This window comes from Marinobacter sp. (genome assembly GCF_040904845.1).
In the GTDB taxonomy this organism is placed as follows: Bacteria; Pseudomonadota; Gammaproteobacteria; order Pseudomonadales; family Oleiphilaceae; genus Marinobacter.
On record NZ_JBBDSR010000077.1, the window covers coordinates 1 to 97,451 of the forward strand.

94 protein-coding genes, 2 tRNA genes and 2 pseudogenes are annotated in these 97,451 nt (G+C 57.4%); 47 read left to right on the plus strand and 51 right to left on the minus strand.

The annotated features are described in order from the left end of the window. The first annotated feature begins 34 nt into the window (after positions 1-34). From WD429_RS10080 to cobA, 16 genes and pseudogenes are all read left to right on the plus strand, one after another. A complete protein-coding gene (locus WD429_RS10080; protein ID WP_368422045.1) occupies positions 35-3,121 on the plus strand; it encodes a FimV/HubP family polar landmark protein in 3,087 nt (1,028 codons plus the stop codon). Between the two features lie 101 nt (positions 3,122-3,222). Continuing rightward, positions 3,223-4,116, plus strand: coding sequence for a tRNA pseudouridine(38-40) synthase TruA (truA, locus tag WD429_RS10085; protein WP_368422046.1), 894 nt, complete (start codon positions 3,223-3,225; stop codon positions 4,114-4,116). 10 nt (positions 4,117-4,126) lie between these two features. Beyond that, the gene (locus WD429_RS10090; RefSeq protein WP_368422047.1) at positions 4,127-4,756 is read left to right on the plus strand and encodes a phosphoribosylanthranilate isomerase; all 630 of its coding nucleotides are present in this window, start codon (positions 4,127-4,129) and stop codon (positions 4,754-4,756) included. Then, positions 4,743-5,957 (plus strand): tryptophan synthase subunit beta, encoded by a 1,215-nt coding sequence (gene trpB / locus WD429_RS10095; RefSeq protein WP_368422048.1) that lies wholly within the window; start codon positions 4,743-4,745, stop codon positions 5,955-5,957. The genes WD429_RS10090 and trpB overlap by 14 nt, the downstream gene beginning before the upstream one ends. Positions 5,958-5,995: 38 nt before the next feature. Then, a complete protein-coding gene (trpA, locus tag WD429_RS10100) occupies positions 5,996-6,808 on the plus strand; it encodes a tryptophan synthase subunit alpha (protein WP_368422049.1) in 813 nt (270 codons plus the stop codon). 46 nt (positions 6,809-6,854) lie between these two features. Next, the gene (accD, locus tag WD429_RS10105) at positions 6,855-7,781 is read left to right on the plus strand and encodes an acetyl-CoA carboxylase, carboxyltransferase subunit beta (protein WP_368422050.1); all 927 of its coding nucleotides are present in this window, start codon (positions 6,855-6,857) and stop codon (positions 7,779-7,781) included. Continuing rightward, positions 7,765-9,090, plus strand: a complete 1,326-nt coding sequence (folC, locus tag WD429_RS10110) for a bifunctional tetrahydrofolate synthase/dihydrofolate synthase (RefSeq protein ID WP_368422051.1) — start codon at positions 7,765-7,767, stop codon at positions 9,088-9,090. Before accD ends, folC begins: the two co-directional genes overlap by 17 nt. A 90-nt stretch (positions 9,091-9,180) precedes the next feature. Further along, positions 9,181-9,771, plus strand: a complete 591-nt coding sequence (locus WD429_RS10115) for an SPOR domain-containing protein (protein WP_368422052.1) — start codon at positions 9,181-9,183, stop codon at positions 9,769-9,771. Between the two features lie 104 nt (positions 9,772-9,875). Continuing rightward, complete coding sequence (locus tag WD429_RS10120; protein WP_368422053.1) at positions 9,876-10,445, plus strand: CvpA family protein; 570 nt, start codon at positions 9,876-9,878, stop codon at positions 10,443-10,445. A 36-nt stretch (positions 10,446-10,481) separates the two neighbouring features. Continuing rightward, positions 10,482-12,005: an amidophosphoribosyltransferase gene (gene purF / locus WD429_RS10125; RefSeq protein ID WP_368422054.1), complete on the plus strand. Its 1,524-nt coding sequence runs from the start codon at positions 10,482-10,484 to the stop codon at positions 12,003-12,005. A gap of 30 nt (positions 12,006-12,035) precedes the next feature. Continuing rightward, the gene (locus WD429_RS10130; protein WP_368422055.1) at positions 12,036-13,259 is read left to right on the plus strand and encodes an O-succinylhomoserine sulfhydrylase; all 1,224 of its coding nucleotides are present in this window, start codon (positions 12,036-12,038) and stop codon (positions 13,257-13,259) included. 25 nt (positions 13,260-13,284) lie between these two features. After that, a complete protein-coding gene (locus tag WD429_RS10135; protein WP_368422056.1) occupies positions 13,285-15,900 on the plus strand; it encodes a DNA translocase FtsK in 2,616 nt (871 codons plus the stop codon). Between the two features lie 50 nt (positions 15,901-15,950). Then, on the plus strand, positions 15,951-16,565 hold the full coding sequence (gene lolA / locus WD429_RS10140) for an outer membrane lipoprotein chaperone LolA (RefSeq protein ID WP_368422134.1): 615 nt from the start codon (positions 15,951-15,953) through the stop codon (positions 16,563-16,565). Then, complete coding sequence (locus WD429_RS10145; protein WP_368422057.1) at positions 16,565-17,902, plus strand: replication-associated recombination protein A; 1,338 nt, start codon at positions 16,565-16,567, stop codon at positions 17,900-17,902. Before lolA ends, WD429_RS10145 begins: the two co-directional genes overlap by 1 nt. 90 nt (positions 17,903-17,992) lie before the next feature. Then, the gene (gene serS / locus WD429_RS10150) at positions 17,993-19,267 is read left to right on the plus strand and encodes a serine--tRNA ligase (RefSeq protein ID WP_368422058.1); all 1,275 of its coding nucleotides are present in this window, start codon (positions 17,993-17,995) and stop codon (positions 19,265-19,267) included. Beyond that, positions 19,264-20,115, plus strand: a pseudogene (cobA, locus tag WD429_RS10155) (uroporphyrinogen-III C-methyltransferase); the annotation flags it as partial. The gene serS and the pseudogene cobA, both read left to right, overlap by 4 nt. Positions 20,116-20,180: 65 nt before the next feature. On the opposite strand, the gene WD429_RS10160 reads toward cobA, so the two are convergent. Further along, positions 20,181-21,254, minus strand: coding sequence for a 3-deoxy-7-phosphoheptulonate synthase (locus tag WD429_RS10160; RefSeq protein WP_368422059.1), 1,074 nt, complete (start codon positions 21,252-21,254; stop codon positions 20,181-20,183). Positions 21,255-21,430: 176 nt separating this feature from the next. Here WD429_RS10160 and WD429_RS10165 point away from each other — a divergent pair, with 176 nt between their 5' ends. Further along, positions 21,431-23,254: a DUF1631 family protein gene (locus WD429_RS10165; RefSeq protein ID WP_368422060.1), complete on the plus strand. Its 1,824-nt coding sequence runs from the start codon at positions 21,431-21,433 to the stop codon at positions 23,252-23,254. 18 nt (positions 23,255-23,272) lie between these two features. After that, positions 23,273-23,701: a PilZ domain-containing protein gene (locus WD429_RS10170; RefSeq protein ID WP_368422061.1), complete on the plus strand. Its 429-nt coding sequence runs from the start codon at positions 23,273-23,275 to the stop codon at positions 23,699-23,701. A gap of 47 nt (positions 23,702-23,748) precedes the next feature. Here the strand turns inward: WD429_RS10170 and WD429_RS10175 are convergent, their stop codons facing one another. The 7 genes from WD429_RS10175 to gloB all read right to left on the minus strand — a co-directional run bounded on the left by WD429_RS10175 (position 23,749) and on the right by gloB (position 32,963). After that, complete coding sequence (locus WD429_RS10175; protein ID WP_368422062.1) at positions 23,749-24,534, minus strand: enoyl-ACP reductase; 786 nt, start codon at positions 24,532-24,534, stop codon at positions 23,749-23,751. A 65-nt stretch (positions 24,535-24,599) separates the two neighbouring features. After that, positions 24,600-26,201 carry an ABC transporter ATP-binding protein gene (locus WD429_RS10180; RefSeq protein ID WP_368422063.1) on the minus strand — a complete coding sequence of 534 codons (1,602 nt, stop codon included), beginning with the start codon at positions 26,199-26,201 and terminating at the stop codon, positions 24,600-24,602. Between the two features lies 1 nt (position 26,202). Further along, positions 26,203-27,225: an ABC transporter permease gene (locus WD429_RS10185; protein WP_368422064.1), complete on the minus strand. Its 1,023-nt coding sequence runs from the start codon at positions 27,223-27,225 to the stop codon at positions 26,203-26,205. A gap of 3 nt (positions 27,226-27,228) precedes the next feature. Next, the gene (locus WD429_RS10190; RefSeq protein WP_368422065.1) at positions 27,229-28,311 is read right to left on the minus strand and encodes a microcin C ABC transporter permease YejB; all 1,083 of its coding nucleotides are present in this window, start codon (positions 28,309-28,311) and stop codon (positions 27,229-27,231) included. 46 nt (positions 28,312-28,357) lie between these two features. Continuing rightward, on the minus strand, positions 28,358-30,181 hold the full coding sequence (locus WD429_RS10195; RefSeq protein WP_368422066.1) for an extracellular solute-binding protein: 1,824 nt from the start codon (positions 30,179-30,181) through the stop codon (positions 28,358-28,360). Positions 30,182-30,261: 80 nt separating this feature from the next. Beyond that, positions 30,262-32,013: a LysM peptidoglycan-binding domain-containing protein gene (locus WD429_RS10200; protein WP_368422067.1), complete on the minus strand. Its 1,752-nt coding sequence runs from the start codon at positions 32,011-32,013 to the stop codon at positions 30,262-30,264. A gap of 155 nt (positions 32,014-32,168) precedes the next feature. After that, a complete protein-coding gene (gene gloB / locus WD429_RS10205) occupies positions 32,169-32,963 on the minus strand; it encodes a hydroxyacylglutathione hydrolase (protein ID WP_368422068.1) in 795 nt (264 codons plus the stop codon). A gap of 95 nt (positions 32,964-33,058) precedes the next feature. Between gloB and WD429_RS10210 the strand changes: the two genes are divergently transcribed. The 4 genes from WD429_RS10210 (at position 33,059) to WD429_RS10225 (ending at position 36,925) form a co-directional block, all read left to right on the plus strand. Then, the gene (locus WD429_RS10210) at positions 33,059-33,871 is read left to right on the plus strand and encodes a class I SAM-dependent methyltransferase (protein ID WP_368422069.1); all 813 of its coding nucleotides are present in this window, start codon (positions 33,059-33,061) and stop codon (positions 33,869-33,871) included. After that, positions 33,861-34,304: a ribonuclease HI gene (gene rnhA, locus WD429_RS10215; protein ID WP_368422070.1), complete on the plus strand. Its 444-nt coding sequence runs from the start codon at positions 33,861-33,863 to the stop codon at positions 34,302-34,304. The genes WD429_RS10210 and rnhA overlap by 11 nt, the downstream gene beginning before the upstream one ends. Before the next feature lie 16 nt (positions 34,305-34,320). Beyond that, positions 34,321-35,034, plus strand: a complete 714-nt coding sequence (gene dnaQ / locus WD429_RS10220) for a DNA polymerase III subunit epsilon (RefSeq protein WP_368422071.1) — start codon at positions 34,321-34,323, stop codon at positions 35,032-35,034. Between the two features lie 184 nt (positions 35,035-35,218). Then, a complete protein-coding gene (locus WD429_RS10225) occupies positions 35,219-36,925 on the plus strand; it encodes a chemotaxis protein (protein WP_368422072.1) in 1,707 nt (568 codons plus the stop codon). 58 nt (positions 36,926-36,983) lie between these two features. Here the strand turns inward: WD429_RS10225 and WD429_RS10230 are convergent, their stop codons facing one another. Beyond that, complete coding sequence (locus WD429_RS10230) at positions 36,984-37,298, minus strand: SCP2 sterol-binding domain-containing protein (RefSeq protein WP_368422073.1); 315 nt, start codon at positions 37,296-37,298, stop codon at positions 36,984-36,986. Between the two features lie 223 nt (positions 37,299-37,521). On the opposite strand from WD429_RS10230, the gene sohB reads away from it, so the two are divergent. Further along, entirely contained in the window at positions 37,522-38,586 is a 1,065-nt protein-coding gene (sohB, locus tag WD429_RS10235) for a protease SohB (protein WP_368422074.1), read from the plus strand. A 24-nt stretch (positions 38,587-38,610) separates the two neighbouring features. Next, the gene (locus tag WD429_RS10240) at positions 38,611-39,609 is read left to right on the plus strand and encodes a YhdH/YhfP family quinone oxidoreductase (RefSeq protein ID WP_368422075.1); all 999 of its coding nucleotides are present in this window, start codon (positions 38,611-38,613) and stop codon (positions 39,607-39,609) included. On the opposite strand, the gene WD429_RS10245 is transcribed toward WD429_RS10240, so the two are convergent. The 4 genes from WD429_RS10245 to metH form a co-directional block, all read right to left on the minus strand. Further along, positions 39,606-40,112: a DUF934 domain-containing protein gene (locus tag WD429_RS10245; protein WP_368422076.1), complete on the minus strand. Its 507-nt coding sequence runs from the start codon at positions 40,110-40,112 to the stop codon at positions 39,606-39,608. The genes WD429_RS10240 and WD429_RS10245 overlap by 4 nt on opposite strands. Continuing rightward, positions 40,105-41,757, minus strand: coding sequence for a nitrite/sulfite reductase (locus WD429_RS10250; RefSeq protein ID WP_368422077.1), 1,653 nt, complete (start codon positions 41,755-41,757; stop codon positions 40,105-40,107). Before WD429_RS10250 ends, WD429_RS10245 begins: the two co-directional genes overlap by 8 nt. 348 nt (positions 41,758-42,105) lie before the next feature. Then, a complete protein-coding gene (locus tag WD429_RS10255; protein ID WP_368422078.1) occupies positions 42,106-42,363 on the minus strand; it encodes a DUF2970 domain-containing protein in 258 nt (85 codons plus the stop codon). A gap of 22 nt (positions 42,364-42,385) precedes the next feature. Beyond that, entirely contained in the window at positions 42,386-46,084 is a 3,699-nt protein-coding gene (gene metH / locus WD429_RS10260) for a methionine synthase (protein ID WP_368422079.1), read from the minus strand. A 220-nt stretch (positions 46,085-46,304) separates the two neighbouring features. Between metH and nfuA the strand changes: the two genes are divergently transcribed. From nfuA to WD429_RS10275, 3 genes are all read left to right on the plus strand, one after another. Next, positions 46,305-46,892: a Fe-S biogenesis protein NfuA gene (nfuA, locus tag WD429_RS10265; protein WP_368422080.1), complete on the plus strand. Its 588-nt coding sequence runs from the start codon at positions 46,305-46,307 to the stop codon at positions 46,890-46,892. 323 nt (positions 46,893-47,215) lie between these two features. Continuing rightward, entirely contained in the window at positions 47,216-48,382 is a 1,167-nt protein-coding gene (locus WD429_RS10270; protein WP_368422081.1) for a hypothetical protein, read from the plus strand. 25 nt (positions 48,383-48,407) lie between these two features. Continuing rightward, the gene (locus WD429_RS10275; protein ID WP_368422082.1) at positions 48,408-48,764 is read left to right on the plus strand and encodes a hypothetical protein; all 357 of its coding nucleotides are present in this window, start codon (positions 48,408-48,410) and stop codon (positions 48,762-48,764) included. Positions 48,765-48,813: 49 nt separating this feature from the next. Here the strand turns inward: WD429_RS10275 and WD429_RS10280 are convergent, their stop codons facing one another. Genes WD429_RS10280 through WD429_RS10300 form a run of 5 tightly spaced genes read right to left on the minus strand, consistent with a single transcriptional unit; the run spans position 48,814 to position 50,945 of the window. Continuing rightward, positions 48,814-49,140, minus strand: a complete 327-nt coding sequence (locus WD429_RS10280; protein WP_368422083.1) for a TusE/DsrC/DsvC family sulfur relay protein — start codon at positions 49,138-49,140, stop codon at positions 48,814-48,816. A 3-nt stretch (positions 49,141-49,143) separates the two neighbouring features. Continuing rightward, the gene (tusB, locus tag WD429_RS10285; RefSeq protein WP_368422084.1) at positions 49,144-49,425 is read right to left on the minus strand and encodes a sulfurtransferase complex subunit TusB; all 282 of its coding nucleotides are present in this window, start codon (positions 49,423-49,425) and stop codon (positions 49,144-49,146) included. 11 nt (positions 49,426-49,436) lie between these two features. Then, positions 49,437-49,787: a DsrE family protein gene (locus WD429_RS10290; protein WP_368422085.1), complete on the minus strand. Its 351-nt coding sequence runs from the start codon at positions 49,785-49,787 to the stop codon at positions 49,437-49,439. A 1-nt stretch (position 49,788) separates the two neighbouring features. Beyond that, the gene (tusD, locus tag WD429_RS10295; RefSeq protein WP_368422086.1) at positions 49,789-50,232 is read right to left on the minus strand and encodes a sulfurtransferase complex subunit TusD; all 444 of its coding nucleotides are present in this window, start codon (positions 50,230-50,232) and stop codon (positions 49,789-49,791) included. After that, a complete protein-coding gene (locus WD429_RS10300; protein WP_368422087.1) occupies positions 50,229-50,945 on the minus strand; it encodes a Bax inhibitor-1/YccA family protein in 717 nt (238 codons plus the stop codon). Before WD429_RS10300 ends, tusD begins: the two co-directional genes overlap by 4 nt. A 283-nt stretch (positions 50,946-51,228) precedes the next feature. Here WD429_RS10300 and WD429_RS10305 point away from each other — a divergent pair. Together WD429_RS10305 and WD429_RS10310 are read left to right on the plus strand one after the other, a co-directional pair. Then, a tRNA-Ser gene (locus WD429_RS10305) sits at positions 51,229-51,319 on the plus strand. Positions 51,320-51,448: 129 nt separating this feature from the next. Then, complete coding sequence (locus WD429_RS10310) at positions 51,449-51,688, plus strand: hypothetical protein (RefSeq protein WP_368422088.1); 240 nt, start codon at positions 51,449-51,451, stop codon at positions 51,686-51,688. Positions 51,689-51,708: 20 nt separating this feature from the next. Here WD429_RS10310 and hemH read toward each other — a convergent pair whose 3' ends face one another. Beyond that, on the minus strand, positions 51,709-52,824 hold the full coding sequence (gene hemH / locus WD429_RS10315) for a ferrochelatase (protein WP_368422089.1): 1,116 nt from the start codon (positions 52,822-52,824) through the stop codon (positions 51,709-51,711). Positions 52,825-52,872: 48 nt separating this feature from the next. Then, positions 52,873-53,304, minus strand: coding sequence for a TIGR01244 family sulfur transferase (locus tag WD429_RS10320; RefSeq protein ID WP_368422090.1), 432 nt, complete (start codon positions 53,302-53,304; stop codon positions 52,873-52,875). Between the two features lie 429 nt (positions 53,305-53,733). On the opposite strand from WD429_RS10320, the gene WD429_RS10325 reads away from it, so the two are divergent. Continuing rightward, positions 53,734-54,150 carry a phasin family protein gene (locus WD429_RS10325; protein ID WP_368422091.1) on the plus strand — a complete coding sequence of 139 codons (417 nt, stop codon included), beginning with the start codon at positions 53,734-53,736 and terminating at the stop codon, positions 54,148-54,150. 9 nt (positions 54,151-54,159) lie between these two features. Here the strand turns inward: WD429_RS10325 and WD429_RS10330 are convergent, their stop codons facing one another. The 10 genes from WD429_RS10330 to WD429_RS10375 form a co-directional block, all read right to left on the minus strand. Further along, entirely contained in the window at positions 54,160-54,789 is a 630-nt protein-coding gene (locus tag WD429_RS10330; protein ID WP_368422092.1) for a TetR/AcrR family transcriptional regulator, read from the minus strand. An 18-nt stretch (positions 54,790-54,807) separates the two neighbouring features. Further along, the gene (xthA, locus tag WD429_RS10335) at positions 54,808-55,620 is read right to left on the minus strand and encodes an exodeoxyribonuclease III (RefSeq protein WP_368422093.1); all 813 of its coding nucleotides are present in this window, start codon (positions 55,618-55,620) and stop codon (positions 54,808-54,810) included. 98 nt (positions 55,621-55,718) lie between these two features. Beyond that, the gene (locus WD429_RS10340) at positions 55,719-56,462 is read right to left on the minus strand and encodes a hypothetical protein (RefSeq protein ID WP_368422094.1); all 744 of its coding nucleotides are present in this window, start codon (positions 56,460-56,462) and stop codon (positions 55,719-55,721) included. Further along, a complete protein-coding gene (locus tag WD429_RS10345; RefSeq protein WP_368422095.1) occupies positions 56,459-56,980 on the minus strand; it encodes a DUF2878 domain-containing protein in 522 nt (173 codons plus the stop codon). The genes WD429_RS10340 and WD429_RS10345 overlap by 4 nt, the downstream gene beginning before the upstream one ends. Next, positions 56,977-58,248 (minus strand): class I SAM-dependent methyltransferase, encoded by a 1,272-nt coding sequence (locus WD429_RS10350; protein ID WP_368422096.1) that lies wholly within the window; start codon positions 58,246-58,248, stop codon positions 56,977-56,979. The genes WD429_RS10345 and WD429_RS10350 overlap by 4 nt, the downstream gene beginning before the upstream one ends. Further along, on the minus strand, positions 58,236-59,120 hold the full coding sequence (locus WD429_RS10355; RefSeq protein WP_368422135.1) for a DUF1365 domain-containing protein: 885 nt from the start codon (positions 59,118-59,120) through the stop codon (positions 58,236-58,238). Before WD429_RS10355 ends, WD429_RS10350 begins: the two co-directional genes overlap by 13 nt. Positions 59,121-59,137: 17 nt before the next feature. Further along, positions 59,138-60,403, minus strand: coding sequence for an NAD(P)/FAD-dependent oxidoreductase (locus tag WD429_RS10360; RefSeq protein WP_368422097.1), 1,266 nt, complete (start codon positions 60,401-60,403; stop codon positions 59,138-59,140). Between the two features lie 14 nt (positions 60,404-60,417). After that, positions 60,418-61,200: an SDR family NAD(P)-dependent oxidoreductase gene (locus tag WD429_RS10365; RefSeq protein WP_368422136.1), complete on the minus strand. Its 783-nt coding sequence runs from the start codon at positions 61,198-61,200 to the stop codon at positions 60,418-60,420. After that, entirely contained in the window at positions 61,197-61,664 is a 468-nt protein-coding gene (locus tag WD429_RS10370) for a nuclear transport factor 2 family protein (RefSeq protein ID WP_368422098.1), read from the minus strand. The genes WD429_RS10365 and WD429_RS10370 overlap by 4 nt, the downstream gene beginning before the upstream one ends. Continuing rightward, positions 61,661-62,617 (minus strand): acyl-CoA desaturase, encoded by a 957-nt coding sequence (locus WD429_RS10375; RefSeq protein ID WP_368422099.1) that lies wholly within the window; start codon positions 62,615-62,617, stop codon positions 61,661-61,663. The genes WD429_RS10370 and WD429_RS10375 overlap by 4 nt, the downstream gene beginning before the upstream one ends. Before the next feature lie 97 nt (positions 62,618-62,714). Between WD429_RS10375 and WD429_RS10380 the strand changes: the two genes are divergently transcribed. Beyond that, the gene (locus tag WD429_RS10380; RefSeq protein ID WP_368422100.1) at positions 62,715-63,734 is read left to right on the plus strand and encodes an NAD(P)/FAD-dependent oxidoreductase; all 1,020 of its coding nucleotides are present in this window, start codon (positions 62,715-62,717) and stop codon (positions 63,732-63,734) included. A 6-nt stretch (positions 63,735-63,740) separates the two neighbouring features. Here WD429_RS10380 and WD429_RS10385 read toward each other — a convergent pair whose 3' ends face one another. Further along, entirely contained in the window at positions 63,741-65,216 is a 1,476-nt protein-coding gene (locus WD429_RS10385) for an HD domain-containing protein (RefSeq protein WP_368422101.1), read from the minus strand. Between the two features lie 114 nt (positions 65,217-65,330). Here WD429_RS10385 and WD429_RS10390 point away from each other — a divergent pair, with 114 nt between their 5' ends. The 6 genes from WD429_RS10390 (at position 65,331) to WD429_RS10415 (ending at position 69,902) form a co-directional block, all read left to right on the plus strand. Continuing rightward, positions 65,331-66,539, plus strand: coding sequence for a PP2C family protein-serine/threonine phosphatase (locus tag WD429_RS10390; RefSeq protein WP_368422102.1), 1,209 nt, complete (start codon positions 65,331-65,333; stop codon positions 66,537-66,539). 14 nt (positions 66,540-66,553) lie between these two features. Continuing rightward, on the plus strand, positions 66,554-67,045 hold the full coding sequence (locus WD429_RS10395; protein ID WP_368422103.1) for an STAS domain-containing protein: 492 nt from the start codon (positions 66,554-66,556) through the stop codon (positions 67,043-67,045). Positions 67,046-67,069: 24 nt separating this feature from the next. After that, the gene (locus tag WD429_RS10400) at positions 67,070-68,137 is read left to right on the plus strand and encodes an NAD(P)H-dependent glycerol-3-phosphate dehydrogenase (protein ID WP_368422104.1); all 1,068 of its coding nucleotides are present in this window, start codon (positions 67,070-67,072) and stop codon (positions 68,135-68,137) included. Between the two features lie 24 nt (positions 68,138-68,161). Beyond that, positions 68,162-68,611: a histidine phosphatase family protein gene (locus WD429_RS10405; RefSeq protein ID WP_368422105.1), complete on the plus strand. Its 450-nt coding sequence runs from the start codon at positions 68,162-68,164 to the stop codon at positions 68,609-68,611. A gap of 54 nt (positions 68,612-68,665) precedes the next feature. Further along, complete coding sequence (locus WD429_RS10410) at positions 68,666-69,238, plus strand: DUF1285 domain-containing protein (RefSeq protein WP_368422106.1); 573 nt, start codon at positions 68,666-68,668, stop codon at positions 69,236-69,238. A 202-nt stretch (positions 69,239-69,440) separates the two neighbouring features. Further along, entirely contained in the window at positions 69,441-69,902 is a 462-nt protein-coding gene (locus WD429_RS10415; RefSeq protein ID WP_368422107.1) for a peptidylprolyl isomerase, read from the plus strand. Between the two features lie 75 nt (positions 69,903-69,977). Here WD429_RS10415 and WD429_RS10420 read toward each other — a convergent pair whose 3' ends face one another. Next, complete coding sequence (locus tag WD429_RS10420; protein WP_368422108.1) at positions 69,978-71,630, minus strand: electron transfer flavoprotein-ubiquinone oxidoreductase; 1,653 nt, start codon at positions 71,628-71,630, stop codon at positions 69,978-69,980. A gap of 415 nt (positions 71,631-72,045) precedes the next feature. Between WD429_RS10420 and WD429_RS10425 the strand changes: the two genes are divergently transcribed. Both WD429_RS10425 and WD429_RS10430 read left to right on the plus strand, forming a co-directional pair. Beyond that, positions 72,046-72,795, plus strand: coding sequence for an electron transfer flavoprotein subunit beta/FixA family protein (locus WD429_RS10425; RefSeq protein WP_368422109.1), 750 nt, complete (start codon positions 72,046-72,048; stop codon positions 72,793-72,795). Next, the gene (locus WD429_RS10430; protein WP_368422110.1) at positions 72,796-73,737 is read left to right on the plus strand and encodes an electron transfer flavoprotein subunit alpha/FixB family protein; all 942 of its coding nucleotides are present in this window, start codon (positions 72,796-72,798) and stop codon (positions 73,735-73,737) included. It begins immediately after the preceding gene. 28 nt (positions 73,738-73,765) lie between these two features. Here the strand turns inward: WD429_RS10430 and WD429_RS10435 are convergent, their stop codons facing one another. Beyond that, positions 73,766-74,227, minus strand: a complete 462-nt coding sequence (locus WD429_RS10435; protein ID WP_368422111.1) for a hypothetical protein — start codon at positions 74,225-74,227, stop codon at positions 73,766-73,768. 13 nt (positions 74,228-74,240) lie between these two features. Then, positions 74,241-74,567 (minus strand): hypothetical protein, encoded by a 327-nt coding sequence (locus WD429_RS10440; protein ID WP_368422137.1) that lies wholly within the window; start codon positions 74,565-74,567, stop codon positions 74,241-74,243. Positions 74,568-74,793: 226 nt separating this feature from the next. Here WD429_RS10440 and WD429_RS10445 point away from each other — a divergent pair, with 226 nt between their 5' ends. After that, a complete protein-coding gene (locus tag WD429_RS10445; protein WP_368422112.1) occupies positions 74,794-75,198 on the plus strand; it encodes a hypothetical protein in 405 nt (134 codons plus the stop codon). 3 nt (positions 75,199-75,201) lie between these two features. After that, the gene (locus WD429_RS10450) at positions 75,202-76,443 is read left to right on the plus strand and encodes a trans-acting enoyl reductase family protein (protein WP_368422113.1); all 1,242 of its coding nucleotides are present in this window, start codon (positions 75,202-75,204) and stop codon (positions 76,441-76,443) included. Here WD429_RS10450 and cydC read toward each other — a convergent pair. Genes cydC through WD429_RS10470 form a run of 4 tightly spaced genes read right to left on the minus strand, consistent with a single transcriptional unit; the run spans position 76,440 to position 82,252 of the window. Continuing rightward, positions 76,440-78,086 (minus strand): thiol reductant ABC exporter subunit CydC, encoded by a 1,647-nt coding sequence (cydC, locus tag WD429_RS10455; protein WP_368422114.1) that lies wholly within the window; start codon positions 78,084-78,086, stop codon positions 76,440-76,442. The two genes, WD429_RS10450 and cydC, sit on opposite strands and share 4 nt — an antisense overlap. Further along, positions 78,079-79,797, minus strand: coding sequence for a thiol reductant ABC exporter subunit CydD (gene cydD, locus WD429_RS10460; protein ID WP_368422115.1), 1,719 nt, complete (start codon positions 79,795-79,797; stop codon positions 78,079-78,081). The genes cydC and cydD overlap by 8 nt, the downstream gene beginning before the upstream one ends. After that, positions 79,798-80,799, minus strand: coding sequence for a cytochrome d ubiquinol oxidase subunit II (gene cydB, locus WD429_RS10465; RefSeq protein ID WP_368422116.1), 1,002 nt, complete (start codon positions 80,797-80,799; stop codon positions 79,798-79,800). Between the two features lies 1 nt (position 80,800). Beyond that, complete coding sequence (locus WD429_RS10470; RefSeq protein WP_368422117.1) at positions 80,801-82,252, minus strand: cytochrome ubiquinol oxidase subunit I; 1,452 nt, start codon at positions 82,250-82,252, stop codon at positions 80,801-80,803. 198 nt (positions 82,253-82,450) lie between these two features. Between WD429_RS10470 and WD429_RS10475 the strand changes: the two genes are divergently transcribed. Together WD429_RS10475 and WD429_RS10480 are read left to right on the plus strand one after the other, a co-directional pair. Beyond that, positions 82,451-83,074, plus strand: coding sequence for a class I SAM-dependent methyltransferase (locus WD429_RS10475; protein ID WP_368422138.1), 624 nt, complete (start codon positions 82,451-82,453; stop codon positions 83,072-83,074). Between the two features lie 73 nt (positions 83,075-83,147). Then, positions 83,148-83,234: transfer RNA gene (locus WD429_RS10480), tRNA-Leu, on the plus strand. On the opposite strand, the pseudogene WD429_RS10485 reads toward WD429_RS10480, so the two are convergent. The 6 genes and pseudogenes from WD429_RS10485 to WD429_RS10510 all read right to left on the minus strand — a co-directional run. Next, positions 83,235-83,462, minus strand: a pseudogene (locus tag WD429_RS10485) (enoyl-CoA hydratase); the annotation flags it as partial. A gap of 46 nt (positions 83,463-83,508) precedes the next feature. Then, positions 83,509-83,895, minus strand: coding sequence for a hypothetical protein (locus WD429_RS10490; protein WP_368422118.1), 387 nt, complete (start codon positions 83,893-83,895; stop codon positions 83,509-83,511). Beyond that, the gene (locus WD429_RS10495; protein ID WP_368422119.1) at positions 83,888-85,240 is read right to left on the minus strand and encodes a GMC oxidoreductase; all 1,353 of its coding nucleotides are present in this window, start codon (positions 85,238-85,240) and stop codon (positions 83,888-83,890) included. The genes WD429_RS10490 and WD429_RS10495 overlap by 8 nt, the downstream gene beginning before the upstream one ends. A 164-nt stretch (positions 85,241-85,404) precedes the next feature. Then, positions 85,405-85,713: a hypothetical protein gene (locus WD429_RS10500; RefSeq protein ID WP_368422120.1), complete on the minus strand. Its 309-nt coding sequence runs from the start codon at positions 85,711-85,713 to the stop codon at positions 85,405-85,407. 30 nt (positions 85,714-85,743) lie between these two features. Next, positions 85,744-85,884, minus strand: coding sequence for a hypothetical protein (locus tag WD429_RS10505; RefSeq protein WP_368422121.1), 141 nt, complete (start codon positions 85,882-85,884; stop codon positions 85,744-85,746). 102 nt (positions 85,885-85,986) lie between these two features. Then, positions 85,987-88,599, minus strand: coding sequence for a DUF6351 family protein (locus WD429_RS10510; protein WP_368422122.1), 2,613 nt, complete (start codon positions 88,597-88,599; stop codon positions 85,987-85,989). Between the two features lie 231 nt (positions 88,600-88,830). Between WD429_RS10510 and WD429_RS10515 the strand changes: the two genes are divergently transcribed. Then, complete coding sequence (locus WD429_RS10515; RefSeq protein WP_368422123.1) at positions 88,831-89,616, plus strand: enoyl-CoA hydratase; 786 nt, start codon at positions 88,831-88,833, stop codon at positions 89,614-89,616. Here WD429_RS10515 and WD429_RS10520 read toward each other — a convergent pair. Genes WD429_RS10520 through WD429_RS10530 form a run of 3 tightly spaced genes read right to left on the minus strand, consistent with a single transcriptional unit; the run spans position 89,613 to position 91,799 of the window. Further along, entirely contained in the window at positions 89,613-90,098 is a 486-nt protein-coding gene (locus WD429_RS10520; RefSeq protein WP_368422124.1) for a DUF192 domain-containing protein, read from the minus strand. The two genes, WD429_RS10515 and WD429_RS10520, sit on opposite strands and share 4 nt — an antisense overlap. Further along, positions 90,095-90,856, minus strand: a complete 762-nt coding sequence (locus WD429_RS10525; RefSeq protein WP_368422125.1) for an ABC transporter permease — start codon at positions 90,854-90,856, stop codon at positions 90,095-90,097. The genes WD429_RS10520 and WD429_RS10525 overlap by 4 nt, the downstream gene beginning before the upstream one ends. Before the next feature lie 22 nt (positions 90,857-90,878). Beyond that, complete coding sequence (locus WD429_RS10530; RefSeq protein WP_368422126.1) at positions 90,879-91,799, minus strand: ABC transporter ATP-binding protein; 921 nt, start codon at positions 91,797-91,799, stop codon at positions 90,879-90,881. A 121-nt stretch (positions 91,800-91,920) separates the two neighbouring features. Here WD429_RS10530 and WD429_RS10535 point away from each other — a divergent pair, with 121 nt between their 5' ends. Both WD429_RS10535 and WD429_RS10540 read left to right on the plus strand, forming a co-directional pair. Further along, positions 91,921-92,406 carry a hypothetical protein gene (locus WD429_RS10535; protein WP_368422127.1) on the plus strand — a complete coding sequence of 162 codons (486 nt, stop codon included), beginning with the start codon at positions 91,921-91,923 and terminating at the stop codon, positions 92,404-92,406. Positions 92,407-92,437: 31 nt separating this feature from the next. Continuing rightward, positions 92,438-92,743: a hypothetical protein gene (locus WD429_RS10540; protein WP_368422128.1), complete on the plus strand. Its 306-nt coding sequence runs from the start codon at positions 92,438-92,440 to the stop codon at positions 92,741-92,743. Positions 92,744-92,765: 22 nt separating this feature from the next. Here the strand turns inward: WD429_RS10540 and WD429_RS10545 are convergent, their stop codons facing one another. The 3 genes from WD429_RS10545 to WD429_RS10555 are packed head-to-tail and all read right to left on the minus strand — an operon-like array spanning position 92,766 to position 95,768. Then, the gene (locus WD429_RS10545; protein WP_368422129.1) at positions 92,766-94,232 is read right to left on the minus strand and encodes a PhnE/PtxC family ABC transporter permease; all 1,467 of its coding nucleotides are present in this window, start codon (positions 94,230-94,232) and stop codon (positions 92,766-92,768) included. A gap of 19 nt (positions 94,233-94,251) precedes the next feature. Beyond that, positions 94,252-94,902: a phosphonate ABC transporter ATP-binding protein gene (locus WD429_RS10550; RefSeq protein WP_368422130.1), complete on the minus strand. Its 651-nt coding sequence runs from the start codon at positions 94,900-94,902 to the stop codon at positions 94,252-94,254. After that, the gene (locus WD429_RS10555) at positions 94,902-95,768 is read right to left on the minus strand and encodes a putative selenate ABC transporter substrate-binding protein (RefSeq protein WP_368422131.1); all 867 of its coding nucleotides are present in this window, start codon (positions 95,766-95,768) and stop codon (positions 94,902-94,904) included. Before WD429_RS10555 ends, WD429_RS10550 begins: the two co-directional genes overlap by 1 nt. 136 nt (positions 95,769-95,904) lie before the next feature. Here WD429_RS10555 and senB point away from each other — a divergent pair, with 136 nt between their 5' ends. After that, positions 95,905-96,897, plus strand: a complete 993-nt coding sequence (senB, locus tag WD429_RS10560; protein WP_368422132.1) for a selenoneine biosynthesis selenosugar synthase SenB — start codon at positions 95,905-95,907, stop codon at positions 96,895-96,897. Here the strand turns inward: senB and selD are convergent. After that, a partial coding sequence (gene selD, locus WD429_RS10565) for a selenide, water dikinase SelD (RefSeq protein WP_368422133.1) occupies positions 96,881-97,451 on the minus strand: 571 nt, incomplete at its 5' end. The genes senB and selD overlap by 17 nt on opposite strands.

A 97,451-nucleotide genomic window follows, 5' to 3' on the forward strand; every position in this document is an offset into this window, starting at 1 on the left:
AGTAACGAATAACGGAGACTGGTAAGGAAAAAGCATGAAGGTACGCAAGCTTGCGGTTGCCCTGGCTCTGGCGGGAGGGCTCGGTTCCGGAGTCGCACAGGCGCTGGGATTGGGTGAGATTGAATTGCAGTCCTATCTCAATGAGCCTTTGGACGCGGAAATCAATCTGCGAAAAAGCCAAGGGATAGAGCCTGACGATGTATTCGTCAATATTGCCTCTGACAACGATTATCAACGGGTCGGTATCGCCCGCAATCATTTCCTTTCCAAGCTTCAGTTCGAGGTGACGACCAGCCGCGATGGCAGCCTGATCGTCAACGTATCCTCGAGAGAACCCCTGCGTGAGCCATACCTGAACTTCCTGCTGGAAGTGACCTGGCCCAATGGCAGGCTGATGCGCGAGTATGCGGTGCTGGTTGACCCGCCCGTGTACGCCGAGGAGTCCGGAGTGCAGGAGAGCGTATCGGTGCCTGAAACCCGATCGCTGCCCGCGCCGGAGCCAAGCCGTCAACAAATGCAGGCACCCGTTCGTCAAGCCTCTGATACCGGAAATGCGTCGCGCTCTGGCCAGCGCCGCACCCTTGAGCCGACCAACCCGTCTGACACGCTCTGGAAGATCGCTGCCAGCACACGTCCCGATAGCAGCGTGTCGATGCAGCAGATGATGCTCGCGATTCAGGATCTGAATCCTGATGCGTTCATGGACGGTAATATCAACCGTCTGAAACGCGGCGAAGTGTTGCGTCTCCCTGAAATGGATGACATTCGCAGCCGCAGTGCGGCCGAGGCGAATCGCCAGGTTGCTACCCAGAACGACGCTATGGCCAGCGCTCAGCGTACGGTGGATGCTACCGAGTCGCGCAATTCGACTGAAAGTGATGGTGCGTCAGGCAGTGCTGGCGGTGATGAACTTCGATTGATTGCCGCGGAAGACAGCGAGAGCCGTTCTCAGGAAGACGGCGGTTCCGCCGGTGGTGATGGCCAGACTGCCGGTGGTGCAGACGCCGGATCAGCCGTTGCGATGGAAGAGCTAGAAAGCGCCCGCCGTGAAAATGATGAACTGAACAGCCGGGTTGACGATTTGCAGGATCAGGTTCAAACCCTGCAGCGTCTGCTTGAGCTCAAAGACACCCAGCTTGCTGAAATGCAGCAGGTGGATGACGGTAACTCCGAAGCAGAGCTGCCGGACAGTGAGCAGCCAGTCGGTGATCAGCAAATGGCTGGAGCAGAGCCTCAGGAAGGTGACGATGCCCTGGCCGATGGCGATACCCAAGACGGCTCCTCTAGCGATGCCAACGCGAGCGACGTAACCGGCGAGGAATCGCAGCCTGGCGACGCGGACATTGCAGATACTGCCGGTGCCGAAGATGCCGAGGAGGTCGAAGCACCTGAGACCGGTGAACAGGCTGAGGCAGAGCAAGTCGAGCCTGGCGAAGAGATTGAGGTGGCTGCCACTGATGCTGACGATGCACCGCAGGCAAACACGGAACCGGTGGCCCCCGCTGAGAAACCGGCCAAAGAGTTTCCGGCCAATGTGATTGATGCGATCACCAATAACCCTCTGTACCAGATTGCATTGGGTGGCGGTCTTGTTGTTCTGTTGCTGCTGCTATTGCTGCTTGCGCGTCGTAACGCCAACCGCGAAAAAGTATTCTATGAACAGTTGAACGGAGAGAGTGACGAAAGCTCAGATACCTTCGACCTGAATCTGGACGACGAAGTTGACGCTACCGCACACGCGGATGGCGACGCTATGGCTGAGGCCGAGGCCTACATCGCATACGGCCAGATGGATAAGGCGGCAGAAACGCTGGAAACCGCTATCTCCAGTGAGCCGAGCCGGTCCGATCTGCGGCTGATGTTGCTGGGCGTGTACGCGGACACTCAGGATCGCGGATCCTTCGAAAAGCAGTTCGCGGAAATTGAGACGCTGGATGACGAACAGGCAATCGCTGAAGCCGTGGTACTCCGGGAGCGCCTGGACGAGGCGGAAGCGATGCCAAGCATCGACGACCTCGAATCACAGCTGCGTTCCGATTCTGGTGGTGCCAGGGAGGAAGAGTTACCTGCAGATCAGCGTGAGACGCTGGAAGACGATTTTTCAGACCTGGATCTATCCGATTCGACGCTTGAAGAAGAGAAATCCGACACTGAATCCTCACAAAGTGACGTGATCGACTTCGATCTGTCGGGCCTGGAGACAGACCAGCCGGAAGCGCCGGACACTGACAAGCCGGCGTCCGCCGAAAAAGCCGATGAGCCAGAGGAGGACGAGTTCAGCTTTGACTTTGACGAATCCGAGTTTGAGACAACGGCCGATGATGAGAAGCCTCTGGAGCAGGAAGACGAACTTCCGTCGCTCGACGAAGAGGACCACGACCTGGGCGCAGGGCTGACCGAAGAATCGATTGAAACGCCTATTGAAAAGCCCACCGAGGAATCTGAGGAAGTACCCGAGGAGGCATCTGCCGATGACGCTGGTGAAGCGTTGGGTGATCTGGATGAATCGTTCCTCGATGAACTCGATGCCGAGCTCGACAAGGTAGCCGGAGAGCCGGAAGAGACAGCAAGTCCGGAAGATGAGACGTCATCCCTGGATGATCTTGAACTGGACGTTTCCGATGAAGATCTTGCGTTGATGGAGGAATTTGCTGATTCTGGTGATTCCGCCAACTCGGAAGCTCGGGAGCCTGATGTTGCTATCGATGGTGAGCTGGGCCTTGAAGACGCACTGCAGGATGAAAGCGCCAAGACGCCTGAAGATGTGACGGCGGAAGCCGGGGATCTTGGCGTCCAGGATGACCTCATCGATCTGGAAGGCCTTGAGGAGTTTGACGGCCTCGAAGAAGAGTCGGCTGAGCCGCCTCTGGCATCCGATGCGGTCGACAAAGGTGCCCGTGATTCGGCAGCCGAAGAGATCGACGAAACCGAACTCGGTGACGACGATGACTTCGATTTCCTGGCAGGCACGGATGAAGCGGCCACCAAGCTCGATCTTGCACGTGCCTACATCGAGATGGGCGACGCGGACGGTGCCAGGGATATTCTGGAAGAAGTAATCCTGGAAGGAGACGATGCGCAGAAAGTCGAAGCGCAGGATCTTCTTAAAAATCTGTCCTGATTCGTTATAATCAGGCTCATTGAGTCAACAGCGCCGGCTCCCGGGAATTTCCCGGCCAGAGCCGGCGTTTTGTTTTGTACCCTGTATAACCGGATATCCACTTGTTCCACAGCCCGCAACCTCTAACCACAGATAATGCCATTGGCGACGGGCGTGTCGCCCTGGCGCTGGAATACGATGGCCGGTCATTCCATGGCTGGCAGCTTCAGAAATCCGGTGTCCGCTCAGTGCAGGCCGAACTGGCCAAGGCGGTTTCCCGCGTGGCGGATCATCCGGTGGATCTGGTTTGCGCCGGGCGGACGGATGCCTGCGTTCACGCGGGGTACCAGATTGTGCACTTTGACACGCCGGCGGTTCGCAATCTGCGGTCGTGGGTGATGGGCATTAATACGGCGCTGCCGGATGATATTGCGGTGCACTGGGCGGGTAACGGCGTTGGCGATTTTCACGCACGATTTTCCGCCACCTACCGCCGTTATCGGTATGTGATCTACAACAGCCCGGTCAGACCAGGTATTCAGCGTGGACAGGTGAGCTGGACCTTTCGTCCGCTTGATGCCGAGCGTATGCACCTGGCGGCCCAGGCCCTGTGTGGCGAACACGATTTTTCGTCGTTCCGTGCGGCCGGTTGTCAATCCCGGTCACCGAACCGGTTCATGGAGCACGTGACGGTAACCCGAAAGGAAGATTTTGTCGTAATTGACGTTCAGGCCAACGCTTTTCTGCACCACATGGTGAGGAATATTGCCGGAGCGCTGATGGCGGTTGGCAATGGCAGGCGACCTGTCTCGTGGATTCATGAGATACTGCAAGCCAGAGATCGCACTGTAGCCGGTGTGACGGCTCCGCCTTTCGGCTTGTACCTGGTGGATGTAGGGTATCCTGACCGTTTCGGGATACCGACAGCGCAGTGTGGGCCAGGCTTCGTTCGACCCTGGTTCGAACATGAACAGAACGCGTCGAAACAGCCGTCCTGGACTCATCGACCCAACTGACTCTGACATTATGAGAACCCGAGTAAAAATCTGCGGTATCACACGCTCCGAAGACGTCCGGGCTGCTGCCGATGCCGGTGCGGACGCTCTCGGCCTTGTGTTTTATGAACCGAGCCCGCGGTATGTCAGCCCGGCACAGGCCGCGAACCTGGCCGCCGCCACCCCCGCGTTTGTCGGGGTGACAGGGCTGTTCGTTAATCCTGATCGCGCCTGGGTCGAGGAGGTTCTGTCGGCGGTCCCGCTGGATTTGCTGCAGTTTCATGGCGATGAGTCAGCGGATTTCTGTGCCAGCTTTGGAAAGCGCTGGATCAAGGCTGTGCGGGTTCGTGAAGCCGGGGAAATCGAGGCCGCATTCAGGCGCTTTTCGGGTGCCAGCGGGTTGCTGGTCGATGCCTGGGATCCCCAGCGTTACGGCGGAACCGGCAAGTGCTTCAACTGGTCATTGATACCGGGCGAACGGCCAATGCCGTTGATATTGGCCGGAGGCCTTGCTTCTGATAACGTTGCCAGCGCCGTCACGCAGGTGAAACCCTGGGCGGTCGACGTCAGTGGTGGGGTTGAAATCAGTAAAGGTGTAAAAAGCCGCGCAAAAATATCTGACTTTATAAACGAGGTTCACCGTGTCGATGAAACTGACTGAAGAAATGCTGAGCGCACTTCCGGATGCACGGGGTCACTTCGGTGCCTACGGCGGACGGTTCGTATCGGAAACCCTGATGGATTCCCTGATGACGCTTGAGAAAGAGTACTTGCGTCTCAAACACGATCCTGAGTTTCAGAAAACCTTTGATGAGGATCTCGCGCACTACGTTGGCCGGCCAAGTCCGTTGTATTTTGCTGAACGGCTGACACGGGAAGCCGGCGGTGCGCAGATCTGGCTCAAGCGGGAAGACCTCAATCACACCGGTGCCCACAAGGTTAATAACACGATTGGTCAGGCGCTGTTGGCCAGTTTCCTGGGCAAAAAACGAGTGATTGCGGAAACCGGTGCCGGCCAGCACGGTGTGGCAACCGCAACGGTGTGTGCGCGTCTCGGGCTTGAGTGTCATGTGTTTATGGGCGCTGAGGACGTCAAGCGCCAGTCGCTCAATGTGTATCGAATGAAACTGTTGGGCGCAGAGGTTCACTCGGTTCACAGTGGCACCAAAACCCTGAAGGACGCCATGAATGATGCCATGCGCGACTGGGTTGCGAATGTTGACGATACCTTCTACATCATCGGCACCGTGGCTGGGCCGCATCCGTATCCTTTGCTCGTTCGTGACTTTCAGTCAGTGATTGGCCGTGAAACCCGTGAACAGTCGCTGGCCCAGGCCGGCCGTCTGCCTGACGCCCTGGTGGCCTGCGTTGGTGGCGGATCCAACGCCATAGGCATGTTTTATCCTTTCCTGACGGATGAGTCCGTGCAGATGTACGGCGTGGAAGCAGGGGGCCTCGGTATCGATTCCGGCCAACACGCTGCGCCTTTGTGTGCCGGTCGTCCGGGCGTGCTTCATGGCAATCGCACCTATTTGATGGAAGACGAGAATGGCCAGATTGCCAGTACCCACTCCGTCAGTGCCGGGCTGGATTATCCGGGGGTTGGGCCTGAGCATAGCTGGTTGAAAGACATCGGCCGCGCGCATTATGTCTCGGTCACGGACGATGAAGCGCTGGATGGATTTCGCAAACTGACTCAGGTCGAGGGCATAATGCCAGCGCTTGAAACCGCCCACGCGGTGGCCTATGCGCTGAAACTTGCCCCGACCATGGACAAGGATCAGGTGATTGTGATCAACATCTCCGGCCGCGGTGACAAGGATATCCACACCGTCGCGCAACTGGACGGCATTGACGTCTGAACCACCGCAATCCGGCAGAAAAAGAAACAGGAGCAGGCATGAGTCGAATTCAAGGGGTGTTGAAAACCCTGAAGGGCCAGGGCCGCAAGGCATTGATTCCCTATATTACCGCAGGTGATCCGCACCCGGATCAGACCGTGGCGTTGATGCACACCCTGGTAGAGGCTGGTGCCGACATCATCGAACTCGGAGTGCCGTTCTCTGACCCGATGGCCGATGGCCCGGTGATTCAACTGGCCTGTGAGCGTGCACTCAGACACGGCACATCGCTGCGTCAGGTGATTGCCATGGTCAAGGACTTCAGAAGCACCAACGATTCCACGCCGGTGGTACTGATGGGGTACCTTAACCCGATGGAAGCCATGGGTTACGAAGCCTTCGCGGACGCCGCCGCAGACGCTGGCGTGGATGGCATTCTGACGGTGGATTTGCCACCGGAAGAAGCCGATGAGGTGGCACCGCTGTTCACCGCACGCAACCTCGATGCCATATTTCTACTGGCACCGACCACCACCGATGACCGGATTCGTTCAATTAGTGAGCACTCTTCCGGCTATGTGTACTATGTTTCAGTTAAGGGTATTACGGGGGCTGGTAAGATAAACGTGGATGAAGTGGCTGCCAAGGTTGCTCACATTCATGAAATCACGGCACTCCCGGTAGGGGTAGGCTTCGGCATTCGTGATGCTGAAACCGCAGCGGCCATTGGCCGGGTATCCGATGGTGTAATTGTTGGCAGCGTGCTGGTCGATATAATAGCCCGAAATCAGGCAGATACTGATCAGCTCAAACGGGCGCTGACAGATTTGCTCCACCCAATGCGTGAAGCACTGGACGGCCTGGCTTCCTGAACACAGGTAGGCCTGGCGGGCAGGCATCAAAGGATAGGATGAGATCATGAGTAACTGGCTGGACAAAATCATGCCGAGCAAGATTCGTTCGGAATCCAAGCAGCGTACTGGTGTGCCGGAGGGGTTGTGGAAGAAGTGTCCGAAATGTGGCGCATTTCTCTACAAACCTGAGCTTGAGAAAAACCTGGACGTCTGCCCCAAGTGCAACCACCACCTCAGGGTGCATGCCCGTCGTCGGCTGGCCATTTTTCTCGACCAAGACGGCCGGGAAGAAATCGCCGCTGAACTTGAGCCCTGGGATCGTCTCAAGTTCAAAGACACCAAGCGTTACAAAGACCGCCTGTCTCACGCCCAGAAATCCACCGGGGAGAAAGATGCTCTGGTCGTCATGAAGGGGACGACTCTGGGCCTGCCGTTGGTGGCCTGTGCGTTCGAGTTCAATTTCCTGGGCGGTTCCATGGGGCAAGTGGTCGGCGAAAAATTTGTGCGGGCTGCCAATGTCTGTCTGGAAGAACGGATTCCGTTGGTGTGTTTTGCCGCCAGTGGCGGTGCGCGGATGCAGGAAGCGATCCTGTCGCTGATGCAGATGTCGAAGACAGCCGCCGTGCTTGAACGCATGAAACAGGAAGGCATCCCCTATATTTCAGTGATGACTGACCCGGTCTTTGGTGGGGTGTCTGCAAGCCTCGCCATGCTTGGCGACCTGAACATCGCCGAGCCGAATGCGCTGATTGGCTTCGCCGGGCCCCGGGTGATTGAGCAGACCGTGCGCGAGAAACTTCCGGAAGGCTTCCAGCGCAGTGAGTTTCTGCTGGAACACGGTGCCATCGACATGATTCTTCACCGCCATCAGATGCGGGAAAGAATTGCTCACGTCCTGGCCAAGTTCACCACCCAGGACAAGCCTGCCACCGAAGCGCCGATTGAATTTGAAGTCACTGAAAGACCGGAAATCGATGTCCCTGAACAGTAAAGACGCCGTTCTGTGCCCGACATCTCCGGGCGCAGAGGCTTCACTTCCCCAGTGGCTGTCTTACCTTGAATCGATCCACCCGTCAGACATTGATCTCGGCCTTGACCGGGTGCTGCTCGTTTTGCGGCGCCTGTTCCCCCGTAAACCGACCGCACGCATTGTTACCGTCGCTGGCACCAACGGCAAAGGCAGCACGGTGGCCTGCCTGGAGGCGCTTCTGCTTGCCAGCGGTCGGACGGTGGGTACCTACACGTCGCCCCACCTGCAGCATTACAACGAGCGCGTTCGTATAAACGGGGCCGATGTTGGCGATCAAGCCTTGATTGACGCCTTCAGCGAGGTCGAAACGGCCCGCAGAAACGTGTCTTTGACCTATTTTGAGTTCGGTACGCTTGCGGCATTCGTGGTGCTTGCCAAAGCGGGCGTCGAGGACTGGGTGCTGGAGGTAGGGCTGGGTGGCCGCCTGGATGCAGTCAATGTTCTGGACCCGAACCTGGCGATCATCACCTCAGTCGACATCGACCACGTAGCCTTTCTCGGTAACAACCGGGAAGTGATTGGATTCGAGAAGGCTGGCATATTGCGGCCCCGGGTTCCGGCGATTTATGCCGACATTGACCCACCGCGTTCGGTGTTACAGCAGGTGGCGGCACAACAGGTTGATCTGCAAAGGCTGGGTGAGGATTACACCCTGGTGCCGACAGAGCAGGGCCATCGCCTTGGCTTACGCGACCACGCCTCGGTAGATGTCCCGGCAACGGTTTCGCTGCCATTGAACAGCGTTGCCGCTGCCGCAGTGGCGTTTCATGAGCTGGAGCCGGACGTGTCGGTAGCCATGCTGCCGGATGTGCTGGCAAAGGTCAGCCTTCCCGGACGTTTCGAACGATTGCGGGCATCACCGGCACTCTACGTTGATGTTGGTCACAACCCCCATGCCGCCCGATGGTTGGCGACACGGCTGTCTGCCATAGGATCTCCAGACGGCCGCGTCCTGGCAGTGTACGGCGCGTTGGCCGACAAGGATGTCGAAGGTGTGGTGAGTGCCATGGCGAGCTCAGTTGACCAGTGGTTTTTGGGCGGGCTTGAGTGCCATCGGGGCCTTGACCGGGACACATTGCAACAGCGGGTCGCGTCAGCCGCGGGGTCGTCGGTTCGCTGTGCCTATGCGACCGTCAGCGACGCATTGGAGGCGGCCATGGCGATGGCGAGGCCCGAGGATGTGGTGATCGCGTTCGGCTCTTTCTTTACCGTGGCAGAGGTCCGGCAGCGGCTAAGCTTGGAGCCGGGGGCAGACGCCACAGCGCCTTAAAGTTTGGTCATGCCTCGCCGGAGGCTTTGAGTTCTCTTCAGTGGGCAGTTAATATCGGTCACAAGCAGTCAAAACAGGGGATATCAGAACGTGGACGGACTGAAGCAGAGAATCATTGGCGCGCTGGTATTGGTGTCACTCGCGGTTATTTTCGTGCCAATGCTGTTTGACGAACCCCATTCGGAACGCACCTCCAATTCGATAAAAATTCCTGAAGAGCCGCCGTTCCCGGAAGTGGATGCGCCTGAGCCGGCGGACAACGACGCCCCTGCCTACCGGCTTGAAGAACCCCAAGAGCCACAAGAGCTCGGCGTTGACGAGCCCGTTGAGCCCCCGGAACCTGCCCCCGACCTAGTAGAGACCGCGAGCGAGCCCGAAGAGCCTGAGGCACCTGAGCCTTCACAAGAGTCAGAAAAGTCGAGCGAGTACACCGGGTCACTTGAGGGTGCCTGGGTGGTTCAGCTGGGCAGCTTTGGCAGCGCGGACAATGCCCAAAATCTTCGCAATAAGGTTCGCGACACCGGTTACAGCTCCCACCTTCAGAAAATTCAGCGCGGCGATGCGAATCTGACCCGCGTGTTCAGCGGGCCGTTTGCGGAAAAGGCCGAAGCGGAGCGGGCGAAAAAAGCGCTGGACCGGGAATTTGGTCTTAACAGCCTGGTCACCAGCGGCGGAAAATAATTCAGCGCTTTATCGCGGTTTTCTGCGCTTATGCCAAAGCGGTAGTTTGGCGCGAGGGCGTTTCCTGATAGAATTCGCGCTTCGATATCGCCACCGGATGTTTCATGGAAGCGCTGATCTGGATTGACTGGGTCATCATTGCCCTCATCGCCGTATCCACTCTCATCAGCCTCAAACGGGGTTTCATCAAAGAAGCCCTGTCGCTGGTTACCTGGGTAGGTGCCTTCATCATTGCGCGCACGTTCCACCCGCAAATGCAGGCTCTTCTGGAGAGTACGGTAGAAACACCGATGGTGCGGCTGATTGCCGCATTCGCTATTCTTTTTTTCGGCACCCTGATCGTGGGTGCCATCATCAATAACATGATCGGCCACCTGGTCAGAGCCACTGGCCTCTCCGCGACTGACCGGGTCCTGGGGATGGGCTTTGGCCTGCTCCGTGGTGTGGTGGTGGTTATCGTCGGTATTGCCTTTACGCGATATACGCCGCTGGCCCAGGACACCTGGTGGCAGAATTCGGTCATGATCAACCGGCTGGCGGTCGTGGAAGACTGGTCCAGACGTACCCTCGGGGATGAGTTTGCACGGTTTCTGGGCCCAGCCGCAGAAGGCGCTGCTGTATCCCCGGACCCTCAGCAGGAAGAAGGCGTGGAACCTGAGTCCACGTCTCGCTAACATTCAGTATTAAACGCTTCGGAGATTACCGTATCCATGTGTGGCATTGTCGGCATAGTCAGTACTTCCAACGTGAATCAGTCGCTTTATGATGCGCTGACCGTTCTTCAGCACCGGGGCCAGGATGCGGCGGGTATTGTGACATTTCAGGATGAACGGTTTTACCTCCGAAAAGACAACGGTCTGGTCAGAGACGTGTTTCGCACTCGCCATATGCGCCGTCTGGTTGGCAACGTTGGTATCGGGCATGTGCGTTACCCGACCGCTGGTAGCTCCAGCTCGGCGGAAGCCCAGCCGTTCTACGTCAACAGTCCCTATGGCATTACGCTGGCCCATAACGGCAATCTGACCAACGCCGATGATCTCAGCAACGATCTGTTCCGTACCGATCTGCGGCACATCAATACCAATTCTGACTCCGAGGTACTGCTGAATGTGTTTGCCCACGAGCTCCAGAAACTGGGCAAGCTGAACCCGACCAAAGATGACATTTTCTCCGCGGTGCGGGCGGTTCATCAGCGCTGCCGTGGCGCTTACGCAGTCATTGCCATGATTACCGGCCATGGCATTGTCGGGTTCCGGGACCCCAATGGCATTCGGCCTGCCTGCTACGGTGTTCGCGAAACGGACGAAGGCAAGTCCTATATGATCGCGTCGGAAAGTGTCGCGTTGAGTGCGGCGGGCTATACCCTGGTCCGTGACATCGCGCCCGGCGAGGCCGTCTACATAGAAACCGATGGCACGCTCTATACCGAACAGTGTTCTGAGAACCCTCACCTTTACCCGTGCATATTCGAGCACGTGTATTTTGCGCGTCCCGACTCAATCATCGACAAGGTGTCGGTGTACAAGGCGCGCCTGCGGATGGGTGAAACCCTTGCGGAAAAGGTGCTGAGAGAATGTCCGGACCATGACATTGATGTGGTTATGCCCATCCCGGATACCAGCCGCACCTCGGCCATGCAGATGGCTTATTTGCTGGGTGTCAAATTCCGCGAAGGCTTCATCAAGAACCGTTACATCGGCCGCACATTTATCATGCCCGGGCAGAAGATGCGGAAAAAATCCGTTCGTCAGAAGCTGAACCCGATCGACCTGGAGTTCCGTGGCAAAAACGTCATGCTGGTTGACGATTCCATTGTCCGGGGCACCACCTGTAAAGAAATTGTCCAGATGGCTCGTGACGCCGGTGCGCGTAAAGTGTATTTCGCTTCTGCCGCGCCCCCGGTGCGTTACCCGAATGTGTACGGCATCGACATGCCCTCTGCCAGCGAACTGATTGCCCACGACCGCACCGTCGAGGAAATTCGTGACCTGATCGGTGCCGATTGGCTTCTGTACCAGGACCTGGAGGATCTGGTCACCTGTGTCAGTGACGTCAATCCGGACATTGAAGGCTGGGAATGTTCGGTGTTCACCGGCAACTACGTCACCGGGGATGTGGATAAAGCCTATCTGAACCGGCTTGAAGCCATGCGCAACGAAGAAAACCGATTCGAAAGCGGCAATGTGGATTCGGCCGACAACGGCATCATTGACCTGTATAACGATGAAGACTAATTGCCTAATGGCCAGTTTCAGGAGCGAATCATGACATTCTGCCGTGAAGAGCACGTCCGGATTCCGGAGTCGGACCTGGAGGGCATGTCGGTTGACACCCTGGCGGTGAGGGCCGGACAGATCCGAACCGGCGAGCTCGAACACAGTGATGCGATTTTCCCGACCTCCAGCTTCGTGTATGGCAGTGCCGCACAGGCAGCCGCGCGGTTTGGCGGCGAGGAACCGGGCAATATCTATTCCCGTTTCACCAACCCCACAGTGCAGGCATTCGAAGCCCGCATCGCCGCCATGGAAGGGGGGGAGAGAGCCGTGGCCACCGCCTCTGGTATGGCGGCGATCCTCAGCACCTGCATGGCGCTGCTCAAATCCGGAGATCACGTGGTGTGTTCCCGGGGGGTTTTTGGTACCACCAACGTACTGTTTCAGAAGTACCTGGCGAAATTCGGGGTGGACACCACCTTTGTCAGCCTGACGGATCGGTCGCAGTGGGAAGCTGCGATACGACCTGAGACCCGGATGTTGTTTATCGAAACGCCGTCCAACCCGCTGTGCGAAGTCGCGGATATGGCTGCCCTGGCCGAGCTCGCGCACGCCCGTGACGCCCTGTTTGTGGTAGACAACTGTTTCTGTACGCCGGTACTGCAACGCCCATTTGAGCAAGGCGCAGACATCGTTATTCACTCGGCGACCAAATATCTCGACGGCCAGGGCCGCTGTGTCGGTGGTGTTGTTGTCGGGCCTGAAAAGCTGATGGAGGAAGTTTACGGCTTTCTGCGTTCGGCAGGGCCAACCATGAGCCCATTCAACGCCTGGGTGTTTCTTAAGGGGCTGGAAACCTTACCAATCCGTATGCGAGCCCACTGCGACAATGCGTTAGAGTTGGCGCAATGGCTTGAGGGGCAGTCCGCGGTAGCGGAGGTGTTCTACGCCGGGCTTGAAAGCCACCCCCAGCACGAGCTGGCGCGGCAACAGCAGTCTGGCTTTGGTGGTGTTTTATCTTTCCGTCTCAAAGGGGGCAGGGAAGAGGCCTGGGCGTTCATCGATGCCACGCGGATGATTTCCATTACGGCGAACCTTGGCGATGTGAAGACCACCATTACACACCCGGCGACCACGACTCACGGTCGGTTGTCGCCAGAGGACAAGGCTCACGCCGGTATCACAGAAAACCTGGTCAGGATATCGGTTGGTATTGAAGCCGTCGCGGATCTGAAAATCGATCTTCAGCGTGGTTTCAGTGCTCTTGAACAATAATCACCACAGTAACGTCTGAGTATTCATGGCAGAGTCGGCTAAAGCACAAAAGACACAGCAACTGACAGAGAAGCAACAGCGATTCCGTCGCCTGGCGGCTCAGGGAAGCCGTGAAGGTGCCGTTATCGCGTTGATTGCACTGTGTATCTATCTTGCGATGGCTCTGGTGACGTTCAGCCCGTCCGACCCCGGGTGGGCCAGCATCGGTCATGAAACCAGTGTGCAGAACTACGCCGGTCGGACAGGGGCCTGGATTGCCAGCCTGCTGATGGATTTCTTTGGCCACGTGGCCTTCCTGTTCCCCGTGATGGTCGCCGGCTACGCCCTGATGCTGGTGCGCCGCCGCAATGATCCACTGGATCTCCACTGGCCATTGCTGACCATGCGGTTTGGCGGGTTTCTGCTGATTCTGCTGTCCGCAACCAGCCTGCTGTCGCTGTATTCGGTGTTCGGGCTGGGTGTGTCCTCAGGCGGGGTCCTGGGTTCGGCGGTGTCCGAAGCTATGGTCCGTTTTTTCAACCTGCCGGCAACCACCTTGCTGTTGATCGCGATTTTCCTTTTTGCACTGACGGTGACCACCGGACTGTCCTGGTTCTGGTTGATGGATCAGCTTGGGCAGGCAACGCTTCGTGTCAGTCAGCGGCTGAAACAGCTGTTCAGCGCAGACGGTAAGCCGAAACAGTCCGCCAGACCTGACGCAGCGCAAAAAAAGCCACCGGAGCCGGAGCCGCCGGTGGTGGAAGATCGCGTCGAATCAAAGAAAGCGAAAGAAAAGACGAAAGAGAAGGGCGGGCCACGGTGGTGGCACAAGCTTCCAGGCCTTGGCCGCAAGCAGGAAAAAGTCAAAGCCGGAAAACACAATGGCCGGTCCGACAGCCGTCGGGAGCCTGCCATCGACGGCCTGGCCGACACTGGCGACGTGGAACCGGCACGCCTGGAAAGTTTTAGCTCGCGGGACGACCGGGTCGACGCACCCGATAACGTGTCGATGAAGGCATCGCCTAAGGCAAAGCCAAAGGCGGGTGCCGCAGCGTCCCGAGCTTTAAAAATATCCCCTTTCAAACGGGATGAGCCGGCAACAAGCGACAAGAATGGCAAAAACAGTCAGCCGTCGCTGCTGGAAGACGTGGAAAGCCCGATTCCGCCGATTTCCCTACTCGATCCGCCGGAAGAGCACAAAGAGAAAGGGTATTCGGAGGAATCGCTGCAGCACATGTCCCGGCTGCTGGAAGAAAAACTGGCGGATTTCGGTGTCACCGTGGAGGTTGTCGAAGTCAATCCGGGGCCGGTGATTACCCGGTTTGAGATCAAGCCGGCGGCCGGCGTCAAGGTGAGCAAAATTTCCAATCTGGCGAAAGACCTGGCACGTTCATTGGCGGTGCTGAGCGTTCGGGTTGTCGAGGTTATTCCCGGGAAATCCGTGGTTGGTATTGAAATCCCCAACGAAGAGCGGGAAATGGTACGCCTCAGTGAAGTATTGAGCGCGCGCGTGTTCCAGGACTCCTCTTCGCCATTGACCATGGCCCTGGGTAATGACATTGGCGGTAACCCGATGGTGGCGAATCTTTCCAAAATGCCACATCTGCTGGTGGCTGGCACCACAGGCTCGGGTAAGTCCGTTGGTGTGAACGCCATGCTGCTCAGCATGTTGTTGAAAGCCTCCCCTGATGAAGTCCGGTTTATCATGGTCGACCCGAAGATGCTCGAGCTGAGCATCTACGATGGTATTCCGCACTTGCTGGCCCCCGTTGTGACCGATATGAAAGAGGCGGCAAACGCGTTGCGCTGGTGTGTGGCTGAAATGGAGCGCCGCTACCGCCTGATGGCCAACCTGGGGGTGCGGAACCTTGCCGGTTACAACCGCAAGATACGGGATGCCGCGGAGGCCGGTGAGCCGCTACTCGATCCGATCTGGAAACCCGACGAGTATCTGGCCAACGATGAGCAGGAGCGTCCTGAGCTGGAAACCTTGCCCTTCATCGTGGTGGTTATCGATGAATTCGCCGACATGATGATGATTGTCGGCAAAAAAGTGGAAGAACTTATCGCCAGGATCGCGCAGAAGGCGCGAGCGGCGGGTATCCATCTGATCCTCGCGACGCAGAGACCATCGGTGGATGTCATTACCGGCCTGATCAAGGCCAATATCCCGACCCGTATGTCCTTCCAGGTTTCCTCCAAGATCGATTCCCGCACCGTACTGGACCAGGGTGGGGCGGAGCAGTTGTTGGGGCACGGCGACATGCTCTATTTGCCGCCAGGGTCGGGGCTTCCGGTGCGTGTGCACGGGGCTTTTGTCGATGACGACGAAGTGCACCGTGTGGTCAGCGCCTGGAAAGCCAGGGGCGAGCCGGTTTACATCGACGATGTCCTGAATGGCGCGGAAGGTGAAAACCTGCCGGGTGTGCCGACATTGTCCGACGGCGGGGCAGACAGTGAAAACGATTCGCTTTTCGACGAAGCGGTCGCATTCGTAACCGAAGGCCGCAGGGTATCGATATCTTCTGTGCAGCGTAAATTCAAGATCGGATACAACCGGGCTGCAAACCTGGTTGAAGCCATGGAAGCATCGGGTGTGGTCAGTTCTGCGGGCCATAACGGTGCCCGCGAAGTCCTGGCTCCGCCACCACCAAGAGATTAGGAGTTCTGACGATGACACACTTTGCCCGTTCCTTCTGGACGCCATTGCTGATGATGGCTGTGTTGATGCCCGTGACCATTCAGGCGCAGGCGGACAGTCAGGAAGATGCCGCCGAACTTGCAGAAATTCTGGAAAGCTATGAGTCCTACCAGGCGGACTTTATCCAGATTGTCGTCAACGAGAACGGCCAAAATTTCCAGGAATCCCGGGGTTCCCTGAAAGCAAAGCGGCCCGGATTGTTTTACTGGGAGACCAGCCAACCACATTCGCAGTTCATCGTCAGTGATGGTTCCACCGTCGAGCTGTACGATCCGGACCTGGAACAGGTCACGATTCACAATCTGGACGATAAAGTGCAGACAACACCGGCACTGCTGCTTAGCGGCGAAGTAGGGGATCTGAATGAAACCTACAGCGTTTCCAAGCGCAGCAAGGGTGAGAATACCCGCGAATTCACTCTGGAGCCACGGGACGCGGACTCTCTGTTCGTGTCGCTGCGCCTGACGTTTTACAAGGGCGAGCTGCAGGAAATGCGAATGGAAGATTCGCTCTCGCAACTCAGCGTGTTGAGCTTTAACGGGATTGAAGTCAACAGCGCCATCGATGACACGGTATTTACGCTCGACTACCCGGACGAGGTCGACGTCATCCGGGACGGGGCCTGATGCAGGATAGCCTGTTCCAGGAGCAGGAGGGATTTCGCCCCCTCGCCGCGCGAATGCGGCTCCGGACCCTCGACGACTACGTCGGCCAGGCCCACCTGGTCGGCCCGGGTAAACCGCTGCGCAGAGCGGTAGAACAGGGCCAACTTCACTCCATGATTCTATGGGGCCCGCCCGGCGTCGGCAAAACCACCTTCGCCCAACTGCTGGCGAACCTCAGCGACCTCAGTTTTGAAACCGTATCGGCGGTGCTCAGCGGTGTTAAAGACATTCGCGAAATTGTGGCACGTGCAAAAAACCGAAAACGCATGGAAGGCCGAGACACCCTGCTGTTCGTTGACGAAGTTCACCGCTTCAATAAAGGTCAGCAGGATGCGTTTCTGCCGCATATTGAAGACGGCACGTTTATTTTTGTCGGTGCCACCACCGAGAACCCCTCGTTTGAACTGAATAGCGCCTTGCTGTCACGCACTCGCGTGTACGTGCTCAAAAACCTGGAGGAGGACGACATTATCTGCCTGCTCCGGCGTGCACTGGGTGCGGAGGAAGGGCTCAATGGCGAAATTGCCGTCAGCGATGCGGTGTTGTTGATGATGGCCTCAGCCTCTGGCGGAGACGCTCGCAGGGCGCTGAATATTCTGGAGGTCGCCGGTGATCTGGCCGAGGTGGATGACCAGGGTCAGCTTCAGATCACCGAAGACCACCTTGAGCAGGTTCTGCAGACCAGCCTCCGGCGGTTCGATAAGGGTGGGGATGTTTTTTACGATCAGATTTCAGCCCTTCACAAGTCGGTTCGTGGGTCAGATCCCGACGGCGCGCTTTACTGGCTTTGCAGAATGCTCGACGGTGGCTGTGATCCCTTGTATGTGGCCCGGCGGCTGGTAAGAATCGCCAGTGAGGATATCGGCAACGCCGACCCCCGAGCACTTCAGCTGTCACTCGACGCGTGGGATGCCCAGGAACGGCTGGGGTCTCCCGAAGGCGAACTGACATTGGCCCAGGCAGTAACCTACCTGGCTCTGGCCCCTAAGAGCATTGGTGTCTACAACGCTTTTAACCAGTGCATGGCGGATATTCGCAGCGATCCGGATTACGACGTACCGGTGCACTTGCGCAATGCCCCAACCAAACTGATGAAAACTCTCGGCCACGGTGACGACTACCGGTACGCCCATGATGAGCAGGATGCCTTCGCCGCCGGGGAATCCTACCTGCCAGAGGCGATCTACCAGCGCCGCTATTATGAACCGGTCAATCGCGGGCTTGAAATCAAGCTCTCGGAAAAGCGCCAGCGGCTGGATGCCCTCAACGCCCAAAGTCCTCGTAAACGCTATTCCTGAGCCGGGCTGGTACGGTAGCCACCAGCGTCAGCGCAGGTATAATGGCCAGTCATTCAACACACATCGTTAATCGGAATAGTCAGGATAACCATGCTCGATCCCAAACGTGTCCGTACCCAGACTGAAGAGATCGCCCGTCGGCTGGCTCTCAAACATTTTGTCTTCGACACCGCCACCTTCGAACAGCTGGAAGAACGCCGCCGCGCCCTTCAGGTTCGTACGGAAACGCTGCAAAGCGAGCAGAATAAACGTTCCAAATCCATCGGCAAGGCCAAGGCCGCCGGTGAGGATATCCAGCCTCTTCTGGAGGAAGTGGACAACCTGAAAGCGGAGAAATCGGAAGCGGAAGAGGAACTCCGCGGCTTGCAGGAAGAGCTGAACGCGTTTCTGGCAGGGGTTCCGAACCTGCCGGATGAAGACGTGCCCGCCGGCGACAGTGAAGAAGATAATGTCGAGGTGCGAACCTGGGGCACCGCAAAAACATTCGACTTTGAACCCAAAGATCACGTTGCCCTGGGTGATGCTCTCAAAGGCATGGATTTTGATACCGCAACCCGGCTTGCTCACTCCCGTTTTGCCGTGATGCGAGGGCCGATAGCGCGACTGCATCGGGCGCTGGCCCAGTTCATGCTCGATCTGCATACGGCGGACCACGGTTATACCGAGGCCTATGTTCCCTATCTGGTGAATGCCGAAACGCTGTACGGCACGGGTCAGCTGCCAAAATTTGAGGAAGACCTGTTCAAAGTGGGAGGCGACCACCCGCTATACCTGATTCCCACGGCCGAGGTGCCGGTCACCAATCTGGTGTCAGACACCATTCTGGACGCCAGGGAGCTTCCGCTGCAGCTGGTGTGCCACACACCCTGCTTCCGCAGTGAAGCAGGCTCCTACGGCCGGGACACCCGGGGTATGATCCGGCAGCATCAGTTCGACAAAGTTGAGCTGGTTCAGGTGGTTCGCCCGGAAGACTCGGACGCCGCTCTGGAGGCGTTGACCGGGCACGCTGAAAAAGTGCTTCAACGGCTCGAATTGCCGTACCGCGTGGTGGCCCTGTGTGGCGGGGATATGGGCTTCGCTGCCGCCCGTACCTACGACCTTGAGGTGTGGCTGCCAGGGCAGAACAAATTCCGCGAAATATCCTCCTGTTCCAACGCCCGTGATTTTCAGGCACGACGCATGCATGCACGGTGGCGTAACCCGGAAACCGGTAAGCCCGAGCCCGTTCACACTCTGAACGGGTCCGGTCTTGCCGTGGGCCGTGCCCTGATTGCCGTGATGGAGAACTACCAGCAGGCGGACGGCAGCATTGTGGTTCCGGACGCACTGAAGCCTTACATGGGAGGTTTGGAAACGATTCAATGAGCGAGCGGAAACCTGCACCAGGATCGGGCGTCAAAGCTCGGCCTGCACCGGTTCGGTACAAAGCCAATCCGGTGACCGACAACCCCAACAGTTCCAGTGGTGAGGTCGCACTGGTCGGTGCCGGCCCGGGCGATCCGGAGCTGCTGACGCTGAAGGCCTGGCGACTGATCCAGTCTGCGGAGGTTGTACTCTACGATCGGCTGGTGTCAGCGGACATTCTCGCTCTGATCCCGGACACCGCCGAAAAGATCCACGTCGGAAAACAACGGGCTTACCATACGTTGCCTCAGGAGCAGATTAACCATCGTCTGGTTGAGCTGGCGAAGCAGGGCCGTCGTGTCGTGCGGCTCAAAGGCGGAGACCCGTTTATTTTCGGGCGTGGCGGGGAAGAAATTGAAACCCTCGCCGATGCGGGCGTTCGCTTCCAGGTGGTTCCCGGCATTACTGCGGCCTCAGGCTGCGCCGCCTATGCCGGCATTCCGCTGACCCATCGCGATCATGCCCAGTCAGTCCGGTTTGTGACCGGGCACCTCAAGAACGATACCTGTGATTTACCCTGGAAGGACTTCGTGCAGAACAACCAGACACTGGTTTTCTACATGGGGTTAGTGGGCCTGCCGATTATCTGCCGCGAGTTGATGGCTCACGGCATGGACAGCGACATGCCGGTCGCGTTGATCTCCAAAGGCACCACGCCGGAGCAGGTAGTGGTGACGGGTAACCTGGCGACCATTGAACAAAGAGTTCAGGAACGGCAAGTGCAGGCCCCCACGCTCGTGATTATCGGCCAAGTGGTCCGGTTGCGGGAACGGCTGGACTGGATTGCCGCTCTACCTACCGATCAATAACCTGTTCATCAATAAAAAGGGGAGCCAAAGCTCCCCTTTTTATTGATGAACAAGGCCAGACGGCTTCAGCCCTTGCGCTTTGGTAGCACGTCTTTCAGTTTATCGCGCATCTCTCGAATGGCTTTCTCTGTGGTCGGCCAGTCAATGCACGCATCGGTGACCGACACGCCGTACTGAAGATCGGCCAGGTTCTGTGGGATAGGCTGGTTGCCCCAATGGATGTTGCTCTCCACCATCAACCCCTGAATGGACTGGTTGCCCTCAAGGATCTGGTGGGTGATGTCCTGCATAACCAAGGGCTGAATTCCCGGATCTTTGCTTGAGTTGGCGTGACTGCAATCCACCATGACCGATTTGCGAAGGCCGGCCTTGTCCAGCGCCTGCTCACAGAGTGCGACATTGACCGAGTCATAGTTCGGCTTGCCGCCACCGCCACGCAGCACCACGTGGCCATAATTGTTGCCTTTGGTGCGAATGATAGCGACCTGGCCTTGCTGGTCGATGCCCAGGAAACTGTGCGGATGAGAAACCGATTTCATGGCATTGACGGCCACATCAAGGCTGCCATCAGTACCATTCTTGAAACCGATTGCCATGGACAAACCGCTGCTCATTTCCCGGTGGGTCTGGGACTCAGTGGTCCGTGCACCAATGGCGGACCAGGAAATGGTGTCCTGAAGATACTGGGGAGAAATCGGGTCCAGCGCTTCTGTGGCGGTTGGCAGACCGAGCTCGGCGATGTCCAGAAGCAGTCGGCGGCCAATGTGTAGGCCCTGTTCGATGTCGAAGGTATCGTTCAGGTGAGGATCGTTAATCAGACCTTTCCAGCCGACGGTGGTGCGGGGCTTTTCAAAGTACACCCGCATGACGATCAGCAGGGTATCGCTGACTTCGTCGGCCAGTTTTCTGAGACGTGCAGCGTAATCCCGGGCGGCTTCGACGTCGTGAATAGAGCAGGGGCCGATAACAACAAACAGGCGATGGTCTTTGCCGTCCATGATGTCATAGATGGCCTGGCGCCCCTTTTCGACGGTTTCTGCCGCAGCGCCTGCCAGTGGCATTTCCTGCTTCAGCGCTTCGGGAGTGATCAGTGGTTCCTGATTCGCCACATTAATATTCTCAAGTTTGGTGCCCGACATGCTTTTGTTATCCCTGGTCCTTAACGATGCAGCAGCCAGAACAGGTAGCTGATACCCTGTAGGCCGTGCCAGATTGAACGAAACCCGGTGGCTTTATAATCAAGCAAAACCCGGTGAGTTGGTTATACTGCGTCATTTGATAGACCATTTCAACGCTTCTAACGTGCGGAAAACGGATGTCTGAGAACCGGCAGAACAAGCCTGCAGTACTGCCCCGCGAACAGGTGATGGAGAAGCTCGACGATGTCCTCTCCGGCATCCGTGTGCCCGACCTGCCGTACCCGGTTGGTAAACCGTCCGAAGACGCGGTCAGCGACTGGAAACCCGTGCTTGGTTCGTGCTGGACCGAGCAGCGGGATGAGCGGGTGATACAGCTTATTCAGTCGGTGTCGCTGACCTGGTCCGTGCGGCAGATCAACTCTGCGTATGTGGCCGATCGCATCATGGACGTGTTCCTGAAAACCAGCGGTCTGCACCCCGAACTGGCCCGCCGGGTGGCGCGCCTGCGTTTCTTTCTGGCCTGGCGAATGAACGAAGCCGGGGAAGACGCGTTCACCGGTGTGCTGCTCCGATGGCTGGACGGGCTGCAGGAATGGCGCGGCTGGAGTGATTCCGGCGGGCGCTCTGCCAGGGTTTTGCTGGATCAGCTCAGCTCGCTGGTGATTTCGGTGTCCGCTTGCTTCGAGAGCACCACCTGCGAGCCCCTGAATGCATTCTGCCGTGAATGGCAGGAGGATTCCGCCAAGCGTACGCAACAGGTCACACGGCTTCGTAACCGGCTTCTGGTGACCGAACAGGGCGCGGCGCGTCAGCGCTGCGCTGATCAGACGGCGCGGGCACTGGTGGGTCGCGCTTTGACGGGGCGGAAGCTGCCGCAGGCGGTGGTCACCTTCATTTTCGATCATTGGTTGCCGTTGCTGAAGCAGGTGGTCTGGGCCGGTGAGCTCGACGCGGACAATGGCCGTCACGGCAGGAAGTTGCTTGAGTGGCTGGTCTGGCTGGGCGATCCATCCCTATCAGACCGTGACCGCAATCGCCTCTACCATGTAGGGGAGCAGATCGGCGACAGAATTCTTGATGTTTGGCACCGTGTCCACGGTAAGCCATTGCCGGCCTCCATTCTGGAGGGCATTCAGTCAGTGCTCATGGCACGGCTTCGTGGTGAAACCCCGGAACTCAAATCAGCGCTTCCCGAACCCTCGAAATTTTCCTGGGACGCAAGCTGGTTGTCGCTCTCCACTCCGCCGACAGAGACATATCAGGCGCTTGAGCGGCAGTGGTTTGCGGAGGGTGAAGGAAAACAGGAACAACGGAGTTATTTCTTCGCGCTCTTGCCGGAAACGGCGGAAATACTCTGGACCAACGGCGCAGGGGTCAAGCTAGGGCTGCAGTCCTGGGACGAATTCGCACAGGCGAGAGAAGCGGGGTCGATCCGCCCGCTGCCAGCGTTAACGTCTTTCGGGAAGGTACTAACGGACACGGTCGCGGCACTCGATAAGGTATTGACCCGCCAGAAAGCCTTGCGCCAGGAAGCCGCGCTTGAGGCCAGGGCTAAGGCGAAAGCCCTTCGACGGCAGAAAACCGCGGCTGATCAGCAGCGTCAGGCCGAAGAGGCGCAGCAGCGTGCCGAACTTGAGACGCGTGAGCAGCAGGCGCGCGATCAGCGCGAGGCGGATGACAAAATGGAGCAAGAGCGCCTTGATCAGGAAGAACGCCTGGCCGTGTACAAAGTTGTGGACGGCATCAAACTGGGCGGCTGGATTGTTCTGGCCACAGCAGATGACCAAGTCGATCCGGTCAGGCTGAAACTGGCGGTCAGAATCAATGCCTCAAACAAATTGATCTTTGTCGACCGTCTGGGCCTGAACCGTCGTGAATTCCTGGGAGATCAACTGGCGGAACAGGTGCTCGCAGGGAATGTTCGTGTACTCGGCAGTGCGGCTGAATTTGACGACACGCTCAGTCGGGTGGTGGGGCGAATCAGGGTGGGCCGGAATTGATAGTAACGGGTGGAGCGCATGGGTAACGTGGATTATAACTTCGGTGACCAGCCTGGTATGGGTAACGGAGAGTCGGAAGGGGAAGACAACCGTGAGGACTATCGGCTCTCCGGCTCGGCATCGGTCAGGCTGGAGCTGGAGTCTGAAATGCCCGACGCCGACGGGAGAGCGCTGAACGAGTCCCGGACGCTGGTTTGCCACATCCGTGATTTCTCGGCCCAGGGGCTGTGCCTGATCGTGCCGGAAACGCTGACGCCCGGGGCGCTGCTGTCGGCCTGTGTATCGCTTGGTGCCGGTCAGGACGAATTTGCATTAACGGTGGAAGTGGTCTGGTGCCGCGCCGACGATAATAACCTTAGCCTGGCGGGTGTTGAAATTCAGGATTCGGACGATACGTCCTACGTCGACTGGGTGGAGGCTGCTGCCCGGGCGATGGCCGAAGATTAGGCAGTGAACCACCGGGCCTGTGATCACGCCCGGTGGTTCATGCTGTGTCAGTCTTCGAGTTCGCCCATGCCGGTGATGTTAAAGCCAGCATCCACGTACATGATCTCACCGGTAATGCCGCTGGCCAGATCCGAACAGAGGAACGCTGCGGCATTGCCGACTTCGATGGTGGTCACGTTGCGGCGCAGCGGGGCGCGCTTGGCGTTTTCCGCCAACATGCGGCGGAAGCTCTTTATGCCGGAGGCGGCCAGGGTCTTGATCGGCCCTGCGGAAATACCGTTTACCCGGATACCCTCACGGCCGAGGCTTGCAGCCATGTAGCGCACGTTGGCTTCCAGCGACGCTTTGGCCAGACCCATCACGTTGTAGTTCTGCAGGACTTTTTCCGCGCCCAGATAGCTCAGGGTCAGCAGCGAGCTGTTCTCGTGCATCATGCTGCGAGCACCTTTGGCAAGCGCAACAAAGCTGTACGAGCTGATGTCATGGGCGGTCCGGAAGCCGTCACGGCTGGTGACATCCACGAAGTTGCCGTTCAGTTCATGGGCCGGTGCGAAACCGACGGCATGGATAATGATGTCGATGTTATCCCAGTGTTTGCCCAGCTCTGTGAACACAGCGTCGATTTCTTCGTCGCTGGCTACATCACAGGGAAAGGTAAGCTGGCTACCCCAGCCTTCGGCGAACTTTTCAACCCGGGACTGAAGCTTCTCGTTCTGGTAGGTAAAGGCGAGTTCGGCACCTTCACGGGCAAAGGCCTCCGCAATGCCGTAGGCAATGGAGTGTTTGCTGGCGACGCCAACGATCAGCGCTTTTTTGCCACTGAGTAATCCCATAGATGTTCTCCCTGTATGCTCTGTGTTGATGCATTATCCCCGAACCACTTCGGCCGGTGTAACGCTCAATTGGTCGTAGGCTTCTGATAGAACAGGGCCGCACTCAATAGCTCTTGAGTGTAGCCTTGCTTGGGTGAGCGGAACAATTCCGATGCGTCACCGTATTCGACAATCCGCCCGTGCTGCAGCACCAACAGTTTATGGCTGAGGGCACGCACCACTGACAGATCGTGGCTGATGAAGATATAACTTAGCTGATAGCGTGCCTGAATATCCCGGAGAAGCGTAATGACCTGCTTCTGAACCGTGCGGTCGAGTGCTGAGGTTGGCTCGTCGAGTATGATGACCTCCGGTTGCAGCACCAGGGCCCGCGCGATCGCGATGCGCTGACGTTGCCCGCCAGAAAACTCGTGGGGATAGCGGTGTCTGGCGTCTGGGTCCAACCCAACGTCGGTTAATGCCTGGACCACCCTGCGGTCGTGGTCGGCCGCACTGCCCGGTGAATGTATCTCAAGCCCTTCCCGGACGATTTCTGCGACAGACATGCGCGGACTGAGGCTGCCAAACGGGTCCTGGAACACGATCTGAATGCGACTGCGATAGGGGCGGAAGCGCTTTTGATCGAGATGGCCAATCGGCTCGCCGTCGAGGCGAATATCACCCGTGGAGGCGGTCAGTTTCAGCAGGGCATGCCCGATGGTGGTTTTACCGCTTCCGCTTTCACCGACAATGCCCAGGGTTTCGCCACGGGCGAGGGTGAAACTGGTGTCCTGAACCGCATGGAAGTATTGCGATGACCGGCCAAACAGGCTTTTCTTAACGGTAAACCGAACGTTAAGGTTCGTGACCTCCAGCAGAGGCCCGCTGTCCGTTGGGGTGACTTCCGGTGCCTCCGGCGGTTCCGCATCCAACAGCCGGCGGGTATAAATGTGCTGTGGATTGGTAAACAGATCGTCGGTTACTGCATGTTCAACCAGTTTCCCTTTTTCCATGACAGCCACCCGGTCGGCGTAACGGTGGACAATGGACAGGTCGTGGGTGATCAGCAAGATCGCCATCCCCATCTTTTGCTGCAGGTCACGGAGTAACTCAAGCACCTGGCGCTGCACGGTGACGTCAAGTGCGGTGGTCGGCTCATCGGCAATCAGCAGGTCTGGCTCGTTGGCGAGCGCCATGGCGATCATCACACGCTGTTTCTGCCCACCGGACAGTTGATGCGGATAACTGGCCAGCCGGGTTTCGGGGGCTGCAATGCCAACCAGCTCAAGTAACTCGATGCAGCGTTTACGCGCTTGCGGGCCCCGAAGCCCCTTGTGCAGCGCAAGTGTTTCGCTGATCTGCTTTTCGACCGTATGCAACGGGTTGAGGGACGTCATCGGTTCCTGAAAGATCATGCTGATCTGCCGGCCACGAATTTGCCGCAGCCGTTTGTCGCTGGCTTTCAGCATGTCCTCGCCGTTGAACAGAATCTGGCCGCCGAGATAGTGGGCGTGGCGCTCATCCAGCAGGCGCAGAATGGATAGGGCGGAGACGGATTTGCCAGAGCCGCTTTCGCCCACCAGTGCCAGGGTCTCGCCGGGGTCAATGTGGATCGACAGGGAGTCGACCACGGGCTCATCGTGATCAAAGCAGATGGACAGATCGGAGATGTTCAGCAGGTTCGCCATATCAGCTCTTTCTCGGATCGAAGGCATCCCGCACGGCTTCACCGACGAACACCAGCAGGGTCAGCATAACCGACAGTGACACGAACGCGGAGATGCCCAGCCACGGAGCATGCAGGTTGGACTTGCCCTGGGCTATCAATTCGCCCAGTGACGGTGAACCTGACGGCAGCCCGAAACCCAGAAAATCCAGGGAGGTAAGGCCGGTAATCGCCCCGGTCAGGATAAACGGCAGAAAGGTCAGAGTGGCCACCATGGCGTTGGGCAGTATATGCCGGAACATGATCTTGCGATTACCCAAGCCGAGCGCGCGGGCCGCCCGCACATACTCAAAGTTCCTGGCGCGAAGGAATTCCGCGCGGACCACGTCCACCAGCCCCATCCAGCTGAACAGCAGCATGATGCCCAGCAGCCACCAGAAGTTGGGCTGTACGATACTGGAGAGAATAATCAACAGATAGAGTACGGGGAGCCCTGACCATACCTCAATAAAACGCTGGCCCAGCAGGTCAACCTTTCCGCCATAAAAGCCCTGAATGGCACCGACCACCACGCCGACAATGCAGCTTGCAATGGTCAGGGTCAGGCCAAACAGCACGGATATCCGGAAACCGTAGATGACCCTGGCTGCCACATCGCGACCCTGGTCGTCGGTGCCCAGCCAGTTTTCCAGAGTAGGCGGTGCGGGGGATGGTTCTTCAAGGTCGTAATTGATGGTGTCGTAGCTGAACCGGATCGGTGGCCAGACCATCCAGCCATTGGCCTTGATTTCGTCGGCAATGAAGTCATCCCGATAGTCGGCTTCCGACGGCAGAAATCCGCCGAAGGTTTCCTCTGGAACAGACTCAACGATGGGGAAATACAGATCCCCCTGGTAGGAAACCATCAGCGGCGCATCGTTGGCGATCAGCTCTGCGACCAGGGAAAGCCCGAACAGTATCAGGAAAATCCACAGCGACCAGAGGCCCCGCCGGTTGTTGCGAAAGTTCTTCAGTCGTCGCTGCTGGATGGGTGTCAGGCTTTTCATGGTTCAGGCACCCTCCCGGCTTTCGAAATCGATGCGGGGGTCCACCAGCACGTAGGTGATGTCACTGATCAGTTTCAGCACAAGGCCCATCAGGGTAAAAATGTAGAGCGTCCCGAAGATAACCGGATAGTCCCGATTCAGCGCGGCCTCGAACCCCAACAGCCCAAGGCCATCCAGGGAGAAAATCACTTCAATGAGCAAAGAGCCAGTGAAGAAGAGGGCAACCAGCACCCCGGGCAGGCTGGCGATGACAATCAGCATGGCGTTGCGGAACACGTGGCCATACAACACCTGTTTCTCTTCCAGGCCTTTTGCCTTTGCCGTGACCACGTATTGTTTGCTGATTTCGTCCAGAAACGAGTTTTTGGTGAGCAGGGTCAGGGTGGCAAACCCGCCGATGACGTTAGCCGTCACGGGTAAGGCAAGATGCCAGAAATAATCGCCGATTTTCTGGTGCCAGTTGAGTTCGTCAAAATTGGACGACGTCAGCCCCCGCAACGGAAACCAGTCGAAATAGCTGCCGCCGGCAAACAGCACGATAAGCAGGATGGCAAAGAGGAAACCCGGGATGGCGTAACCCACCACGATGGCCGAACTGCTCCAGACATCAAAGCGGGAGCCGTCGCTGACAGCCTTACGAATGCCGAGAGGAATCGAGATAAGGTAGATAATCAGAGTGGACCAGAGCCCAAGGGAAATCGATACCGGCATCTTATCAATGATGAGTTCCAGTACCGTGCGTTCACGGAAGAAGGATTCCCCAAAATTGAAGGTCGCGTAGTCACCGAGCATCTTGAGAAAACGTTCGTGAGCGGGTTTGTCGAAGCCATACATGACCTCGATTTCCTGGAGCATTTCATCGGGAATACCGCGGGAGCCACGGGAGTCGCCACCGGAGGACACTTCGCCCCCGCTGCCACCGCCGCTGGCGCGGGCCAGGGCACCACCGCCGTGGCCCTCCATCTCTGCGATAAGCTGCTCAACCGGACCACCGGGTGCTGCCTGTACGATCAGAAAGTTGAGTAGCATGATGCCGAGCAGGGTCGGGATGACCAGTGCCAACCGCCGGAGAATGTATACGCCCATTCAGACTCGCCCTTTCGCCTTTAATGCGCCGGTTACAATCATGGGGTCAGAGCTGCAACCACCAGTTGTCTACGTCTACACCATTCTTGGGTGTGGACGCAGGGCGTTTCAGATAGGCCCAATAGGCAATGCGATCGCTTGGGAGATACCACTGTGGAATCACGTAGTGGCCGTGTAGCAGAACCCGGTCGAGGGCGCGCACCCGATAAACCAGTTCTTCCCGGTCGGGTGCCTGGATCACTTTGTCGATCAGCGCATCCACCACCGGGTCGTTGACGCCCATGTAATTCCTCGAGCCATTGGCATTGATGTTTGATGAATGCCAGAACTCCCGTTGCTCGTTACCAGGGGAGTCGGATTGCGGCAGAACCTGTGTCACCACATCGTAATCGAACTGGCGAACGCGCTGGACATACTGGTTGGTATCGACCAGGCGAATGGACACGTCTATGCCCAGGCGATCCAGGTTGTTCTTTAACGGCAGAACTACCCGCTCAAAGTTTTTCTGGTGGAGCAGGACCTCGAATGACAGTCGTTCACCGCTGTCAGTGTGCACCATATTTCCGTCACGAATGGCGTAACCGGCGTCTTTGAGCAGCGCCATGGCTTTTCGGAAATTGTCCCGAAGCCCGCCTTCTCCATCGGTCCGGGGCGGTTGATAGACTTTGGTGAAGACGTCCTCGGGCAGCTCGTCCTCGAAAGCGGTGAGAATCTCGAGTTCCCGACCTTCTGGTAGGCCACTGGACGCCAGCTCACTGTTTTCAAAAAAACTTTTGGTGCGAGTGTACTGGTCGTAGAACAGATTCTTGTTGGCCCACTCGAAGTCGAAGGCGTAGCCGAGCGCTTCGCGCACCCGGCGATCCGAGAACGTCGATTTGCGGGTATTGAATACAAACGCCTGCATGCCTGCAGGCCGGTGGTGTTCTACCGACTCAGTCAGAATAAGGCTTTTATCGAAACGCTCTCCGGTGTAGGCCGTGGCCCAGTTCTTGGCGGAGGATTCGACCCGGAAATCGATGCTTCCCGCTTTGAAGGCTTCCAGCGCTACGGTGTCGTCGGAATAATAGTCGTAGCGAACCTTATCGAAATTGAACCGGCCTTTACGGGGCCCGAGGTTCTGCGCCCAGTAATCTTCAACTCGTTCAAAGGTGACCGAACGGCCGGCTTCAAAATCGCCGATCTCATACGGGCCGCTGCCCACCGGAGGCGTCAGACCACTGCGGCCGAATTCCCGATCTTCCCAGTAATCGGCCGGCATGATAGGCATCTGCCCGAGAATCAACGGAAGTTCGCGGTTGCTGGTATCACTGAAGTCAAACCGGACCCGGCGCTCACCCTCGACGGTTACTTTGCTGACGTCAGCATAGTAGTTGCGATAAAACGGATGCCCTTCAGTGGTGAGGATGTCGAAGGAAAATTTTACATCGTCCGCGGTGATCGGCTTGCCATCGTGAAAGCGGGCCTCTTTACGGAGGTTGAAGGTCACGTAGGAGCGGTCTTTCGGGGTTTCCAGTGATTCCGCGATCAGGCCGTAGGCACTGAATGGCTCGTCATCCGACGATTCCAGCAATGTGTCATACACATAACCGGTTACGCCGGAAGCCGGGACGCCGCGCACGACAAACGGGTTAAAGGAGTCGTAACCGTTAGCAACCACCGCCATGCGCAAGGTGCCACCCTTGGGCGCGTCGGGGTTGACGTAGTCGAAATGGCTGAAGCCTTCGGAGTATTTCGGGTCGCCGTGCATGGCGATGGCGTGGCGGGGTTCGGCTTCTGAACCGGCCGCCTGAACCGGAACGGAGGCGGCCGACACCAGCAAAACCAGGGAACAAAACGACGTAAGGTATGAGGCTGTCCGTGTTTTTGTCATAGATCTCGCACGTTTTGATGAATCGTCCAGGAAACAGTGATTGTTTTTAGTCCCCGGAGTTCCCGCTACTGGCGAAATAGTCAGGGGCTGTTTCTGATATCCACGTAGAGTACCAGACTTTGGCCCGGCTGAAGATAACGGGCGGAGTTCAGGTCGTTCCAGCTTGCGATGTCACTCACATTCACGGAAAAACGACTGGCAATGACGGACAGCGAATCCCCTTGGCGAACCGTGTAGCCCACTTTACGGACCATTGCTTTGCCACGATCACTACTGGACGCAGTCGTGGTCTGGCCTGACTGGGACCAGATCACGATTTTTTTGCCTGGGATCAACGGGTCACCTGGTGCCATATTGTTCCAGGCGGCCACTTCACGAACCGATACCTGATGGTTCCGCGCGATGTCCCAGAAGGTGTCTCCACGCTTTACGGTGTAGTCAACGCGATTTCCTTTGCGACTACGGGACTGCTTGCGCTCCAGGCGTTGCCCGGCACTCATGGCGTACTGATCGGAGTTTTTGCTGGCGGACGGAATCATCAGGCGCTGGCCGATCCGGATCATGTCTCCATTCAGCTTGTTCACGCGCCGAATGACCGAAGGCGTGGTCGAAAATTTCTGGGCAAGGGTGCTCAGGCTGTCCCCGGACTGGACGCTGTAATTGCGCCAGGCTACCCGATCTCCGGCGGGGATTTTCTGGAGCGCATCACTGAAAGTCTTCGCCTTTTCTTTCGGAATCAGCAACCGGTGAGGACCATTCGGCGATGTCGCCCAGCGGTTGTACGAGGGGTTCAGTAGATAGATTTCGTTGATATCTACATCGGCCAGTTCTGCGGCCTGGGCCAGATCGATCTGAGAACCGGTCTGGACCACCTCGAAATAGGGCTCATCACTCAGCGCCGGGAGCTCAATGCCATAATCCTCTGGTTTGTCGAGTATCTTTGCCAGGGCGATCAGTTTGGGTACGTACTCGGTGGTTTCGCGGGGCAGTTTCAGTGACCAGTAATCGGTCGGCTTGCCGGCGTTCCGGTTCCGTCGCATGGCAATGGAGACCGTGCCACCGCCACTGTTATACGCGGCAAGCGCCAGAGTGTAATCACCGTCAAAACGGGTGGCCAGTCGGTCCAGATAGGTGAGCGCGGCATCGGTTGCCGCTATAACGTCACGCCGCTCGTCATGCCACCAACTTTGGGTGAGCCCAAAGTATTTTCCGGTGCTGGGAATGAACTGCCACAGCCCCGCCGCCCGGCCGTGGGAATAGGCAAAGGGGTCGAACGCGCTTTCGACAATTGGCAGAAGCGCCAGCTCGGTTGGCAGGCCACGCTGTTCTATTTCGGTGATGATGTAATGCAAGTACCGGCTGCCGCGTTCGACAACACGATCAATGTACCTCGGGTGTTTGCGGTACCAGTCCAGCTGGACTTTAACCCTGGAGTCAGTCACGTCGTGATCCAGCTCAAAGCCGGCGCGGAGGCGGTGCCAGAGATCGGTTGTGCTGTCTGCGCTGTCCTCGGTCGGCGCGGCGGATGAATCGAGCCGGGTCCGGGCTTCTTCCGCGGCTGCCTGAAGTTCTGGTGAAATCGCGTCATCCAGTTTGGTGACGGCGCTTTTTTTGTCCGAATCACCGGACTCCACCGCCTTCTTCAGTTCATCGTCACCCGCTGCCACGATGGTTTGTCTGGATTCCAGTGGGCTGTCATCGTCTGACTGTTCGCTCTCATCACCGTAATAGGAAGCAGGGTTCATCCACTCCGGCGTATTGTTTTCAATGGTGGTACAGCCGCCAAGAACGGCACTGGCGAAGAGCAGAGTAGAGAGGCGTCTGACCGACATAGTAGGACTTCCGGCTGGCTTGATATGCCGGATGCGTCGCAAGTGCCGGCATATTGGGTAAGTGATAGCGATGAATTGGATCGGATTCTATGGGAAGCGTTTCGGGAGGGTCAAGAACCCTCTCGTTACGACGATGAGAGGAAATGTTAACCGAGTCAGAAGTGGTCCTTGCCGTGCCGGATGGCGGCAAACACCTGATCTGGACTTTCAGACGGCAGCCCGTTATCAGTGCCGTAGGCTTTTGCTGCGTCTATGACCTGAGGGTCATCCCAGCGCAGGAACGGGTTAAGGCGCTTCTCATCGCCAAGAACCGAGGGCACTGTGGGTTTGTCCGCATCGCGCAATGACTGGCAGTGAGCTTCCATCTTGCGGAGGCCGTCGTCGCCCGGTAACCAGCTGCGGGCGAAACGCAGGTTGGCCAGGGTGTATTCGTGAGCGCAGTACACCCGGGTGTCATCAGGCAATTGCCGAATGCTTTCCAGGGATTGGCGCATCTGTGCCGGAGACCCTTCAAAGAGCCTGCCGCAACCGCAGACAAACAGCGTGTCACCGCAGAACAGGGCGGGGTGCCCCGCTACCGGCGAGTCTGTGTAAAATGCGATATGATCAAGGGTGTGGCCAGGCACCCCGAGCACCTGGAAGGTCAGGGAGTTCCAGACCAGATCGTCGCCCGGATGGACCGGGTTGGTGATGCCACTGAAAGGCGACCCGGACGGCCCCACGATCCGGCAACCGTCGGACTCTTGCGCCAGGGTGTTGACGCCGCCGACATGATCGGGGTGGTGGTGGGTTACCAGAATGATATCCAGGGACAGGTTGTGTCGTGACAGGTGCTGCTTCACGGGCTCTGCCTGACCCGGGTCCACGATCAATGCCTTGCCGGTTCCGGTGTCAGCAATGCACCAGATGTAATTGTCATTGAACGCAGGGATCGGCGTAACGGTCAGCATAAGCCCTCGCATGTGGCCATTGATTGTGACTGCTATGATAGAGCATTAAACCGGCGGCCCCAAGGGCACGCGCCAAAAGGACAGGGGTAAAAAACATGTCTGCAAGGCCATCAGCGGACTACGCAATACGGCACGACAGTTTCGAACGCTGGTACCAGACCCCTCTGGGGCGGGCTTTACTGGCTGACCAACGCGCCTGCGTTGACCATCACCTGCGGCCACTCACAGGTGCCCGGCAATTGCAGGTTGGTATCAGCCATCGCTTCCCGCTGGCCAGCGGTGCTGACTTTGCCCAGAAAATCATCACCACTCCTGCCTGGACCCCCGCGATACCGGAAGGGGTTGCCGTATGCGATGCCGATGAGCTGCCATTCCCCGGGGATTCCATGGATCTTGTCATCCTCCACCATACCGCTGACTTTTCCCCACACCCGCATCAGGTGTTGCGAGAGGCGTCACGAGTGCTGCGGGGGGATGGTTCGATGTTACTGATCGGCTTTAACCCCCTCAGTTCCTGGGGTGTCCGGCGTTTGATGTCACGCTCTCATAGCGGTCCCTGGGGTGGTCGGTTTTTGTTCAGAGGCAGAATGGAAGACTGGCTGCGGTTGCTGGATTTTTCGGTCGAGCATTCCCGCTCCTGCTTTTTCCGGCTTCCGCTGCAGAGGCCGGTAGCGGGAAAAGGCATGACCCTGCTGGAAAAGGCGTGCGGAAACGGGATTCTTCCTGTTGGTGCCTATTACTGTATCCTTGCCAAAAAGCGGGTGTGTTCCCGCATACCTCGTCGTCCGGTCTGGCGGCAGCAAAAAGTCATACCGTTGCCGGGTTCCGGGGCCGTTGGTGCCTCTCGCGGGTGCGCCAACCAGGCCAACATCGAATTACACAACCCTGGGAGTGGTCATGGCCGGTAAGGTGGTTCTCTATACGGACGGTGCCTGCAAGGGCAATCCGGGGCGTGGCGGATGGGGCGTTGTGCTCCGTTATGGCGATGCCCGCAAAACGCTTCACGGTGGCGAAGCGCAAACCACCAATAATCGAATGGAGCTGATGGCCGCGATTCGTGGGCTGGAAGCACTGAGTCGACGCTGTGAAGTCGAGCTCTATACCGATTCTCAGTACGTTCGCAAGGGCATCACTGAGTGGATGAACGGGTGGAAACGAAACGGCTGGAAAACCGCGGCAAAAAAACCGGTCAAGAACGAAGACCTGTGGCGTGAGCTCGACGACCAGGTGGCTCGCCACACGGTAAACTGGCACTGGGTTAAAGGGCACTCTGGCGTTCCCGATAATGAGCTGGCGGATGAGCTGGCGAATCGTGGTGTCGACGAGTTGGCGAACGCATAGTCAGGAAAGGCAAAGCATGAGACAGATAGTACTGGATACCGAAACCACGGGTATCGACCCGTCCGAAGGGCACCGAATCATCGAGATCGGCTGCGTTGAAATGATGGAGCGACAGCTTACGGGTCGCAACTACCACGTCTATATCAACCCAGAGCGTGAAGTCGAAGCCGAAGCGATAAGCGTTCATGGCATTACCAACGAATTTCTTGCTGACAAGCCATTGTTTTCCGACATTGCCGACGAGTTTTTCGAGTTCATCAAAGGTGCTGAGCTGGTTATCCACAACGCTGCCTTTGATATCGGATTCATGGATGCGGAATTTGCCCGGCTGAAGCCTGTTCGCAAGACGTCAGAGCACTGCGGGGTTCTTGATTCTCTGGCAATTGCCCGAAAAAGGCACCCGGGCCAGAAAAACAACCTGAATGCTCTTTGTAAGCGATATGGTGTGGATAACAGTAACCGGGAGCTCCACGGAGCTTTGCTGGATGCCGAGATCCTTGCCGATGTCTATCTGTTGCTGACCGGTGGTCAAACGGCGTTGTCGCTGGATGCTGGTAGTGAAGACGGTGGCACGTCGGACGGCCTTCGGCGGCTGCCGGCGGACCGGAAAGCGCTGAAGGTGCAGAAGGCTTCCGGGGAAGAGCGTGAAACCCACGATGAGTTTATGGCAGCGTTGGCAAAACAGGCAGGAGGCACCGTCTGGGACCGTGTCGAACAACCGCCGGATTGAGTTCAGGGCCGGCAGGGCGGGTTGGATGGTTGCAACCTGATGCCGGCTGTACCATTTGTTACATTCCCGGTTTCTTGAGCGACATGGATTTTGTGTTATAAGTAACGATTAGTTCGCCAGTTTTTTGCGAACAGTAACAAGAAACAGGACGCGGTAGTCTCCGCAACATTAACAGGAAGCGTTTATGGTTCAATCGTCTCTGGCGACGAAATCGCAGTCTTTTGATCTGGTCAAAAGTGAAATTGAGCAGACCATAAAACAAGCAGAATCGAGCCTCGAACGCTTCCAGGAAAATCGTGAAAGTGGCGAAGACCTGCAGAACTGCCTGGATTACCTGAACCAGCTTCGCGGTATCTTTATCCTCGTCGAGCTACGTGGCGGCACACTGTTGTGCCAGGAAGCCGTCAGCATGGCCAACGACGTCCCCGTCGGTGCCAATGACGACAAAAACATTCTTCTGACCACGCTCAACAGCGCGTTGTTTATCCTCCGGCGCTACGTCGAGTATTATCACCATCAGCGCGCAGATCACCCGGAGCTACTGCTACCGGTGATCAATGAGTTGCGAGAGGCCCGCAAGGAAAAACCTTACCCCGAATCCTGTTTCTTCGAAATCGACGTAAGAGAGCGCCCCGATTTCTGTAATGGCATGAGTATCCAGCCACTGGAAGGCAACGAGGCGGAGTACGAAATTCTTGCTCGCCGCATGCGGTTGACGTTCCAGGTGGCGCTGCTCGGCATTCTGCGGGAACAAAACGAGGTGGTCAGCAAGAAGCTGTTCGGTCGCTCCGCCCGCGGGATGGCACGATTGTGCGACGGTGCGGCGATGGGCCAGATGTGGTGCCTGGTAGCGACGGTTGTCGATACCATGCTTGACCGGGCCATGCCGTTCAACAAAGCCCGCAAACGCATGTTCATGCGGGTGGAAAAGTACGCGCGTGAAGTGGTGTACGTGGGCAAAGTCGCGACTACCAAGGACGCTCCCGATTCACTGATACGGGATCTGGTCTACCTGCTTTACCGAAGTGGCTCCGGCAACCCGGAGGTCACAGACATCCTGTCGGCTTACCGACTCGCACCAGCAGAGTATCCCGACTCCATGATGGCTGCTCATGCGCGCCGTCTCTATGGCCCGGGGGCGGATGTGCTGAAGTCGCTGTCCGAAGCGTTGCAGGACGAGCTCAACCAACTCAAGGACAAGCTCGACATCATCGAGCGGGGCATTGAGCCTGACCTGGCTGAGCTGTCTTCCATTGCGGACACGCTTGAGCGCCTGGGTAACACGCTGCTGATGCTGGATCTGAACATGCTGGCGGGCAAGTGTCGTGACGAGGCCGACAGGCTACGGGCTTGGGAGGCGGAATCCAGGCTTCCGACTGATGACGAGCTGTATGCACTCGCTGATTCTGTTCTTGGTATCGAAGACGCCGTTCTGCAGATCGTGACCCGTGGCATTACCTCCGAAACGGATGCGCTGGCGACCGGTGAGCAGAATCGGAACGAATCGCTCTATCTTCAGGAAGCGACTTACGTGGTCGCAGACGAAGCCAGGGGAGCGCTGACGCTGGCCAAGCGGGCAATTACAGCGTTTATTGAATCCGACTATGACAAGATGCACCTGGCTAACCTGCCGGCCACCCTGCATAGCATTTGGGGCGGATTGAGTATGGTCAATGATCCCGCCGCCGCCAATGTTCTTGCGCGCGTCGCCGCCTCAATACAGGACCGCCTGCTGGATGCCAGGGAATCACCACCGACACAAGTGCTGGAAGCGCTGGCAGATGCGCTGACCTCGCTGGAATACTACATCGAGAGCATTGGTAATCGGGAAGAGCGTAATGCGGACCTGTTACGCCTGGCGGAATCTTCGCTGGATGACGTCGGCCTCTAAAAAGAAAAACCCTGCAGCGTGGCAGGGTTTCCAGAAGCGACAATGCCTGCCGGGCTGATTAGCCCATCTTGAACAGTTCGCCCAATTTGGTGGCTAGCATCATGTCGCCTTCGGCGCGGAGCTGGCCTGCCATAAACGCCTGCATGCCATCGGTCTCACCGGAAACAATGCCTTGCAGGGTTTCAGAATTCATGATCAGAATGACCGACGGATCGTCGTGAGCGCCTTCGTGTAATTTACAGGTGCGATCCTTGATGATCAGGTGATAGGTTTTGTCATCTTCGATATCAAACTGGAACACCAGATCCAGGCCTTCGGCTGCGTCTGCGTTGAAATTCTGTTCTAGCTTTTCAAATACCTGAGCTACCGACATTATTTTACCCTTTTTGATGGTTGTCTTGGCTTGGCGACGGCTTTAAGGTCCCTGGCGTGAGCCTGTTCCGGGCCGGGGGGAGCCGACGTAGCCACTCGACTTTAGGGGGACAGCCTAACAGTGTCAACCTCTATCGAACGCTTGTTTTAAAATTTCCACTCGGTGACCACAGCGGGTCCTGTAAGTTACAATCAACCCTTTGAAATCAGCCTGGAGAAGCAATTTGGAATTTCTGACAGAGTTCGGTTTGTTCGTTGCCAAAGCCGTGACACTGGTCGTCGCGTTGATCGTTATTATCTCCGTCGTCCTGTCGGCAGCCCACAAAGATAAAGGTGCCGACAGCGAGGATGGCGAACTCCGGGTCCGGAAGCTTAACGAAAAATATCGCAAACTGCGGGAGTCGCTGCAGGCGCGCCTGCTGTCCGAACCCGAGCGCAAAGTCCGGGCAAAACAGGTGAAGAAAGAAGAAAAAGCCCGGAACAAAGCTGAGAAAGGAAAAGCCAAGGCGGGTGACACCACCGAAACCCCGAAAAAGCGGATCTTCGTGCTGGATTTCGACGGCGACATCAAGGCCAGCGATACCGATCCGCTACGCAGAGCCATAACGGCGGTGCTGAGTGTTGCGCAGCCCGGCCAGGATGAAGTGGTGATTCGGCTGGAAAGCGGTGGCGGCCTAGTGCATTCCTACGGTCTGGCCGCGGCACAGCTCGACAGAATTCGCAGCAAGGGCATTCACCTCACCGCGTGCGTCGACAAAGTGGCGGCGAGTGGCGGCTATATGATGGCGTGTGTCGCTGATCGAATTGTTGCCTCGCCCTTTGCGATTCTGGGTTCCATTGGTGTTGTCGCCCAGCTACCGAACTTTCACCGATTGCTGAAAAAGAACAACGTGGACTTTGAGGTCCTGACCGCCGGTGAACACAAGCGCACCATGACCATTTTCGGAGAGAACACCGATAAAGGGCGACAGAAATTCCTCGAAGACCTGGACGACACCCACGTGCTGTTTAAAGAATACGTCGGTGAGCGACGGCCTGAGCTTGACATCGCGGCGGTAGCCAACGGCGATATCTGGTTCGGCCGCCGTGCGATGGACGTCAAACTGATCGACCAGATCCAGACCTCCGACGAATATCTCATTGAAGCCTGCGAGGGCGCGGACGTAATCTCAGTGGCCTATCAGCGTAAACGCACGCTGCCGGAAAAACTTGGCCTGGCGACAAGTGCGGCACTTGAACACACCGTCTGGCGGCTGTTGAGCGCATTTCGCAGCCAGAAAATCCAGTAATCGACACAAAGACTCGGGGCACCTATGACGACAACGACTGAATTCAAAGCCTGGCGCGTCCAGGAGCAGGATGGGGACTACGTGGGCAGCGAGCAGGGCCTGAGCACGGCCGACTTGCCGGAGAATGAGGTATTGATCAAAGTCAGTCACTCGTCCCTGAACTACAAAGATGCGTTGTCCGCCTCCGGGAACAAAGGCGTGACCCGCAACTTCCCGCATACCCCGGGGATCGATGCCGCCGGTGAAGTGGTGGAATCCAGCACCGGTGAGCCGGCCGTGGGCAGCAGCGTTCTGGTCACCGGCTACGACCTGGGCATGAACACCGCTGGTGGCTTCGGCGAATACATCCGCGTACCAGCGGCCTGGTGTGTGACCATGCCTGAGGGCTGGGATGGCAGAACCGCCATGATCTACGGCACTGCGGGTCTGACTGCCGGCTTATGCGTCCAGAAACTGTTAACCATGGGTGCCCGGCCAGACCAGGGAAAGGTCGCTGTCTCGGGTGCCAGTGGTGCCGTGGGTAGCGTCGCCGTTGAACTCTTGGCCAAGCTCGGCTTTGACGTGGTCGCTATCAGCGGCAAGAAGGATCATGCAGACGGTCTGAAAGCTCTGGGGGCTTCGGAAGTGGTTGGTCGCGATGCGCTGGCCGCGGAAAAGAAACCCATGCTAAAGCCCACGTACGCCAACGCGGTGGACACGGTTGGTGGGCAACCGCTGGCGGAACTGCTTAAACAGATCCAGCCGGGCGGCTCTGTCTCCTGTTGCGGACTGGTTGCCGGCCCGCAACTGGAAACCACGGTGCTTCCGTTCATCATCCGAGGCGTTAACCTGCTGGGTGTGGACTCCGTGGAGATTCCATTGACAGAAAAAGCAGCGGTCTGGAAGAAATTCGCCGGCGAGTGGGCATGTCCGAAAGCCGAAGCAACTGCCCGGGACATTGGTCGCGGACAGCTGGATGGCGCATTGAAGGCATTCCTGAAAGGTGAATCGTCAGGAAAAATTGTGCTGGATCACTCGCTTTAAGACGCCCGACGCCGAAACAGCGGCACATCGGTATCGGTGGCAGCCTGATACCCCTGGCTGAAAAAGTTCAGGGAGCGGGCTGCCTTCGCGGCATCCTTGTCTTCCCGCAATGCGTAACTGTCAAACCCGCAACGCTTCATGAACTGCAACTGATCGAGCAGCACATCGCCAATAGCCCGAAGCTCATTCTTATAGCCAAAGCGCTCCCGCAACAACCGTGCGATGCTGTAGCCCCGGCCATCACTGAACTTGGGAAAGTTCACAGCAATCAGCGTCAGTTCGTTAGCCAGGCCCTCTAGCAGTTCGGGCTCATCGTGGCTGTCGAACCAGACACCGATATCATCGCGGCCCTCAAAATGTTCCTTGCCGGCCAACCAGAGATCCGCCGGAATCAGAGCCGGCTGGTCGTTGGGAATGTCCAGGGATTCGCCATCCTCCGGGCGGGGCACCGTTACCCAGATATCCTGCTTGATGGTGCCGTCTTGTGTGATGATGTCAGGCATAAACCCGCTCCTTGAATGGCGCAATTCCGATTCGACGGTACGTCTCCAGGAACGGCTCTTCCTGCTTGCGATTGTTGACGTACACATCAATAATTTTTGCGATGACCTCCGGCATATCTTCCTGCGCGAAGGAGGGGCCCAGAATTTTGCCGATGGTCGCATCGTGGTGTGAAGAGCCACCCAGGCTCACCTGATAAAATTCCTGACCTTTCTTGTCGACCCCTAGAACACCGATATTGCCGACGTGGTGATGGCCGCAGGCGTTCATGCATCCAGAGATGTTGAGGTCGATTTCCCCCAGGTCATAGAGGAAATCCATGTTGTCAAAGCGACGCTGAATGGACTCGGCAACCGGAATGGACTTGGCGTTTGCCAGGGCACAGTAGTCACCACCCGGGCAGCAGATCACATCGGTCAGGGTGTTCAGGTTGGCGGTGGCAAAGCCCATAGGCTCAATGCGTTGCCACAGCTCAAACAGCTGGTCCTGCCGAACATCGGCCAGCACGACGTTCTGCTGGTGGGTGACCCGCACCTCACCGAAGCTGAAGCCATCGGCCAGATCCGCAATCTGCTCGAGCTGCTCGTCGGAGACGTCACCCGGTGGGATGCCGGTTTTTTTCATGGTCAGCGAGACAATCGCGTAGCCCGGCTTTTTATGGCTGTCGACGTTGTGGCTGAGCCATTGATCGAAGCGACGATTTTCAAAGCGTTGGGTGCCCAGTGAGTCGGTGGCATTCTCCAGCGCGTCATAAGAGGGCTCGGTAAAATAGCCCTGAATGCGCTCAATGGCATCCCGCGTCAGGCGGGTGGGGGAGTCCTTGATGTGCGCCCACTCAGCCTCAACTTTTTCGGCAAACCCTTCGGGTGTCAGTGCTTTCACCAGAATCTTGATTCTTGCCTTGAACTTGTTGTCCCGGCGGCCGTAACGGTTGTACACGCGCAACACGGCTTCCAGATAGGTCAGCAGATCCAGTTCCGGCAGGAATTCGCGAATAACCGGCCCAACCATCGGTGTGCGACCCAGCCCGCCGCCCACATGCACGCGGAAGCCCAGCTCGCCCTGATCGTTTCGCGCCATCTGCAGACCAATATCGTGGACCTGGATGGCGGCCCGGTCGGTGTTTTTGGACGCATTGACCGCCACCTTGAACTTGCGCGGCAGGAACGCGAACTCCGGGTGGAACGTTGACCATTGGCGAATGATTTCGCAATAGGGGCGTGGGTCAGCCACCTCGTCTACCTGCACGCCGGAGAACTGATCGGTGGTGGTGTTGCGGATACAGTTGCCACTGGTCTGGTTGGCATGCATTTCCACTTCTGCCAACTCTGCGAGTATGTCGGGCACATCTTCGAGTGCCGGCCAGTTCAGTTGAACATTTTGCCGGGTCGTGAAGTGGGCATAGCCTTTGTCATAATCACGGGTGATCCGTGCCAGACAGCGCAGCTGGTCAGACCGAAGCATTCCGTAAGGAACACAGATGCGCAACATGGGCGCAAGACGCTGAACGTAAAGACCGTTCTGAAGGCGGAGCGGAAGAAACTCATCTTCGCTCAGTTCGCCCGCAAGCGCCCGTTCAGTCTGATCACGGAATTGGGCAACCCGCTCGGCAGCAATCTGCCGGTCGTGTTCATCGTATACGTACATAGTAAAACGTCCTGCAAAAACGCGTGGTATCTGGCCTTGAAGCCATTTGAGGAAGGCAGAATATCACCGTGCATATATTCTTAAAATGATTATTTCCAAATATGTTTATCGATTCAGGTGATAATGAATTGACCAAAAAGACTGGACTGGGATCGATTAGGTGATTAACTTTAGGGGCGTTGGGCGTTAAGATGGTGGTATTGATCGCCCGACAATAACAACACACTCAGGAGGAATTCCGAATGAAGAAAACTGCACACTCTGACAGCAGCGCTGATGCCGTAGCGGCGGTATTGCTGGTTATGTTGGCTGTTGCATTCACCGTAATCTGGGTGAGCGGGCAGTAAACTACTGCCCGGATAACACCACTTCGACGATGAGCACCAGGGTGACCACAAAACCAATGGTGAACAGTAGTCCAGCGATAATATAGGGTAGCGGGCTGTGGCTTGAAAAGTCTTCTTGCCGCCGTTTATCCGACTGCACGCCGAACGCGCCGGCAATGATGCTCTGCATTATTTTCAGCACCCCCGGGCTTTTGCGTTCGGGCTGTTGATTGTCGCTGTCACCGTTTTTTTCTTGCTGCTTAAAATCTTCGGTTCCCATTGAATTATCCCGTTCCATTAAATTATTCAGCGGGGTCATAAGCCAGGCTGGGTGCCAGCCAGCGTTCGGCTTCCGCTCTGGAAATATTCTTGCGTTCAGCATAGTCTTCAACCTGATCGACACCAATCTTGCCGACCGCAAAGTATTTGGACTCTGGGTGTGCAAAGTACCAGCCGGACACGGCCGCCGTCGGGAACATGGCAAAGTGCTCGGTCAGTTCGATGCCGGTTTGCTCGGTGGCCTGCAGCAGGCTGAACAGCGTGGCTTTTTCAGTATGATCGGGGCACGCCGGGTAACCCGGTGCGGGGCGAATGCCGCGATAGCGTTCCCGGATCAGATCTTCGCTGGTCAGGGTTTCATCCGCTCCGTAGCCCCAGAATTCCTGCCGCACCCGTTCGTGCATGCGTTCCGCAAAAGCCTCGGCTAGCCGGTCGGCCAGTGCCTTCACCATGATGGCGTTGTAGTCGTCGTTGCGGTCTTTGTACTCCAGCGATAGCTCCTCGGCTCCGACACCTGTGGTGACGGCAAAGCCACCCACATAGTCCACGATATCGGATTGTTCCGGTGCGACAAAATCCGACAACGTCATCATCGGTTTGCCCGGGGCTTTGTCATCCTGCTGACGTAAATGGTGCAGGGTGGTCAGCTCCTCGGTCCGGGCGTCGTCCTTGAAAACGACAATGTCATCGCCCCGGCGGTTTGCAGGCCAGAATCCTATGACGCCCCGGGCGGATACACGCTTTTCATCAACCATTTGGCGCAGGATGACCTGAGCGTCATCAAACAGGTTGCGAGCGGCCTCGCCACGCTTGGGGTCATCAAAAATAGCGGGGTATTTGCCGGATATATCCCAGGAAATAAAGAACGGCGTCCAGTCGATGTAATCCACCAGCTCGTTCAGGTCATATTCTTCAAACACCCGGGTGCCGGTAAAGGCTGGTCGGGCTGGCTGGTAGTTCGAGAAATCGATCTCGGGGGCGCGATCACGGGCTTCTTTGAGTGACACCAGCTTGGTGCGGTCGCCGCGATTTTTGCGGCGCACACGGATTTCGTCGTATTCCACACGGGCTGCCTCAACGAAGGCCGGCTTGGCGGTGCTGCTCAGCAACTGCGAAGCAACGTTGACGCAGCGTGATGCATCGGAGACGTAGAGCGCGATGTCATTCTTGTAATGAGGCTCGATCTTGACGGCGGTGTGTGCCTTGGATGTCGTTGCACCGCCAATCATCAGTGGAACATTGAAATCCAGACGCTGCATTTCCCGGGCCACGTGGACCATTTCGTCCAGGGATGGGGTGATCAGGCCGCTCAAGCCGATGATGTCGACATTTTCTCTCTTTGCCGTCTCCAGAATTTTGTCACAGGGCACCATCACGCCCATATCGATCACTTCGTAGTTGTTGCACTGCAGTACCACGCCAACGATGTTCTTGCCGATATCGTGGACGTCGCCTTTCACCGTTGCCATCAGGATCTTGCCCTTGGCCTTCTGGTTTTCGGTCTTCTCCGCCTCGATAAACGGAATCAGGTGCGCAACCGCCTGCTTCATGACGCGGGCGCTTTTCACCACCTGGGGCAGAAACATTTTGCCATCACCAAACAGATCACCGACAACGTTCATGCCGTCCATCAGCGGGCCTTCAATCACCTCTATGGGATGGCTGGCTTCCAGACGGCAGGCTTCGGTGTCATCAATGATGTGACTGGTAATGCCCTTGACCAGCGCGTGCTGCAGACGCTGTTGCACTGGCCATTCGCGCCAGGCGAGGTCTTCTTCCTGAGTTTTCCCGCCTTTGCCTCTGAAACGCTCGGCGGTCTCCAGTAAGCGGTCGGTGCCGTCGTCACGGCGATTCAGAACAACGTCTTCGACACGCTCTTTGAGCTCCGGGTCTATTTCGTCATAAATGACCAGTTGGCCAGGGTTCACAATCCCCATGTTCATGCCCGCCTTGATGGCGTGGTACAGGAACACGGAGTGAATCGCCTCGCGGACCATATCGTTGCCGCGAAACGAGAAAGACACGTTACTGACGCCGCCGGAAATACTGGCGTGGGGAAGGTTTTCCCGTATCCAGCGGGTGGCATTGATAAAGTCCACGGCGTAGTTGTTGTGCTCGTCTATGCCTGTGGCAATGGCGAAGATGTTGGGGTCGAAGATGATATCACCGGGGTTGAAGCCGATGCCCACCAGAACGTCGTAGGACCGCTTGCAGATGGTCGTCTTGCGCTCGTAAGTGTCAGCCTGGCCCTGTTCGTCAAACGCCATGACCACCACGGCAGCGCCATAACGCATGCAGTCGCGGGCACGCTTGATAAACTCCTCTTCGCCTTCTTTCAGACTGATCGAGTTCACCACCGCCTTGCCCTGAATACACCGCAGACCGGCCTCGATCACCTCCCATTTGGAGGAGTCGATCATAATCGGCACCCGGGAGATGTCCGGCTCGGACGCGACCAGATTGAGGAACGTCACCATGACGTCCTTTGAATCCAGCATGCCCTCATCCATGTTGATATCGATGATCTGGGCACCGTTTTCTACCTGGTCACGGGCGACGCTCAGGGCTTCTTCGTACTGCTCTTCCTTAATCAGCCGCAGGAAACGCTTGGAACCCGTAACGTTGGTACGCTCACCGACGTTGATGAACAGCGTGTTCTCGTCGCCGGTAAACGGTTCCAGGCCGGAGAGGCGCAACGCTTTCGGGCGCTCGGGAATCTGGCGGGGAGGGTATTTCGACACCGCGTTGGCAATGGCTTCAATATGGTCAGGTCGCGAACCACAGCAGCCACCGATGATGTTGAGGAAGCCGTCTTTGGCGAAGCCCTCAATGATTTCCGCCATTTCTTCAGGCGTCTGGTCGTATTCGCCGAACTCGTTGGGCAGACCCGCGTTGGGGTGGGCGCTGACGTAGGTTTCCGCCTTATTGGCCAGTTCTTCCACGTAAGGGCGCAAGGCGTCCGCACCAAGGGCGCAGTTCAGGCCGACTGAAATCGGCCGGGCATGGGCAACGGAATTCCAGAAAGCTTCCGTGGTCTGGCCGGACAGCGTGCGGCCGGAGGCATCGGTTATGGTGCCGGAAATCATGATCGGCAGGGTGATGCCGCTGTCTTCGAAATACTGCTGGGTGGCGTAGAGTGCCGCCTTGGCATTCAAGGTATCGAAAACGGTTTCGATCAGGATCAAGTCAGAGCCACCTTCCACCAGGCCGCCTACCGCCTCGTAATAGTTGTCGACAAGGGTCTGGAAGTCGGCGTTGCGGTAGCCCGGGTTGTTTACGTCAGGAGAGATAGAAGCCGTGCGTGAAGTAGGCCCGACCGCCCCGGCAACAAAGCGGGGCTTAGCCGGATTTTTCGCAGTAAACTCGTCAGCGATCTCACGGGCCAGCTTGGCAGCGGCTACGTTCAGCTCCCGGGCAACGGACTCGAGGCCGTAATCCGCCTGGGAAAGCTGGGTGGAGTTGAAGGTGTTGGTTTCGATGATGTCTGCGCCAGCGTCCAGGTAATCCGCATGAATATTGCGGAGCAGGGCGGGCTGGGTCAGGTTGAGGAGATCGTTATTGCCCTGGACTTCCTGCTCGTAGTCTGCAAACCGTCCGCCACGAAACGCCGTCTCATCCAGTTTGAGGTTCTGGATCATGGTGCCCATGCCGCCATCCAGAATAACGATGCGATCCTGTAGGGCTTGGTGAAGCTGTTCGAGGCGAGTGGTGCGGTCGGTCATAGCGTACATCCGGAAGTCGTGTTTAACGTCGTATTTAACGGAACGGCGCGGGATGATAGCAAATCTGCAGGATTCCGTCCCGGTACGGTTGACAATTGTCAACGCTCAGTGTCAATAGGGGAAATTTACCATCTGACTAAAGCCTGACTATTTTACTTGGTCTTTCATGTTGGGGTGAACTGGCTTAAAATAGAGTGAAACTTTAAAACGGGTTGAAAACATGGCTTTGGTTACTGTGACTGATTCCGCTCGGGATTATCTGGCACAACTTATTGAAAAGCAGGACGTGGAAGGCATGGGCGTACGAATCTTCGTTACCCAGCCAGGCACCAAGCATGCCGAAACCTGCCTGGCCTATTGTCCGCCCAACGAAATTGTTCCGACGGACGAACAGGTTGATCTGACGAAGTTCACCCTGTTTCTGGACCATAATTCCGTCCCCTTCCTGGAAGAGGCCTACGTGGATTATTCCACGGACCAGATGGGCGGGCAGCTGACCATCAAGGCACCGAATGCCAAGGTACCCAAGATTGATGATGATGCGCCCCTGCCGGATCGGGTTAACTACATTCTGGCGTCGGAAATTAATCCAAACCTGGCGGCTCACGGTGGTGACGTATCCCTGGTGGAAATTGTGGAAGAATCTGTGGCTGTGCTTCGGTTCGGCGGTGGCTGCCAGGGGTGTAGCGCCGTCAGTCTGACCCTGAAGCAGGGCGTTGAAACCACTCTCAAGGAGAGGGTTCCGGAGATTTCCGCGGTGCGGGATGTGACGGATCACACCGTGACCGAGAACGCTTACTATCAGTAATCAGTTCGGTGTTGTGAGTCTGTGTAAATACCCTGATTGAGCGCCCGCACAGAGCCCTGGTTTAACACCGGGGCTTTTCTTTTTATACCTGGGGCGCCTGCCGTATCACCCCGGTTCTGTTGGCGGCACGGCCAATGCCCCTATATTTCAATTACTTCATCATTCGTCACATAATCAGAAACGACAGACCGGTACCATTCTAATGCCGATACTGTCTGACTGCCGATACAGGTATTTAACGACGCACTCACGGGCCTCCTCGCCTGTGACATTGATAACCGGGGCTCGATTTGTTCGACGTTGCACTCCTTTCCGTGCCACTTGTGGCAGCGGTCGTTGGCTGGTTTACCAACTGGCTCGCCATACAGATGTCTTTTTATCCGGTCCGGTTTGTCGGGGTGGGTTTCCTGGGCTGGCAGGGTGTCATTCCGCGCAAGGCGGAAAAAATGGCCCATATCTGCATCGACAGAACGCTGCAGCAATTCGGTGACCTGAATGCCGTATACCAGCAGCTTGAACCCCACCGGATCGTCGAACAGGTGGTGGCCCAGGTCGGTCCCAGACTGGACGAGTACATTGATGAAGTCATGTATGACATTCAGCCAGTACTCTGGGACAACCTGCCGCTGTTTCTGCGCAACCGGATATACCAATGGGCCCGCGAACAATTGCCGGCACGGATTGAATCCCTGGTTGAGGATTTTGGCGACGACCTGAATGAACTGGTCGATCTCAAAGTGCTACTCAGCCGTGAACTCCAACATCACCCGGACCTGATGAACCGAATCTTCCAACAGGCCGGGTCCGTGGAGCTGCGATCAGTGGTGAACCGGGGCGCAATCATCGGCGGTCTGCTGGGCGCTTTACTGGCCCCTTTCTGGGTGGCCTACCCGGAACCCTGGTTGCTTCCGCTTGGCGGATTCGCGGTTGGCTTCCTGACCAACTGGATTGCCATCAACCTGATCTTCAGCCCGCTGCACCCACGACGGATTCTGTTCTGGAAAGTGCAGGGCCTGTTTCTGCGTCGCCAGCCTGAAATCAGCGATGTCTGGGCCAGATTGGTGGCAGAGGAGCTGATTACCGTGGAAAAGGTGGCAGACGCCATGATCAATGGGCAGCACGGCGACCGTACACGGGCTATTATTCAGAAACACCTGCGGCCCATGCTCGATAACTCGGTGGTGATGAAGCTGACCGCTCAGGTCACCGTCGGCATGACGGGCTACACCGAACTGAAAAAAGCGATGAATCAGAAAGCCGTTCTGGCAACTCACGATGTGTTCAGTGATCCGTCATTCAATCGAGAGCGGGCCCCGGTTGTGGCCCAGGTGCTTGCTGGCCAGATGAAGGCGCTGAAGCCAGCGGAGTTTCAGGACATTTTGCGCCCGGCCTTCCGCGAAGAAGAGCTCCAACTGATGTTTGTGGGTGGTCTTCTGGGTGCTCTGGCGGGTATGGCGCAGTTTTTTTTCCTCAATGCATGGCCGTTCTAGGCAAACACGGCAAGGAGATCCCCTCATGGAATTCGGACTCACACTACTAATCCAGGCTGTGGTGACGGCGGTTGTGGTAGCAGGCGTACTCGCAGGCTTCTGGTTCGGGGTTGCTCGCCCCTACCTGGATAAAAAGGTCCAGGAATTGATTGCAGCCTCTCAGGAGATCGAACCCAAGGTGACGCGAGGTGTTAAAGCGGGCGTGTCTGAAACGCTCAGAGACCTTCCGGAAAGCACCGTCAAGGAATCGACCCGGCAGTTTATCAAGTTCGGCTCGGGGTTGTTTGAGAATGGATTAAGCAGTTTTCTCGGCAGCGCTGCTGACCTGGAGAGAAAATCTCGCGAACAGAACGGTGCCGCACCAGAGCCCCGAAGCTATTAGCCGGGATTGGATAGCAGCAATTCGAACAGAGTCTCAACGAGTCAGGGATTTACAGGCAGTTGGTCGGGCGGGGTAGCCCGGCAATCCGGCAGGCGGTTTTGGCGGGCGTGCCGGGAAACAGCTGCATCAGGTAAATGCTGTTGCCTTTGCCCTCACCGAACGCCTCTTTCACCGCTTTAACGAACAACCTGTTCGAGGGCGGAGACATTTCATGTTCTGCATAAAACATTCGCAGGAACTTGATGATTTCCCAGTGATTGTTTGACAGGTCAATGCCATCCTCGCCCGCGATAACCTCAGCAACTTGCGGATTCCAGTGCTCCGCGGATTCCAGAAAACCTTCATTGTTTCGTTTAGGTATGAGGGTGTCGGTCATGGGTTACCAGCTAATAACGTTTTCTGCAGAGGCCGTCAGATCCACCATGTCATCGAATGACACGACTTGATCCTGGCTGACGTGCGATAAAAGCCCCCGCGCTTCCAGATCCGGTGCCAGAGCAAACCATCGCTCACCGTTTATCTCCAAACGTTGGGTGACAGCCAGAACGCCGTTCTCGGTTAACAGCACCCCATCCGCAGGCCCGATAGCCGCGAGGCACAGTTTGAAGCGGCTGTGGTTTGGGGGTTTGTTGAGAATATGCAGGGTGTTCAGTGGGGTCATTGGTTCAATTCCTAGCCTGCAAACGCGATGTGATCAAAGTGGCTAACCAGTTCCGGGCCGAAGTCAGTGGTGGAGGCGTGGTCAAGCATGGCAGTCTCAGACAGACCATACTGATCGCAGGCGTGACGGTCTGCAAGCAGCGCTTCTACGCCGAAGATGGGGGCCGCCGCCAGGTTCCGCTCAACGGATTTCTGCTGAACTTTCGCGGCATCCTGCCCTTTACGCAACCAGTTCACCCCGAGGCCGCAGAACAACAGCGACACCGGTTGATCAAAGGCGGCCAGGGAGAAGGCCATGTCCAGCGCTTCCCGGCCTTCCCAGGAGCCATAGGGCGGCTGGTCGATAATGATCAGCGTGCTCATGTCAGCTTCCTTTGTGAAAGTAGAGGACCCGGGATTCAGAGGCTGCGCTGTCTACCCACTCGCCCAGGCCCGCTATCTCAAAGGGCGCGCGCAGGTTGAAGGCCGGTAGTTCGTAGCGCTGCATTTCCGATTCGTTGACCAGGCCCCGTCGGAGCGCTGAGGCAATACAGGCCACGGCGGGAATATTGTTCTCGGTAAGAAACGCTGACCAGGCTTCACAGAGGTTCAGCTCATCGGACGGGGGCGCGCTCAGGCTGGACGCCAGGTGAACACCATCACCGTAAAGGAATAGTCGATCAATGCGCTTATTGGCGGCAATCGCAGCGCGAGCGAAGTGCAGGGCTGTTTGCGGTGCCTGAGATGAGTATGGCGCCCCGGTGATCACCAACGTAAAAACCCCGGCAGACGCCGGGGTTTTTGTCTGCTCTGGCAAGCGGCTGCTCATTCGTTGGAAAATGCGCCAATAAGGTGCAGCAGGCTCAGGAACAGGTTATAGATGTTCAGATAGAGGCCGGTTGTCGCCATGAGATAGTTAGTCTCACCGCCGTTCACAATCCGACTTGTATCAAACAGAATGAAACCAGACATCAGGAACACGATGGCCGCACTGATCGCCAGGCTGAAGATGCTGACATCAACGCCGAACATGCTGGCAACCAGCGAGCCCACCAGTGCTACAAGCACTACCACCATGCCGGCAACCAGGATGCCGCGCATGAAGCTGAAGTCTTTCTTGGTGGTCAGTACGTAGCCAGACAGGGCAAAGAACACCAGTGCGGTGCCACCCAGGGCCTGCATCACAATTTGCCCGCCATTAGCCATGGCCAGGTAATAGGTCAGGGTGGGGCCAAGCGAAAGACCAAGAAGGCCTGTGAACGCGAAGACCACACCAATGCCGGCGGAGCTATTGGCGGTTTTTGGCAGAACCAGCCAAACCAGCGCGATCGCACCCAGCATGCAAATGAGCCCCGCACCACGGCCCAGGCCGATAGACATGGATACGCCAGCCATCACAGCACTGAACAACAGTGTCATGGCGAGCAGGCTATAGGTGTTGCGCAAAACTTTCCGCGCTTCAGGGCTGATGGCGGCTGTGCCAGAGCCACGGTTTATCGTGGTACCCCGATTCTGCTGAACGTTATACTGTCTGTTTTCCATTCTGAATCTTCTCCGGTTTTTAACAGCCATATTGTAATAGCTAGTTTGGTGCGAGAGCGCGTCAGGCTCTACATCCAGGTTCTTACCCCATCATAATGGCGAATTCCCAACTTTCAATCGTTTCTGACTCTAAAGGTGGGTAAAGATTCCCCAAATGACCATAAACTTCTATTCAGGCCTCATTGAGGTGCAAATCCCGCCCCGGGTGTTTTCAGGGCGTTGACAGGGCAGGCAATTCCGGTATCATGCTCCCCGCTGTCGCAATGACGGCAAGTGAAAAAACGGTGGGCTGGCAGAGCGGCTGAATGCAGCGGTCTTGAAAACCGCCGAAGGTTAATAGCCTTCCCGGGGTTCGAATCCCTGGCCCACCGCCATTTTTCTTTTCAGATCAACGTTCTGCGTAAACTTCTCCAGTCATTTTGATTGTATTTCGCCCCACATCCCTTTCAAATCCCGTACACTAGTCCCTATGCTTGTTGAGTCCTGATGACGCGGGGGTATCCATGACACAGAACGACCAATCACATGCGGAAGAACGCCGTAAAGACCTGCGCTTTTCGGTTTCGGCCAATCGCGGTCAGGCAAGCCACCGGGTACGGTATGTCGAAAACGGCGGCGCTGCGGTGGATACAGCCGAGTGTACGTTTTGCCAGGCGGTGCCGGATCTGGAGCACGCGGGCGGGGTGAAAGCGACTGAAGTTACAGCGCGCCGCCGTCCCGAAGACGGAGCGGCAGACGGTTAACGAATGCTTCGTTTGGCGGGTCAGATATCATCGTTGCGGCCGGGAACGGTCGCCTGTTTTCTGGCCTCAGCCCGTTTTGCTCTGGCTTCCAGCTGCTCGCCATCGTTAGCGGGCACGACCCATCCTTTCAGGTTTTCTTCCACGAGCTGCACCAAGGCGTCAATATGACCGGGCGTTGCGTTCAGGCACGGTATATAGCCGAAGCCTTCGCCGCCAGATTCCATAAAGTACTCACGATTTTCTTCATTAAGTTCTTCGATGGTTTCCAGGCAGTCCGATGAGAAGCCGGGGCAGAATACGTCGATGGTTTTTACGCCCTTGCCGGGCAGTGACTTCAGGGTTTCATCGGTATACGGCTGCAACCACTCTTCGCGCCCAAAACGGGACTGAAAGGTTGTCATGTATTGGTCCGGCCCTAATTTGAGCCTTTCGGCAAGGAGTCGCGACGTCTTGTGGCACTCACAGTGGTAAGGGTCGCCTCGCTGAAGATACTTCAGTGGAATGCCGTGATAGGAAAGAATCAACTTTTCGTTACGCCCGTGCTCAGTCCAGTAGGCTTCAATATGCTGTGCCATGGCCTCAATGTAGGCCGGGAAATCGTGGTAGTGGGAAACAAACCGAAAATCCGGCAGCCAGCGGCGTTTGGTGAAATCTTTGGAGATCGCGTCAAAGGTTGATGCGGACGTTGAGGCAGAATACTGAGGGTACAGCGGAAGCACCAACAGTTTCCGGACGCCCTGGCGCTGCATTTCATCCAGCACTTTGGCGATGGAAGGGTTGCCGTACCGCATGGCAAACCCGACGACGACATGGTTGCCATACTTCTGATGCAACGCCTTGCGAATGCCCTCGGCCTGGTTGGCCGTATGAAACAGCAACGGAGAACCCTCGGGTTGCCACACGCTGGCGTAGGCCTTGGCGGATTTGCGCGGGCGGATGCGAAGGATGATGCCGTGGAGAATCAGCCACCAGATCGGGCGCGGCACCTCGACCACCCTCGGGTCTGCCAGGAACTCTCCGAGGTAGCGCCTGAGGGCGGAAGGGGTCGGTGCATCGGGGGTGCCCAGGTTGGTGACCAGTACGCCCAGCTTTTCAGGCTGGTTGTGACTGAAATTCTCTGTTCCTTTGTACTGCATGAGGCGATGTCCTGGCTGGCAATGTTGGTTGCTGGGTCAAGGGCTGCTTCAGCCTTTCTTCGCCGCTTGCTGGGCAAGCCTGGGAGCCAGACCGCTGAGGTCGTAACCGGCATTTCCCGCTTTGCTGACGACGTCACCGGCAGGTGTATCACGGGCTGCACTGAGCGCCCAGAGCACAGTGCAACGGGTTCCCGAACGGCAAAAAGCCAATACGGGCTTTTCGGCCTGCTGGATCATTGGTGCAAAGCGGTCCACATCTTCGTCGGTAATGTGGCCAGACTCCACGGGTTGGTAGACCCATTCCAGACCATTCGCTTTCGCAGCGGCTTCGAGGTCGCTCATTCCCGGCTGCCCGGGCTCTTCGTGGTCCGGCCGGTTCGCTACCAGCGTTTTAAAACCCAGCCGGGCGAGCTCTGCCACGTCGTCGACACTGATCTGGGGAGCCACGGTTATCTGATCGTCGATTTTTCTCAGTTCCATAGTTCAAACAGGCCTTTTTGGGTCAGCAACGGTGTTGGCGCATGATGACACAGTGCACCGGATCTTTCAGGACGGTTGAGGTTCATTCTAACCAATTTGGCTCAGGCCGTATTGCTTTTACTCTCGGCGAGATCGGACAAAAAAAGCCCGGCACTGGTGGCCGGGCAGAGGCGTGCGAGTAGTATCCATGAAAGACTTCCAGACAAACCGGCATCAGCAGGGACACCGGTATAGGGAAGTATTGACCATATTTTGTACACTGCAAGTTGTGGCCTGTTTAATTTCAAATCATTTTTTCATATTGATTGAGTACTTATACTAACGCCTGCGGTTGTGCGGGTTACGAGCAGGTATGACGCACTGAAATTCGCCATCGCCTGTAATACAATAACGACACATTGCTTTTTTCTGATGCCCCGAGGTTGTTTCATGTCCGACGATAACGAAAACAAATCCCAGAACGATCCGCAGCTCCCGGGCAAGATCAAAGACTCTGCCCGCCAGATCTGGCTCGCAGGTCTGGGCGCATACACCAAAGCGGAAGAAGATGCCGGGCGGTTTTTCGACCGATTGGTGCAGGAAGGTGAACAGCTGGAAAACAAAACCCGCGGTGTGGTCGGGAAACAGATCAAAAGCGTTGAAGGCCGGGTGGGGGATGTTCGCGAGCGGGCCACAGGAACGTGGGACCGGCTGGAACACATGTTCGATGAACGGGTGTCTGGCGCACTGCGTCGTCTTGGTATCCATCGCCGGGAAGAAATTGAATCCCTTGAGCATCGCATTGAGGCCCTGGAATCCGAGCTTCAGCGGTTGCGTGGTGACCATCTGGACGATTCCGAAGAGTAAGCCGGTGGCTTACAAATACTCCTGACTCATGAGGCTGACCTGATCCTGCTCATCGGGGGCAAAGTAGGGCAGCATCAACTGCATCATTTGATACACGCCCCGCCCCGGGTCGACGGCATCCCGGTTGTCAAGATGTGAAAGGCTATCGTAACTCACCCAGTAACAGGCAGTTAGGGTTAACTGTTCACCCAGAGCCGTAAGTTGTCCCTTGCTGATTGTGATCATCCCCTGGCGCTCAAAGCTGCCACAGATCGTCATAAAGGCAGCCGTTTTCTTTTTCAGGAGGCGGCGAAACCGCGTTTGCAACTGATCGTATCGGGACAACACATTCACCAGGTCCTGATACAGAAAGCGGTAGCGCGCCACGGTTTCAAACAGCAGGTGCAGGAAAAAACTCTGCTGCTCCAGACTGATCTCGACGTCGCCAGGTACGTCCAGAAGATCCTGCATCTCGGCCTCAAAGTGGTCAAAGAGTTCTTCGACGATGTCGCCTTTGCTTTTGAAGTGGTAGTAAAGGTTGCCAGGGCTGATATCGAGCTCGTCAGAGATCAACAGGGTAGTCACGTTGGGCTCACCGACACTGTTGAACAGCAACAGGCTGGTGTCGAGGATGCGGTCGCGGGTTTTGATTTTTTTCATATCGCGCCAGATAACGGTTCAGAGGTCGAAGCGGGCCCACACCGGACAATGGTCCGAGGGCCGCTCCATGGCACGAATATCGTAAGACACGCCGGCTTCTCGCGCACTGGGTAGAAGGCTGTCGCTGGCCATGATGAGGTCAATACGAAGTCCGCGTCTGGGGTCCCGGTCAAACCCCTTGCTACGGTAGTCAAACCAACTGAAGGTGTCTGCTTCAGCAGCATGAAGGTGACGGAACACATCCGTAAGCCCGCGGCTTTCAACCTGAGCCAGCCACTCACGCTCTTCCGGCAGGAAACTGCACTTGCCACTACGCAGCCAGCGTTTGGCGTTGTCTGCGCCGATGCCGATGTCTTTGTCGGTCGGTGAAATGTTCACATCGCCCATGACCATTATATGACCGCCTTCCTTTTTCAGGTCGTCCAGGTAGCGCATGAGATCACTGTAGAATTTCTGCTTGGCCGGAAACTTCACCGGGTGGTCCCGGCTTTCACCCTGGGGAAAGTAGCCGTTAATGACCGTCAGTTTTTCCCCATTGCAAGAGAACTGCCCGGTAATCAGGCGGCGTTGGGCATCGTCGTCGTCCCAGGGGTAGCCTCTGGTCATCGCTAGGGGTGCCGCCCGCGACAGCAGGGCAACCCCGTAATGTGTTTTCTGACCGTGGAAAGAGACGTGGTAACCCAGTTCGCGGATGGCATCGACCGGGAAGTCGACGTCCGTGACCTTGGTTTCCTGCAGTCCGATGACGTCGGGGTTCAGGGTCCGTATCACTTCTTCCAGCTGGTGAAGGCGGGTACGAATGCTGTTGACGTTGAAAGACACAAACATCATGGCGGATTACTCTCTGCATCGCTGACAGGTGATTTTGATCTCAGCGTCGGAGTTTATCACAGCCCAACAGGTAATCCGCCTTGGCTGACAGGACGGTATCAGGGGGTCAGTTCGCAAGTCGGGCGTTTGCTGACGTCATAACGGATGTGAACCGTGTAGTTATTGTCTTCGGATTTGCGGAGATTACTGAGGCCGATGTAATCGGTCAGGGTTCCGGAGCTGTCGTATCCCAGGGTGATCGGGTCCACCAGGAATCGCAGGACGATGCCAGACGGGCGAATGGTCACGGTGTGCCTGGCCTCGGTTTGATCGGTGCTTACCGGCTCCATCACGAACGCATAGTGTTCGCCCCGGGTCGGAGCAAGGAAACGGAAGTCGACCGACTGGTCCGATGTCACGTCAGCCCAGTGGCGGCGCACAAGGTTATCGAAACCAGCGTCGATGACGACGCTGTCTTCAATGCTCGCACTGAAGTTTTCGGTTCCACCGGACGGGGCCTGCCAATGGATCGCCAGAGAGCCATCACCGTCCTGACGGACCGTGATACTTTCATCAAAATCCAGCTGTTTGAAATCCATCTCGGGGCGGAGAACGGAAGACCGGTATTCCAGTGATTTGGTGGCGAATGACTCACGCTCCCCGGGCTTTCGATACTCCACGCTGTGCGTCACCGGGTGCCAGAGGTTGTCACGACATTCACCGGCAACCTTGTGGTGCTCTTCATATACCGGTGTGCCGTCTTCGCTGGCTTTGCCGACGAATTCAAACCGGCTGTCATTGGCATACGCCGCTGGCACCATAAGCATGGCGGCGGTAAGAGTTGCGAGCTGAGGGCGTGTCATTGGGCTAACTCCGTATAGAGCGTATTGCGGATGAACAGCAGCAGCGGAAAGACCACCAGCCACCCCAGTGCCAAAGCCACCAGGGACGGGATCAGAACCGGCAGTTCAACCGCCCCCAACTGGCTGGCTGACCAGTACGCAAAGGGGCCTGCCATCGGCGCGAGAAGCCAGGGCAGCCAGGGTTTGCGGCCAACCCACTGCAGAGAGTGGGAAAGCGTGGTCATGAAGATGGCCCAGATCGCAATCAGCCAGATCGGCGTGAGCAGAACCTGGCCCGTGCCGTCATCCAGCACACCGGTGTGGAACCAGAGGCCATCAAGAACGCCACCCACCACTGTGCCAAAGCCGATAAACTGGGCTTCCATCCAGCGATTCTGACTCACCAGCGCGAAATGAAGGACCAGAAACAGGGCAACCACGCCGGCACCGATCAGGCCGGGGTAGAGCACGCAGGCCAGCCAGCCCGCCTGGAACAGGACAAAGTTGATGACATTCCTGACGGTTTCCGACTGAATCATAAGCTCAGGATGTTCTCGCGCTTATTGCCAGGCTTGGCGAACACTAGCTGGGAAACCCCAATCGCGCGCTCACTGAAACCGGCTTCGCAGTAGGCGAAGTAGAAATGCCAAAGTCGGCGGAACGCTTGGTCATAACCCATTCCCTCAAGCTGTTCCCGGCTGTCCATAAAACGTTCGCACCAGTGGTTGAGTGTGCGGGCGTAATGAAAGCCGATGTCTTCGGCATGCGTCAGGACCAGGTTGCTGCCTGACCGGACGGACTCAAGCATGGCACCGAACGATGGAATAAAGCTGCCCGGAAAAATATACCGCTGGATGAAGTCCACATTTTTCAAAGCACGCTGATAACGCTGCTCCGGCATATTGATCGCCTGCACCAGCGCAAGGCCGTCCGGTTTGAGCAGGTGGCTGATCTGACGGAAATAACTGTCGAGAAACTGCGGCCCGACGGCTTCGATCATCTCGATTGATACCAGTTTGTCGAACTCCCCGGTCAGATCTCGATAATCTTCGAACAGCAGTGTGATGCGATCTTCAAGCCCTGCATCCGCCACTCGTTGCCGCGCCAGCGCAAGCTGTTCTTCGGAAATGGTTGTGGTGGTTACATGGCAGCCGTAGTGCGCAGCGGCGTGAACCGCAAAGCCCCCCCAGCCAGTGCCAATCTCGATCACCCGATCACCCGGCTTCAGATCCAGTTTTTTGCAGATGGTGTCGAGCTTATGAACGGCCGCGGCTTCGAGCGAGCTGTCTGCGTGCGGGAAAATGGCGGACGAATACATCATCGTGGGGTCCAGGAAGGTCTCAAACAGATCGTTCCCGAGGTCGTAATGGGCGCTGATGTTCTTCCGCGAGCCAGCCTTGGTGTTCCGGTTCAGCCAGTGCAACCCTTTGAGGGTCGGTTTGGTGATCCAGCTGTAGCGATCCTCAAATTCATTCATCCGGTCCACATTGCGAGTGAAAAAACTCAGCAGGGCGACCAGATCGGGCGTGTCCCAGTCACCGGCCACCCAGGATTCGGCGGCACCGATACTGCCTCCGGTAAGCAGGTCCCGCCAGGTGCTGTGGTGGCGTATCCGGAGTTCCGCCAGGGGATGCTCCGCATTGCCATCGCCAAATACCAGGTCGTCACAACCCGCTTCCCGGACCACCAGAACACCGTCCTTCAGCAAGCCCAGTTGCTGACAAACGAGGCGTTTGGCGAGCCGGCTTGTGACCGTCGTACCAGCCCCGTCAGTGTCAGTCTGCAATGAGGTATTCAGATTCTCCATGAGCTTACCTTTCCACTTGTACAATCAGTCTTGTTGGTTTCAGTAACATCGGCACCGGTATCGGTCTTGCCAAGCTGGTAAGACCGATCGGACGGCTCGCGTTTATCCGGATGCGTATAAACCGGCGCTCCTTTGAATTTCAGCTTCACTGCGTGCCAGTAAATGCCCGCAGCGACTTTGAATGCCTCCAGTGGAAACCGCGTCAATGTTCTGTGTAGTTGTTTACGGGTCAGGGGGGTGCGTTGGACTACCAGCGTGGCATCGAATTGTTTGCGTCCCGCTTCCAGAACGTTCATATGAATACGCAGTTGCGGCCCACGAAAACTGAAGGCCCACTGGTAATGTTGGTCCATGTCGTTAAATGGCGACACGTGAAAGCGTTTCTGGAAACCGAACCGTTCGGTGTGCCAGCCGTCAGATGTCGCTGCATCACCGTGCGACTCCAGGCAATAAAGATGGCGCTCATGCCAGGGCGTGTTGGTAATCTGGGCCAGAATAACTCTGGGTACCGCGCCGTTTTCCGGGCGGTCGCCCGCGCGGTAACAGAAGTAAAAGCTGACCGGGTTGAACACATACCCCAGGTACCGAGGGTGGGTGATCAGTTCCACCGGGCCGTCTGGCAGCCAACCCGTCGCGCGTTCCGCCTGCTCGCGAACCGCCGCCAGCAGGTCAGGGCTGTCGGGGCTGAAATAATCTTTCCGGTAGAGGGAGAGCCAGTTAAAACGTTCGCGGGAAAAAAACGGACTGATCGTTGTGACCTGATCCCACTCCGTCAGCTCGAGTGCAAGCATGCCGGTGCGATACCGGAACTGGTGGCCGACCGGGCTTTTGCGCCGGTGGCGAATGCTGCCTTCAAGCCAATGGCTGGCCAGGTTCGAGGTGGCCATGTTCAGAGCTCCACACCAAATGCGTTGGTGACGCGCAATGCACTGCGTACCCCATCCTCATGGAACCCGTTGTACCAGTAGGCACCGCAGAAATGGCTGCGGTTGCGATTACCGATGTCCTGATAACGGTTCTGGGCCGCAACGGCCTCGAGGGTAAACACCGGGTGCGCGTAATCAAACCGCTTGATAATACGGTCTTCCGCGATGTCCTGGCTTCGATTCAACGTAACGCAAAAGGTTTCCGGGGCGTCGTGGAAATTTTGCAGCACGTTCATGTTGTAGGTTACCGAGACCGGTTCGGTGCTATGACGGGGTATAAAATAGTTCCAGGCCGCCCACGCCCGACGGTTAGAGGGCAGAACGGACTGATCGGTGTGCAGAACCACGTCGTTACGCTGGAAGGCAATCGCGCCCAGCACGTCCCGCTCGTTATCAGTCGGGTCCGCCAGCATGGCCAGGGCCTGATCGCTATGGCAGGCGAATACCACCTGATCGAACATCTGTTCCTCACCACCCACGATCAGCGATACCCGGTCGGGATGCCGTGTCACCGACGTCACCGGGCTGTTCAGGTGCGTACGATCACCAAGCCGGTCCATCATTTTGCTGACGTATTGCGCCGAACCGCCTGAAATCACTCGCCAGGTGGGCCGGTCGTCGACCGACAACATACCGTGGTTGTTAAAGAACTGGAGAAAGAAACGAATCGGGAATCGCTCCAGGACGATTTCCGGCGCTGACCAGATCGCGGCCCCCATGGGCACGATGTAGTAGCTGCGAAAGTACCGGGAGTAACGGTTCCTGTTGAGATATTCTCCCAGGGTTTCCTCGTCATTAATGGTGCCGGCGGCGAGATCCGCCCGGGCTTCTTTGTTGAACCTCAGAATTTCGCGGATCATCTTCAGGAACGGCAGGTTCAGCAGGTTGCCGCGCTGCGCAAACAGCGTATCGAGGCTGGTGCCATTGTATTGAAGGCCGCTGGCCGCACTGTCAACGCTGAAGCTCATGCTGCTGACTTCTGATGGCACGCCAAGCCGGTCCATCAGTTTCATGAAGTTGGGGTAGGTCCAGTCGTTGAAAACGATGAACCCGGTGTTGACTGGCCAAACCCGGCCCCCCGATTCGACCTGTTCGGTATTGGTATGCCCACCGGCGTAACCTGCCGCTTCAAACAGTTGTACATCGTGTTGCTCGGAAAGCAGCCAGGCAGCAGTGAGGCCGGATACGCCGGCCCCAATGACAGCAATGCGCTGACGTGGTTGGTTCATCTGGGATTTTCCTGTCATTGGGCGTCTTTGCGGGCCATGGACGCCGCCATGCGATCAATCAGTGGGCGCGGAAGTGCCCCCAGCAAGCGCAGCGTCCAGGTGAAGCGTTTGGGAAACGCAATGTCGTTTTTGCCTTTGGACAACCCGGTAACGATGCGGTTAGCGGCGTCTTCCGCGGTCACCAGAAACGGCATCGGGAAGTCGTTGCGGTCTGTCAGAGGTGTTTTTACAAAGCCGGGCGAAACCACCACCACATCGATGCCTTCGGCCGCCAGGTCTGCCCGCAGCGCGTGGGCAAAATAGCTCAGGGCCGCCTTGGAGGCGCCGTAACCCTCAGCGCGAGCAAAAGGAAACCACCAGGCTGAGGAGCTGACGATCACCAGGGTTGCCGGCCCGCCGTTGGCCCGGGTCCGTCGCAGCGCGGGCAGCGCAACATCAAGGCAGCGAGCGGTACCAATCACGTTCGTGGTCACATTGTTGGCGATGACGTTGCTGTGATAGTTCTCTATTTCCAGGTATTCGCAGGTGCCGGCGTTTAACACCACCATATGGAGATCGCCAAACCGCTCAAGCGTGGGCGATATCGTCTGCAGTTGTTCGTTATCGGTGGTGTCAGCCGCAGCCGGAAGGGCGCGCTCCGGCGCTAATTCGCAGAGTTTCTCCAGCGGCTGGGGCCTGCGCCCGGTGACAATCAACCGATGCCCCTGGTCCAGAAGCTGTCGAGCCAGCGCCTCACCAATACCGGTGCCCGCACCTGTGATCCAGATGTTTGACGGGGTCTGAAGCCGATGGCTCATCCTGCCTGTTTCCTCAGCCATCGAATGGCACCGCCGATCACCGGGAGGTTTTCGTAGAGCAACTGGCCAACGTCGAAATAGTCCCGGTGGCTGGTAACCTTGCCGTTGTGGATGACCAGTCGGCTCATGCCATCGACCTGAATCTCGCGGCCTTTGCGAATGCGTTTATGCTTCAGGTGCATCACCCAGGCGATGCCGACGTTTTCCCCGTCTATTATCGCTTCGGCAAATTCGAAACGGCACGACAACACATTGGCGTAGGACCCGGCGAAATAGTGAGTCAGCTGATCCAGCCCGCTGACGGACGAGAGCGGGTCCTGAAAATGAACGTTTTCGCTGTAGACAGAGGCAAGCGTGTGCAGATTGCCTGCGTCAAGGTCATTAAACAGCGCCTGGAACCGTTCGAGCGTGGCCGGAATGGCGGAGTCTGGAATACCGACTTCGATGGCTGAGGCGGTACTCATGAGGGATTCCTCCTCTGTGCGTCGAGCGTGCGGGTTTCTTCCTGAATGTGCCTGGGAATCGGGTTCAGATCCCAGATAATTCCCAGCTTGGACATCAGCCAGAGCCCATACCAGGTAACGTCAATCTCGTACCACCGGAAACCCTGCCGGACCGACTGTGGCCAGCGATGGTGGTTGTTGTGCCAGCCTTCGCCCAGGGTCAGCAGAGCCAGCCAGAAGTTGTTGCGGCTGTCATCCCCAGTGTCGAAACGGCGCTTGCCCCAGACATGGGACAGGGAGTTGATCGACACGGTTGCGTGGAACAGCGCGACCGTCGAAATGAAGAAGCCCCAGATCAACAACTGGAAGCCGTCAGTACCGAGGCCCGGAGCCCAGGCGGCCAAGGCTTCACCAAAACCGTAGATCAGTCCGGCCGCCGCAGCCGGGATCAGGGAATCAAAGCGGTTAACGAAAGTCAGTTCCGGGAACTTCAGCCAGTCCCTCACGCGCCGCTCATCCATCGAGAAGCCGGCATCACAGGTGAACCATCCGGCATGAGCCCACCAGAAACCACCCTGATGGGGTGAATGCAGGTCTTCCTCTTTGTCTGAATACTGATGGTGGTGACGATGATGAGCCGCCCACCAGAGTGGACCACGCTGGGCCGCGCTTGCGCCCATGATGGCGAACACCAGCTGGGCGGCCCGGCTGGTTTTGAACGTTTTATGGGCAAAGTAGCGATGATAGAAACCGGTGATTGCGAACATGCGAATCAGAAAGAAGGCGATCGCAAAGCCAACCGCAAACGCACTGACGCCCGTGAATAAAGCCAGCAGGCAGGCCAGATGGAGGGCTAAGAAGGGAATAACCCGGATAACGTTGAAGGATCGTGATGTGGCGTCGATGTGATCCGAACCCGCTGAGGAATCGAACCACCTTCGAATGTTGGTTAGCCAGTATTGCGTTCGGGTCATACCCAGACTGCCCTTGTATCAAGTAATGTTTCGACAACTGTCTTAACGGTTCGTCGGAATGTACGATCAACTCCCTGTTTTTGGATGCACTCAAACGATGAATAACCGAAAGTTTCAGTACCCGGATGTACGTCAGGTTGCAGTGGTTGGTTCAGGGGTCGCAGGCCTCTGCACCGCACGACTTTTGATGGAGCAGGGGGCTAGCGTGACCCTTTTCGAGAAAAGTCGCGGCCCGGGTGGCCGCCTTGCAGCAAAGCGGGTCACCGGCGGGTCGGCGGATATGGGTGCCCAGTACTTTACAATCCGCAGCCCCGCATTCCAGGACTTTCTGGCCCGTTTCGCCGGAGAGGGCTCCTTTGCACGCTGGGATGCTCGCCTTGGCTTTCAGGCGCCGGATGGGCATTGGCAGACGTTTCCGCATGAGCCACGTTATGTCGGTGTACCACGGATGACGGCAATCAGTCGTGCACTGTCGGACGGCCTGGACATTCGGGCACAAACGCGCATCACGACAATGGCCCGAAATGACAGGTGCTGGACACTGACTGATACTGACGGCCAGGATTTTGGTCCCTTTGACGAGGTTGTCATAACGGCCCCTCCCGCCCAGACACGAGACCTGCTGGCAGACAGCAACCTTGCTGCGTTGGCCGAACACCTGCGCGGCCCCGTTTCTGCGATATTGCCATGCTGGGCCGTGGCGGCGTATTTTAACGAGCCGCCTTACAGCGAGTTTGATGGCATGCGCCCCAATGACGAGATCCTTTACTGGGTGGCCAATAACACCAGCAAACCGGGCCGAAGCGAGCAGGGGCAATGGTGGGTGCTGCACGCTACACCTGACTGGTCTGCGGCGAACGAAAACACCCCGCCTGATGCTGTGGTAGACGCGATGGTTGCTGCTTTTCGAGCCTTGACCGGCACCGCCTCTGAGCCACTTGAAACCCTGGCGCATCGCTGGCTGTATGCCCGCTCCGTCGGTTCCGATGCTTCCGGCAAGCCCGGATGCCTGTGGTATCCCGAGGAGGGCGTGGGCCTGGCCGGAGACTGGCTCAGTGGCGGCCGCGTAGAAGGGGCCTACCTGAGCGCTGAGGCCCTGGTCCGGGAAATGATTTAACCCGCTTTACTCGCTTTCCCGGGGCGTGGTGACCCCTGGCTGAAGGTAAAAGTGAGTGATAGTGCCATCGCTGAATTTGCTGAAGAATGCGCTGACCTCGGTAATCTTGCGCAAGGAGCGGGTGCGTTTGATGGGGTCTCTCACCAACACTTTTATTCCGTTGAAGTTATCCTGAATATTGGAAAAGCGAGCGCGCATGGAGCAGGTCACCACGCGCGCCGGGTCCAGCTTCAACTGTTCCGCCAGCCAATCGCGGTGATCGGCGATACCTTGATGGCTGAGGTCTTCCCGGGTGTCCAGATGATCCAGCTTGATGCGATCGACAATGCAGCGTGAGAAGCTGTGAGGGTTGCGGCGGGCCACCTTACGGAAGGCTTCCCAGAAGAAGTTGTCCGTCAGTTCCGCGAAGTAGCGCATGTTACTGAGGCAGGTGTCGATCCACTCGAAGCTCTCCGGGTCTTCAAGCACCTCATTGATGGCCTCCCGCAATAGCCAGTCGAAGCCCAGTGCGGTTTTGTGCGCATAAACCTTGCGGTACATTTGATGGCGGCTGTAAACAAAGTCTTCCAGCGCGCCCAGGCCTTTGTGGGTGATCGCCAGCCCAAGCCATGGCTCTGAGACGTCCCAGCCGAAGCGCAGGTTGCTCAGCAGGTGGTCAAGATTGAAACCGCCTATGGTGACGGAGGAGTGGAAACCGTCCCGCAGCATGTAATCCGCCCTGTCGGCGTCAATCTCTCCGGATACGATGGAAGACAGCAGGTCCATGACCAGCCTCGGCACGTCCGCCTGGCTGAGCGCGCCGGAATGGGCATCGTCACCGGCGATGAAGTGCCAGAACGTCCGGGCGTGGCGGCAGAACGCGTCGCTGGGTTGAACGTCCGTGGTTTCCATAATGCCGATCACATCCCGGGCGTCCAGGCCCGCGCTTTCTATACCGATATCCGCCAGCACTTCATGCGCCACCCGGACCGAATAGTGTTCATGCTCCAGTTCGTCCGGTGTGCAACTATGGTAAGAGGAAAAGTCCACACCCTCCCAGAGATCTTCGAACCGGCCAGGGCGTGACATCAGCTGGCGGATCCGACGAGCCTGAGTGAACTGGTGGGAAAAGCTGGAATGGCCGCTGTCATGAAGCAGGCAGCCGAGGCGTATGGTTTTCGCCAGATAATCAATGGCGTCGAGCTGGCTCAGGCTGAGATCGGTCTGCTGGCTGAGCTGTTTCTCCCGAAGGTAGGCATCGATCATCGACCGGAACATTCGCGTGCCGACGTGCATCACGCCAATGCTGTGCAGGAAGCGTGAGTGGGTCGCCCCCGGGAACACCAGGCTGAGTATGTCGTTCTGGCAAATATTGCGCAGGCGCTGAAACAGCGGGTGATCAATCACGCGAATCTCATGCCGGTATAAAGGAATACCCCCATGAACCGGATCCATAATCAGCTTGTCATACGCCCCGAGCAGATCGTTTACCGCGCTTCTCATTGCCTGTTTTCTCCCAAAACCATAAAACTTGCCTTGTTATATCACAGGGTCGTGCCAGAATAGGCGATAGTTACCCGATTTATCCTTTACCGATGGTAGTTTAGGGCCTTAGCCATGACCTCGCGCACCGAGCGCATTCTCATCATAGATGCCGATCAAAAGGCACGGAACGAGCTGAGCCGGCATCTGGAAGCTCGTGGCTTCTATGTGACCGGCTGTACTGATAGCCAGGCAGCCCTTGCGCTGTTCGACCAGAACATTCCGGATGTGATTTTCGCCGATCTGCCAACCCAGGCAATCTCGGAACTGGCATCGCGACTCGAGGATCTCGAAACCTTTACGCCTATTGTGGCCTGTTCTGACACGAAAAACTCGGACGACGTCGTCAACGCGTTGCGAGCCGGTGCCGCTGATTTCGTGTTGAAGCGGGCTTGCGATGGTAAAGACTCGCTGGACGATGTGATAGGTAAGCTATTTGACCGTGTTCGGGTGAACCGGCTCAATCAGCTGTACCGGCAAGAACTCGAAGAGGCCAACCGCGACCTGCGCAATGGCATTTCGGAGCTCAGGGCCGACCAACGCGCCGGGCGTAAGGTGCAGCTGAAAATGTTGCCTGACAACGACCAGTCCCTGGCCGGCCTGAGCGTGTCCCATCTGATCAAGCCGTCGCTGTATCTCAGCGGCGATTTTCTCGACTACTTTCGCATTTCCGAAGACAAGGTCATGGTGTATATCGCCGATGTGTCTGGCCACGGTGCCAGTTCCGCGTTTGTGACGGTATTGCTACGCAATCTGACCAATCGCCTGCTGCGCAACCTGCGCCGGCGCTCAAGCGACGACATCCTCTACCCCGAGCGCTTTCTGGAGCGCATTAACTCGGAACTGCTCGACACGGGGCTCGGTAAACACGTAACCGTTTTTGTTGGCATTATCACGGTTTCGGAGCGTAAATTGAGATATGCGGTCGGCGCACATTTCCCCATGCCGATTCTGTCCTTCGAAGGTGGCAGTACCACGTTTCTGGAGGGCAGCGGCCTGCCGGTCGGGTTGTTTGAATCCCCGGAATGGGAAGTGTACGAGATTCCTTTGGAAAGCCCGTTCCGGCTTATTCTGTTTTCCGATGGCATTCTGGAAGTCATCCGGGCGAAAAGCCTGGATGAAAAGGAAAAGACACTACTTGAACTCGTGTCGGGAGGTAGTCACACTATCGCATCTCTGAGCCAGGCATTGAGCCTTGATGCTATCACAGAATTACCGGACGACATCGCGGTTGTGTCGGTGACTGACATCCAGAACGGTTCAGAAAACACGTCGTCGAATTAGTGGCAGTGTAAAACATGGCTGGTTACAAGATCCTGCAGGCTGAAAATCAGGGTATTTATCTCCTGAAGTTTATTGGTGAAATCCGGCTGAACCTTTGTTCGACGCTGGACAATCTGGTTGAGTCCATCACCCAGGACCCCGAATTCAAAACCGTGGTGATCGATCTCACCGAGTGCGAGATTATCGACAGCACCACGCTGGGCCTGTTGGCAAAGATCGCCATGGCGGCTTATAAACGAAGCCACTTCATGCCCACACTGGTTTCCACCAACCCCGACATTACCCGAATCATCACTTCCATGGGTTTCGACAAGATTTTCATCATCGTTCGCGAACCCGCCTCCAGAATCGAACAACTTGAGGAAATTCCGGTCCTGCGCGCCAGCGAACAGCAAGTGCGTGACAAGGTGCTGGATGCCCACCGCGTGCTGATGGGCCTGAACAGCCGTAACAGGGAAGAGTTCAAGAACCTGGTTCGTGCCCTGGAATGTGAAGAACCGGGCTGATCCATCCTAACGAACGGACACACTATGCCTGATAAAAACGACCTGAAAACGACGGGTGCGCCCGCCACTGGCCGTCATGTCGCCGTGCTTGGCGGAGGCAGTTTTGGCACAGCACTGACCAAGGTGCTGGCGGAAAATGGCCACACCGTTCATTTCTGGATGCGCGATAAAGCGCAGGCAGACGAAATCCGCGGTAGCGGAATCAACAGCCGCTACATGCCGGATATTCACTTGACCGGCGATATTCAGCCCACCACCGATTTTGCCGGCGCGGTTAGAAACGCGGAAGTGGTCTTCGTCGCCATTCCCAGCAAAGCGTTTCGCGCGGTGATACGGGAGCACAGCACGGATTTCTCCGATGACCAGATGGTTATCAGCCTGACCAAGGGTATCGAAGAGCACGGTTTCAAGCTGATGAGTGAAATCCTGCAGGAAGAGCTTCCAAAGTGTCGGAGTGGTGTGCTCAGCGGCCCGAATCTGGCTGGCGAGATTGTGAACCGGGATCTGACCGCAACCGTTGTCGCGGCAAAAGATCCGGACGTCCGCCGGGCTGTGCAAGACCTTCTTGGTTGTGAGTATTTCCGCGTTTACGCAAACGTTGACGTTTACGGCGTTGAGCTTGCCGGTGCCCTGAAAAACATCTACGCGATTGTGTCCGGTCTTGCCACGGCGCTGGATCTGGGAGAAAACGCCAAAGCCATGCTGATCACCCGGGGTTTGGCAGAGATGAGCCGATTTGCCGTCAGCCTCGGTGCCAACCCGATGACGTTCATGGGCCTGGCCGGGGTTGGTGATCTGATTGTCACCTGCACGTCCTCCAGAAGCCGGAACTATCGGGTGGGTTACGCGGTCGGTAAGGGCACCGGGCTGGATGATGCGGTAGCGGAGCTGGGCCAGGTCGCAGAAGGGATCTACACTCTGAAACTGGTTAAGGAAAAATCCGAGGCCATTGGTATTTACATGCCGTTGGTAAAAGGGCTTTATGAGATTCTGTACGGTACCGCGTCCATCAGCGCCGTCATTAACAGCCTGATGATGTCGGTTCAGAACTCAGATGTGGAATTTATTCTACCTCGCACCATCAGTCAGTAACCCTTTGATCGCCGGAGGTGGCCATTGCATCTGATTGTTATGCGGCACGGTGAAGCCGGCTGGCACAGCATTGACCAGCAGCGCGAACTGACCGAAGCAGGGCGCGCTGGCGTGGCAACCGTTGCCGCGGACATCGCGGAGTCACCCTGGCGGCCGGAGCTTATCTGGTACAGCCCGTTGGTCCGCGCAAGGCAGACCGCTGCGATCGCTTCCGAAATTCTGAACTGCCCGATGACGGAAGTCCCGTTCATCACGCCTGAGGATGACCCCGGGCTCTGTCTCGACGCGTTGTTGGAAGCATCTGAATCACCTCTGATGCTGGTCTCCCACATGCCGTTTGTCGGAGCGCTATCGACGTTGTTCGTTGATGCGCATCGCCGTGGCATCCCGTTCATGACGTCTCAGGCGGTTGTGCTGGAAATGCCGGTGATTGGACCCGGCTGTGCCGATCTCAAGGCGCAGTTCCTGCCGTAAACTGGTTTGTTTTGGCCAGAACCATTGATAGGACATAAAAAGGGGCAGCGCACTATGGAGCAACATCCCGATCAACTTGCCAGCCAGGTAGAGCAGTCCGGTGCGCCGGGAAACAGCCCGCCTCCGTTGGAAAAATGGCACCCCGAGCTGTCGGGTGACATCGATATCCGCATTACCCGTGATGGCCAATGGCTCTACAAAGGCGAACCGTTGGCCCGAGAAGCCATTGTTCGTCTTTTCTCTACCATTCTCCGGCGTGAAGACGACGGCGAGTTCTATCTGGTAACGCCCGTCGAGAAGTGGCGGATCACCGTTGAGGATGCACCCTTGTTGGCTCATACGCTGGTCGCCGAAGGTGAGGGGGCCGCACAGACCCTGTCCCTGACCACCAACGTGGGCGAATCCCTGGTGATCGGCGAGAGCCACCCTCTGGTGGTCGGTACCTATCCCTCTGGCGACGAACCAAGGCCCGTGGTGATGCTGCGCCATGGCCTGGAAGCAAGGCTGGTTACCAGCGCTTACTACGATCTCGCCGAACACGTGGTGGAATCCACATCGGACGATGGGAAAACGGTTCTGGGTGTCTGGAGCCAGGGAATTTTTTACGAAATCGGGCAGGGGGGTTGAAAACCTTACCCCAGCCCCAAACAACTGTCGGTAGAAAACACAGTCCGACACTTGTTAAACTGTGGGTTCGATCTTGTTAACGAGCCTGGCTCTCTAACGAGGCCCGGTGGTCGTTTGTCACTCTGTGCAGTCCGGCTGTTCATGCAAACTTGCGATTGCCCAAATTCAATTAAACAGTCATTGCGACACGCAAGGAGATCACATGGCCCAACCTCGTGTTGTCACCATCCAATACACACTCACTAATGACCAGGGTGAGGAACTTGATTCCTCACGTGTAGAAGGTCGTGAGCCTCTGACGTATCTGGAAGGTGCACAGAACATCATCGGCGGACTGGAAAGTGCGCTGAACGAAAAGACCGCCGGAGATCAGGTTAAAGTCTCTGTTGAGCCCGGTGAAGGCTACGGTGAAGTCAACGAAGAGCTGGTCCAGCCGGTTCCACTCTCAGCCTTTGAAGGCGTTGAGTCCATCGAGCCAGGTATGCAATTCCAGGCGGAGACTCCAGGCGGCCCACAGGTTGTACGTGTTGTCGAAGTTGGTGACGAAACCGTCACCATTGATGCCAACCATCCGCTGGCTGGTCAGACCCTGCACTTCGACGTAGAAGTGGTAGAGGCCCGTGAGGCGACTGACGAAGAGCAAGAGCACGGCCACGTGCACTAAGCTTTTCTGAAGCGTTATCGAAAACGGCTCCCGAGGGAGCCGTTTTTTTATGCCTGAAGGTTTTGTGAACCGAACTTACATGTTCGGGTAGTTGGGTCCACCGCCACCTTCCGGAGTTACCCAGTTAATGTTCTGTGCAGGGTCCTTGATGTCGCAGGTCTTGCAGTGAACACAGTTCTGGGCATTGATCTGGAACTTCTTGCCGCTGCCGTCGTCTTTCTCAACCACTTCGTATACGCCGGCCGGGCAGTAACGCTGCGCGGGCTCGTCGTATTTCGGCAGGTTTTCCTCAATCGGAATGTCCGGATTGCTCAGCTTCAGGTGAACCGGCTGATCTTCCTCATGGTTGGTGTTAGATACGAACACCGAGGTCAGGCGGTCAAACGTCAGCTTGTTGTCCGGCTTCGGGTAGCTGATCTTCTTTGCATCCGCCGCCGGTTTCATGGTGGCGTAATCCGGTGTGGTGTCGTGGAAAGTAAACGGCACGCTGCCACGCAGAATATTCTGCTCGAAGAAGGCGAAAGCGCCGCCTACTACGTTGCCGAATTTGTGCATGGCCGGTCCAAAGTTACGCTCATCGTACAGCTCTTTGTACAACCAGCTGTCTTTGAAACGGTCACCGAAGCTAACGATTTCTTCGCCGGCTTTGCCTTCTTTCAGCGCCTCAAACACCGCTTCCGCACCCAGCAGGCCAGATTTCATCGCAGTGTGAGAACCCTTGATCTTGGAGAAGTTCAGGGTGCCCGCGTCACAGCCCAGCAAAAGACCACCGGGGAAACTCATCTTCGGCAGGGAGTTGAAACCACCCTTGGTGATAGCCCGGGCACCGTAGGAAACGCGTTTACCGCCTTCCAGGTACTGTTTCATTTCCGGATGCAGCTTGAGGCGCTGGAATTCATCGAACGGGCTCAAGTGCGGGTTGCTGTAGGAGAGATCGGTAATCAGGCCAACATACACCTGGCCATTCTCAAGGTGATACAGGAACGATCCACCGGTAGAGCCGGACTCATTCAGCGGCCAGCCAGTGGTGTGCACCACGAGGCCAGGCTCATGCTTGGCCGGGTCAATGTCCCACAATTCCTTGATGCCAATACCGTAATGCTGCGGGTCTTTGCCTTCATCAAGCTTGAAATCATTGATCAGGCGCTTGCCGAGGTGGCCGCGGCAGCCTTCGGTGAACATCGTGTATTTGGCGCGCAGCTCCATGCCCGGCATATAACCGTCTTTTTCGCTGCCGTCACGGGCGACGCCCATGTCACCGGTAATGATGCCTTTTACCTGGCCATCTTCCACGATGGTTTCAGAGGCCGCAAAGCCGGGGTATACCTCAACGCCCAGACCTTCCGCCTGCTCGGCAAGCCAGCGGCACAGGTTGCCCAGGCTGATAATGTAGTTGCCATGGTTGTGCATGTTTTTCGGCACAAAGGCATTGGGAATCTTGGTGGCACTTTCCTGATTCTTCAGCAGGAAAATATCATCCCGGGTGACCGGTGTGTTCAGCGGCGCACCTTTTTCTTTCCAGTCCGGGAAGAGTTCGTTCAGGGCAGTGGGTTCAAATACCGTGCCGGCCAGAATATGGGCACCGATCTCGGAGCCTTTCTCGACGACACAGACGGTCAGTTCTTCTCCGGCTTCCTGAGCCAGCTGCATCACCCGGCATGCTGCCGAAAGGCCAGCGGGCCCACCGCCGACGATAAGAACATCAAATTCCATCGATTCGCGTTCCACGTTGGTCTCCTCATACTTCTTTTAATGAATATTGTGTGCCCGCAGGCAATTAATCAGGGGCGCTATCATACCGGTAAAAATGCCTATAGACGACTACCAAGGGTTGATTTGCCCAAGTATCCATCTCAAAGGATAGCGTATTTCAAAATTCAAACAAACGTTTGTTTGAATTTTAGCCTGTCCTTTGGCATTCTTATTCAAGATGCTAAGTGTGTGAGCTGAGTCATTTTTTAGTATCGTCTCACAGCGAGTTGGAGTCAACACAGGTTGATTGGCTGTGAAAACAGGCGTGGCGCGTCGAAAGGGGCTATTGACCCGATGCACCTTTGCCGGCAGTATTATGTCGCCGTGACAGCAGGCCCCGCGTGAGGTATGCAAGTCATCATTAAACCCATCGTAGAAGAACGAGGAATCTATGAAGGTTCTGGTCGCTGTAAAACGAGTTATCGACTACAACGTTAAGGTGCGCGTCAAGCCGGACAACACCGGCGTTGATCTCGCCAACGTTAAGATGGCAATGAACCCATTCTGCGAAATCGCTGTTGAAGAAGCGGTTCGTTTGAAAGAGAAGGGTGTTGCCAGCGAAATCGTGGTGGTTTCCATTGGCCCGAAGGCCGCCCAGGAGCAAATCCGTACTGCTCTGGCTCTGGGTGCTGATCATGGTATCCACATCGAAACAGACGAAGAAGTCCAGTCTCTCGAAGCGGCCAAGCTGCTCAAGAGCGTGGTCGAGAAAGAAGAGCCCAAGCTGGTCATTCTCGGTAAGCAATCCATCGATTCTGATAACAACCAGACTGGCCAGATGCTGGCCGCATTGACCGGAATGGGTCAAGGCACGTTCGCATCCGAAGTGGTTGTTGATGGTGAGAAAGTAAACGTCACCCGCGAAGTGGATGGCGGTCTGATGACACTTTCCCTGAGCCTGCCGGCGGTTGTGACCACCGACCTTCGCCTGAACGAGCCGCGCTACGCTTCGCTTCCGAACATTATGAAAGCCAAGAAGAAGCCGCTTGAGTCCATGAGCCCGGCCGATCTGGGCGTCGACATTGCCGCTCGTCTTTCCACTCTGAAAGTTGAAGCTCCGGCCGCCCGTCAGGCTGGTGTCAAGGTGGCTGACGTAGCTGAGCTGGTCGATAAACTGAAGAACGAAGCGAAGGTGATCTAAATGAGCATCCTTGTAATTGCTGAACATGACAACAGCAGCCTGAAGCAGGCTACCCTGAGTGTGGTAGCGGCTGCCAAGGCCATCGGTGGCGACATCGACGTACTGGTTGCCGGCGAGAACTGCGGTGCCGTGGGCGAAGCCGCTGCGAAAGCTGAAGGCGTCAACAAGGTACTGGTTGCCGACAACGCTGCTTACGGCCATTTCCTGGGCGAAAACCTGGGTGACCTGGTCGCTGAAATCGGTAAGGGCTACAGCCACATCCTGGCCGCCGCCGGCACCACGGGTAAGGATTTCATGCCACGCGTTGCAGCGCTGCTGGACGTTGCCCAGGTTTCCGACATTATCCGCGTTGAATCCGAAGACACCTTCGTGCGTCCGATTTACGCCGGTAATGCCATTGCCACCGTCAAGGCGAGCGATGCTATCAAGGTCGTCACCGTACGCCCGACTGGCTTTGACCCCGTAGCCGCCGAAGGCGGTTCTGCAGCGGTTGAGCAGCTGGACGTGGTGAAAGACGCTGGTCTGTCTTCGTTTGTGAACGAAGAACTGGCCAAGTCAGACCGTCCGGACCTGGCAAGCGCAGGCATCGTGGTTTCCGGTGGCCGCGGCATGCAGAACGGCGACAACTTCAAAATGCTGGAGCAGGTTGCCGATCTCATGGGTGCTGCCGTTGGTGCATCCCGTGCAGCGGTTGACGCTGGCTTCGTACCCAACGATATGCAGGTCGGTCAGACCGGTAAAATCGTTGCACCGCAGCTGTACATCGCGGTGGGCATCTCCGGTGCCATCCAGCACCTTGCTGGTATGTCTGACTCCAAAGTGATCGTTGCGATCAACAAGGACGAAGAAGCGCCGATCTTCCAGGTTGCCGATTACGGCCTGGTAGCGGACCTGTTTGAAGCGGTTCCGCAGCTTGAGGAAGAGTTGAAGAAAGTTCTGTAACTTTCTGAAGACTTAGAAAAAAAGGCACCTACGGGTGCCTTTTTTTATGGTGTTTCGAAATCATCCGTTTTTCAGATTGCCCAAGGATCAAGGTGTCCGCCAGTATGTGAATCGCACGGTTGGTGGTGCGCACACCGCGGTAGATCTTCTGGCTGGTTTCATCGTGGCTATCCCGAGCCTTGCGAGCGCTCAGACGGAATTCGTCATCCCGCGAAAAATGATCGATCAGCCCAAACGTGGTCGCTGAGATCGCTTTGTGAACACGCTCCACAGCGCTCGCACTATTGGTCACGGTGTCCTGAAGTAACCGGGCGCGGTTTCGGACTTCCAGCAAATCCATCCGGCTTTTCTGAATGGCGCTGTTTGCGGCAATTCGGTCGGAATTCACCACGCGCAACTCTCTGCGGCTACCCAGTAACTGCCAGTAGGTGTACGCCATACCGCCGGTTGAAATGGTTAACAGGGTAGCGGAGGCTATCAGTGTCATCATGAGCAAACCCTCCTCATCGGTATTCTATGTGTATCTGAACGTCGATGTCCCGCTCGGCAAGCTCCAGTTCCAGCTCTTTCATCACTTCCTGGTACACCATTTTTCGAACCATCACCGGCAGGTGGTCAGCCAGGACCCGGGCTGACCGGGATTCCCGTTTAGCCAGAGCAATCGGATCAACCACTTTGAGCGTAAGTACCAGCTCAGGGTCCCGGTCCGGTTCTGTGATGTCGTCACTTTCCATCATCTGCGCAATGACTTTTCGCTGCTCCAGAAGCTGCCAGGCAAGAAAAGTGCTGAAAAGCACCAGCAGCAGGCTTACGATCAATAGCAATGTCACCAAGGTGAACCTCCGAAAAGGGCGTGTTTTTTGTTTCTCTCGAGTGCTTCTTGATCCAGTGTGCCGGAACACGGGTGACAAACGATTGGCCGTGCCGACGGCGCAAGCAAGGTGCGCAGGAAAGCAACGCAGCCTCACAAAAGCGTGAGTTTGTGTTGCAGTCTGATGGTAGTGTGCCCAGTATCAAGGGGTTAACACACCTTTCATCGTTTTCTGAGGACAATGCATGGTTTGGTTAAAAGCATTCATCAGTGGTTTTCTCGCAACACTCGTGTTTCACCAGGGCCTGTTTGGCCTGTTCTATCTGGGTGGCATAGTGCCCGCCGCGCCCTTCAACATGGCAGCAGTACCTCCGCTGGGTGTGCCTGCGGTGTTGTCCCTGGCGTTTTTCGGAGGGCTCTGGGGCATTATACTGTGGGCAATCCTTGGTCGCCTGGCCGGCCTAGGCTATTGGCTGGGCCACATACTTGCCGGTGCCATTGGCCCGACCGCCATAGCGATGCTGGTGGTATTCCCCGCCAAGGATCTGGACGTATCCGCTCAGACCTGGATCGGCGGGCTTATCCTGAACGGCTTCTGGGGCCTCGGGGTGGCACTGTTTATGTTTTTTCTCCAACGCAAAAAGGGATGATCGATGACACAATCAACGGAAACCACCTATGACCTGGTGGTGTTTGGAGCCACCAGTTTTGTCGGGCAAATCCTCACACGCTACCTGTTCGAGAGTTATGGCCTGGGCAAATCGGTCAAATGGGCGATTGCCGGCCGCTCTGAGGGGAAACTCAATACTCTGAAGTCAGCGCTGGGTGCCGGAGCGAAAGAGCTTCCGGTCATCCTGGCGGATGCGAGCGACGAGTCAGCATTGCAGAATATGTGCGAACAGACCCGAGTCATTATATCGACGGTCGGCCCGTATGCCCTGTTCGGTGAACCTCTGGTACAGGCATGCGTGCGCACCGGCACCGACTATTGTGACCTGACCGGCGAGGTGCAGTGGATTCGCAAAATGGTTGAGCGTTACGAGGAAGAGGCCAAATCTTCCGGCGCACGTATCGTCCACTGTTGCGGGTTTGACTCCATTCCGTCCGATATGGGTGTCTGGTTCCTGCAGAACAAAGCAGAAGAAACCTTTGGCACACCCTGCCGGGATGTCCGCATGCGGGTGAAAGTGGCAAAAGGGGAGTTCTCCGGCGGTACCGTCGCGTCCATGATCAACGTCGCCAAGGAAGCCGCGGCCGATCCGAAGCTGCGCAAAGAGCTGGCGAACCCGTTTTCGATCTGCCCGCCGGAGCACCGCTCCAAAACCCGCCAGCCAAGCCTGAAGGGCGCGGAATTCGACCGAACCTTCAACGCCTGGCTGGCCCCGTTCGTGATGGGTGCGATCAACACCCGGGTGGTGCACCGTTCCAACGCCCTGCAGAACGCCCGTTACGGTCAGGAGTTCACCTACGACGAAGCCATGATGACTGGCCGGGGCACCAAAGGCCGGCTGACCGCCTACGGCATCACCGGGGGGCTGGCCGCATTTTTCACGGCTTCCGCGATCAAACCGACGCGCTGGCTGGTGGAAAAGTTCCTGCCCAAGCCTGGTGAGGGGCCAAGCCCGGAAGCGCAGACATCGGGTTACTATGACCTGCGGTTTGTGGGCCGCACCGAAGATGGCAAAACCCTCATCACCAAAGTCACCGGCGACCAGGACCCAGGCTATGGTTCAACCGGCAAGATGCTGGGCGAAGCCGGCATGTGCCTGGCGTTCGATATTCCGGCGGATCAGCCTGGTGGGTTCTGGACCCCGGCGTCGCTGCTTGACGGCAAGCTGCTTGACCGGCTGACCAGCAAAGCCGGGCTGACGTTTGAAGTGGTGGAAACCCGCTAACCGGTCAGGTGAATCACGCGGTCGGTGCCCGGCAGGGCATCCGGCCCGTGGACCAGGCTGATCACCGATTTGCCCTGCAGGTACGTGTCCATCCGCCTGGATATTCTTTTGCGGGTGTCCGCGTCCAGCCCGGTGAAGGGCTCATCCAGAATGATCACCCATGCGGGGCTGAGCAACACCCTCGCCAGCGCCACGCGCCGCGCTTCACCACCCGAAAGCCGATTGCCACCGCTGCCCAGCCAGCAATCCAGCTGGTCGGGCTCTCCCGCGAAGCGTTCCGCCAGTTCGACCAGTTCCAGCATCCGCCACAACTCTGCATCGCTGGCGTTCGGCGAGCCCAGCAACAGATTCGCTCTCAGTGTGTCGTCGAACAGTACCGTAGTTTGGGTGAGATAGGCCTGCGGCCCGCTCGCGATGGCACCCTGAGCAGGGGCCAGAAGACCGGCGAAGCTGTCTGCCAGGGACGACTTCCCACTGCCAGAATGCCCGATAATACCGAGACGTTCACCGGCTTTCAGCGCCAGATCAAAATGGCTGAACAGCAAAGCGTGGCCCGGATGCTTCACCGCCAGATCGCTTGCCTGCAGTGCAGTGTCGGTTGGGGCGACGTCGCCGGTTTCCCGTTCACGATCAGGGTTTAAGTTTGAGTGTGGGTTTGAGTGCGGGTGCGGAGCGCTGTCCCGGTTCAACCGCACCGCGGAGGCCACCGTCGCGCCGAGCTTCCCGAACGCGTCTGGCAGCATGCCGTACACTTCGCCAAGCCCGAGAATGGCAATCGGCAGCAAAACCAGCACCGGCCCGGAGATCGCATCGGCGCGAAACAGCGCGATGCCAGCCCAAAGTGCGCCCACCGTGGCAAGATTGATCAGAAAATGAGACCCCGCCAGGTGCCAGCCCACGCGGGTTTCAATCCGGGCCTGGTCCGAGCTCACCTGATGCGCCCGCCGCAACAGCCAGGCGGCGTGTTTCCCTGTGCGCCCGGCTGCTGTCAGTTCCGCAAACCCTTCCAGATGTTCAATCACCCCAACACGCAGGTTTTCCTGCCGGTCGCTCTGTTCAAAAGCCAGCTGCCGCGTGCGGAAGTACACACCCATGGTGGCAACGCCTAATGCGGCTAGCAATAACAGCCCGACCAGCAACGCTGCCTGACCATCAAAGAGAACAGCCGTGAGGGCAACCACGAGCATGCTAATGACGCCAGCAAGGGCCGCAGGTGCAATCAGCCGAAGGTAGAGAGTGTCCAGAGCGTCGACATCACTGGTGAGCCTTGAGAGCCACTGCGCACCGGTCAGCGCTGTGCGGTCACCCCGGCTGGCCAGCGACAGCTTCTGGAACAGCGCGACCCTTATGTCGGTCAGTAGCTGAAGCACCGTATTGTGGTTGTAAACCCGCTCAAGATACCGGAACACGGTGCGGGCCACGGCAAAAAAGCGAATCGCTCCGCCCGGAACGTAGAGGTTAATGGTGGCAACGGTGCCGGCGGCAATCAGCAGCCCAACCCGCGCTGTTTCGGTAATAAACCAGCCCGACACGGCCAGCAGGGCGATGCCTGAGAGCAGGGTGGCGAAAATAAGAGCGGCACCCGCCACCAGCCGGCCGGGTCGCCGGAACACCAACCGAAGCCAGGGCAAAAGGTCACGCATCGCGAACCTCCCCGTCGGAGACCAGCAACACCCGGGTTGCGAGCGTCAGCAACGCCTGATGGTGGGTGGAAAAAATCAGCGTTTTACCGGCCACCGCCAATTTGTGCAGGGCGTCGAGAACGAATATCTCGCTGTCGCTGTCCAGGCCAGCGGTGGGTTCGTCCAGCAGGATCAGATCGTAATCCGCCAGGAAAATGCGGGCCAGGCTCAACCGGCGTGACTGGCCCCCGGATAACCCTTGGCCATCCTCGGAGACGGCGCTGTAAATGCCATCTGGGCGGTTGTCCAGAAGCGGGCCAAGCCCGACCTGCCGCAGCGCGGAATCGATGGCAATATCGGAAGCCTCCGGCGTGGTCAGGCGAAGGTTGTCTGCCCAGGTGCCGTGAACGAGGAACCCTTTTTGACCGAGCCAGCCAAACCGGACCTTACCGGGCGGGCTGCCAAAAACGCTCAGGCCACCGCTGTCCGGTGCTAGGAATCCGGCAAGAAGGTGCAGCAGGGAAGACTTGCCGCCGCCTGACGGACCGGTGAGCGCAACTACATCGCCCCGGGGAACCGTCAGTGAGATACGATCAAGCACCGCGCCTTGATCCTGGAACGCCAGCGAGAGCGACGTCAGGACAATGGCACTGTCATCTGCAGTTGGTGGCAACGATGATGGGTGGTTGCCGTGCGTGTCAGTCCGGGTGGCACGCAGCCGAGCCAGTATCTCAGCACCGGCACCGAGCGCGGCTGCGCGGTCATGATAATGCTGGGACAGCGTTCGTAATGGTTGGAAAAACTCAGGTGCCAGCAGCAGTATCAGCAGCCCGGAAAACAAGGTCAGATCTTCGGCGGGCCCGAAGCTGATATACCCCAGTAACCCAAAACCGATGTAGATCGCAATGACCGCGATGGCCACGGAAGCGAAAAACTCCAGCACCGCCGAGGAAAGAAACGCCACTCGCAGGGTTTTCATGGTGATCTGTCGGTAGCGGTCGGAGCGCACCCGAATCAGCTCAGCGGCACTGGCGGTCTGCCCGAACAACTGGAGGGTTGTCAGCCCGCGTACCTTATCCAGAAACTGCCCGGAAAGCCGGCTGACGGTTTCAAAGTGCTGCTGGTTGAGTTTCTCTGCGCCCATGCCGACCAGCGCCATAAACAGCGGAATCAGCGGCGCGGACAAAAGCAGGAACAGGCCGGCGAGCCAGTCCAGCCAGAACACCACCGCCAGAATCAGCAACGGCAGAGCCACCGACAAGGTCAATTGCGGGAGAAATCGGGAAAAGTAGCCGTGGAGCGCGTCGACGTGATCCAGCCATTCGCGGGCCAGGGTTCCCGCCGACGAGTGGGCCAGGGCGACCGGGCCGGTTGCTCGCCAGTAGCGGTTAATTCTACGCCGGGCATCCCGCCGAACCTGCATACTGCAGAGCGCCGCGAGCCGGCTTTGCACGCCCTGTGCAAGGGCGCGCAGGCCCAGCACGAGGATTAACCCGATAAACAGCGGCGTCAGTTCAGACGCTGGAGCGCCATCAACCACGCCCGAGTGGACAATCCAGGCCAGCAGCGCCATCTGCACAATCGTAGCCACGCCGGCAACCACACCGGCCGCTACCGCACCGCGTATCCAGTGGCGGCTACCCCGGGCAAGGTCGGCGAGCCAGGCCCTGACGTCTTGCTGGCCGGTAACACCGGCCGTGTCACCGGCCGGTTCGGGCTGGTGCCGTCCCACTTAGTGGTAGCCCTCGCCCGCACGTACCTTGCCGCGAAACACCCAATAGGTCCACGCCGTGTAAGTCAGCACGATGGGAATCACGAACAGCAGCCCCAGCAACAGGAACAGCTGAGATTCATAAGCCGATGCCGCATCCCACAGGGTGTAATCAGGGGGTACAACGTACGGCCAGCGGCTGACCAACAGCCCCAGATAGGTAAAGATGAACATGCCCATGGTCGCCACGAAGGGCATGCCCTCGTGGCGTTTGCGTACCGAACGGAAGATCTGCAAGGCACACAGCATCGCCAGGGCGGGCAGCACCCAGATCACCGTCAGGTTGGAGAACCAGCGGTCTCGTACCAGCTCATCCACAAACGGCGTCCACACGCTGATGACACCAAATACCACCAGCACCACTGCAAGCAGCGGCAGCGTCAGTTTGTACGCCCAGGCCTGAAGGTGACCTTCGGTTTTCAAGATCAGCCAGGTGGCACCCAGCAGGGAGTAACCGGCCAGCAAACCAAACCCGGTCAGCACCGTGAAGGGGGTCAGCCAGTCAAACGGGCCACCCACGAACACGCCGTCGGCCGTTTTCATACCCTGAATATACGCGCCCACAACCGCCCCCTGGGCGAACGCCGCAACGGTCGAGCCCCCGGCAAACGCCCAGTTCCACAGATAGCGGGACGTGTTGGCCTTGAAACGGAACTCAAACGCCACGCCCCGGAAAATCAGCCCGGCCAGCAGCAGAAACACACCGATGTACAGCGCCGGAAGAAAGATGGAATACACCAGCGGAAACGCAGCCAACAGCCCGGCACCGCTGAGCACCAGCCAGGTTTCGTTGCCATCCCAGACCGGCGCAACGGTGTTCATCATGGTGTCGCGATCTTCCTCGGAGGGGGCAAACGGAAACAGAATGCCAACCCCCAGATCAAAACCGTCCATCAACACATACATGATGATGCCAAAGCCAATGATGAAGGCCCAGATAAGCGGCAGATCAAACAGTTCCATATCAGTGGCCTCCCTGGTTGATGGGCTTTACGGGCTTGAAGGTACCGACCATGCCGTCGCCGTGTTCAATTTCAAAGGGCACGTGGGTCGCGGAGAACGGGCGCTTGGGCCGCTCGGCTTCGTGATCGTCCTCCTCGTGGGTATCTTCCAACCCGACATACAAAACGCGCAAGAGGTAATACACCCCGGCGGAGAACACCATGCCGTACACCACGATGTAACCGATCAGAGTGAACAGCGCCATGCCGCCGGTGAGTGAAGGCGTTACCCCTTCCGCGTGGGTCATCTGGCCGTAGACCAGCCAGGGCGCGCGACCGGATTCCGTAACAATCCACCCGGCCAGCACCGCAAAAAACGGCGCAATGCTCATAAATCTCAGCCCCTGCAGGAACCAGGGGGTACGCCAATAGCGGTCACCAACCCTGAGCACCAGCCCGGTCAGGCCGAAGGCAATCATCAGCAGGCCAAGGCCGACCATCACCCGGAATGACCAGAACACCAGCGCCACCGGTGGCCGCTCATCGGCGGCAACTTCCTTGAGGCCCGGTACCTCACCATCCCATTCATGAGTCAGGATAAAGCTCGCCAGGCTGGGCACGCCGATCTCGAAGTGGTTTGTCTCCTCATCCTGATCAGGGATCGCGAACAGCAAAAGAGGCACGTTGCGGGACGTTTCCCAGTTGCCCTCCATTGCCGCCACCTTGGTGGGCTGGTGCTCCATAGTGTTCAGACCGTGAAAATCCCCGACCACAGCCTGGAGTGGGGCGATGAACAGCAGCAACCACAGGCACATGGACAGCGCCTTCTTATTCGCTTCAGTTTCCCGCCCCCGCAATAGGTACCAGGCGCTGACGCCCGCCACCACAAAGCCACCGACCAGGAAAGACGCCAACCCCATGTGCATGAACCGATAGGGGAACGAGGGATTGAAAATGGCCTCGCTCCAGGAGGTGACATAAAACACCCCCTCACGCAGCTCCGCACCGGCCGGCGTGTGCAGCCAACTGTTGGCGGACAGTATCCAGAAGGAAGAAATAAACGTACCCGTGGCCACCATGATCGCGGCAAACAGGTGAACGCCGGGCGGCACCTTATGCCGGCCAAACAGCAACACCCCAAGAAACGCGGCCTCGAGGAAAAACGCCGTGAGCACTTCGTAGCTCAGCATCGGCCCGAGGAAATTGGCAGAGGCCTGGGCAAAATTGCTCCAGTTGGTGCCGAACTGAAACGACATCACAATGCCCGACACCACGCCCATGCCGAAGACCACCGCAAACACCTTGGTCCAGAACGCGGAAAGCTTCTCCCACACAGGGTTTTGGGTTTTGAAAGCCAGCCCCTCAAGCACCGCGATGTAGGAGGCAAGGCCGATGGTGAACACCGGAAAAATGGCGTGAAATGACACCACGAACGCGAACTGAATTCGCGATAGGATGAGAGGATCGAGTTCCATGGGAACCTCCGGTAACTACTCACACGTTTCGTTAGCGGGTATGACGCGCCCGCGCGGCCGCTGCTCATCTTGTAGAGTTGTTATTACCGGCAGATGCGAGCCATGGTAATGGAAACAGGGCCCAAACCAACAGCGCACCTTGTCGCAGCGATTGATTTAAAACAATAATGGCGATTCAGAACCAGTATGGCGAAACCAATGAGCTTTTACGAAGACAGAATACTGCCCCACATCATAGACCGCGCCTGCTCATTGGGCCAGGTGATGAAACTGCGCAGCGAGGTGGTACCCAAGGCCAGGGGGATCGTATTGGAAGTGGGCATGGGCTCTGCCATCAACCTGCAATTCTACAACCCGGAGACCGTCAGCCTGGTCTACGGCCTGGAACCCTCCGAAGGCATGCGCCGAAAGGCCCAAAACAATCTTGAACGCTCACCGGTCCAGGTGGAGTGGCTGGACCTGCCCGGCGAACAAATCCCGTTGGGCGACGAGTCCGTTGATACCGTGCTGCTGACCTTCACCCTGTGCACCATCCCGGACTGGCGCGCCGCGCTGGAGCAGATGAAACGCGTACTCAAACCCGGCGGCGAACTGCTGTTCCTGGAGCACGGCGAATCCCACGACCACAGCATCCGCACATGGCAACATCGCATTACCCCAGGCTGGAAGAGACTCGCCGGCGGCTGCCACCTGAACCGCCCCATCGCCGACCTGATCCGTGAAGCCGGCTTCGACATCCTCGAACTGGAAAACCTCTACATGCCCAAAGCCCCAAAGATCGCCGGCTACATCTACAAGGGCAGGGCGGTGAAACCCGCCTGATCAATGCGGTAATTGGAATTGCGTTAGCCCACACGGCCTTATACAATTCTGCCCCTCAAAACCTCCCTCCGATGCCCGGATGGTGAAATTGGTAGACACAAGAGACTTAAAATCTCTCGGCCGCAAGGCTGTGCCGGTTCGATTCCGGCTCCGGGCACCATTATTTTTTCGCCATGGCCTCCAACATCCGATTCACCGCCTCCAGGTGCTCCGGCTCGTTATGGCACATCCCCTGAAAATTCGCGCACACATTCAGGAAATCCTTCAGCTCCATACGCGGTGCCATTTTCATCAGGCGTTTCGTTAGTCGTGTTGCTTTTGGCGGCTGGCTAGCCATGCGGTTTGCCATGGTTTGTGTTGTGTTCATTAGTTCGTCGGCGGGTACCAATCGCCAACATTCGATCGACCAGCACCGAAATTGCAGAAACTGGACATTATTTCCGCCTTACCCGGCGGTCTTTGTGCAGGTATGCCAGGGCGTACAACTCGAGTTCGGTCTGCGTGTAGTAAAAGCCCTTATAGATGATTAGCGGCTCGTGACGCGCCAGACAGATCACCTGTTTACGGTTTATTCCGTGGTGTGTCGAGATGACGCCTTTGTACAACAACGCCATGTGGAGCGCGTCCAGAGACCTGCCCGCCGAGTAATCGCTGAAAAATGGGTCTGAAAGCTCCACAAGCTGTTTATTGAGTGCCGTTCTGGGCGAGGCTATGTCGCCGCGCTCAAGAGCTCGCCCGTTGAGCATCAACCGCCCGCAACCGCTGACGCTGAGCCATGTCACCGCAGCACTGAGACCGATGAGAAAGGTGCGCCTATCCATGGGCATTTCCTTTTAAAGTGCCGGCAAGGTGCGCGCCCAGACGCAACGCCATTGCCACAATGGTATAGGTCGGGTTGGAGGCACCGCCAGCTGGAAAGACCGACGATCCGGCCACGTAGAGGTTATCGGTGGTATGCACGCGGCAGTTGCTGTCGACCACGGAATCGGCCGCCGACAGCCCCATTCGTGTGGTACCCATCAGGTGTCCACCATCATGCACTCTGAATTCGGGCTGTAGGACAGAGGGGCGCCCCAATCCTGAGCGTAGGAGTGCCTCGCCGAACAGGCACCAGCTCTGGCGCGCCAGATCATGGTAGCGGTAATGGAAATCAACCCGTGGCATGGGGATACCAAGGTAATTGCGCTGGTCGCTGTCGCTTACGGAATTCCTGAAATCCGGGGCAATCTCGGCCCGAATGGAAACCGGGGTATGAAACATCTCGCGCCGCTCGCCCAGCAGCACGGTCCGGGTCATCTGCTCCAGATTAAAATCCGCACTGAAAGACAGCACTCCATTTTCGATGCAATAGCTGTCTGATAACTGGAGCGCGTGTACTACGCGAGGATCTTCTTTAATGCCCCTCGGGAGCCGGTCCCGATCCAGGTACATGTCCGCCACCGCGTAGATGTGTGGATGCTCCATCAGGCCCAATCCGATGGGCATCTGCTCAACGATATCTGAAAGCTGCAGCAACCGGGGATTCCCGACGCCACCACAGGCAAGTACAAAGGTATCAGCCGACACGAATGTCGGTGAGAGCCGGGGTGCAAGCGTGTCCCGCAGTTCCAGAGCGGTGACGGTGTGCCCCCGCGTTATCAGTCGGACAGCGGTGGTGCCAAGTATCAGGTCAACGCGGGGATGGTATTGGAAAAAGGAATGGTACTTTTTATTGAACCGAACCGGCGGGCTCAGGTAGAAGGGCTTGTAAACCAGCTCCGATGTTCCTTCAATGGCTACCGGCGGTAGTCGATAGGCGTCGTCTGGCAACTCGAGAATACGGGCGGCAGCGGGATACCAACGGTCTATTTCCTGGTAGGAGAGAGACCATGCCTGAGCTGCGAAGGCTCTTTTCTCCAGCACGGCGCAAAACCCGCCCCAGATAGTCGAGGTGCCGCCAAAGCAACGTTGCGTGTGCATGGGGAAGTAATTGTCGTTCAAATCGCCATGTAACTGAACGCTGGCCAGGGCCTGGATGGTTGGGTGTGGTTCCAACAATCCGCTTTCGATGACAGCGATTTCAAGGGAAGGATCTTTGGACAACTCAAGTGCCGTAGTGATGCCGGCGGGACCGCTACCAAGGATAATAGTGTCATAGTGACGGTGTTTCGGTTGATGGAGAATCATAGATTCAACCTTCCTCTCCAAACAATCTGTCCCGGTTTTCAAAAAGGTGTGATGGCCGGACGCACTGATTGCCATCAGATGTAAGCATCATATCGAGTAGGCTGGGCGTCACCGACTCATCCCTCTCACACAACCGTACATAGTCGACCCTGCAAAACTAAAAATCAGTATAAAGGTAATGAGTTGGCCTGATTTTCAGGTCGGTCAGTTGAGGTAGCGTGGTCATTGCTTCGGTTCCTTGATGTCAGTCGGTGGGTATCTTCCCTTGCCGAGTTCTGGTTAATCAACTGCCGGCGGCCTTGCCGGTATATGAGCCAGCTGATGACGAAAAAACTGAAGGCCAGCAGCAGGCCACGCCAGAACAGGAAGACAACCGGTTCGACGGAGGTGATCTTTACGAGGAGTGCGTCCGCGGTAATAAACAGCACGCCCAGTAATGCAATGGTCAGCCCTTTTATCCGGGTTGCTTCCATAATTGTACTGCCGGTTTGTGACGCGTGTTATTAGTAGTTCTGTTCCGGCAATGGCTCGATCTTGTTGATGTCTCCGGTCGGGACAGCCGGGTCGTCCCTCATGACTATAAGGATACCGCCCACGATAATGGCAATGGCGACAACGATTTTGAGGATGGTGGATTTCTGCATGATCGCCTCTCCCTGCAACGGTTCACATAACTTATCTTGTGGGTGAGGCGGCAGGATAGCAAGCCATACAGGGGCAGAATCAACTGCCCCTGTATGGCGGAATTACAGGTTGGTTCTCGGGTTCAGGTCAACGCCAAACGCCGGTGATGCCCAGCCTGCAACGGTCTCTTCCAGTGCCGGCAGTGGTTCGCCGCCCGTGGTGACGTCACGTTCGCTGCCGTACTGCAGCCAGGTCAGGGTGGGTACTTTGCCGACCGGTGGTTTGCTGAAATCACAGACGCCGTCCGGGAAGATCTCCGCGACTTTTCTTGCGAAGCCTTCGGAGGTATCACCGCCAAGGAAGTTCAAGGGATAGTCTGCCGGGTCCACGGGTTTGAGTTGGCACTTGTTGTTCAGTGTGGTGATTGAGTCACCGGCTACGGTACGTGGTGTACCAAAACGAGTCTGGACCACCAGTTGCTGGGTTTCCACCACCGCGTCTGTGATTGGTTCCAGCGGATCGGTGATGGTGTCGGGAAGTCCCAGTTCGCCCAGGTTCAGGCCACAGACCTGTCCGGTGGCAATATCCAGTATTTGGCCCAGCTCGGCGGGGAAGGTGGGGATCTGGTCAGAATCCAGCCCGGAGACTTGCGGCTCGGGGTAAAGCAGGTTGCCGGTGTAGGGTGCCTTGGGACCTTCCTCGGAGAACGGCGCTGACAGTGACAGGCAGCGATCCCTGGCGGTGACGGGCTTGTTGGCGATGACTTTGTCCGGTATCGGGGTCGTTTCCTGGTCGGTTTCAATGTCGGCCAGCCACTGGTCCATGACAAGCAGGGCTTCAGTGGTGAATATGGTATCGCCTGCCAGCGGGAAGGCGCCGTACCAGATCACATGGTTACGGGCGTGGCCCTGGGTTTCCTGCAGACGGGCCCGTACCTGCCAGGAATGGAAGGCATCGTGGGCGATACCGGGGTCCGGGCCGCGCAGGTCGATGATGGGCACATTGGCAAGGTTTTCCGCGGTGTTGACGGCACCGGTACGGTATGCGTTTTCCAAGGCTTCCGGTTCGGCCACGGTGCGCCCTGGCTGATAGTTGATGTCCACATCCAGGCCGCCGATATTGCGGTTGACGGCCAGGAACTGGTCACCGGTAATAATCCCGTCCTGCAAGGCCTTGAGGCCGTACTGAACGCCGCTGTTGTCCAAAGGGATGCCGGTAAAGCCCCGTGTCAGCAGTTGCTCGTTGGGGGACCACGCCTCTGGCTGGCGCGTGCCAAACTGGTTGATCATGTAATCAATCAGGCCACAACGCAGGCCATCAGGGCGGGTTTCCGGGTCATAGACTTCGGCCTGCCCGGCAAGGCCCGGGCAGTTCTCCTGGTCCGGTTCGGCGGAGGGAAAGAAGGCCAGGTCGGAAACAATCGGGTTGACGGGCAGATGCCCATAAAGCGCGGGCCACTGAACCGCCAGTACCGGTGAGGCAAGCAGGCTTTCAACGAAGGTCAGCAGGTCGGCCGGGTCTTCGGATACCTTGTTGCCAAGGTATTCGTTGAGCAGATTGTAATCGGCGAACTGGGTGGCGGTGGTCCACACATCCGGGTAGGAGCATTGAACGATCAGCCCCTGGTAAATGCCGGGGTAGGCGTTGGCAATGTGCTGCTGGGCAATGGCTCCGCCGGAGCACCCGGTGCCGATGGTGTAGCGCACCGGTCCATACTGCTCGACAATGTGCTCCTTCGCCATCACGAGGGATTCCGCCGCAGTTACCAGGTTGACGTTATGTCCGAGGTTGGCCTGTGCGGTGGACAGGGTTACGAACCCACGGGCAAGGGCAACGGAAATACTGTCTCCAAGCAGGGTTTCCGCACCCTCCGGAGCGGTCCCGGCTATATCACCATTGGGCGGCTGCCCCATGCCGTAACTGACACCGACGTTGCCACCGTGGTGAATCAGGATCTTGCCGTTCCACTGTTCCTGGGGCGACAACGCGGTCCATTCCTGATCCGGCTGGTACAGGGACATGACCTGATAGCGATCACGATTCATCACGCCTGTTTCTACACGCACAATGTAGGGGACCGTGACGCCTTCATCGGTTGTGACCTGGGCAATGTCTTCGGAGGGTGGTGGGTTCTCGGGGTCATAAGGCAGGAAAGAACCCGGCAGCCCGGGAGACTCCGGGTCAAAGCTTTCGGCAAACAGATCGAACTTTGACTGGGGCACGTATTTGAACTCGAATTCCGCCGGCTGGTTGCACTTGTCGTCTACCGGATTCTCGTTGGTACAGTTCCAGGGCTGCACCTGGGGGCCGGAGAATACCGGGCCGCCCTTGGGGTGATTGATGATGGTTTGACGCAGCACGCCACCCTTGCCGAGAATCACCTTGAGTTCGTTCTCCCCCAGTTCCAGGCCTGTGATCAGGCCACGGAGTGCGCCGTCCTCCATGGGTGCCAATGAGTCACTGATGTCTTTGCCGTTCAGCTGGATTTTGGCACCCTCGAGATTTTTTGAGGTTACTTCTATCAGGGCATCTCCGCCATTAATCAGGTCAGTGCGGTTCGAGAGGACGCGAATGGATCCCTTGCCGGAAAATTCCTGCTGTTCGGAACCCACTACGCTGTTATCGGACGGTTGGTCAGAATCCGAAGAATCTCCGCCGCCTGGTCCGCAGCCGGTCAATGCTATGGCGAGTGCCAGGGTAAGGGCTGATTTGTTCGGGATTGTTAATGTGCTCATTGGAACCTCGTTCTTTTTGTTATTTCTGTTACGTTTTGTCAAGAATTTTTGTCATAACAACATAAGTTTGTCCAATGGGGCCTTGGCCAGACGGACATTAGTGCCTGTCATTTTTGTGAACTAAATCACAATTGATTGGTGGGCCTGTCACGGACGATGCCGACGAAAGTCTGCTCGACTTGGTGCCAGCTCCGCTGAATACTGTGAGAAAACATGGCGAATGAGGTCACTATGACTGCGGAAGAAATGATTACTGTTGCTACCGAGAACGGCATCACCACGCTGACCCTGAACCAGCCAGAGAATCGCAACAGCCTGTCCATGGCCATGTTGCAGGCGCTGTCTGACCGGCTTGAAATCCTGGCCGATGATGCGGATACGCGGGTTGTGGTGCTGGCCGCCAGTGGCCGGGTGTTCTGTGCCGGCCATGATCTGAAGGAGATCCGTGAGCAGTTTGGCAGCCAGGACCAGCAGAAGGCGCTGTTCGATCAGTGCAGCAAGGTGATGCAGCAGGTAGTTAACCTGCCGAAACCCGTCATCGCCCGGGTGGCCGGTGTGGCAACGGCGGCCGGCTGTCAACTGGTGGCCAGCTGTGATCTGGCCGTGGCTGCCGACACGGCCCGCTTTGCCACGCCAGGGGTGAACATTGGTCTGTTCTGTTCAACGCCGATGGTGGCGCTCTCCCGCAATGTGCATCGCAAGCACGCCATGGAAATGCTGCTGACCGGCGAGATGGTGGATGCCTTGCGCGCCGAGCAAATCGGGCTGGTGAACCGGGTGGTTGATGAGCAAGTTCTGGATGACACGGTCTACCATATGGCCCGCAACATTGCCGATAAATCCAGCCATACCCTTCGCGTTGGTAAAGAGGCCTTTTACCGGCAGTTGGAACTGGGGTTGGGAGATGCTTACGAGTACACCTCCCAGGTCATGGCGGACAACCTCTCGGCGGACGACGCTCAGGAAGGTATCTGTGCGTTTCTGGACAAGCGGAAGCCGGAGTGGAAGGACCGCTAATCGGCGTTTCGGCAGGCTTCTTCGCCCACGACCAGGCGGTCACCGACCTGTACTTTGTGCTCGTCAAAGAATCCCTGGTTCATTTCCAGCGCCGATAGGAAGCTCACGCCGGCGGGGTAGGAGGGGCAGTCCGCTGAGCGGCTTGAGTCGCAGGGTGCCATCTGCCGGATGGCACCAATGGTGCCGTCTTTGTCGAGATAGGCGATATCCAGCGGGATCCGGGTTTTGTACATCCAGAAGCCATGGTCCGGGTCTCGCGCGGTCTGGTAGAGAAACAGCATGCCGCTGTTGTCGTCCAGCGAGGTGCGCGCCATCAGGCCGTTGCGGCGCTGGTCGGGGGTTTTGGCCAGTTCCAGGGTTATGGGAACCTGCCGGCTTTCCGTGATCAGGCAGGCTTCTGCCTCAGGCAAGCGGTCCGCCGCACACGCCGCCGTCACCAGCGCCATCATCACCGTAACGGTGCCTGCCTGAAGGCTGTTCATGACCGCAGCCGGTATCCGGTTTTGAATATCCACCACACCGCCACCATGCAGGCGGTCAGGAACAGCACCGTCATGCCCACGCTGATACCGACATGCACATCGGAAACCCCGTAGAAAGCCCAGCGGAACCCGCTGATGAGGTACACCACCGGGTTGAACAGGCTGATGGTTTGCCACACGGCCGGCAGCATGTCGATGGAATAGAAGGTGCCGCCAAGGAACACCAGGGGGGTGACGATCATCATCGGGACGATCTGGAGTTTCTCGAAGCCATCCGCCCAGATGCCGATGATGAAACCGAACAGGCTGAAGGTGACGGAGGTCAGTACCAGGAAGGCAAACATCCAGAACGGATGGAGCACGTCGTAGTCGACGAACAGCCGTGCGGTGGCGAGAATAATCAGCCCGAGGATAACCGATTTGGTGGTGGCGGCCCCGACATAGCCGATGACCACCTCCACGTAGGAGACCGGGGCGGAAAGCACTTCGTAGATGGTGCCTGAGAACTTGGGCATGTAGATCCCGAAGGAGGCATTGGAAATGCTCTGCATCAGCAATGACAACATGACCAGGCCCGGAATGATGTAAGCGCCGTAGCTGATGTTGTCGATGTCGCCCATGCGGCTGCCAATCGCCGAGCCGAAAACCACGAAGTAGAGGCAGGTTGAAATCACCGGCGACGCTACGCTCTGCATCAGCGTGCGGCGCATGCGGGCCATTTCAAACCCGTAGATGGCGCGGATACCGTAATAGTTCATGGATGCTCCCGTTTGCGGCGGCTCACTCGTGGACCAGGCCGACAAAAATCTCTTCCAGCGAACTTTCCCGTGTTCGCAGGTCCCGGTATTCGATTCCGATGTCGCCCAGGGTGCGCAGCAGGCGCGCAACGCCGGCCTGTTCCTGTTGGGAGTCAAAGGTGTAGATCAGCTCGTAGCCGTCGTCAGACAGCTCCACCGGTTCCAGAACCAGTTCGCCCGGTACTTTCTCGAGGGGGTGCTGTAACTGCAGCCGGAGTTCCTTCTTGCCAAGCTTGCTCATTAGCCGGGCCTTGTCTTCCACCAGAATGATTTCGCCCTGGCGGATAACGCCGATGCGGTCGGCCATTTCCTCGGCTTCTTCGATGTAGTGGGTGGTGAGAATGATGGTAACGCCGTCTTCACGGAGCTTGCGCACCATTTCCCACATATCACGGCGCAACTCGACATCGACGCCGGCGGTGGGTTCGTCCAGGAACAGAATGCGGGGTTCGTGGGACAGCGCCTTGGCGATCATTACCCGGCGCTTCATGCCGCCAGACAGGGACATGATGCGGTTGTCCCGCTTGTCCCACAACGACAGGTCTTTCAGCACTTTTTCGATGTGGGCAGGTTTCGGTGCCTTACCGAAGAGGCCACGGCTGAAGGATACGGCGTCCCACACGGTCTCAAACGCGTCGGTGTTCAGCTCCTGGGGCACCAGGCCGATGGTTTCCCGGGCTTTGCGGTAATCCCGCACGATGTCGTGCCCGGCGGCTTTCACCTCTCCGCTGGATTTGTTGACGATGCCGCAGATAATGCTGATCAGCGTGGTCTTACCGGCACCGTTGGGGCCGAGCAGGGCGAAGATTTCGCCACGGGTGATCTCAAGGTTAATGTCCCGAAGGGCCTCAAAGCCATCGGCGTACACTTTATTGAGGTGCTTAACGGAAATGTCCGGCTGCACTGGCGTATCCTATGGGTGGTGAATCAAAGCCGGGTATTTTCTCACGATGGGCAGGGGTTTAGAAACCTTTGCCTTCGTCAGCGGAATGCTCATAATGCCAGCTTTGCTTGGGAGAGCGGTTTTGTTAAGAGTAATTGCAGTCGTCGTACTGATGATTGGCTTGGTGGGTATCGCCGTGTTCGGCCCGAAATGGCTGATGTCGATCACCGATGACGGCCCCACCGCCACCCAGGTGTGTGACCTGCAGACCGGCCCCTGCCAGTGGAAAATGAATGGCGCGCCGTGGGTCGCTGAACTGGAACGGGGCGATGTGGGTGATCAGGGCCAGGAATACCGTTTGCGCCTGCACACCAGATCGGCTCCGGAGCGGTTGATGGCGGTGCTGAAAGGCGAGTCCATGTATCTGGGTGAGTACCCGGTTCCGCTAAGCCAGGTGAGTTCCGACAATGGCGACAGCGGCATCGAAACCTGGGAGGCGCATTTCACCGCACCGTTTTGCACAACGGACCCTGGCATGACCTGGCGTATCGACCTGCAGGCGCACAACAGCCCAATGAATGAGCTGCCGGTTAAAATGCTGTTCCAGGCTGAGGGCCGGGGTAGCTGAAAACGAACAACACGAGGACAGGGAAGATTCGATGGATTATGGCGACAGTGTTCAAAAAGTACTTCTGAGAAAAATCCGCAAAACCGAGCAGGATCTGCTCCAGCTCAAACTGGATTATTGCCGGTTTGTGTTCGGGCTGACCCACAGAGCGAAGGTGGAGGTCGGTAGTCAGCCGTATCTGGTGCGCTCAGTGGATGTAAACAGCATGGCTGTTCTGGACGACGATACCTTCAGCCGGCCCGTGCTAGACGGAGTGCCAGCGAACGCAGATGATAATGCCGAGCCCGTCAGCCTGGGCAACGATTGGACCCTGGTGCAACCTGTTTCCGTCAAATAAAGGCTGTGCATCCCCTCGGGCATCAGCAGGTGGGCATCGTCTGTAGCGCCAGTTTGCGGCGGATGTAACGGCCCAGGATATCCACGCCGATATTCAGCAGCGCAGTGATCAGGATCAGCACCATGGCGCGGTCAAAGCGGATCTGCTGGATGGCGCTGTCGACGTAAAAGCCCAGCGTATAAATCCCCAGAATCCCCAGTATTGCGGTTTCCCGCATGATGATTTCCCAGCGATAGAACAGAAAAGCCAGGAACGAACGGTATACCCGGGGAACCAGCTCCCAGCTGTAGCGGTTGAATCCGGTTGGCGCGTCCGGGCGCAGGTGAATGGTGTTGGTCTGCCGGCCAATCAGGTGGCCGATGATGCCGCCGTTATGGAGGGCGAGGGCCACCACGGCGGGCAGCATCGACGGCCCCCACAATTGCAGCAGAATATACGCCAGGATGTATTCGGGCGTGGAGCGGGCAATCACCAGGAATACGTGCCCGGACGTGCGTCTGATCGGCCCACCGAAATGGTTTGATATCAGCGGAAACGCCAGCAGCGTGAGGATGCCGGTGCCGACCAGGGCAATCTGAGTCAGCAGCAGGGTGTTCCAGATTCCCGGCAGCGCGTCGTTGAGCATGAGATCGTTGAGCCAGGGCACCAGCCCCGTCAGCCCTTCGCCGTCGCGGATCGGTGCCGGGACAATATCCTGGGTAAAGAAGCGTTCCACGTTGCCCCACACAATGGGCATGCCATCACCCAGGAAGAAGGGCGCGCCCAGCACATAGATGGGCAGCAGTTTGGGCTTCACCCAGAGCGGCATACTGGCAATCAGCAGATAAAACAGAATGAGCATGGCACCGGCTTCGGAATACAGCCCCTGGGAAAACGAGCTCTCCAGATAAAAGCCCAGTGTCGGCAGGCCCACAAACCCGAGAATGGCGCTTGAGCGCAGGCCACACTCAAGGCGATACGCCGTGTAAGTGCGCAACTGCACCCAGCAGTCGGGAATGCGGGCGTACAGAAACGCGGAAAATACGCCGGTTCCGGGCGGCAGTATGCGGGCCGGACCAGGGTCGGCTTCGTCCAGGATTTCGGAGTACACCTTTGCGAAAATACCGGAGTAGGGGATGGCAATGGCCAGTACCCCGGTCAGTGGGTGAAACCCAAAGAACTGCAGAAAGATCAGTGCCCAGAACAGTTCGTGGATCGCACGGATAAAGGCGCAAAATATGCGCACCGGGTAGAAGCGGTAAACCAGCGAGAGCAGAAATCCGCAGGCGCTGCCCAGTGCGACTCCGACAAAGGCAAACGCAACGGTTCGGAGCAGGGCGGTGGCAAGCCCTTCGGAACTGAAAAAGTCGGGTGTGGCAACGCCAAGAAAGAACCGCCCGAGATCACGCCAGGGGTTGGCCGTGGTGATCGCAATGTCTGCGAAGAACAGACCGGCCACGGCCACGGCCAAAAATAGCAGGCTGACTCTGACGGTAGGGGAAAGATGCATAAAGTCTGTCGCGGCCCCGTCAGTACAGCTGCATGATGTCAGCAGGCCTGAGGCGCTCGCTGGCTTCGTCGAGAGCAATCTGACCGTCCTGAATACCAATGATTCGCGTGGCGTAGGTCAGCGCCATGTCTACGTCATGCAGTGCAATAACGGCCGTGGTAAATCGCTGGGTCAGGGTTTTCATAACCAGGTGGGCCATGGGGCCATCCAGTGCGGATACGGGCTCGTCTGCCAGCAGCAACTCGGCGTTACGATAGGCCGCCCGTGCAATGGCAACGCGCTGGCGCTGGCCGCCGGACAGTGACGCTGTGGGTGTCCAGAACTTCTCCGCCATGGAAAGTTCCTTGAGCAGTTCCCTGACGGCGTCTTTGTCTGAACTGAACGGACGTACCAGGGTCGCCAGGTTATACCAGGCGGAATGGCGATCAAGCTGCCCCATGAAGACATTGTGGAAAACCGGCAGCGCATTGACCAGCCCCAGGTCCTGAGGGACCAATGCGGAATGGCCATCAACGCGGTCGTGTATCAGCTTGATCAGCGTGGACTTGCCCGCACCGCTCTTGCCGACCAGTGCAACCCGTTCGCCTTCTTTGACGTCCAGCGAAAGCGGGCCAATGACCCGCTCGCCGTCAAACGATGCCGATAATCCCGACAGTGAGAATCCCGTCATTAATCGAGGATTCCAATCTGTTCTGCGACTGACTGGATAGGCGCATAGTTCTCGTTGGCGGTCGGGATGAAGCCGGAGCGCGGGAAGCTTTCCAGAAGCTCGGGATCGTCCATATCCAGCAGCGCCTGACGGACTTTTTCCATAAACCCGTCACCGTAACGCTCGTCTACGTCACCACGGATGGTCCACTGGTAGTTGGGGTAAGCCGGCGTTTTCCAGATGACTTTGACCTCATCCGTGTCGATGTTGCCATTTTCCAGCTCTTTTTCCCAGACCGCGTAGTTGATGGCCCCCACATCGTAGGTGCCGGCTTCCACCAGCCGCAGGGTGCGGGTGTGGTTGCCGCTGAACCCAACGCGGGAGAACACTTCTTCCGGCGCTTCCTCAAAAATCGTGCGAATGTGGTACTCGGGAATCAGGCGGCCGGAGGTCGAGCCCTTGGAGCCAAACGTGAAGGTCTTGCCGCGAATGTCTTTGGACAGCGTGTCGGACTTTTCCAGCCCGGTGCTTTTATGGGCGATGAAGTAGTTATAGAAGGCTTCGTCTTCCACGCCCTGGGCGAGGGCTTGTGAGCCCGGTACCAATGACCGTGCCTGTACACCGGACAAACCACCGAACCACGCCAACTGAACCTGATTGTTGCGGAAGGCCGAGATGGCGGCCGCGTAAGATTTGACCGGAATGTATTTGACCTCGATATCCAGTTCTTTTTCGAGGTAATCGGCTATGCCCCGGAAGCGCTCCACGAGCTTGGTTTCGTCCTCATCCGGGATCGCTGTAAACACAAAAGTCTGGGCAGAAACAGCGAGCGGAGTCAGCAGAAGCAGGCTGGAAAGTACGAATTTCCGTATAAAGCTCGTGGCCATGAGTTTTTCCTTACGAACGTTGAATTTAGCAGGGTGTAACGTTTCACTGAAAGCAGGATACCCTGATTTACCTCGGGCATGAACAGCTATACGATTGATCCAGATAAACAGCTCAGTTGAGGCACAGACCCAGTTTATGCAGATACACATTCTGACACCGGCGCAGCCGGGTTCCAGGGCCGGAAACCGGGCCACGGCTGAGCGCTGGCAGTCACTGCTTGAGGCAGTTGGGCATCAGGTTCGCGTGCTTACGGCGCTCAGCGCAGAACCCTGTGACCTGTTTATAGCGCTGCATGCCTGGCGTAGCCACGAGGCTATTGAAGCCTTCCGGCAGGCCCGGCCACATGTGCCGATCATCACGGCGCTGACCGGCACCGATATTTACTTTCATCAGCATGAGTATCCGCAAGCGACTCACCACTCGATGGAACTGGCGGATGCGCTGATTGGCCTCCATCAGCTGGTCGGCGGCGATATTCCGCCTCAGTTCCGGCACAAACTGGCGATCGTTCTTCAGTCCGCGACCGCACCAGACGCGGTCGCGTTACGTGATCCACGCACGGATGTGTTCGAGGTGTGTGTCGTCGGCCATTTGCGGGACGAGAAAGATTCACTCCGCGCCGCACTGGCGTGCCATCACCTTCCCGCCGACTCGCGCATTCGCGTGGTTAACGCTGGAAAACCCCATAATCGGGAGTGGCAGACAAAGGCCGAACAGGAGCAGGGCAGTAACCCGCGTTTTCAGTGGGTGGGCGAACTGGATCAGGCCCAGACCCGCGCACTGATGACCCGTTGCCGCCTGATGGTGATCAGCTCGATCATGGAGGGTGGTGCGAACGTGGTTTCAGAGGCCTGCCGGGCCGGGTTGCCGGTTCTGGCTTCGGATATTCCGGGCAACCGGGGGTTGCTGGGTGATGATTATGCCGGGTATTTCCGGGTCAGTGACGATCAACACCTCGCCGAGCTGCTGTACCGGGCGGAGCACAACGCGGACTACCTGAACCAATTGCATCAACAGGTGGCTGCAAAAGCGGCTGCGTTTGTGCCCGAGTCAGAGCAGCGCTGCCTACTGTGGGCCGTGTCACAGGCCGTTGCCCACAGCAGGGAGCGAATCAGTCGCGAAGGGTGATGGGTTCGATGGGGCCGGTGTCATCCTGCGGCAAAACCCGCCCGATGATGGCGGTGTGCGGGTAACCCAGGGCTTTGAGCTCCCGTACACAGTCGTCCGCCACCGCCGCCGGTACGCTGGCCAGCAGTCCGCCGGCGGTCTGGGGGTCGAAGATCAGCGGATAACGGGGATGGTTGACCCAGCGCTCCTGATCCCGGATTCCCCGGCGCAAGCGAATGTTGGCCGGCTGCAGCGAGCTGAGAATACCGGCTGCCGCTGTTTCTTCAGCACCGGGCAGCACGGGGATGGCAGAGAGGTCCAGTTCGGCATCCACACCGGAGGGCCGCGTCATTTCCACCAGATGGCCCAGCAAGCCAAAGCCGGTTACGTCGGTGCAGGCTTTTGAGCCAAACCGGTGAAGGCAGTGTGCAGCGCTTTGATTGGACTGGATCATGGAGGCCAGAGCGGAATCGATCCAGCGCCCCTTGGCGGCCAGTTTCGCGTGGGCCGCGAACAGGGTGCCGGTACCAATCGGCTTGGTCAGGATCAGCGCATCGCCTGCCTTTAACCCGCCT

Excerpts from the sequence above, each read along its gene's own strand:
- WD429_RS10080 (WP_368422045.1), top strand. The coding sequence starts at position 35 with ATGAAGGTACGCAAGCTTGCGGTTGCCCTGGCTCTGGCGGGAGGGCTC.
- WD429_RS10090 (WP_368422047.1), top strand. The coding sequence starts at position 4,127 with ATGAGAACCCGAGTAAAAATCTGCGGTATCACACGCTCCGAAGACGTC.
- trpB (WP_368422048.1), top strand. The coding sequence starts at position 4,743 with ATGAAACTGACTGAAGAAATGCTGAGCGCACTTCCGGATGCACGGGGT.
- trpA (WP_368422049.1), top strand. The coding sequence starts at position 5,996 with ATGAGTCGAATTCAAGGGGTGTTGAAAACCCTGAAGGGCCAGGGCCGC.
- accD (WP_368422050.1), top strand. The coding sequence starts at position 6,855 with ATGAGTAACTGGCTGGACAAAATCATGCCGAGCAAGATTCGTTCGGAA.
- folC (WP_368422051.1), top strand. The coding sequence starts at position 7,765 with ATGTCCCTGAACAGTAAAGACGCCGTTCTGTGCCCGACATCTCCGGGC.
- WD429_RS10120 (WP_368422053.1), top strand. The coding sequence starts at position 9,876 with ATGGAAGCGCTGATCTGGATTGACTGGGTCATCATTGCCCTCATCGCC.
- purF (WP_368422054.1), top strand. The coding sequence starts at position 10,482 with ATGTGTGGCATTGTCGGCATAGTCAGTACTTCCAACGTGAATCAGTCG.
- WD429_RS10130 (WP_368422055.1), top strand. The coding sequence starts at position 12,036 with ATGACATTCTGCCGTGAAGAGCACGTCCGGATTCCGGAGTCGGACCTG.
- WD429_RS10135 (WP_368422056.1), top strand. The coding sequence starts at position 13,285 with ATGGCAGAGTCGGCTAAAGCACAAAAGACACAGCAACTGACAGAGAAG.
- lolA (WP_368422134.1), top strand. The coding sequence starts at position 15,951 with ATGATGGCTGTGTTGATGCCCGTGACCATTCAGGCGCAGGCGGACAGT.
- WD429_RS10145 (WP_368422057.1), top strand. The coding sequence starts at position 16,565 with ATGCAGGATAGCCTGTTCCAGGAGCAGGAGGGATTTCGCCCCCTCGCC.
- serS (WP_368422058.1), top strand. The coding sequence starts at position 17,993 with ATGCTCGATCCCAAACGTGTCCGTACCCAGACTGAAGAGATCGCCCGT.
- WD429_RS10160 (WP_368422059.1), bottom strand. The coding sequence starts at position 21,254 with ATGTCGGGCACCAAACTTGAGAATATTAATGTGGCGAATCAGGAACCA.
- WD429_RS10165 (WP_368422060.1), top strand. The coding sequence starts at position 21,431 with ATGTCTGAGAACCGGCAGAACAAGCCTGCAGTACTGCCCCGCGAACAG.
- WD429_RS10170 (WP_368422061.1), top strand. The coding sequence starts at position 23,273 with ATGGGTAACGTGGATTATAACTTCGGTGACCAGCCTGGTATGGGTAAC.
- WD429_RS10175 (WP_368422062.1), bottom strand. The coding sequence starts at position 24,534 with ATGGGATTACTCAGTGGCAAAAAAGCGCTGATCGTTGGCGTCGCCAGC.
- WD429_RS10180 (WP_368422063.1), bottom strand. The coding sequence starts at position 26,201 with ATGGCGAACCTGCTGAACATCTCCGATCTGTCCATCTGCTTTGATCAC.
- WD429_RS10185 (WP_368422064.1), bottom strand. The coding sequence starts at position 27,225 with ATGAAAAGCCTGACACCCATCCAGCAGCGACGACTGAAGAACTTTCGC.
- WD429_RS10190 (WP_368422065.1), bottom strand. The coding sequence starts at position 28,311 with ATGGGCGTATACATTCTCCGGCGGTTGGCACTGGTCATCCCGACCCTG.
- WD429_RS10195 (WP_368422066.1), bottom strand. The coding sequence starts at position 30,181 with ATGACAAAAACACGGACAGCCTCATACCTTACGTCGTTTTGTTCCCTG.
- WD429_RS10200 (WP_368422067.1), bottom strand. The coding sequence starts at position 32,013 with ATGTCGGTCAGACGCCTCTCTACTCTGCTCTTCGCCAGTGCCGTTCTT.
- gloB (WP_368422068.1), bottom strand. The coding sequence starts at position 32,963 with ATGCTGACCGTTACGCCGATCCCTGCGTTCAATGACAATTACATCTGG.
- WD429_RS10210 (WP_368422069.1), top strand. The coding sequence starts at position 33,059 with ATGTCTGCAAGGCCATCAGCGGACTACGCAATACGGCACGACAGTTTC.
- rnhA (WP_368422070.1), top strand. The coding sequence starts at position 33,861 with ATGGCCGGTAAGGTGGTTCTCTATACGGACGGTGCCTGCAAGGGCAAT.
- dnaQ (WP_368422071.1), top strand. The coding sequence starts at position 34,321 with ATGAGACAGATAGTACTGGATACCGAAACCACGGGTATCGACCCGTCC.
- WD429_RS10225 (WP_368422072.1), top strand. The coding sequence starts at position 35,219 with ATGGTTCAATCGTCTCTGGCGACGAAATCGCAGTCTTTTGATCTGGTC.
- WD429_RS10230 (WP_368422073.1), bottom strand. The coding sequence starts at position 37,298 with ATGTCGGTAGCTCAGGTATTTGAAAAGCTAGAACAGAATTTCAACGCA.
- WD429_RS10240 (WP_368422075.1), top strand. The coding sequence starts at position 38,611 with ATGACGACAACGACTGAATTCAAAGCCTGGCGCGTCCAGGAGCAGGAT.
- WD429_RS10245 (WP_368422076.1), bottom strand. The coding sequence starts at position 40,112 with ATGCCTGACATCATCACACAAGACGGCACCATCAAGCAGGATATCTGG.
- WD429_RS10250 (WP_368422077.1), bottom strand. The coding sequence starts at position 41,757 with ATGTACGTATACGATGAACACGACCGGCAGATTGCTGCCGAGCGGGTT.
- WD429_RS10255 (WP_368422078.1), bottom strand. The coding sequence starts at position 42,363 with ATGGGAACCGAAGATTTTAAGCAGCAAGAAAAAAACGGTGACAGCGAC.
- metH (WP_368422079.1), bottom strand. The coding sequence starts at position 46,084 with ATGACCGACCGCACCACTCGCCTCGAACAGCTTCACCAAGCCCTACAG.
- nfuA (WP_368422080.1), top strand. The coding sequence starts at position 46,305 with ATGGCTTTGGTTACTGTGACTGATTCCGCTCGGGATTATCTGGCACAA.
- WD429_RS10275 (WP_368422082.1), top strand. The coding sequence starts at position 48,408 with ATGGAATTCGGACTCACACTACTAATCCAGGCTGTGGTGACGGCGGTT.
- WD429_RS10280 (WP_368422083.1), bottom strand. The coding sequence starts at position 49,140 with ATGACCGACACCCTCATACCTAAACGAAACAATGAAGGTTTTCTGGAA.
- tusB (WP_368422084.1), bottom strand. The coding sequence starts at position 49,425 with ATGACCCCACTGAACACCCTGCATATTCTCAACAAACCCCCAAACCAC.
- WD429_RS10290 (WP_368422085.1), bottom strand. The coding sequence starts at position 49,787 with ATGAGCACGCTGATCATTATCGACCAGCCGCCCTATGGCTCCTGGGAA.
- tusD (WP_368422086.1), bottom strand. The coding sequence starts at position 50,232 with ATGAGCAGCCGCTTGCCAGAGCAGACAAAAACCCCGGCGTCTGCCGGG.
- WD429_RS10300 (WP_368422087.1), bottom strand. The coding sequence starts at position 50,945 with ATGGAAAACAGACAGTATAACGTTCAGCAGAATCGGGGTACCACGATA.
- WD429_RS10310 (WP_368422088.1), top strand. The coding sequence starts at position 51,449 with ATGACACAGAACGACCAATCACATGCGGAAGAACGCCGTAAAGACCTG.
- hemH (WP_368422089.1), bottom strand. The coding sequence starts at position 52,824 with ATGCAGTACAAAGGAACAGAGAATTTCAGTCACAACCAGCCTGAAAAG.
- WD429_RS10320 (WP_368422090.1), bottom strand. The coding sequence starts at position 53,304 with ATGGAACTGAGAAAAATCGACGATCAGATAACCGTGGCTCCCCAGATC.
- WD429_RS10325 (WP_368422091.1), top strand. The coding sequence starts at position 53,734 with ATGTCCGACGATAACGAAAACAAATCCCAGAACGATCCGCAGCTCCCG.
- WD429_RS10330 (WP_368422092.1), bottom strand. The coding sequence starts at position 54,789 with ATGAAAAAAATCAAAACCCGCGACCGCATCCTCGACACCAGCCTGTTG.
- xthA (WP_368422093.1), bottom strand. The coding sequence starts at position 55,620 with ATGATGTTTGTGTCTTTCAACGTCAACAGCATTCGTACCCGCCTTCAC.
- WD429_RS10340 (WP_368422094.1), bottom strand. The coding sequence starts at position 56,462 with ATGACACGCCCTCAGCTCGCAACTCTTACCGCCGCCATGCTTATGGTG.
- WD429_RS10345 (WP_368422095.1), bottom strand. The coding sequence starts at position 56,980 with ATGATTCAGTCGGAAACCGTCAGGAATGTCATCAACTTTGTCCTGTTC.
- WD429_RS10350 (WP_368422096.1), bottom strand. The coding sequence starts at position 58,248 with ATGGAGAATCTGAATACCTCATTGCAGACTGACACTGACGGGGCTGGT.
- WD429_RS10360 (WP_368422097.1), bottom strand. The coding sequence starts at position 60,403 with ATGAACCAACCACGTCAGCGCATTGCTGTCATTGGGGCCGGCGTATCC.
- WD429_RS10365 (WP_368422136.1), bottom strand. The coding sequence starts at position 61,200 with ATGAGCCATCGGCTTCAGACCCCGTCAAACATCTGGATCACAGGTGCG.
- WD429_RS10370 (WP_368422098.1), bottom strand. The coding sequence starts at position 61,664 with ATGAGTACCGCCTCAGCCATCGAAGTCGGTATTCCAGACTCCGCCATT.
- WD429_RS10375 (WP_368422099.1), bottom strand. The coding sequence starts at position 62,617 with ATGACCCGAACGCAATACTGGCTAACCAACATTCGAAGGTGGTTCGAT.
- WD429_RS10380 (WP_368422100.1), top strand. The coding sequence starts at position 62,715 with ATGAATAACCGAAAGTTTCAGTACCCGGATGTACGTCAGGTTGCAGTG.
- WD429_RS10385 (WP_368422101.1), bottom strand. The coding sequence starts at position 65,216 with ATGAGAAGCGCGGTAAACGATCTGCTCGGGGCGTATGACAAGCTGATT.
- WD429_RS10390 (WP_368422102.1), top strand. The coding sequence starts at position 65,331 with ATGACCTCGCGCACCGAGCGCATTCTCATCATAGATGCCGATCAAAAG.
- WD429_RS10395 (WP_368422103.1), top strand. The coding sequence starts at position 66,554 with ATGGCTGGTTACAAGATCCTGCAGGCTGAAAATCAGGGTATTTATCTC.
- WD429_RS10400 (WP_368422104.1), top strand. The coding sequence starts at position 67,070 with ATGCCTGATAAAAACGACCTGAAAACGACGGGTGCGCCCGCCACTGGC.
- WD429_RS10410 (WP_368422106.1), top strand. The coding sequence starts at position 68,666 with ATGGAGCAACATCCCGATCAACTTGCCAGCCAGGTAGAGCAGTCCGGT.
- WD429_RS10415 (WP_368422107.1), top strand. The coding sequence starts at position 69,441 with ATGGCCCAACCTCGTGTTGTCACCATCCAATACACACTCACTAATGAC.
- WD429_RS10425 (WP_368422109.1), top strand. The coding sequence starts at position 72,046 with ATGAAGGTTCTGGTCGCTGTAAAACGAGTTATCGACTACAACGTTAAG.
- WD429_RS10430 (WP_368422110.1), top strand. The coding sequence starts at position 72,796 with ATGAGCATCCTTGTAATTGCTGAACATGACAACAGCAGCCTGAAGCAG.
- WD429_RS10435 (WP_368422111.1), bottom strand. The coding sequence starts at position 74,227 with ATGATGACACTGATAGCCTCCGCTACCCTGTTAACCATTTCAACCGGC.
- WD429_RS10445 (WP_368422112.1), top strand. The coding sequence starts at position 74,794 with ATGGTTTGGTTAAAAGCATTCATCAGTGGTTTTCTCGCAACACTCGTG.
- WD429_RS10450 (WP_368422113.1), top strand. The coding sequence starts at position 75,202 with ATGACACAATCAACGGAAACCACCTATGACCTGGTGGTGTTTGGAGCC.
- cydC (WP_368422114.1), bottom strand. The coding sequence starts at position 78,086 with ATGCGTGACCTTTTGCCCTGGCTTCGGTTGGTGTTCCGGCGACCCGGC.
- cydB (WP_368422116.1), bottom strand. The coding sequence starts at position 80,799 with ATGGAACTGTTTGATCTGCCGCTTATCTGGGCCTTCATCATTGGCTTT.
- WD429_RS10470 (WP_368422117.1), bottom strand. The coding sequence starts at position 82,252 with ATGGAACTCGATCCTCTCATCCTATCGCGAATTCAGTTCGCGTTCGTG.
- WD429_RS10475 (WP_368422138.1), top strand. The coding sequence starts at position 82,451 with ATGAGCTTTTACGAAGACAGAATACTGCCCCACATCATAGACCGCGCC.
- WD429_RS10490 (WP_368422118.1), bottom strand. The coding sequence starts at position 83,895 with ATGGATAGGCGCACCTTTCTCATCGGTCTCAGTGCTGCGGTGACATGG.
- WD429_RS10495 (WP_368422119.1), bottom strand. The coding sequence starts at position 85,240 with ATGATTCTCCATCAACCGAAACACCGTCACTATGACACTATTATCCTT.
- WD429_RS10500 (WP_368422120.1), bottom strand. The coding sequence starts at position 85,713 with ATGGAAGCAACCCGGATAAAAGGGCTGACCATTGCATTACTGGGCGTG.
- WD429_RS10505 (WP_368422121.1), bottom strand. The coding sequence starts at position 85,884 with ATGCAGAAATCCACCATCCTCAAAATCGTTGTCGCCATTGCCATTATC.
- WD429_RS10510 (WP_368422122.1), bottom strand. The coding sequence starts at position 88,599 with ATGAGCACATTAACAATCCCGAACAAATCAGCCCTTACCCTGGCACTC.
- WD429_RS10515 (WP_368422123.1), top strand. The coding sequence starts at position 88,831 with ATGACTGCGGAAGAAATGATTACTGTTGCTACCGAGAACGGCATCACC.
- WD429_RS10520 (WP_368422124.1), bottom strand. The coding sequence starts at position 90,098 with ATGAACAGCCTTCAGGCAGGCACCGTTACGGTGATGATGGCGCTGGTG.
- WD429_RS10525 (WP_368422125.1), bottom strand. The coding sequence starts at position 90,856 with ATGAACTATTACGGTATCCGCGCCATCTACGGGTTTGAAATGGCCCGC.
- WD429_RS10540 (WP_368422128.1), top strand. The coding sequence starts at position 92,438 with ATGGATTATGGCGACAGTGTTCAAAAAGTACTTCTGAGAAAAATCCGC.
- WD429_RS10545 (WP_368422129.1), bottom strand. The coding sequence starts at position 94,232 with ATGCATCTTTCCCCTACCGTCAGAGTCAGCCTGCTATTTTTGGCCGTG.
- WD429_RS10550 (WP_368422130.1), bottom strand. The coding sequence starts at position 94,902 with ATGACGGGATTCTCACTGTCGGGATTATCGGCATCGTTTGACGGCGAG.
- WD429_RS10555 (WP_368422131.1), bottom strand. The coding sequence starts at position 95,768 with ATGGCCACGAGCTTTATACGGAAATTCGTACTTTCCAGCCTGCTTCTG.
- senB (WP_368422132.1), top strand. The coding sequence starts at position 95,905 with ATGCAGATACACATTCTGACACCGGCGCAGCCGGGTTCCAGGGCCGGA.